Origin of the sequence: Colwellia ponticola (assembly GCF_005885605.1) — a bacterium.
Lineage (GTDB): Bacteria > Pseudomonadota > Gammaproteobacteria > Enterobacterales > Alteromonadaceae > Colwellia > Colwellia ponticola.
Genome location: NZ_SZVP01000002.1, coordinates 1 through 115,343, shown reverse-complemented (window position 1 = coordinate 115,343; position 115,343 = coordinate 1). Strand labels below are relative to the sequence as shown.

Below are 115,343 nucleotides of genomic sequence, written 5' to 3'. Positions count from 1 at the left end.
CTTTCGCTATTTTCTCAGCTTCATCGCCAATTCTTTCTAAATCGGCAATAGTTTTAACAATAGCCATAATGAGACGTAAATCACCAGCCGCGGGTTGACGCTTAGCAATAATACGGGTGCACTCATCATCGATAGTCACTTCATAAGCATTAACTTGGTAATCATTCGAGAGCACCTTTTTAGCTAACGCTACGTCACTTTGCTCGACAGCGACAAGTGCATCAGCAACTTGTTTTTCTACCAAGCCACCCATTTGCATAACGTTATTAATAACGCGCTCTAAATCTTCATTAAACTGGCCAGAAATATGTCGGCCGACTTGTAAATTATCCATGGGGTTTCCTTTAATAAATATTTGTACTTTGTAGCTAGCTCTTTGGGCTGCTATAGGTGAACATTCTTAAGTAAGCATATTAAGTGAACATTCATGGTAAAACTGTGCTCAAGGTTAACCATATCGACCAGTAATATAGTCTTCGGTTTTCTTTTTAAGTGGCGTGGTAAATAATGTATTAGTATCGCTGTACTCAATTAAGTCCCCCATATACATAAAGGCGGTTTGATCAGACACTCGCGCGGCCTGTTGCATATTATGGGTAACAATAACAACAGTAAATTGCTTTTTGAGGTCGTTAATTAACTCTTCAATAGTCAGCGTAGAAATAGGGTCTAGTGCTGAAGTGGGTTCATCAAGCAATAATACTTCAGGTTGAATGGCAATAGCGCGCGCAATCACTAAACGCTGTTGTTGCCCCCCTGATAGTCCTAAAGCGCTTTCGTGTAACCTGTCTTTTACTTCATTCCAAAGTGCAGCGCTGCGTAATGACTGCTCGGCGGCTTCATCAAGATTTCTGCGATTGTTTTCACCCATAATGCGCAAGCCATACACCACATTTTCATAAATGGTTTTAGGAAAAGGGTTCGGTCGTTGAAATACCATACCTACTTTTCGTCTTAAGTCGGCAACATCCACATGCTTGTCGTAAATGTTATGACCGTGCAGGTTTATTTCACCGGTTATATGACAATCATCCACTAAATCATTCATGCGATTAATGCTACGTAATAGCGTTGACTTACCACAACCACTTGGCCCAATGAATGCGGTTACCTGTCCTTTAGGAATAGACATACTAATATTATTAAGTGCCTGTTTTTTTCCGTAAAATAAATTTAATTGATTAATATCTAGGGCAATTTGCTCTGGCGTTAAGTTAGTTAAATCTAATTTTTTTTCAATCGTTGGCTCTGCGCCAGGTACTAACACTTTTGGACTAATAGAAATCATGATATTTTTTCTCTAGTTATTCTTCATTAATTTTTAATAAACGGGCTAAATAAGCCGAGCTGAGTCAGTTGAGCTAATACACTCAACTGACTCATGGTTATCTTCTTAGCTAAATAGCTGGTGAGCAAATTAGTGCTCTAACATTTTATATCTTTCACGTAATTTATTGCGAATAGACACGGCGGTCATATTCAAAGCAACAATAATGGTAACTAAAAGCAAAGCGGTGGCAAAGACTAACGGACGCGCTGCTTCAACGTTCGGACTTTGAAAGCCTACATCATAAATATGAAAACCTAAGTGCATAAACTTTCTATCTAAATGTAAGAATGGAAAGTTAGCATCTAACGGCAAGTTAGGCGCCATTTTAACCACACCAACTAGCATTAACGGCGCTACTTCACCTGCCGCTCGCGCTATCGCTAAAATAATACCTGTCATAATAGCAGGGCTGGCGATGGGTAAGATAATACGCCATAACGTTTCAGCTTTCGTTGCACCTAGCGCTAATGAGCCATGACGCATTGTTGAGGGAATACGAGATAAGCCCTCTTCTGTTGAAACAATAACAACCGGTAAGGTTAATATGGCTAGCGTTAGCGCTGACCATAAAACACCCGGTGTACCAAAGGTCGGGCTTGGTAAATTTTCTGAATAAAAAAGTTGGTCGAGTGAGCCGCCCACCATATAGACAAAGAAACCTAAACCAAAAACCCCATACACAATGGAAGGTACACCCGCTAAGTTAATAACCGCAATGCGTAGCAGTTTAGTAAAGGCGTTTTTTCCGGCATATTCGTGTAAATAAATAGCGGCGATAACACCAAACGGTGACACAATAACCGTCATTAACAGTACCATAAGCACAGTACCAAAAATGGCAGGGAAAACACCGCCTTCGGTATTAGCTTCTCTGGGATCTTCGATAAGAAAAGCGGTGATCTGGCTAAAGAACAAGGCCGTTTTTTCCAGCACATTCAGTTTATTGTTAAAAGTGACCTTAAGGATATGTTCAAAATTAATGGTGACTAATTGGCCATCCATTGCCCGCATAACAATATAGTCACGCGCTATCGCCGAGCGATATCCCATTAACTCTTGCTCTAATTTTGCATAGTCTTTTTTGAGTATCGCCACTTCGCTGTCAATCTCTGCTTTTACTTGGGCGGTAAGCTCATTTTGTAATTCATACTTACGTGTTTTTAAACGTAAACGTTCAAGTTGGTAGTTTATTGCACCGATATCTGATTTTTGTAAATCATCAATCTGATCTTGAAAGTTATCTACGCGACTTAGTAATTCAGGTAACTTGTTTTGATCAACTTTTTTACCATCAAGGACGACACTATCAATATAACCGTAAAAATTGCCGTTAGTACGTCGCTCAACTACCACTAAATCTTTAGGTGTTTGCGTTTTATTAATGTTATGGCTTAACAACCAACGAAAATCTAAACTCACTAACTCTCGATTACCTGTTTTGATCAGCAAACGCTCTAATACCTCTTGCTTAGGGTCAAGCGCTAAATCTAAATGGGCTAATTGGCTTACTGGTATTTTTTCTCTATCATAAATTTCACCAATTACCACTGTTTTAGCGCCATATTCGTCAGTTAAATCAAATTGATATAACTCACTTGGCCAAAAATATGACAAGCCCCGTGATGCGATAAGCCAAAGTAAACCTAACACTGAAATTAAACTAATACTGACGCCACCTGCTGAAAGCCATATCCAGGGTGAACCTGATTTAAACCAATTATTCATAAATAACTCTTAGTTAGTAAGTAACTATTACCTTGTTGTTAGTACAGCCAAGCTAATAGCTACTTTTCATTAAAATTGTTTGATGTACCGAACACTTATATATTCCATGGAGCTGCTACATTGAGCTGTACTTTTCTCGTAATCGTTGACGAACAAACTCCGCAGCGGTATTAAAAATAAAAGTGAAAATAAAGAGTACAAACGCTGCCAAGAATAATATCCGGTAATGCGAACTACCTACCTCAGATTCAGGCATTTCAACGGCAATATTAGCTGCGAGTGTTCTCATACCTTGAAAAATACTCCAATCTAAAATTGGCGTGTTACCCGTGGCCATTAATACAATCATGGTTTCACCAACAGCGCGGCCAAGTCCCATCATAATCGCTGAAAAAATACCAGGACTGGCAGTCAACAAAACTACTTTTATCAGTGTTTGCCATGGTGTTGCACCTAACGCCAGTGAACCACTGGTTAAATGCCCTGGCACACTAAAGATAGCATCCTCTGCCATCGAAAAGATGGTAGGGATAACAGCGAAGCCCATCGCAATACCAACCACTAAAGCGTTACGTTGGTCAAAATCAATACCAAGGTCGTTAGTTAAATACTGACGCATATCGCCACTAAAAAAAGCAACCTCAAGTACGCCTGATAAAGAAAATGCGGTATAGATAGCCAGTATCATCACAGGTATAAGCAACATTGGCGCTAATGTTTCAGGTAGCTTTTCTTTCCAATGATTGGGTAAGTTATGCCAAGCAAACGCGGCCATTAAGGTTGATAATGGTAGAAAAATAAACAGTAAAAAGATGGCTGGCAAATATTCTTCCATGAGTGGCGCTAACCATAAACCCGCTAAAAATCCCAAAATAACGGTAGGTAATGCTTCCATCATTTCAATGGTCGGCTTAACTTTTTTACGCATACCCGGTGTCATAAAGTAAGCGGTGTATATAGCTGCTGTTAATGCAATAGGCACAGCAAATAACATCGCATATAAAGCCGCTTTAATGGTGCCAAACGAAATAGGGACTAAAGAGAATTTACCTTCAAAATCGTCTGAACCGGAAGTTGATTGCCAAATATAATCAGGCTCAGGGTAACCTTCATACCAGACTTCTTGCCATAGTGCTTGCCAGGTTACTTCTGGGTGCTCATTATGAACACTAAACACTTGCAGGCTTTTTTTACTCGCATCAAGAGGATCATTACCAACAATCGTTAAACCGTTAGCGCGAGGAGCAATCGCCAAAGCTTCTGGCTGACTTGAGGTAAGTTTGCCTTGCCAAAGATGTGCTTCACTTGTGGTGTAAAACACATTAACCATGCCATTAGCCGACATAGTGTAAAAGCTTTTTCGGTATTGCTCGGTATAAATAGCCGCTATTGCGCTTTTCCCTTGCTTATCGTTATCAGCAGTAAAACGTCGAATTTGCTTAAATTCACGCCCCGACTCGGTGGCTACCTCAAACCATTGACTGACTCTGCCACTACTATCGCCAAGTAACACTGAGCTACTCCCTGAAAGTAGTGCCATTGAAGTAAGGTATGAGCCTTTATCATCTAATGTCGGCGTAATCGTGGCTTTGAGCTCAACGTCGTCATCATCATTGAGTGAATAAACATAGACGGTTGAGCCGCTGCGAACAAAAGCGAGGTTTAAATCTGGCGTTACTTTAATTTCATCAACAGATTTGCTTGGTAAGTCAATCTGTTGAAATATAGTTTCATAGTCAACATCATCACCATCGCTAGTCACGCTAAACTCATCTTCAGCAATAAAGCTGGTTTTTATTAAGCGTTTATCTTGGGTAAAACCGACAAAAACAATTTTCTCATCATCCATAGCAAACGCGAGTGTCGATAGCGGTCTTTGTTGCTCATCAATAATCAATGAGTCATGACCCAGTGGGTAGTATATTTGCGGGATTATTTCGCGAGTATCATTAAGGTATTTAGCATAAAAACTGGGTTGCACTAATAATGATTGACCGTTTTCGGTATGAAGTAACTTAGTCGCTGAAAAGGAGTTAACGACATTAACAACCTTAGCTTGATTAAAACTATCACCGGTAAATAACGATGTAGACAGTGCTTTATCGCCAACACTATACTCATTAGTGGCTTGTTCAACACTGGTTTTTAAGTGATAAAAATCAATATTGCCGGTATTGGTGATTTTATATGCCAACTCTTGGAGTTCGTCGACACCACTGGCTAATACATTTTCATTATCAGCTAAATTAAGACTAATATTTACTTTTTGTTCAATTTTCGCTGACTCAAAAATGGGTTTTACCACATAAAGTAAATACAAAAATATTAATACTAGGGTAAATAAAACACTTATCCCCCCCAAAGTGATTAACCATTTTGCTAATGAGTTTTTAACCCCACGACTACGGGTTGAACGAGTAAGAGCTGCCACTTAATTAACCTTATCATCAATAAACTAATCAGTAATTTATTGAATAGAGAGAATGCGATTTAATAATAAAGTCAGTATAAGTCAGTTATGTGACAAATTTATTACAGCAATAAAAAAAGCAGCCTATGAGTAAGGCTGCTTTTTAATGGTTTTATCTTTAAGTACTTTAAGCATTTATACCAAGTCTATTAAGTTATTTCCCACTCAGCCAGAATTAAAAGGCTTAGAGGCAAGGCTTTGATTGAAGAGAATGGTTATTCCCTTGTCAAAATCAATAACGCCGCATGTAAGCCTTTTAAACTGGCCCTTAGGAGCTTATTAGCAAACTGATAACAGCACAAAATTGATGAAATATAGAGTAACTATACTTAACAAATTTTGTTTGTTCTAAGCTCGCTAATAGAGCTCTGAGTTGGGAATAAATTTAATAGAATTGGTATTAATTCAAAAATTTAATATACCAAGGCATGGCTTTATCGATACCCTGCTGAATTTTAAATTCTGGTTCAAAACCAATTAACGATTTAGCTTTGCTAATATCAGCTTGTGAATGTCTGACATCACCTGCTCTAAAATCTTGGTAGATAGGTGATTTTTGGTAATCTACACCATTGGCTTTTAGTGCTAATTTTAAGCTTTCAAATAAGGTATTTAAGCTTGTTCTATCACCTAAGGCTACATTATAGACTTGATTTTTACCATCATCATTGGCTGTTGCCGCTAAAATATTGGCTTGTACGGCATTTTCAACAAAACAGAAATCACGACTAGTTTCACCATCACCGTTAATAAGTAATTCTTCGTTAGCTATCATCGCCGCTGTCCATTTAGGAATTACGGCAGCATAAGCACCATCAGGATCTTGTCGTTTGCCAAAGACATTGAAATAACGTAATCCCGTACAGTTTAAGCCATAGGTTTTATGAAAAACATCTGCATAAAGCTCGTTAACATACTTAGTGACTGCATAAGGGGATAGTGGCTTACCTATGGTATCTTCAACTTTAGGTAAACTAGGGTGATCACCGTAAGTAGAGCTTGATGCAGCATAAACAAAGCTTTTTACATTAGTTTCTTTCGCTGCAGTTAGCATGGTTAAAAAACCAGTAATATTGGCTGAATTGGTTAATAACGGGTCGGCAATTGACCTTGGCACTGAGCCTAATGCCGCTTGGTGCAGAACATAATCAACACCTGTATCATAATGATTTAACGCGGTTTGACAATCTTCTAAGTGGCGAATATCACCGTTAACAAAATGAAAATTTGTCCATTGCTGCTCAGAAACCTGTGTTTGTACTTCATCTAAATTATGCTGATGACCGGTAGCAAAGTTATCAAGCCCTACAACCTTCTGGTTTAACAACAACAGTGTTTCTAACAAGTTTGAACCAATAAAGCCGGCACAACCGGTGATTAACCACGTTTTAGGTGATTTAATAAGTGTTTGTTTAATTTGTTGAAACTGCGTCATAGAATAGATAATCCTTGTTGTTGATACATACTAAAAGGCACAATTAACTAGAGAACCAGATAAATGTGCCTTATATATTAGGTTTACTTAATTTGAACTTAGCTTTAACTTATAAACGAATATCAGCTAACTCTTTGTCGAGCATATATTTTAAATCGTAAATAACATGCTCACTTTTCATCATGGCTTTAATGTCGTTGGCTGACAAGGCTTTAAATTGATTATGGGCAACGGCAAAAATAACCGCATCGTAATAGGCTGATTTAGGCGCGGCAATCAAATCTACATTGTATTCATGTTTCGCTTCTTCTGGGTTTACCCAAGGGTCGTAAACATCAACATTAATATCAAATTCGGCCAATTCAGTTAATATATCGACAACTTTAGTATTGCGCACATCAGGGCAATTTTCTTTAAAGGTTAAGCCCATCACCAGTACGTTAGCGCCATTCACCGGTAACTTTCTCTTCAGCATGGTTTTCACAAGTTGCGATACTACATACTCGCCCATGGAATCATTAATACGACGACCGGCCAAAATGACTTCTGGATTATAACCAATAGCTTGTGCTTTGTGTGTTAGGTAGTAAGGGTCAACACCAATACAGTGTCCGCCAACAAGGCCTGGTCTAAAGGGTAAAAAGTTCCATTTAGTGCCTGCCGCTTTAAGCACTTCTTCGGTATCAATATTAAGTTTATTAAAAATAACGGCTAATTCGTTAATCAAAGCAATATTGAGGTCACGTTGCGTGTTTTCAATCACTTTTGCCGCTTCAGCGACTTGAATACTTGATGCTTGATAAGTACCCGCCGTAATAATTGATTTATATAAGCTATCAATAAAATCACTAATTTCAGGTGTTGAACCTGAGGTTACTTTTAAAATAGTGGTGACTCTGTGCTCTTTATCCCCTGGATTAATACGCTCAGGGCTATAGCCAGCATAAAAGTCTTGGTTAAACACTAGGCCAGAGTTGCGCTCAATTTCAGGTAAACACACTTCTTCTGTCGCACCAGGATATACCGTTGATTCATAAATAACGATATCCCCCTTATTAATCACTTTAGCAAGCATAGCGCTCGCTTTTACTAACGGCGTTAAATCTGGCTGTTTGTGTTTATCAATAGGCGTTGGCACGGTAACAATATAAATATTACAGTCTTTTAAATCATCAACATTGGATGAGTAAGTAATAAAGGCGGAGTCAGCCAACTCTTCTGCGGCCACTTCAAGGGTAAAATCATGTCCTTGTTTTAATTCTTCAACACGCTTGGTGTTTATATCAAAACCTAAGGTAGGGTATTTTTTACCGAACTCTACCGCTAAAGGTAAGCCGACATAACCTAAGCCTATAATGCCTAGCTTGATGTTATCTAAGGAGTGCAACATATTACGTCCATTTATTGTAGTTAGTTATTGAATTAAGTTATCTAATTAAGTTATCTAATTAAGTTATCAAATTAAACGCTCAAATGAAGCTATCGAGTCTATTTACCACTCACAGGTAACAATATACGCTTATCATTACCTGGAAGCTGCTCTGCTTGCTAGTCACATTTTTATCTAAATGCCACTAATAGCCGCAATGGCCACTGCTGAGTTATAAACGATACCGGTAACACTACTCCACAGAGCTAGGTTGTCCATGTATTCAGCATCAAGAGGCACTACAATAGTATCGCCTGGCTTTAAGTGATTGCCGGCATCACTGGTAAACCAATTACCGCTATCCATCATTTTAATGCTGCCATTAGCAGAGATGATATAAGTTCTGCTATCATCTGCACGTTTTTTACTACCACCGCTTTGTGCTAAATAATCTTCAGCGGACAAATTCACATCGTAAATATGTGATGAAGTGACTTGGACTTGACCCACGACGTTAATAGAGTTTTTCATGGTAGGTACGTAAAGTACATCACCACCTTCAAGTAAAACATCATAAGTCTTATCACTAATCACTTTAGGTAAGTCTATAACTAAACGACCAACTGGCTCAACATTAGCCATATCGGCCAACATTTTTTGTACTTCGGTATAAGATTGTGAATAGTTTTTATCAGACATTGATTTAGAGGCCATTTCTGTCCGTAAATCAGCCGTTAGTTTCAATAAGTTTTGTTGCTCAAGTTCGCGTAACTGCACGCGTGTAAATACCGAGCCTTCTTGATGAGCAAATTTTGTAAAGCCACCTGCCTTAGCAATCAAGTCCGCTAAACTTTCACCACGTCGAACGGTATATTTGCCAGGAAAAACAAACTCGCCTCTAAGTTCAACAACGTTATTTTGACTCCACGCCGGAATTTGATGAATGTTCAAGCGATCTTTTGAACTCAGCAAGATATTATCACTTTCTTCGCCAGCTAAAGCGGCACTTAAACTTACCGTAACAGAGGTTTGCTGCGCCTTATAATTAACTACTTGGTTTCGAGTTACTTCAGCGCGAACTACATAAGCAGATTCAGTTAAGCCACCCGCGGCGGCAATAAGATCCGTTACGCGAGCATTTTTAGCTAGCGGGTAAACGCCCGGGAATTTCACTTCGCCATCGGCTTCCACTAACTGTATCGGTTGTCCTGCTTTACCTTGACGTTTTAATTTTTCAATAATCGGCATCAATAAGCGTTGGCGAGAAAAGCTGGGGAGATCTTTAACATCAAGCTCTTTTGCTTTTTCCGAAAGCTTTTGTTGAGTAAAGGCTAACGAGTTTACATTGACTTGCTGATCAACTGATTCGATACTATTAGCAAAAATTAAAATTTTATCGTTAGCTTGTAACACAAGGTTGTTTTTTGAATTAGGCGCTGCGACAGCATTAGCTAAATCAAACTGCAGTATTTCAATATTACGAGCAATATCTATTTCACGTACGACAATAGCGTAGTTAAGATCGGCTGAGCGTAAAAGGTGAGAATCAATCGTAGGAAACACATCGGTAATACGTTGACCGGTTTGCCATTGATATTTGCCTGGACGAGTTACCGCGCCAATCACTGTGATAGATTGTTCAAACATCTCAGCGGCTTTCATCACATAAACAGCATCACCTGCTTGCGCTTTTTTAGCTAAATCCTTCGCGTTAGTTAAATCAACATTAATAACCGTACGTAAAGCGTCTTGATTATAGCGCTCGATTCGACTTTTTTTCGAAAAGGCAGTCGGTAATAAACCACCTGACATGGCTAACACATCTTTAAAGTTTTCATTGTCACTTAATTCATAAATAGCGGGACGTCTAACCTCACCTCCAACGCTAATAGTATTCCCTTTAGGTGCAATAAAGACTACATCGCCAGATTGTAATAACACATCGTTACTTGAGTCACCTTTAATTAACAGGTCATATAAATCTAATGTGGTAACTAACTTACCGCCACGTTTAAGCTCAATAGTACGTAGTGAACCAATATCGCTAATACCACCAGCAGCAAAAATAGCATGGGTAATGCTCGATAATGAACTTAACGTATAAGGCCCTGGTTTATATGCATCACCTAAAACAAAAACACGCATCGAGCGTAACGACGACATACCAATAACCACATCAACGCCAATAATTTTTTCTTTAATACGCGCGGTTAATAAACGCTTCATTTCGTTAAATGATAAGCCTGAGACGGTAAAAGGACCATGAGCGGGAAAAATAACTTGCCCTTGGCGATTCACTTGCAGTTCAAGTTCCTCTTTTTCTTTACCAAAAACTTGAATAGATATTTTATCACCTGGGCCGATGATATAATTAGCAGGGATGGCAATATCCATCATGGGTGCAAACGTTTGGGGCGCATTTGCAAAAACATCATAACCAAAGGGTTGTAACTCATCGCTTTCTGCGCGCGCTTTAATTTTTGCCTTTTCTTGTTCACTCAGGATTGGCTCACCTTCAGCATCAAGCATTGGCTCACCTTCAGCATCAAATTGAGTTCCCCTTGGGAAGGTCTCGGTATTTTTTATTTCTTCCTCTAAGCCGCCAGTAGATAACTGCCCTTTTATGCTATTTAAATCAACCCCCATACTTTTAGCAATTTGTTCTTGCTGTGCAAGAGGGAGTTTTTGAAATTGTTCTATTTGCTGCTGACTTACTTGCGCATAAGCAAATGCGTTTATGGGGAGATTAGCAAAAGTCAGTACGAATAAAATCGTAACAAGCGAACGTAGACGTAGCAGATTCATCGTATCATTTTTCATAAACAGTCTTATGGCGGTTATCATTTTGTACTTATTCCTATATATAGCTGTAGCTTATATATTTAAGCTAAAAGCTTCTAGCCGTCCCTGAACAATATCAAGAAGCTAATCATTAACTAAAAATTATTCACTAAATTGTTATGCAGTCATATTGAATATATAAAGCTCGATAATATCGTCAAAAGCACTCAACGTACTCATTGCACTTAATTACCCAGCTTAATTTTTTACCCAGCTTAATTTTGTAAAATTTAGTGACGACGAAGTTTATCAGTAACCGATGATGCAAACAATATATTAACAGAGCTAGTCATTACCATGATGGCGTTATCAGCACCAGGAAACATTTCTCTACAGCTCTCAAAGCAAGGCGAGCATTGATTTACAGCAAAACTTGCCTTTATTTGTTCACACGGGTATAACTCTTTCTTTACTAATTTTTTACTACAAAAGGCAACTTAGTATTAAATTTTTCAATAAAACAAAAACAAAATCTAGGATTACTATATGACTCAACCTAATGCGGGTACGCTATTTGGCCACCCGAAAGGACTTTTCCTTTTATTTGGTACTGAAATGTGGGAGCGTTTTGGTTACTACGGTATGCGTGCTTTATTAGTACTGTACTTAGTCGCTTCTGTACAAGACGGTGGTTTTGGTTGGACTCCAGCGCAAGCATTAAGTTTATACGGTACCTTTACCATGGCTGTATACTTAACACCTGTGCTTGGTGGTTGGTTAGCTGATAACTATATTGGTCAACGAAGAGCGATTATTTGGGGCGGCCTTATCTTTTCTTTAGGCTACTTTACCTTAGGTATTCCCAAGTCAATGATTGTCGGCATGGAAGAGACTGTCTTTTATATTGGCTTAGCGCTTATTATTATTGGTAATGGCTTATTTAAAGCTAACGTTTCAAGTTTAGTTGGCGATTTATACAAAGAAGGCGATCACCGACGTGATGGTGCTTTTACTATTTTCTACATGGGTATTAATTTAGGTGGTTTCTTAGCCCCTATTACTGTCGGCGTTCTAGGTGAGCAAGTTAACTGGCATTATGGCTTTATCTTAGCTGGTTGCGGTATGTTAATTGGCTTAGCACTACAGATAACACTAGCCAATAAATACTTAGGTGATATTGGTGTTGTCCCCTCTGCTAAACGTACTAAAGGAGACACTAAAGCACACGCCCCTGTTACTTCTCAAGATATAGATCGCATGAAAGTTATCTTAATTATGAGTATGTTCTCAGTAATTTTCTGGGCGGGCTTTGAACAAGCTGGCGGTTTATTTACTATTTATGCCTCTGACTTTACCGACCGTACTATTTTTGGTTTTGAAGTCGCAGCATCGTCTTTTCAGTCGTTAAATGCGCTGTTCATTATTATGCTAGCGCCGCTGGTTGCCTCGGTGTGGATTAAAATGGGGTCAAATGAACCTACTTCACCGAAAAAATTTGCACTAGCGATGGTTTTTTTAGCCTTAGGTTTCTTCGTTATGCTCTGGGCAACTATGGTACAAGGTGGTGATGTAACCGTAAAAGTCAGTATGCTATTCCTCGTTTTTGCTTACCTATTTCATACCCTAGGTGAGTTATGTTTATCACCTATTGGTTTATCAATGGTAACTAAATTAGCGCCGCTTAAATTCACCTCGGTGTTAATGGGTATTTGGTTCTTGTTTACCGCCTTGTCTAATAAGTTAGCCGGTTTTATTGGTTCATTTGTTGGTGAAGGTCAAGAAATGGTTGATAATGCGGCTAATATCTTTATGGGGGTTGGTCTTGCAGCCTTAATTACTGGGGCAATTATCTTTTTATCTGCCGGTAAATTAGTAGAATGGATGCATGGCGCTGAAGGTGCTCATACTGATGACTTAGATGAAAAAATCGAAGAAGAGTTAGCCGTGACAGCAACTCACGAAGGCATCACTGAAAAGCATAGTTAATGGACTAATATATAGTTAATGTATAGTTAATGTATAGGTAACTCGCTATTGTTTACCTTACCCAATAATACTAAGCTGGCAGCGTAATCTGTCAGCTTTTTTATATTTCTATAATAGCTGAGTAGTTAAGAATAGTTTAGCTAAGGTGGTCCACTTTATGAATAGCCGTACATTGTTGCGAAAAGAAATTAGACAGCGCCGTAACGCGCTATCAACCTCTGAGCAAACTAATGCTGCCCAAGCGTTAACAGCCAAATTATCAAAGCATAGTAAAGTTCAACAAGCTAAGCGTATTGCCATTTACTTAAGCAACGACGGTGAGTTATCAACGACAAACGTTATTGAGTGGTGCTGGCAACAACAAAAGGAGGTTTACTTACCCGTCATTCACCCTTTTAGCCCAGGTAATTTACTTTTTTTACAATACAACGAAAATACCAAACTCGTTCAAAATAATTATGGTATTTTAGAACCAAAACTCGATGTCACTACAGTGTGTCCACTAGAGCAACTTGATGTTATTTTTACGCCTTTGGTGGCTTTTGACCGCACTGGTGCAAGGTTAGGTATGGGTGGCGGCTTTTATGACAGAAGCTTAGTGAACTGGCAGTTAAGTAAGCTTTATCCCATTGGCCTTGCCCATAATTGTCAACGAGTAGACAAGGTGCCCGTACAACATTGGGATATTCCCTTGCCTGAAATAATAACGCCTAGTAAAAACTATCACTTTACCTAAGATACTTTTTAACAGCATTTCAAATAAAGTAGTCGTCAATAGTTAATGTTTCCCTAGAAATACCTAAATGATTACCGGCCATTGGCACTCAGTAAACACTTGCTGCCATTGCTGATCAAATGGCGCTGTAATGACGATTCTTTTATGGGTAATGGGGTGATTAAATGCTAATGACTTAGCGATCAGCATTAACCTTTTAAAACCAAAGTGTTCGATAAAAAAAGGATTTTGTTTATTATCTCCATAATTTATATCCCCCAAAATAGGGTGACGCAAATGCGCTAAGTGACGGCGAATTTGATGTCGCCTCCCGGTGACTGGGCGTATCTCAACCAAAGAATAGCGCACGCTATCAAACTTACCGACTTTAATAGGCAAACTCGCTTGCTGTTTTACTTGATAATAACTCTGCGCCGATTGTGCCGGCTTATCAGGATTAACATGCTTATCTCCCAACTTATCTAATTTTTCTTTCAGTGGATGATTAATCAAACCCGACGGTATCGCTAAATGACCGCGTACTAACGCATAGTACGTTTTCTCCATAGCTAGCTCTTCACTAATAACATCACCAACACCGCTTACACCATTGCTGTTTTTATTGCTATTGATAGCCTTGGTTATACTCGACTCGGTCATTGTGTTTTCAGCAAGGTCAATGTTGTCAGCTAGCTCAACGCTTAACTCTGACGTAAGTCTTACTTGTCGACTTTTATTCGCAAAAGCCTCACTTAACTTAGTCGCCACCGCTTTTGTTAAGGCAAAAAGTAATACGCCAGAGGTTGGTCTATCTAAGCGATGAACCGGATAAACATACTGACCAATTTGGTCACGCACTAATTGCAAGGCAAAATAAATTTCATCTCTGTCCATATAACTTCTATGTACAAATAACCCCGCAGGTTTATTCACCGCTACCATAAATTCGTCTTGATAGAGAATATCAAGCACCGGCTTTTCTGGCTCATTATCGGTAGTATCAATAATGTCTACAATACTTACAGGCGTCGCATTATGTAAAGTACTCATTTTTTACTTACCCTGCATCGTTAAGGTGTGATCTATTTTTAGGATGACCTCAAGTAACGCTTCATTATTGCTAGCTAAGTGCTTAAACGCTTCTTCTGCCATCGGCGTTAGCGCGATTGTTGACGGTAATGTTTGTTGCTCAGTTATCATCAATGTCAACTTGGGAATAAAGATAAACTGTAACCATTGCTCAAACGCTAAGGTATCACAGCAAAAAGGTGCGCGACTAGTAAGCTCAGCAACACTTGGGGTTTTTACCTGCCACAGGTGTAGTGAAATTAATTCTCTCGTTAACGCCTCAAGTAAAGTGGTGATATTTTGCAAGACTGTTTTTATCATCGTAAATGCATGGCCAAGGTGAATAACTTCCCCAAAAGTTAAGGGAAAATGGTTAATGAAATAGTTAAGAAAATTGTTTTACTATGTTAATGTCGCCATTATCCTTATAATGAGACGCTATAACAAGCAGCAATATTTTTGACTTTATGACTAATACCATGCCAACAACAAACATAGCCACCTTATCAGAATTACTTAAGCTTTCGGGCTCACAATATCGACTTTATGATATTGGCCGACTAGTGACTAAGTTACCGAAAGAGCAATTTGAAAAGGTAGAATTAAATCAATTACCCTACCCCACCCCTGCTCAAGGACATGCTTGTATTGCTATTGCCTTTTGGCAAAAAAAAGCCGCGCAACCTTACTTATGGTTATTAAAATTACCGCTTGACGAACGTGGTTTGTTAAATCAAGGGGCAAGAAATCACTTTATCGCTATTATTATCGAAGCACTTGGTGCTGATTTAACGCAAGAAACCTCTAAAAAGCAAGAAGAGTTACTCAGTAGTAACCCTTACCTTTTCACGCCAGCGCAATATAAACTAGCCAGTTTAAATAGCAAAATTAAAGTAGATTTGAAACAACTGCCTAGTGAATTTTTCTCACCGTTTAAACAATACTTAAGCAATGAATCTAACTGGAATAACTGGCAAAATGTTGGCGTACAAGGTATTACAGACTTTATTGCTAGAATAAAGCAAGATAACCACAGTGAGTTATTATTAAAAGCACTGCCGCATTTACCTGAAGAAGTATTGTCACCCGTTTGCAGTGCTCTAGAAAACGAACAATACGATGTGGCATTAGTTGATGCCTTAGTTGATATCTTAGCTAAGACCTTAGTTAATACCACTGACATAAACACAAAAGCAACGCAATTATTACGCGCATTAGCTGCTAATAGCGGTCATATTCATGTCAAAGCAATAGTTGAAACGTTGTTAAATAACCCTCACGTAAATAGCGAGTTATTAATTACACTGTCAAGTCGATGCTGGCAGGCGCTAGCAGATGAAAAAATACTGATGAGTTATTTTGAACATTTATTGAAAAATAACGACTTAACCATGTTTACCAGTATATTTAAAGACTTGGTGACCATACCACTGATTAGACCCGTCGCTTTTACCTGTATTCGTAGTGAGCAGCGCTCTGCGGCACTTACACAAGCTATCGGGCAGTTATTTACTCATACGTAAATACTGCTTTATTAATGTTTAGGTCTTATGTTTATGGAAAATATTTATTATTTATTGCTTTTTTGCTTATTTTGCTGGTACTTCGTTTACTTAAGGCAAGTTTCTGAATCAGCACAACGTCATATACAGCGTTATTGTAACAATAATGCTTTACAGTTTATTTCATTAGCAAGACGTTCCAGTAGAGTTAACTTTTCTAAACAACATGGTCTTTGTATTTATAGTATTTTTGACTTTGACTTTAGCGGTGACGGTGAATCAAATAATCAAGGTTCCCTGTCGCTATATGGCTTAAAGCTAGAAAAAGTAGACTTACCTGCCTATAGAGTGAATTAGATCTTTAGTTGTGCTAATCAACAGTTAATGACTCATTAGGTAATGCTCATCATAAGGAAATACTAATCACAGTTAGGTGTTAAATTAATAGATAAAACATCTAACTTAACTTATTTATTGGAGTTTTCGTGCCGTTTTTATATGCTATTTTTTGTCTTAAAGGCTTTGATAACCGTCATCGTTTTTTTGTTACCTCACTGGTTGCTTTTATAAGCTTCATCGTTACCTCAACACTACTTTTTAGTGACTTCACCCTTAATTTCATTGTGTTATTACTCTTAACAATCGTTATATTTTTTAGTACTACACGTCGCTTACGAGACGCCGATATCACTAAAAAATGGCAGTTAGTACTAGCGGGGCTATTTTTATTGACTGGCTTACTGACCTTATTAATAGAAAATAATAGTAGTTATTATTTATTAATATTGCCTGCCCTAATTTGTGCATTACTACTGACTTACCCAAGTAATAGTAAAGTCGCTGATAAACATTATATTTTGGGCTATTACGGCCCTGTTAACTTAAGTGACCATATTAAAAAATCCGATACGGTACAAAGTCATAAAGTACGTATTGAGCCAACACTCATGACTCAAAGTACTGGTGAGCAATGTTATAGCGAAGACTTTAGCACGGGGCAACGTAGCGTAACCACAGAACAAAACGTGGTTAATACTGAACAAGTAAGTGATAACCTAAGTGATGGTAGCCTAAATAGTAATAGTCATAACAACTGGCATAATAAAAAGACTGATATTGGCGAGCTTATTCGCTTAAAGCTACTCGGTAATCGTAACTTTCAACTGAGCGCTATCGCAGGTGTGACTCTTATTGCACTGACCATCATAGTAATGAGTGCTTTTAACGCTATTAGCCCGTCAGATAGTAGTCATGAAAAATTAACGTCAGCGCAAAATTCATCTGGCGCTGAAAGTGACATAACTAACAATTTTTCGAACAGTATATCGGCTAATGCCGCAGGTGAAAACGCGATAAAAAACATTGTCTCCAATAAAAAACATTTATTGATGATGCCAGATAATTTCAATTTATACTTATCGGTATATCAAGGTATTATAATTCATTGGAAAGCTGATCAAGCTGCTAATGGGCAGCTTTGGTCTTTGCTATCAGGTAGCGGAGATAAAAGTTGTCAGACTATTAGCTTCAATAAAGGCGAGGCTATACGTCCTATCGGTGTGTTAGTTGATAATGGCAGTGATTATTTTGCCAGTTTTTCCCCCCTTGATAGCAAAGAGTTAATACAAGCACTAGCCTTTCGCGGTAACTTTTCTTTATGTGGTTATAATTTTTCTTTAAAAGGTAGCCAAGCTGTACTAGGTAAAAATAGCCAATATGCACCTTTTTTAGAAAAAGATGCCTAAAAGAAAACACACAAACAAGCTGCTCAACTTAACTTTTTAGTTAACTGGGCAGTGTATGTTATAACCCCGCTGATTTACGGTTATAGCGATAATATAAGTCAGTCAAAAAGTTATTGCACAAAACTAATGCCGGCTTGCATCAACCTGCTATAAATACTTTTCATGGCGATGCTATTTTCAGTTAGTGAGTCATGGTGTTTATCACGCTTATCAAATCCTAAGTCACCAATATTAAAGTAATGATCTATTTTAATATCACTTTTATCTAAACAAGTCTTAGCACAAGCTAGCTGACATCCATCGAGTGCAATAATAGGTCGACCTGATCTTGCCAGCGCGATAATAGGCTCAATGTTAGCGATAACGCCAGCGACACAAGACATTTGGGCAATACCGTCACTATCAAGTGTTAATGAGATATTATGGGCCATTTGTGCAAGGTTTGAGCAACCAGAGCAAGAATAAACAATCGGTTTACCCTGTATTTGCTCACTATCTGTGTTGCTCTGGTGCTTATTGTTGAAAATAGGGGTTTTTGTTAAACTCGACATTAACGGTATTCCTTAGTTATACCAAGTTGATTAAGTGCTTTCCCACTCAGCGAGAATTAAAAGGTTAAGCGGCAAGGCTTTGATTGAAGAGCATGGTTATTCAGGAGAATGTGCTCCTGTATTATCTAATAAGCTAGCTCCGTGTAGCATCCTTGTCAAAATCAATAACGTCGCCTGTAAGCCTTTACCTTGTATTAGGTACTCGCCCTTGGGAGCTTGCTCTATGCACACTAACCGCGTTAAATTTATTTGATGTAGAATGACTAAACCGAAATAAATTCGCCTTGTTATTGCACACCGACCATAGCGCTGTTCAGGAAAGAAATTTAATCAAGTTGGTATTATTCGTTAGCTAATTTATTTGCTAATAACTGATAACATTATCAGTCATAGATTCAGTCATATAATTTTAGCAAATAGACATAACCAGCCATTGATGTAGATCATTACAGCAGAACATACCCTTTATAAAATTGTGGTTAAGTGTACCATTGTGTAACGATGTGTTTAATTTTTTCCATATCTAAATGTGTTTGGCACGCTTTACTTACACGTTCAATCGCTTGCTCTTCAAGTGCTGCAACACTTATCCCTTCGCTTACCTGATAACCAAGCCACTGCATAAAAAGTTGTAATGCTGCGGGTTGGTCAAATAAACCATGTAAATAACAACCCGCAATGTGTCCGTCATCACTTAACAGTCCATCGTGCCTTTCTTTAGTATCAACCAATAATGGGGCGAGTTTTTGAGTAGTATTGTTGAGTAAGGTACTAACACCGGCATGAATTTCATAACCTTTAATATCAACGCTTTGTCCGGCAAGTTTCAATAAGCCAGTAACATTCGTTAACGTTTTTTCTACTTGTAGCATTGTCGTTATAGGAAAATAGCCCAAGCCTTTACTTATACCCGCTTGACCTTCTATCCCTGTAGGGTCTTCAATCAACTCCCCTAACATTTGATAACCACCACAAATACCAATGACCTTACCTTGATAACGTAAATGTTTGGCTATATCGTCATGCCAACCACGTTGGTGTAAAAACTCAAGATCACTTCTAACATTTTTACTGCCTGGTAAAATAATAAGATCGCAGCTAGGGATCGCTATTTTTTCAACGTTACTCTCACCGGCCGAACCTTTAGCAAAGAGGAACTGACAATCAATATCTTGATGATGGCGCAGCGCATCAAAATCAGTATGATTACTCATGTGTGGGTAAACTAAAACGACAATACGTACCTTAGCTTGGCTTGGCTTGCTTAATAACGGGTCAGTGCTCTCTTGCTTAGCTGACTCTTGCTTAGCTGACTCTTGCTTAGCTGACTCTTGCTTAGCTGACTCTTGCTTAGTAATAAGCGCATCTTCAGATGAAATATCTAAGCCATGCAAATAAGGCAAAACACCGAGCACAGGTTTATTGGTTTTTTCTTCTAACCATCTCAATCCAGATTCCAGTAAGTTAATATCACCACGAAAACGGTTAATGACAAAACCAACGACTCGGTTTTGCTCTGAGGGTGACAACAGCATTAAGGTACCGACAAGTTGCGCAAAAACCCCGCCCTTATCAATATCAGCAATAATTAACACAGGGCAATTTACTGCTTCAGCAAAGCCCATATTAGCAACATCACCTTCACGTAAGTTTATTTCTGCTGGACTTCCCGCGCCTTCAACAATGACTAAGTCATACTGCTGCGTTAATCGCTGATGCGAGCTAAGTACCGCTTGCATGGCAATTTTTTTATAATCTTGGTATTCGCTCGCTTCCATATTCGACGATTTTTTATGGGTAAGTGCTTTACCATGGACAATAACTTGCGCACCGGTATCACTATTAGGTTTAAGCAATATAGGATTAAAATCGACATTTAACGCTAAGCGTGCTGCTTTTGCCTGCAAAGCCTGTGCTCGTCCAATTTCACCACCACAGGGAGTTACCGCGCTATTAAGTGCCATATTTTGTGGTTTAAAAGGTGCTACTTTCACCTTTAAATCAGCAAATACACGACACAGTCCAGCCACTAATGTTGTTTTGCCGGCATCTGAGGTAGTGCCTTGTATCATCAAGGTTTGGCTGACTTTGCTTTGATTAACTTTGCGTTTATTGGTTGTGATTGGTTGAGCTGTCATTGTATTCCCTCAAGAAACGGCATAGCAATGCTCGTCACTTGTTGATGAAACTGTTGATTAAAATTTTGATGATCATGATGGCTAGCTTGGTAAGGCTGACTAATTAATACCCGTGAAAGACTGCCATGTGCAAGCTGTAGTTTTTGATGCCAACTGGCTTGTTGCCAGTTTAACTGCAATATATGCGCTAAAATCATCCGAATAACGCCGCCATGCGCTATAAGCAATAGTCGCCTAGGCTTTAGCGTACTTTGCTGTACAGACTCTTGAGCCTGTACACGCGTTACTTTTTGTTTAGCGACCATAGCGACTTGCTGTGCTATTAATTGATTCCATGCAAGTATTACGCGTTGGTGAAAATCGGATAACGTTTCAGCACCAGGTAACACTATTTCAGCCGGAGCATGGAAAAAGGCTTCCAGTTGCGACCAAGGCAACTTATTTTCAGTAAAAGTGTCTTTAAGAGTACTTTTCTTAAAAACGTTTTCCTTAACAGTATTTTCTTCAAAGGTCTGCTTATCAGCGCTAAGATCGTCAAACACAAGGTCATCAAATGGTACACCGTCAAAACAGCCAAAATTCATTTCTTGTAAATCAGATGATAAGGCTAACGGTAATTGGCACAAGCTAGCAAACTGTTTCGCTACAGTATGACAACGACTTAGCGGCGAGCAAACAACAGCTTGATAAGCTTGATTAGTTTGTTGTTGCGTGAGTAAACGATTAAGTAAGCCGGCATTTTCTGACGCGATAGGCGCAATATCAGTACAACCATATAAAGCCGGTTTACCGACCACTTTAACGTGTCTTATTAAATCAATTTCAATCATAATTTATTGTACATGTTCACTTTTTATGTTCACTTTTTATGTTCACTTTTTATGTTCACTTTTTATGTTCACTTTTTAGCGCCAGTGGAATACCCGCGGTAACTAAGGTAACGTTATCGGCAATAGCAGCAACTTTTTGATTTAACCAACCACAATAATCCACGTATAAGCGAGTCGATTCACCCATAGGGATCACCCCTAAACCTATTTCGTTACTAACAATGATGATATTGCTATCGGGATCGTCATTGAACTTAGCTAAACAACTCACTAATTTATCAATTTGTGTTTGTAGATGTAGACTTTGCTCAACACGGCTTGCTTCGTGAGCAGCATAGAGTTGATTATTCAACCATAATGTTAAGCAATCAACTAAATACACCTGATGGTGATCAAGTGTATTTACTGTATCAGCCAGTGTTAACGGACACTCAATTAACTGCCAATTATCACCTCTATCCCCTTGATGCTGAGCAATTCGGCTAGTCATTTCAGCATCAAATGCGGTTGCCGTAGCAATATATACCGCCGACTTTCCTTGTTTATTAGCCAATGCTAACGCTTGTTGCTCACCAAAGCTCGACTTACCTGAGCGAGCACCACCTAAAATAAAATGAATCATGTTATAGAACCAGCTAATGTAGCAGCTAATAGTGCATCATTGTCGATATAGGCAACGAGTGTTAAGTAAATCAGTAACTCTGAAATTTGTTGAGCAGCACCTAAACAGTCACCGGTAAAACCACCTAATCTGTCGATAAGCCAGTGTTTAAATAAGTAACGAAAAAACAATAACACCATGACTAAAGTAAAAATAATATCGCTTGGATAAAACATCAATGGGATAGCTGCGACTAAGATTAACAGGGTCAGCTCAGATAAAGATTGTGCTTGCGCTAAAGGCTTACTTTTACTTTGTTCAATGTCAGTAACATAAGGCATCGCTGAAATAAGACTACCGGCGACAGCTCTAGATAAACTTTCAGCTAAAAAAATAGCTAAAAGTAAGTAGTTACCATCATGATTTGCTATTGTTACTAGTAAAGTAAATTTTAATAACAAGCTTATTAATAAAGTCACCGTACCATAAGTACCAATACGACTATCTTTCATAATGGTTAAACGTTTTTCAACGGTAAAAGCCCCGCCGATACCGTCTGCCATATCAGCTAAACCATCTTCATGAAACGCACCGGTTAATAATAAACTTACCGCCATGGTTAATAATATCGCGATATTAGTGGGTAAAAAAGTACTAAAAATGACATAACTTAAGCCAAGAAATAAGCCCGTAACTAGGCCAACAAAAGAGAAGTATCGGTTAGCTTTATTTAACAAAGTCTCTGAGTAATGCATTGTTTTGGGTACAGGTAAGCGAGTAAAAAAACTTAACGCTAAGTAAAATAAATTTAGTTGAATAGCTATTTTCTCTTTTAGCTGGCTAGTTATCGCCATACTCATACCGTTACTCCTGCACTTTCAAAGCTAGCCATATTATTATAAAAACTTGCTGCTGCTTTTATTAGCGGTAGAGCAAGTGCGGCACCTGTGCCCTCGCCTAAACACAAACCTAAGCTTAATAAGGGCTGTACCTTAGTGTCGCTAAACGTTTGCGCAGCCATTAGCTCTTTAAGTAATAATTGATGCGCTTTTTCTTGAGAAACATGAGCAAAAATAAAGTAATCTGCAACGTTTTTATTTAACCGCACCGCAACTAATGCCGCAACACTGACAATAAAACCATCAATCACAATAGCGATATTAGCCGCTGCCGCTGATAAAATAGCGGCAACCATTTGTACTATTTCAAAACCACCTAATTCAGCTAAAATTGTTGTCACTTCTTGCTGATTCACACGCGGTAAGCTACTGCTTTTATCAGCAACTCGTTGTAAGGCTTTGGTAATTATCGCTACTTTATTAACTAATTGTTCATCGGTTATGCCAGTACCACGCCCCACACATTGCTCAACGCTATATGAGGTTAACGCGGCCATTAATGCCGAGGCAGAGCTCGTATTAGCAATCCCCATTTCACCTAACAATAACAATTCAACACCTTGATTAACTTTATCTTTAACTAATTTTTCTCCATAAGCAAAGCCTTGCGCTAACTGGGCGCCAGTCATAGCCGCCTTAACTGAAAAATTTTCTGTACCTGCTCCAAGGCGTTGCTCAATCAATTCAACAGCCATCGCTGTGTCATTAACAGCTTTGTTATTGGTAGCCTTACTGTTGATATCAGCAATATCATTAGCATTAATGGCTTGTAATATACCGCAATCAATAACCGTTAACGCAATATCATTACTTTGGCAAAAACAATTTATCGCCGCACCACCATGTAAAAAATTAAGCACCATTTGTTGAGTCACTGCGCTAGGCGCAATACTGAGCTTTTCTTCATTAATGCCGTGATCGCCAGCAAAAATTAACATGCTCGGTTTATTTATGCTGATCTGATGAGTACGCCAAGCAGCGGCTTTATTTTTTTCTCTTTGCTCTGTCAGTAAAGCCAGTTGCAGCGCAAGTAGCTCCAACGCGCCTAAGGCGCCTAAAGGCTTAGTTTTATTATCAATTTTTTTTTGTATGAATGCTGAGGAAGCAGTGGTTAACGGTGCGATGGAAAACATTAATTTTAGTCTATAGCTTGCTAATAATGGCATTATTTTAAGCTATTTACCTCACTAAAACATTATTCTTTTAGTCGATTAGCCATCCAGAAAGTGATAATAAACGATTAGCAAACAGATTAGTTATAAACAAGCGTTTATCTAAACTAGGAAAAAGCGGTAAAACTCTGTAACATCGTTAATAATACCAATTGGGTATAAGATCTTTTTATCTTAAAATTTTACGTCAGGCTGATATAGTTTTATGAAATCATATACAAAGTATTCCCTTATCCTTTCTAGTGTTTTATTAGCGAGTTGCGCTAATCAAAATACTAAGATAACCACTAACATCATGCCTACAACTAACCCTTGTAGTAAACTTGAATTACTTAAAAGCGCTTACCATGATGACTTTAATCAATTAAAAGAAATAAAAATAAAAGCTAGAGCGAGTAATAGTTGGAAAGCAAAATATCAACTTTTTGGTAAGAACTGCCAAGTATTTTCATGGGGTGAAGCACAAAGCACTTATTCGTGTAACTTAATCGCGCCAAATGAGCAAGCAGCTAGAAAGTATTATCAAAATGCTAAAGAGACTACCCAACAATGTTTAGGTGAGCAGTGGCAATTAGTAGAAAGCAACCGCATTCATGATGAAGGAATGAAGACTACATTTACTCACAGTGATGTCAAAGCTAATGAAAAGCTGACTTTTTCAACACACTTAGTACCAACCTCCGGATTATTTTCTACTACTTGGACAATTTATTATTATGTTGGCAATATTTCATCGATAAAGTAGTCAAAACGCTAAGTAAATTAAATATCGATAATTGATTGGATTGGTGTCAGCATTCATAACAAAACAGCGAGTGACTTATGATAAAGTTACTCGCTGTTTTGTTATTATGCACTACAGCTAACTATTATCTAAGTCTAGACCATCCAAGGTCACACCCGATAAGCCGCCTGTACCTCCTTGTTCATTGCTGTGCAATTTAATCATTAAGCGTAGGTCATTTGGTGAATCAGCATGATGTAATGCATCGGCATAAGTAATAATACCATTTTGATAATGACTAAACAGTGCTTGGTCAAACGTTTGCATACCCAATTCTTTCGATTTTTCCATGATCTCTTTAATACTACTAATGTCACCCTTTTTGATAAGTTCACTAATGTAAGGGCTATTAAGTAACACTTCAATAACTGCTACTCGGCTATTACCATCTTTAGTTGGCACCAGTTGCTGAGCAATAATACCGCGTAAGTTTAATGCTAAATCAAATAGTAATTTACCGTGTTGGTCCGCTGGTACAAGGTGCATAATACGATCTATTGCTTGGTTAGCATTATTGGCATGTAAGGTCGCAATACACAAATGACCTGTTTCAGCAAAACTTAGTGCGTGTTCCATTATTTCTTGATTACGAATTTCACCAATTAAAATAACATCAGGTGCTTGTCGTAATGAACTTTGCAAGGCAGCATCGAAAGAGATGGTATCTAAACCTACTTCTCGCTGGGTAATCATACTTTTACCATGCTCATGCACAAACTCTACCGGATCTTCAATAGTAAGAATATGTCCATAAGAGTTACGGTTACGATAACCTATTAGTGAAGCCATAGAAGTCGATTTACCGGTACCTGTACCACCAACAAACAGCACTAAACCACGTTTAGACATAACAATTTCTTTAAGGATTGGCGGTAAACCTAAATCATCAACATCAGGGATTTGTGTAACAATACGGCGTACAACCATACCCGCCATATCACGTTGCCAAAAAGCAGAAATACGAAAACGACCAATGCCATCAATTTCAATAGCAAAGTTACATTCTTTTTCATTATTAAACTGTTGTTTTTGCTTCTCATTCATGGCGTCATGCACTAGCGCTATAGACTGCTCAGCCGTTAATACTTCCTCATCTATAGGCTGTAATTCACCATTTATTTTAGCACTGACGGCAAGTTTAGCCGTAACGAACATATCAGAGGCACCTTGTGCTACCATTTTTTCTAATAAATCATGTAACTTCATTTAGTATCCTTTATTACATCTAATTCACTTGGCGAATTCAGCAACCGTTAAAAACCTGAAAATTGATTTTTATCAACCGCTTTTTCCATCGCATCTTGTTTGGTAATAATACCTCGGTTAACAAGGTTTTGTAGACATTGATCCATCGTTTGCATGCCATGTTGCATACCTGTTTGAATAGCAGAGTACATTTGGGCGATTTTATCTTCACGAATAAGGTTTCGAATGGCGGGAACACCAATCATAATTTCATGAGCAGCAACTCGACCACCACCAACTTTTTTAATTAAGCATTGAGAAATAACCGCTCGCAATGACTCTGATAACATGGAGCGAACCATAGACTTTTCTTCGCCGGGAAATACATCAATAATACGGTCAATCGTTTTTGGTGCTGATGTAGTATGTAACGTACCAAAAACTAAATGACCTGTTTCTGCTGCAGTCATCGCTAAACGAATAGTTTCTAAATCTCGCATTTCACCAACGAGTATAACATCAGGATCTTCACGTAAAGCTGAGCGCAACGCTGCTGAAAAACTTAAGGTGTCACGGTGAACTTCTCGCTGATTAATAAGACATTTTTTGTTTTCGTGGACAAACTCTATCGGATCTTCAATGGTAAGAATATGATCATGTTTATAATCATTAATATAGTCAACCATGGCAGCTAACGTGGTTGATTTACCTGAGCCGGTAGGGCCGGTAACTAACACTAAACCACGTGGCATATCTGATATCTCACGAAATATCTCTGGGCAACCTAATTCGTCAAGTGACATAACTTTACTTGGAATAGTACGAAATACCGCTGCTGGCCCTCTATTTTGATTAAAAGCATTCACCCTAAAGCGTGCTAAATTAGGGACTTCAAAAGAGAAATCGACCTCTAAATTTTCTTCATACTCTTTACGTTGACGATCATTCATAATGTCATACACTAAGGCATTAACATCTTTAGCATCAAAAGCAGGAATATTAAGTCTACGGACATCTCCATCAACGCGAATAGCGGGTGGCGTACCTGCTGATAAATGTAAATCTGATGCGTTATGCTGCACACTAAATGCGAGTAATTCGGTAATATCCATAAAAGCCTCTTTGCTAAAAGTGGTAAGTAAAGTAATTTACATAGTATTTTATACTACTTTCACTAATTATCTGCACATTGCTGCGAGTAATAACTTATCGAAGTATGATCTAAAGGTACTGTCTACAGGTAATGGTTAAAAGGTGATAACCTAATAGGTTATACTTCTCACATAACAACGTAAATTAACATAATTTAGCATAAACCCTATGACAACCATTAAAAACAATATTGAGACCATTAAGCGCCAAATAGCACAGGCTTGCCAAAAGAGTGGGCGAATAACGCCGTCTAACTCATCAGAATTAATACCGTCTTCACCTGTATTATTACTGGCGGTAAGTAAAACTAAACCTGCAACACTTATTGAACAGGCATATTTAGCAGGACAACATGATTTTGGTGAAAATTATCTGCAAGAAGCAGTCGATAAAATAGCAATATTAGCGCATTTACCAGAGTTAACTTGGCACTTTATTGGTCCTATTCAATCAAATAAAACGAAACAAATTGCCAGTAATTTTGCTTGGGTTCATAGTGTCGATAGAGAGAAAATAGCACTGCGTTTAAACCAACACTTGCAAGATGATAATGATAACAATACGCCGCTAAACATTTGTTTACAAGTGAATATCAGTAATGAAGCGTCTAAATCAGGTGTCAATGTTGAAGACGTTTTTTCTCTCGCTAAAATAGTTGATAACTGTGATAAGCTAACCTTGCGCGGCTTAATGGCTGTGCCTGAAAAAAATGCGCCAAAGGCTTGTTATGAACAAATGCAGCAATTATTTATCGAACTAAAACAACAATACCCTAGTGTTGACACTCTTTCTCTTGGCATGTCGGATGATTTAGATATTGCTGTGGCACACGGCTCAACCATGGTAAGAATTGGCACAGCTATTTTTGGTGCTCGCGCAAATAAAATTTAATCGTTAATAGGAAAAAACTCTTATGAATAAAATTGCCTTTATAGGTGCTGGTAATATGGCACGCGCTATTATTATTGGTTTAGTTAATTCTGGTATTACCCCAGAAAATATTATCGTTGCAAATCCTTCTGAAGCAAAAAGGCTTGATTTATCAAACGAATTTGGTGTTTTACACACCAGTGATAACATCAAAGCAAGTGAGTTCGCTAATATTATTGTGCTTTGTGTTAAACCACACTTTATAGGTGATGTTTGTCAGCAAATAAGCCAAGCAATCACTATTGAAGGTAAACTGTTTATTTCTGTAGCTGCCGGTACAACGGTTGCGCAAATACAATCTGCGCTAGCAACAGAGCAAAGCACAAGCTCTGCACCTGTTGTACGCGTAATGCCTAATACACCATCACAGCTTGGTCTTGGTATGAGTGGTTTATTTGCCTCTAGTGAAGTCACTGCAGAGCAAAAAGTTAATGCCGAAAAAATTACTAACGCTGTTGGTAAAAGTATTTGGCTCGACACTGAAGATAAAATTAATAACATTATCGCGGTTGCAGGCTCTGCACCGGCTTATTTTTTCTTATTTATGGAAGCGATGGAGCAACAAGCAAAAGCCTACGGTTTTACTGACCAAGAAAGCCGTATGTTGGTACAGCAAACGGCATTAGGGTCGGCGCAAATGGTTGCCCATAATAGTGCTTCTATTACTGAGTTACGTGGTAATGTGACCTCTAAAGGCGGCACCACACATGCGGCGATAGAACAATTTAAACACGATGGTTTAGCCGCTATGGTAAAAAATGCTATGGATGCTGCTATCGCCCGTGCTGAAGAAATGGCTAAGTAACTAAGTTACCTATATACGTAATACTTATTACATAATTAGAGGAAAAACAATGGAAGTAATTACTTACTTGCTTAGATTCGCCTTCGACGCCTTATTAATGATTTTAATCATGCGCGTTTGGCTACAGTGGGCTAAAGCAGACTTTTATAACCCATTAAGCCAGTTTATAGTTAAGGTCAGTAACCCATTAGTCGTACCAATGCGACGCATAATTCCAGGGTTAGGTGGCGTAGATTTATCAACCATAATACTTGCCTATATAGTAGCAACATTAAAGTTCTTTAGCTTAGCCGCTTTATCTGGTGAGAGCTTAGGTGTGTTATCTTTTTATATAGGTTTGCTGGTATTGATAAAACAAGCAGGGTTCTTACTGTTTGTTATTATGATTATCATGGCGGTGATGAGTTGGGTTGTGCAAGGTTATAATGCTACTTTAATGGTGCTTAGCCAATTAACAGAACCTTTTTTAAACCCTATTCGTAAAATAATACCTAATATGGGGGGGTTGGATTTATCTATGTTGGTTGCGTTTTTACTGATGAATGTCATTAATATATTACTGTCGAACTCACTACCTTACTGGGCTTTTTTATAAAGTAGGGTTAACCATTCTTTAGCACTGCTCTATACTGATATACACACAGATACAGTGCTGTGCTGCACCATTCTATTTTGGGAGAGTCATATGAAAACTTCAATGATAAAACTACTGTTCGCTTTTAGCCTTAGCTTATGTATGATGGCGACTGTTAATGCTGAAAACATGAAAAAACTCGGGTCAATGAATGTGCATTACATGGCTATTGGTTCTACTTTTTTTACCCCTGAAGTTGCTAAAGCGTATGGTATTACTCGTAGTCGTTATAATGGCTTAGTTAATATTTCAGTCTTAGATAATAGCCAACCAGGTCACCCCGCTAAAGTAGTGAGTATTACTGGTGAAGCAAAAAATAACCTAGGGCAATTTAAAGACTTAGAATTTACCGAAGTAAAAGAAGGTGAGGCCATTTATTACCTTGCCCAGGTTAATTATAGTAATGAAGAAACACTACACTTTACTATTATGCTCAATGACGGTAAAGAAAAGCAACAATTGAAGTTTTCACAAATTTTTTATGTCGACTAATAGCCAATTTCATTCGCTACTTTAGCGTAAGAAAAACAAAAAAAGAGCTTTTTAAAGCTCTTTTTTTTGCGGTTAACTTTAGCGAATGATCACTACTTAAGATAGAATAGCCGCTTATTAAAGCACACACAGGTATCTGACATGTCAAAAATTGTATTAGCCACAGGAAATCAAGGTAAAGTAAAAGAGTTAGCCCATTTATTGGCTGAGCACTCCATTGAAATAATACCGCAGAGTGAATTTGATGTTGCAGATGTTGCAGAAACAGGGACTACCTTCGTCGAAAACGCGATCATTAAAGCCCGTCATGCTGCTAAAATAACCGGCTTACCCGCTATTGCTGATGACTCTGGCTTAGAAGTCGATGCACTTAATGGTTCGCCAGGCGTTTACTCAGCTAGATATGCAGCAGACATCACTGAAGGACCGGTGAGCGATGATGATAATATCAACAAGCTATTAGCTGCATTAATGAATACTCCTGATGAATTACGCACAGCACGTTTTCATTCTGTTTTAGTGTATATGAAACATGAAAATGACCCAACACCTCTTATTTGTCATGGCGTATGGCAAGGTTCAATTACTAGAAATAAGCAAGGTGAACAAGGCTTTGGCTATGATCCTATCTTTTGGCAAAGCGATTTACAAATGACCTCCGCAGAGCTATCCCGTGAGGTAAAAAATCAGCGTAGTCATCGTGGTCAAGCCTTGGCTAAGTTAGTTAAAAAGCTTGCTTTAATAAAAGATTAACCGTGAATTCGAGCCTTTATCTTATGGTAGAACCATTAAAAAATCAGCCGCTATCACTTTATATACATATTCCCTGGTGCGTAGAAAAATGCCCTTATTGTGATTTTAATTCTCACGAAGTAAAAAGTGCTATTCCTGAGCAAGATTATATAACCGCTTTAATAGCTGACTTAGATAGCGATATTGCCCGCTTTGATTTAGCTAAGCGTCCGTTACATTCAATATTTATTGGTGGTGGTACGCCTAGTTTATTCGCTGCAGCATCAATTAAAAGTTTACTTAAGCAGGTACTTAGCCGCTTTGAGCATAAAACAGACATAGAAATAACCTTAGAGGCAAACCCCGGTACTGTTGAAGCTGACAAATTTATTGGCTTTTTCAATGCAGGTGTTAACAGGCTATCTATTGGTGTCCAAAGTTTTTCTTCAGATAAACTGATTAAACTTGGTCGTATCCATGATAGTGACCAAGCCAAAATAGCGGCAAAATTAGCCACTGACAGCGGCGTAACCAGTTTTAACTTAGATTTAATGCACGGCTTACCTAATCAATCAATAGATAATGCGCTAGATGATCTCAAAACAGCAATCAGTTTAAACCCTAACCATATTTCTTGGTATCAATTAACCATTGAACCCAATACCATTTTTTATTCAAAACCGCCTAAATTACCGGTTGACGACGTTTTATGGGAAATTCAAGAGCAAGGAGTAAAGTTACTTAATGCCGCAGGTTATCAACAATATGAAATTTCTGCTTACGCTAAGCCCGGTTATCAATGCCAACATAATATAAATTATTGGCAATATGGCGATTACCTTGGCATTGGCTGTGGAGCTCACGGTAAAATAACCGATAGTCGCACACAAAAAATTATGCGCACTGTAAAAGTAAAACACCCAAAAGGTTACTTAGATAACCATCGTGATTTTTTAGATCAATTAACTGAGGTCAGCGATGCAGATCGTCCCTTTGAATTTATGATGAACCAACTTAGGCTACACAGCGCCTTTAGTGTTAGTCAATTTCAAACAAGTACCGGGGTAAGTATCAATGTCGTATTACCTTTACTCGAACAAGCACAACAAAAAGGATTAATGGTTGCTCAAATGATAAACCATGAGCAACATTGGCAAGTCACTCAAACAGGCCAGCGCTACTTAAATGATTTGCTGGAGATGTTCTTGTGAACGATCCAAGTTTAATAAACTCCCCCTTAACGCTATTAGTAACACAAAGCGCTGAAGAACAGAAGCAGCTTGATTTGGTTTTTATGCAAAGAGCTTTTGCCTTAGCGCAACAAGCGGAGCAACATGATGAAATTCCTGTTGGCGCTGTAGTTGTGCACCAAGGAAAAATCATTGCTGAGGGCTTTAACCAGTCCATTATGCTACACGACCCGTCAAGCCATGCTGAGATGAATGCCATTAGGCAAGCAGGTAAGTTATTAAATAACTACCGCTTACTTGATTGTACCTTGTATGTAACACTTGAGCCCTGCCCTATGTGCGCAGGACTATTAGTGCATAGTCGTATAAAGCGCTTAGTTTATGCCTGTCACGATTTTAAAACAGGTTCAGCCGGTAGTGCTTTTAATCTAATGAATACTGCACAGTTGAATCACCAAGTAGAGGTACACTCAGGGGTTATGCAAGCCCAGTGCAGTGAGCTACTTTCCGCTTTTTTCAAACGTCGCAGAAAAGAAAAAAAACAAGCAAAAAAAGCAGCTAAAGCAGCGACTGTTACCGGTAAATGCGACTAAAAATAACAATAACAATAACAATAACAATAACAATAACAAAAGGCTTTTACGACACATGAACAAACCTATTCTACCCATTTATCATACGGGTTGGTTTTACCTGCTCTTATTATTCTGGGGGTTTAGCTTTTGGTATGTGTCAATTGGCGGATTAAACGTTGTAAACCAGTTAACTAGTGATTGGCTTAAACAACCTGCTGCCACGCTAGACAATAACATGAACTTAGTCGCCAGTGAGGTTTTAACGGTACAATCAGACTTTAACGAGCCAGATATAACCGACGTAACAGCGCTGTTGTCATATCACAAAAATAGCCAAGTCGTGCTTTTAGGTCAACCGTCTTCAGCATTTATCAAAAAGCTCAAGGCTTATTTATCGCGTTACCCTCGTAACAATAAAATCATCATCGACTCAAAGCATGTTAGCTCTGCATCACCGTTAAAACCGCAAGCAACAATGATTTTTTCTCCTCTACTTAATTGGTTTCGTTTTTCATCACAGCCTAATGCTGAACTGTTAATTTCCAAGCACTTTATTTTTTCGCCTTTATTGCAAAATGAACGACAAAGCTTTCCCTTAGTATGGCAGCAACAAGGCAAGCTATACCTGAGTTTACCTGGCGAGCTATTAAGGCAGCTAAGTCAAAGTAAAGCTTTGCACATTAAGCAAGATTGGCAGTTAACGCTTATCAATCAAACAAACTTAACCGCTAATCAATTACCGTTAGGTTTTTTTGGTGAAGTTTTTGTATCAGCAGAGCTCCCAACAGCTAAGCAACTAGCTAATGAAAAACAATTACAAAAACAATCAACTACCAATGATGCCAGACTAATTACTGCGAATGAGTTTATGAAGCAATACTCATTAACATCACACACGAATAAAATAACGAAATACAAAGTTATTATTATTACTGATAACCATCAATCGTTACATAAAATACTCCCTCCCTTAGTAAATAAATTACTGCAAAACGATTATCGTTATCAGAGCTTACTAACGGTTTTGTGTACTTGGTTATTATTATTACTCGCTATTGTTTTAATCGGGTTCATGAGTAAACATCCATTAAAACAGCAATCAATCATAATTTTTAGCTACATAGCATTACTTATTGTCGCGCAATATGTTTTATTTACCCTGCAGCAATGGCTTGAAATTATGCCGATCATCATGGTTATGTTGGGCACTTGGCTATTTGCTTTTGCTTATCAACGTGAATACAAACTCTTTCAAGCAGCGCTTAACTATCAGCATAAGTCTCAAATAACAACGACGACTAAAAATACAAGCAAAGATGAAGAGGGAAGTATTTTAATTAAAAAGCTAAAGAAAGCGGTAAATTATCGAAAATTACTGTCATTTAATAAGTCATCGTCAGTAGCTAAAAAACCGATTAATAACGCGTTAGCAACACAGACCGCTGTAGAATATAAACAGGTACAAAGTACAAGCTTGAGTGAATCAGAAACAAGCAGTGAGCCCCCTATTTCTGAAGGTACTAGCGTTGAAAGTATCGGTAATAAAGGTAACCATACTCAAACTATAAGCCTTAATAACAGCGGTATTAAAAGTTTTGGACGTTACCAAGTTGAAGCTATTTTAGGTAAAGGGGCAATGGGCATTGTGTATCAAGGGGTTGATCCTAAAATAAACCGCCATGTTGCGATAAAGACATTACAATTGAGTGATGAAGTAGATTCACCAGAGTTTGAACAAGCTAAGCAACGCTTTTTTAGAGAAGCACAAACCGCCGGTGGTTTAAGTCACGCTAATATAGTTACTATTTACGATGTCGGAGAAGATAATCATTTAGGCTATATTGCTATGGATTTACTCACTGGTGCGCCTTTATCGTTATTTACTCAACCAGGGCAAACTCTTCCTATCCCCTTAGTTTATCAACTATTAACTCAGATAACCGATGCGCTAGATTACGCTCATCGTCAAAACGTAGTCCACAGAGATATCAAACCCGCTAACATTATTTATGATGATGACTTACTCAAAGTAACGGTAACTGATTTTGGCATAGCCTACGTCAGTGACCACAGTAAAACCCGCACGGGTATTATTATGGGCAGTCCTTACTATATGTCGCCAGAGCAAATATTGGGTTTACAGGTTGATGGGCGCAGTGATATTTTTAGTTTAGGGGTGACTTTTTATCAATTACTTTGTGGTCATTTACCTTTTGAAGGTGAATCTATTGCTACGGTTGCCTATCAAATCACCCAAACAAAAGCCACTGCTGTTAATCAACATAATACTAAGCTGCCAATCAGTGCCGTGCGCATTTGCAATAAAGCCATGCACAAAGATATTGAAAAGCGTTATCAATCAATGGCTGAATTTAAATTAGCGTTAACTAGCGCACTTAAAAAAGATTTTAACATTAGCACAAGCTAGTCAGTTACACTGAACCGCTAACATAACAAGTAAAGGAAGCAACCATTAATCTCTATGAACCATTACATTAAATCCCTGTCTCATCAGGGGGTTATTCGACGTAACAATGAAGATGCTATTAGTTATGGTAGCAATGAAAGTCTTGGTATTACGTGGATGATTATCGCTGACGGTATGGGCGGGCATAATGCCGGTGAAGTGGCTAGCGCCATGTTAATTAAGCATTTTCAAACGCAGTTCAGTCTCTTATCTCAAACGACTATTCCTAATTGGCAAACATGGATAAAAAATCAACTTAATGCTGCTAACAACGCCATTTTGTTGCAAGCAAAAACGACTGTTGCACAACAAGGCATGGGCACTACTGCGGTATTGATGGTAATAGTAGAGAACAACTGCCACTTAGGCTGGGTTGGAGACTCTCGCGCCTACACTTTACAAGATAATAGATTAGTGCAACAAAGTGTTGATCACACCATGATTCAAGCGTTGGTAACTAGCGGTGCTATTAGCGCAGAAACAGCTAAACAAGCGAATACTAAAAATTTACTGTCGCAGGCCATAGGTGTTAAAGAAGCGATAACCGTTGATACTAAAACGATTGTAATCAACAGTGGCGATACTATTATGCTATCAACCGATGGCTTGCATGATTATTTAACGGAAGCACAAATTAGTGATTACTTAGCGGAATTTTCTAGTGAAAAAGAGGTCTGCAAAGAGATGCTTGAGCAAGCGATAGCCCAAAATAGTCGGGATAATTTGACGGTAGGGTTAGTTAAATGTGGTTAAGTGTAGTTAATGATTATTGCTCTTACTCGCCGGTTACCCACTAGCTTGGCTGACTGCTAGCTTGTGATTGAACCACTTCATTGAACAGTTGATTGAAGTGAGACTGCCTGCGCGCAGTTACTTTATGATGCTGACGGGTAAGTTGTTTTCTACGTTGATTAGTTTTTAATGTTTTTCTCATCTTGGTATTGCTCCAAAGTTAATTTATAATTGGTATTACTTAATGAATAACTCTATTGCAACTCACTATAAATGGCTTGGATGACAGTTTGATGACATTAAAAAATTAGTTAAACGCTCAACGTGCACTTATGTCTATTTTTGCGATTCTCCTACCTCTTCTTGTAACACTGCTTCTACTGCATCTTCAACGAGTGACTCATTTATCATTGCCTCGTTGCTTAGTAAATCATCGGTTAGTGCATTATCGTTTAGCGCTTGGTTTATCAACGCTTCATTTGCCTGCTTTTCATTGATAAGTAAGGCTTCAGCTTCTTGCTCTGCTAGCGCTAAAGCCTCTTCTTGTGCTTTATTATCTAGCCACTTTAAGGTGTCATAATAGCGTCGAATATTATCAACATAACGCACAGGCTCTTCGCCGCGGGCATAACCAAATTTAGTATTTTTATAATATTTTTTCTGCTGTAATAACGGTAGCCTGGTTTTAACTTCAACCCAACGATCAGGGTCACCACCTTGGCGCTGCGTAATTATTCTCGCATCATTTAAATGTCCAAAACCAATATTATAGGCCGCTAAAGCAAACCAAACTCGGTCTGGGTGCTTTATTCTGTCTGGCATAATGGTCATCATTCGTTTAAAGTATTTTGCCCCGCCACGAATACTTTGCTCTGTATCTAAGCGACTCTTTATCCCCATGTATTTTGCGGTTGATAACGTGAGCATCATCATGCCTCGCACCCCCGTATAAGAGCGTGCTTTTGGGTTCCAGTGCGATTCTTGATAGCTAATAGCAGCTAACAAACGCCAATCTATATCTTGAGCATGCTTTTCAAACAGTGGTTGATATTTAGGTAACGTGTTTGCTACTGCTTTAATAAAGGTACGGGTTTCAACATAGTTAAATTGCTCAATATGACCATAGTATTTATCATCTAACGCCAGTAATGTACCGTCGTGATGTACGGTACCAAAAAACTCAACTAAGCTCGCTAAAATATCATCATGGCTATTTTCACTAACCATCCACGCAAGGGGTTTAGGTGTAGCAATACTAAAACCAATACTTATTTCAGGATAATACCTGCGGTTAATCGCTAAATTATTGCTATCAATAATGGTGTAGTCTATTTCATCATTTAATACTTTTCTTAATAACTCTTCATTATCAAATTCTGTCGTTTCCTGCCACGTTAATTCACTATGGGTTTGTTTTAACTTTTCAAGGTTTTCTACGTAGTTTGAGCCTGAAGTAACCATTAAACGCCCCGTTAAATCCGCAAGCTTTCTTGGTCTGACATTACCTTGCTTAAAGACTAATTTTTGACTAATGGTTTGATAACTAGGTGCGAACCTAAAGCGTTGGATGCGCTTGTCGGTAACCGATAAACCCGCCGCCAACAAATCAACTTCACCGGTATTTAATTTGATAAACAATTCATTAAAGCTATAACTAGGAATAATACGTAATTCAACATTAATAGAGTCAGCATATTTTTTAGCTAATTCATATTCAAAACCCGCAAAACCGTTCGCGGTACTGTAATAATTGGTTGGCCCAAAAATAGTACCTACATTGATATAGCCCCTATCTAAAATACGAGATAAACTTGCCGGCTCATTTTTTTTATCACAACCACTTAGTAAACCGATAGCAATAATAAGCGAGAATAACTGAATAGACTTAATTACAAACTTAATAGCCTGCTGAGTAGGTAGAGGCTTTTTTTCAGCGCTAGTAAACGTGTTTCTTATCGCATTCATTGGCGTATTAATTAGTGTATTAATTGAGAAAGATAAATTTTTAATCATAGTGTTAATTGTGTCGTGTATTACCTTATTATCCAAGCCTTTTTTAGTTGACACCAGTGTCAATTTTTTACTTGACTTTTTCGATTAACATAAGCGTTGTTTTAACCTATAATACGCGCGAAATTTTAAGTTAGTTCTATTAGGAAAATGTAACCTAGTAAAGCTAATAAAAACCCTACATAAACTTGGTGATTACCCTATGACGATGCCTGAGACGATGCCTGAAAAAATGTTGATTAAAAACCTTCGCGGCGCTCCAGCACTTTCTGACTTTAGAGTTGAAAAATTATTAGCTCAATGTGAGCAGCTACAACTGCCAGTCATTGATATTTACGCTGAATTTGCCCATTTCGCTCAGCTTAATCAAGCATTAAGCACAGACGAAGAAAATGTTTTACAGCAATTACTGACCTATGGCCCAACCATTGAAGAGCATCAACCTTCTGGTTTGTTCTTATTAGTAACACCTCGCCCAGGCACTATTTCGCCATGGTCATCAAAATCTACTGATATAGCGCATAACTGTGGCTTAAACAAAGTCGTGCGTTTAGAGCGTGGTATTGCTTATTACGTGTCATTATCAAGCGATACAAAATTAAGCAAGGCTCAAGAAATACAACTAAATGCCTTATTACACGATCGCATGATGGAAACTATTTTTAACGACTTTGAGCAAGCAAGTTCTCTTTTTGCTAGCAGTGAGCCAGGTAAATTAACCGTTATTGATATTGAACATGGTGGTAAAGCTGCATTAGTTAACGCTAACGTTGACTTAGGTTTAGCGCTCGCCGACGATGAAGTAAATTACTTATTTGAAAGCTTTACTAAATTGGGCCGTAATCCTCACGATATTGAGCTTTATATGTTTGCTCAAGCAAACTCTGAGCATTGTCGCCATAAAATATTTAACGCCGACTGGACTATCGACGGCGTTAAGCAAGAAAAATCTTTGTTTAAAATGATCCGTAATACTCACGAAGTGAATCCTGATTATGTACTTAGCGCCTATAAAGATAATGCTGCGGTAATGGTAGGTAATAAAGGTGGGCGTTTCTTCCCAAATCCTGAAACGAATATTTATGGTTACCATCATGAAGATATTCAAATTCTAATGAAGGTTGAAACCCATAACCACCCTACCGCTATTTCACCTTACCCTGGTGCTGCAACTGGCTCAGGCGGTGAAATTCGTGATGAAGGTGCTACCGGTATAGGTTCAAAACCTAAAGCAGGTTTAGTCGGTTTCTCTGTGTCTAACTTACGTATTCCTGACTTTGTCCAACCTTGGGAAACAGACTTTGGCAAACCAAACCGTATTGTTACCGCCTTTGATATTATGATGGAAGGCCCTTTAGGTGGCGCAGCATTTAACAATGAGTTTGGTCGCCCAGCTATTTTAGGCTACTTCCGTACCTATGAAGAACAAGTGAATTCGTTTAATGGTAAAGAGGTTCGTGGTTACCACAAGCCAATTATGCTTGCTGGTGGTTTAGGTAATATTCGTGATGAACACGTACAAAAACGCGAAATTATCGTTGGTGCTAACCTCATTGCTCTAGGCGGCCCAGCCATGAATATTGGTTTAGGCGGTGGCGCAGCTTCATCAATGGCGTCAGGTCAATCAGCTGAAAACTTAGATTTTGCTTCTGTGCAGCGTGAAAACCCTGAAATGGAGCGTCGTTGCCAAGAAGTTATCGATAAATGTTGGCAGTTAGGTGAGCAAAATCCTATCGCTTTCATTCATGATGTTGGCGCTGGTGGTTTATCAAATGCTTTTCCTGAACTAGTCTCTGATGGCGGACGTGGTGGCGTTTTTGAACTACGTAACGTACCAAATGATGAGCGTAGTATGGCACCTCATGAAATTTGGTGTAATGAATCGCAAGAGCGTTATGTTATTGCCGTATCCGATCATAACCTTGCAACGTTTGAACAAATATGTCAACGCGAACGTGCCCCTTATGCTGTGGTTGGTCGTGCTACACAAGAAGAACACTTAACCGTTACTGACTCTCACTTTAGTGACGATGAAAAACTGAATACCCCAATTGACTTACCACTTGATGTACTTTTAGGTAAAACACCTAAAATTATCAAAGATGTAAAATCAACCAAAGCGATTGGTGACACATTAGACTTAAGCAACGTTTCATTAGCCGATGCAGCGGATAGAATTTTAAGCTTACCAACAGTTGCTGAAAAAACCTTCCTTATCACCATTGGCGATCGTAGTGTTACCGGTATGGTTAATCGCGATCAAATGGTTGGTCCTTGGCAAGTTCCCGTTGCCGACTGTGGTGTTACCGCCTCTGCACTTGACTCTTACCATGGTGAAGCGATGTCATTAGGTGAGCGTACGCCGGTTGCTTTATTAAACTTTGGCGCTTCTGCTCGTTTAGCGGTAGCTGAATCGTTAACTAACATTGCCGGTACTGATATCGCAGGTGCTGACGGAGAAAGATTGAATCGTATAAAACTTTCAGCTAACTGGATGTCGCCAGCAGGTCATCCAGGTGAAGATGCCGGTTTATACGAAGCAGTAAAAGCCATTGGTGAAGAGTTATGTCCAGCTTTAGGCTTAACGATCCCAGTTGGTAAAGACTCCATGTCGATGAAAACCACGTGGAAAAAAGACGGACAAGAAGATGGCGAAGAGATGTCAGTTACCTCGCCAATGTCTTTAATTATTACCGCTTTTGGTGCTGTTGAAGATATCCGTAAAACAGTAACCCCTGAGCTACGTAGTGATAAAGGTGAAACATCACTTATCGCCATTGATTTATCAAACGGTAAAAAACGTTTAGGTGGTTCATGTTTAGCGCAAGTTTACAAAAAATTGGGTAATGAGACCCCAGATGTTGATAGCCCTGAAGGCTTAAAAGGCTTTTTCAACGCCATGCAAACATTAGTACGCGCACAAAAAGCCATTGCTTATCATGATATTTCAGACGGTGGTTTATTTACTACCATTGCTGAAATGGCCTTTGCCGGTCACACCGGTGTTGATATTGATATCAGTAAGCTCGTTAGTATCAATGATGCAACGGGTGCTAGTGATGATTTAGCGACCTTATTTAATGAAGAACTAGGTGGCGTAATTCAAGTACTTAACAGTGAACTTGACGCAGTAAATGTTATTTTAGCTGAGCACGGTATTGCACAGTACGCGACTGTTATTGGTACATTAAACAACGAAGATACTATTCGCTTTAGCCGTGATGGTGAAGTGGTATTAGAAAACTCTCGTACTTATTACCGTACAACTTGGGCACAAACGACTTATAAAATGCAGTCACTACGTGATAACCCAGAATGTGCTCAACAAGAGCATGACGTTAAATTTGATACTGAAGATCCAGGTTTAAATACTGAGCTAACCTTTGATATTAATGAAGATATTGTTGCTGATTTAATTATAAAAGATGCAAAGGCCGGTACAAATCCTCGCATCGCTATTTTACGTGAGCAAGGTGTTAACTCGCATGTTGAAATGGCCGCAGCATTTGACCGCGCAGGCTTTATAGCAATTGACGTGCACATGTCTGATATTTTATCAGGCCGTACTGATTTAGCCGACTTTAACGGCCTAGTCGCTTGTGGTGGTTTCTCTTACGGTGACGTATTAGGAGCAGGTGAAGGTTGGGCAAAATCAATACTATTCAACGCTAACGCTCGCGCGATGTTTAAAGCATTCTTCGAGCGTGAAGATACTTTCTCATTAGGTGTGTGTAACGGTTGTCAGATGTTATCTAACTTAAAAGAAATCATTCCTGGCGCTGAGCATTGGCCTCACTTTGTACAAAACAAATCTGAGCGTTTTGAAGCCCGTTTCTCACTAGTTGAAATTCAAGAGAGCCCATCAGTATTGTTTAAAGGTATGACGGGATCACGTATGCCAATTGCGGTATCTCATGGTGAAGGCCACACTGAATTTAGCTCTGATGAAGCTATCGATGCGGCTAACAACTCAGGCACAGTCGCTATGCGTTTTGTCAATAACTACGGTGATGTTACTGAAACCTATCCTGCAAACCCTAATGGCTCTGTTGATGGTATAACGTCATTAACAAATACTAATGGTCGAGTAACGATTATGATGCCACATCCTGAGCGTGTCTTTAGAACCGTGGCTAACTCATGGCATCCTGATAGCTGGGGCGAAGATTCACCTTGGGTACGTATGTTCCGTAACGCCCGTGCTTTCATAGGTTAAAAGCTAGGGTAATCTTTTTGCTAATCAACGCCAACTCAATGCGTCAAAAGTACTCACTGACATTCGTCAACTCCGTGCTTTTCCCTTTGAATTGGCGTTATTATCTTCGAGATAACGCTCAATAATAACGTTGTATTATTTATAAAAACCGACAGCTAGCGATTAAGCGAACTGTCGGTTTTTTATTGTCTTTTTTCAGCGTTATAACGCTTTAGAGTATGTTAACTACCGTAAAAACACTGTATAGCTAAAGTAATAAATAGTGTTATTTAAAGATCACTTAGGCAAAATCTAGCGCTATATCAGTGCAACCTTTGGCGCAGCGAATACCGGTAAGTTCACCCTGTTCTGGCGTATAAAGCGTTAATGCTTGCTGGCATTGACTACACAATACTGTTTTGCCCAACATCACTTGTTTCAGTAACTTTTTCTGCTCAAAAAAAGAGTCTTTACTGGCTTTTTGTAGATTGGCAAATTGCTTAAGATCTATATTCATATATTGTAGCTCTCGTTGAGTGACTATTAATTAATTGGGTATCACTACTGATTTTTTAACGTAACTAACCAAGACAAATTTATTAACCAACAAAATAGACGCCATCAAACTGGCCTTGTAATGGCTCTGCGCTTGTCTCTAGTAGAGCTTGATAGCTAGTAATGTTTTCATAGCTTACTGGCATTTGCGGATAAGCGGTAATTTCCCACGGTAAATCAGCACGCGCTTGTGATGGCGTAAAAGAGATTTTTTGATTGTTCTCTAATAATAACTGACCAAACTTAAGTGCTAACGCTTGTTCAGAGAATAATATTGAGAATTCAATTTCACGCTCACTGAGTAAATCTTCACCCTTTTCTTGCATCTGCCAAAGAGTATTGCCGATGTCATCTTCAGGGAAAAGTGTTAAATCACGGGTCATCGTTATTCTCATTTAATTTTTATTGGTGATTAGCATTAATTTGGTATTTTAGCTTTGCTAAGTCAATAAACCTAGTAAAATAACGACAAAGCCCTCCTACCTTATTAAAATATGTCTGTTGATAAAGCTAGCCTAGCTGTTCAAGATGAAAGGTCACATACCGCTCACTTAAAACTTGAATGGCATATTCGTGTTACTACAAAAGAAAATAGTAGTGTTATTGCTATTTTAGAGCAATACAGCCAAGCACAGGATGTTACTCTATCCAAAACGGAGCTAAAACAAGCTATTTCTAAAGGGGCGTTATGGTTAACGCCTGCTAAAAATAAAAAACAAACTCAGCGGCTACGCCGATTAAAAAAGCCGTTAGTCGTAGGTGACGAATTACACTTTTACTACAATGGCCAAGTACTCTCGGCTGAAGTTCCCCAAGCTTTACTCATTAAAGATTTAGTTGATTACAGTGTCTGGTATAAGCCATACGGCATGCTATCGCAAGGCTCTAAATGGAGTGATCATTGCACCATTGCCCGTTTCGCTCAGCAAAACTTACCTAACGAACGCCCGGTTTTTATTGTTCATCGATTAGACAGAGCCGCAACGGGCTTAATTATTGTCGCACACAGTAAAAAAGCCGCCAGAGCCTTAGCTACTATGTTTGAACATCATCGATTAGAAAAACATTATCAAATTATTGTTCATGGCGATCATACCAGCCGGTCTCAGCCTGACATTATTACCAGCGATGTAGACGGTAAAGCAGCACGCAGCACTTTTACTTGTTTAGCTTATGATAACGTAACACAACGGTCATTAATTAAGGTAAAAATAGACACGGGGAGGAAACATCAAATAAGAGTACATGCTGCCAGTATTGGTATGCCGGTGGTGGGCGATAGGCTCCATGGGGTAGCTGATAATACTGAGCAAAGCAATTTACAATTATGCGCGGTGAGTTTACGCTTTATTTGCCCGTTATTATCAAACGCGGCTACCACTGAAAATATCCAGGTATTGAGTGAACAAGAACATTTTTTTGAGCTACCAGAAACACTAAAGCCCCAGTTATACTGAGGCTTTACATTAATGACTGCGCTAAGAGCCATTATTCACTAAGACTAATGGCTTAACTAAGACTCAAGCCTAAGCATTAAATGCAGTAGAAAAAGTCACTATCGTCCAAGACTGACAAACTGTCGCCTACTAAATCTTTTGTCGCTATCGCTTTTAACAATTCATACCCTTGCTCACGTTGCGCTAAAGTAAGTGCTTGGTACGGTAAACGTAGATTTTTAGGTACCGCATTAGTCATCATTAATGCGGTATTAATAGCAATAGGGTTAGGCTCGCAAAATATCCATGCGATTAAATCTTGTAAACTATCATTTAACTTGGCACTTTGCGCTAACTCACTTGCCGAGCAATCTTTATTCATTAATTGGCGCATTAAGCCAGGAATGATATTAGACGTAACAGACATAACACCATGTGAGCCGTGTACGTGACGTCCTACATAACATTCATCGTCATTACCTGACCAACAAGCAATTCCTTGTTTTTCATAATACGCAATACGCTCGTTACCCGCACATTCTTTAACACCAATAAAGTTTTTATGGCGTGATAACGGTTCAATCACTTCAGGAATAATATCTTGCCCAGTTCTACCAGGTACGTTGTAGATAAACGCGGGACCAATATCTAACACGCGTTTAAAATGCTCGCTAACGCCTTTAAGTGAGGTACGACCATAGTAAGGGTTAATTTGTAACGCTGCATCCATACCAATAGCAAAACCATTTTCAGTGGCTTTTATTGCTTCACGGGTATTATTACTACCGGTATTACCAATAATAATGAGCTTGTCACTAAAGTTATTTACACAATGAGCGATAAGCATTAGATGCTCTTCCCAGCTAAGAAGGTGCCCCTCACCGGTAGTACCGCCAACAATTATGCCGTCAACGCCAGCAGAAATTTGTTGCTCTATTAAGAAATCATACGTTGTTAAACAAACCTCTCCTTTTTCAGTGTAAGGAGTTTTTATTGCGGTAATTAGACTTGCTGCTTTTAATCGCTTCATTAACTATCTCTAATGCTTTATGTAACTTCAATTAAGGTAAGACTAATAGGAAAAATATTAGCTCTATTGGTATGAATCAGTAAATTCTTGCCATTATTCTAACAATGACCGGGGTTATCAACAACCCGTCTCATGATATATTCTTCATTCGTGAGTAGATGTTGATAATGAAATAACTTGTGATTAAGCGTTATCACTTTATACGCTTGATAATTATCATCATTATTTAAATCTGCGGCGTAGAGTTGTTCATTAACAAGCTCATTTTTAGTGAAGGTAAAATGAATATCTGCCACCAACCCCCAATCACCTAGTTCAATCACTTTATCAATAACGTCGCCTTTACTATCAAGTGTTATAAAGGAAAATTCAAAACTTCCATCACTATTAAGCTGTGCATATTCAACGCATTCATTACCGTGATCATCAAGGTCACTGCGATACCAACGCCCGAAAAGCAAGGTTCGAGAATAACTTGTTTTACTCACTACATGGTTTCCTATTTATTTTGCTATGTGGAATGCTTTTTTTAGTTGGCTAATGTTAACTAAACAACTTTAACTAAAAAAATTTAGCGAAGCTAGCTAAAAACAATGAGCATTAACTAACTGACCAAAGATTTAGCTATTTTCTCTGTTATAATTTACTTTTGCTAGAAAAATAAGAGTGTAAGTGTAGAGAAAAAGGTTTAAATTTGTCGACAATTAATAGCAACTCTATTAAATTTATTCCCAACTCAGAGCCGTATTAGCGAGCTTAGAACAAGCAAAAGTTATTCTATATTTCATAAATTTTGTGCTGTTATCCATTTGCTAATAACTTCCAAAGGACACAAAGTAATGTTAACCCCTAAAGTACAGTTATTATTAACTGGTAATGAATTAATGACAGGAGATATCGTTGACAGCAACTCTGCAATGATGGCGCAAGTGTTGAAAGATATCGGACTGGGTATTATGCGCAAGGTAACTGTCGCTGATGATTTAGCGCTGTTAGTCAGTGAAATCACTTACATGGCAAGTACCAGTGATATCTTAATTATCAATGGCGGTTTAGGGCCCACTGTTGATGACTTAACCGCTCAAGCACTAGCACTTGCTATGGACGAAGAGCTAAGCGAGCATCCTGAAGCGCTTGCTCACTTAACGGCTTGGTGTAAGCAACGCGGCAATGCGCTCAATGGCCCAAACTTGAAACAAACTATATTACCTAGCAGTTGTCGCATTATCGCCAACCGAAGTGGTAGCGCAGTTGGCTTTTCGGTGCGTTATAAAGACTGTGATATTTACTGCACGCCAGGCGTCCCTCATGAATTAAAAGTCATGTTGCAAGAGCAAATAATCCCAGCTATTTCAAAGAAATCACCTAAAAATTTAATTGCTGACATCACCCGTTTACAAGTATTTGGTTTAGGTGAATCAAGCTTACAAAAAATGGTTGATGAAAAACTCGCACAGTGGCCAGCAGACATTGACTTAGGTTTTCGTGCTGGCAAGCCATTACTTGAAGTAAAGCTAAGTATTAATAGTGAACGAGGTTTAGCGCTTAAGCCGCTGTGGCAAAAGAAACTAGCCGATGCACTTGGGCATCATTTGATTGCCGAAATCAACGAAAAACCTTATTCGCTAGCTCAACACCTTATTAACCAATTGCAGCAAGACAATATCAAAGTCACTACGGCAGAGTCCTGTACTGGCGGCTTGATTGCCAGTAAATTAACCGAGATTAGCGGCTCTTCTAACTGTTTTGAAGCCGGTTTTGTTACCTACAGTAACAACATGAAAACTGCGATGCTTAATGTATCGGCTGATCTATTGACACAAAAAGGAGCGGTCAGTGAAGAGGTCGTTATTGCGATGGCAAAAGGCGCACTTTTGAAGTCTCACGCCGATATAGCTATTGCCGTATCAGGTGTTGCTGGACCTAGCGGTGGTACTGAAGATAAACCTGTCGGCACTGTGTGGCTAGCTTGGGGCGGCATAAATGACATTAAAACGCAGTGTTTACTCATCCCCTACAAAAGAAATCACTTTCAACAATTTGTCGCCGAAATAGGTCTAGACTTACTGCGTCGTTATCAAAAAAACATAACCAGCATACCAAATTATATAATAGACAACGCTTTTACGACCAAGAGATAGCGACAAATAAGAGTCCGCAAGATAATCAATCATTTATCGAGTATAATAAGATAAGCAAATAACGGATAACAACTTAGTTTTTGCTTATTTATTGCTTAGTTAAGTAAAAATTTATATATTAATAGTAATAACTTAAAGAAACAGCTGATTACTTTCAGGAGCTTATTTTGATAGAAAAAAACTTTATAACTAGTGGCCGTAACACCGTTATTCACAAAATAAAAAAATTTGACTTACTTATCATTAATGGTGATAACCCCGTTATTATCATTAGCCATAGAGGCATTGGTATTTACAAAGGGGAAATTCCAACAAAACGATCAATCGCCAAAAAAGCTTATCAAGACATTGTGAATATTTCATCTTCTGAATTATTCGGTGAAGAAAAAACCTTACTTTTTGTCCAAGCTCTTGATGGTATTGAGTATAAAATAGATTACTCTAAAAAAGGCACCACTAGTTTTATTAAAATACATCAAAATCACTATATGTAAGCTCATTTACTTTACCTAACTATCAATTTTAAATAAGAAAGTACCTAACCATTACTTTTCTCAGCAATACAATGGTTAAGGAGAGCCACCACCATGACCAAAGCATATTTACTCTGTAATAATAAAGACAATGTCGATTTAGTATTAGAGCCAATTAAAGGTGGTGAACCCCTATCTGCTTTAAGTGTTAAAGCCTTGATTGACGAATCTGAATTTAGAAAACTCTACATTGATAACAGTAATATAAATAATGCCCTTGCGGAATTAGGTGAGGTGTTAACCCCCTTACAAGATGGGCAAACAGGTAGAACGATTCGCTATCAAATACTCGAACGTGTAGATGCAAGTATTAAAATAACTATTGAAGCTGATCAAATGAGTGCTATTGCACAAATCACCTGCGCTCAAGGCGGTAAACACCTATCAGCAAAAGATATTTTAGACGCAGCTAAAGAAGCTGGTGTAAAAAAAGGTTTTAGTAAAGAGCACTTAATTGAACTAGCACAGCTTGCCGCACAAAAAGCCCCTAATAGCACAGTTGATATGCAAATTGCCCGTGGTAAAGTAGCGATTAACGGTAAAGATGCTCGCATTAAACCCTTAGTAGAAAGTGCACAAGCAAGAATATTAAAACCTAAAAGACAAGAAGACGGCAGTGTTGATATGCGCGATTTAGGTGATATTATCTGTGTGAAAATAGGTCAACCTATTGCACAAAAAATCCCTCTCACTCAAGGTATAGAAGGCTACACAGTAAGTGCTACCCCACTTTTACCAGAACCAGGTAATGACATTGAACTTATCGCCGGTGAAGGTACTGACATTAGCCCTAAAAATACTAACATCTTAATTTCTAAAAAAGTAGGTTTACCCAAACTCATTAATAACGGCATGGAAGTTGATGAGATTTACAAAATAAAAAATGTCACTGTCGCTACCGGTAATATCAACTTTACTGGCAGTGTCATTATTGACGGTGATGTGAATGAAGGGATGAAGGTAATAGCTTCAGGAGACATTACCATAGGCGGCTTCGTTGAATCAGCAACGCTTGAAGCAGGAGGTGACATTACCGTTTCTGGTGGTATTATTGGCCGAAAGCACGATATTGAATCAACGCATATTACCGAGGTTATTATGAGTGTAAATATTAGCGCAAAAGGTAGTATTTATGCAAAATACGGTCAATATGCTCAGATACAGTGTGGTCGAGATGTGCACATCGAAAATCAACTATTACACAGTATTTTAAATATCGATGGTCGACTTTGGATAGGTAAAAGCGAACAAGCTAACGGAAAACTTATTGGCGGTTATATCAAGGCAGGAACCTCGGTTCATGCTGGTATTATTGGTGCGACTGCTGGTAGTAATACGTTTATTAATTTTGAACCTAAAATACTTAAACTTAAAGATGACATTCATCAAATTGAAGAATTAATCAAAGTAGATTCAGATAAAACCAACGAATTAAAAAACGCAATCAACACACTAAAAAAATTACCACAAGACAAAGCCAAACCGGATTTATTAGCCAAAGTAGTAGCTAGCTATCAATATCAGGCGAATCAAATGGGGCAAGCACTGAATGAAAAAGCCCTCCTTGAAAGCGATTTACAAGAATATATGAGCAGTGTTTATATTGAAGCCACTGAAAAAATGTATCATGGCGTTGAGTTAATTGTCGGTGATTTTCATGATAGAACCCGTCGTGAATATGGTCCAAGTAGAATGAGTTACCGTGATAGAAAAATCTTTATTGATCCAATAGTGAACACCTAACAATAATGGCTATCACGCAAAAAAAACGCCTTAACGTCGCACTATTAACACCAATACTGATACTTTTTTGCCAACAAGTATATGCACAGCAATGCTCTATTAATCTTAATTATGGCGTAATTATAGGCCCTAAACACATTCGCATTGTTGATAAGGGCAGAACCCAAGTACAAATTAATCATACCAAACAACTCTTTATTCAAGGTAGAGAAGTCTTTTTATCGAGTTCACAGCAACAGTTGCTAAGTGAATTTACCATGGGTATTCGTCAGCAAATACCTGAAGTAGTCTCTATCGCTATAGAAGGTGTTGAAATAGGTTTAAAAGCGGTTAACGAAGTAGTTGCTGGCTTAACGGGCGAAAATAGCGCCTCACAACAAAAAGTACAAGCAAGATTTGATGAACTACAATGGCGTATGCGTGCACGCTTTAACCAAAGTGCCAATAATTATTACCTTGCCCCACAAGATTTAAATGGTTTTGATGAATTGTTTACTGGTGAGTTTGAGCAAGAGATTGAAGCCATGATATCAACCTCTGTCAGCACAATATTAAAAGCCGTAGGTGAATCAATATTAGCTGACGACAGCATTACTGAATACGGTGGTGAAATGCGTATAACCACTTATGACAAACGCTTAAACACCATGAGTAATGGTTTAGAATTACAAGTAGCGCAACGCGCTAAAGCATTAGACAAAAAAACAGCAAGTTTTTGTCAAGAGCTTACCCGCTTAGATACCCTTGAAACAAAACTACACTTAGCTATACCTGCGTTAAAACCCTATAACCTTATCGACACATCGAATTAGGCTAAGTTAAGTTAAACTTAGCCTAATGAGTGGCCAACAATTATTTTTGCAAGAACCAACAATAAAAAGCCCAAGATATTGATAAAACATCTTGGGCTTAGTTAAGTTTCTTTATAAGGTATTTATAGCGTAAACATAAATTACATATTAGGGTAGTTTGGCCCGCCGGTACCTTCTGGTGTTACCCAGGTAATGTTTTGGCTTGGGTCTTTAATATCACAGGTTTTACAGTGAATACAGTTTTGCGCATTAATAACAAACTTATCTCCCTGCTCTGTTTTTTCTACTTCATAAACTCCAGCTGGGCAATAACGCTGAGCTGGCTCATTATAAAGAGGTAAATTTACCGTAATAGGGATACCAGCATCTTTAAGTTTTAAATGACAAGGCTGCTCTTCTTCATGGTTAGTATTTGACAAGAACACAGAAGAAAGCTTATCAAAGCTCAATTTATTATCTGGTTTGTTATAATTAATAACCGGCATATCAGCCGCTGGTTTTAACTGCGCGTAATCTAGGCTATCATCTTTAAAGTTAAAGGGTAATTTACCGGCAAAAAAGTTTTGATCAACGGTATTATAAACGCCACCTAATAATGTCCCAAACTTATGCATAGCCGGGCCAAAGTTACGTGTACCGTATAATTCTTCATATAACCAAGAGTCTTTATACAATTGGGTAAACTGCGTTAAATCTTGTTTACCTTCTGGTGCAATACCTTCACTACCACTCTCATCACTAATTAATGCTTGAGCAATCGCTTCAGCGGCAAGCATACCTGATTTCATCGCCGTGTGATTACCTTTGATTTTTGCAAAATTAATGGTACCGGCATCACAACCAACCAACAATGCGCCTGGCATAGTCATTTTAGGTAACGAATTAAAACCGCCTTTAGCCATAGCGCGCGCACCATAAGAAACACGCTTACCGCCCTCGAGGTACTGACTAATCTTAGGATGATGCTTATAACGTTGGAACTCATCAAAAGGACTTAAGTGTGGGTTGCTATAACTTAAATCAATAATTAAACCGACAAACACTTGGTTATTTTCTGCATGATAAAGATATCCACCACCATTAGTTTTTTTATCTAGTGGCCAACCGGCAGTATGCACGACCAAACCAGGTTGGTGTTTTTCAGGATCAATATCCCAAATTTCTTTAAAGCCTAAACCATAGTGCTGTGGTGAACTTTGTTCATCGAGCTTAAATTTTTCAATTAACTCTTTACCTAAATGCCCTCGACAACCTTCAGCAAACACGGTGTATTTTGCACGCAACTCCATACCAGGCATAAAAGAATCTTTTTCTTTGCCGTCGGCATCAAGCCCCATATCGCCAGTAATAACGCCACCTACACTGCCATCATCATTATAAATAATACTTTGCGCAGGGAAACCAGGGAATATTTCAACGCCTAGTTGCTCAGCTTGTTCAGCTAACCAACGACAAACGTTACCCATACTGACAATATAGTTACCGTCATTATGCATTGTTTTTGGAACAGCAAAGTGAGGTAATTTAACACCTGAATCTTCATTATTCAGTAAGTAAATATCATCACCAGTTACTTGAGTATTTAACGGCGCATTACGCGCTTGCCAGTCTGGAAATAATTCATTTAAAGACCTTGGTTCAAACACAGCACCGGAAAGAATGTGTGCGCCAACCTCAGAGCCTTTCTCAACAACACAAACCATTAACTCTTGCTCTTTCTCTTGTGCTAGCTGCATTAGTCGACAAGCCGTTGATAGGCCTGCAGGCCCTGCTCCAACAATGACTACGTCAAATTCCATTGATTCGCGTTCCATAAGCTCTCCCAGTGTTATTATATTTGTATTTTAATTTGTATTTTAATTTGTATTTTAAAAGTCTATACTAAATTTCAAACGTACGTTTGATATTCAAACAAGTGTTTGATAGTATCCTACAACAGATGTCCAAGCAATACACTGTTATAAGCATTTTTTTAAATTGTATCTTAGTTTAAAAGTTTCCATCAAGATTACGTTGACGCTGACGTAAGCCACAGGTATCTTTTAACTATATTTTGTAAATTAACATACCTTTTCAGAGGCTACGATGAAAGTACTAGTTCCGATAAAACGAGTTATTGACTATAACGTCAAAGTTCGAGTAAAACCCGATCATTCGAATGTAGATCTTGCCAATACAAAAATGGCTATTAATCCTTTTTGTGAAATTGCTGTTGAAGAGGCTGTTCGTTTAAAAGAAGCCGGTATCGCGACAGAAGTCATTGCTATTTCTATTGGTGATAAGTCTTGCCAAGAGCAATTACGTACGGCATTAGCTTTAGGTGCGGATCGCGCTATACAAATTGACACTAATGAAAACTTAGATGCACTAAATATAGCCAAGTTATTACAGAAAGTTGTTGAAGAAGAACAACCTCAGCTTGTTATTTTAGGTAAACAATCTATTGACAGCGATAACAACCAAACAGGTCAAATGCTAGCAGCACTAACAGGTATGCCACAAGGTACCTTCGCCTCAGTAGTTAAAGTTGAAGGCGATAAAGTCAATGTTACCCGTGAAATTGATGGCGGTTTACAAACACTTGCACTTAATTTACCTGCCATTGTAACCACTGACTTACGCTTAAATGAACCGCGTTACGCTTCATTACCAAATATAATGAAAGCTAAACGCAAGCCATTAGACGTTAAAGCAGCAGCAGATTTTGGTATTGATTTAAGCGCGCGTACTAAGTTATTAAAAGTGACACCACCGGCAGAACGCCAAGCCGGTATAGTGGTAGAAAGTATTGATGAATTAGTTGAAAAATTAAAAAATGAAGCCAAGGTGATCTCATGAGTATTTTAGTAATTGCTGAACACGACAACAACTCATTAAAAGCTGAAACGCTAAAAACTGTAGCAGCAGCTCAAAAGGTAGGTAGTGATATTACCTTACTCGTTGCTGGTTTTAATTGTCAGGCTGTTGTTGAAGCGGCAGCAAAAGTAAATGGTGTAGGTAAAGTACTAGCTTGTGATAATGCAGCTTACGAACATCAATTAGCTGAAAATATCAGTCTATTGGTTACTGAAGTAGCTAGCGATTATGAGCATATTTTTGCCACAGCACTTACTACTGGCAAAAACTTTATGCCTAGAGTAGCGGCGCTATTAGATGTTGCTCAAATCTCTGACATCATTGACGTTGAAAGTAGCGATACTTTTGTACGACCTATTTATGCCGGTAATGCTATTGCGACAGTGCAAAGCCTAGATAGCAAGAAAGTGATTACAGTACGTACCACTGGTTTTGATGCGGTTGCTAGTGATGGCAACGCTGAGATAATTAACTTAGATATTGTTACTGATGCGGGTATATCAAGCCATGTAAGTGATGAATTAACCGTATCTGAGCGTCCTGATTTAGGCGCTGCGAGTGTGGTTATTTCTGGTGGTCGTGGTATGCAAAATGGCGATAACTTTAAATTGCTAGATGGTATTGCTGATAAGCTAGGCGCTGCCATTGGTGCATCTCGCGCGGCTGTTGATGCTGGCTTTGTTCCTAACGATATGCAAGTGGGTCAAACAGGTAAAATTGTTGCTCCTGACTTATACATTGCGGTAGGCATTAGTGGTGCGATTCAGCATTTAGCCGGTATGAAAGATTCAAAAGTTATTGTTGCTATTAATAAAGACCCTGAAGCACCTATCTTCCAAGTCGCTGATTACGGTATTGTTGCTGATTTATTTGACGCGTTACCTGAATTAGAAAGTAAACTATAAACTAGCGATAAGTTAAGTCTAACAACAGTGTTAGACTTAATCTAATATTGTTATAATAAAAACCGTATTAATGAGTAATTAAATTTACCCATTAACATGGTTTTTTTTTGCGTTTTTTATATTAACTGTAACATTAGTAATGAAATGATACGCAATAAACAGTAATTAATAGTAATAGGTGTTTTATGAAGAATAACTTATCTAGTTTACGTGATTTAGCCAGCGCATTTGGTAAAGCACCAGTTGATCCCGATACAGCTGTTCCTAGCACATCCGCAACCAGTGATGATTCTCTCGTTTACTCAACGGACAGTGGTCGAATTAACCAGCAACAAGAAAAAACGGTTACTCCTAGCGATGGTTTTGCTAAAGTAAGACGTGAAACCAAAGGGCGAAAAGGTAAAGGCGTTGTTGTTATCAGTGGTTTAGGGCTGGATAATAAAGCGCTTAAAGAGTTAGCTAAAAAGCTAAAAAAAACCTGTGGTAGTGGTGGTTCCGTGGTTGATGAAACCATAGAAGTTCAGGGTGATAAACGAGAAGTAATACAACAAGTGTTAGAGAAAGCTGGTTTTAAGGTTAAATTGACAGGCGGTTGATTTTGATCAACGACATAATCCACTACAGGCTTATTCAACGTTACTATACTAACTTTTGGTCGTATTACAGTAATTATTCACTATGTATCAAAATTTCTTAGTTAAGTTTAGGATAACAGTTAACTAAATAAAATAGTTTTTTCGTCCTGAAAAAGCATGAGACAAGGTATTACCGTCAACATACTCTAGTTCTCCACCTACAGGGACACCATGAGCAATCCTAGAGATATTAACATGATACTGTTGAGCAAGTTCAGCAATAAAGTGAGCCGTAGCTTCACCTTCCACCGTTGGGTTGGTTGCTAAAATAACTTCGCTAAATTGTCCGGTAGCAAATTGCTTCGCTAAAATATCTAAACCTAAATCATCGGGTCCTATACCATCAATCGGTGATAAATGGCCCATTAAAACAAAGTAGCGACCAGCAAACTCTCCTGTTTGCTCAATGGCAATAACGTCACCTGGCGTTTCAACAATACACAAGGTAGTGGCAATTTTTCGTTTTGGCGATTGGCAAATTTCACATAACACTTCTTCGGTAAAATTACGACATTGTTGGCAATGGCCAATATCTGTCATCGCTTTAGCCAATGTACTCGCGAGTTTACTGCCACCACGTCGATTACGTTCAAGCAACTGAAAAGCCATACGTTGTGCTGATTTAGCACCAACGCCAGGTAAACACTTAAGTGAATCAATTAACTCTTGCACTAAAGGACTAAATTTCATAAATAGTGTCTATTTTTAAGGGATTAAGTAGTAATAAGATAAATCATAAAACGAGTGATATAACGATAGCAATAAAGCAATAAAGCAATAAAAAAGCTCAAGAAAATATTGAGCTTTTTATCAGACACTTACTATGCGCTATTTTCTAGCAAACATAGACTCAATATCAACACTAAAAAGGCATTTTCATCCCTGGTGGTAATTGCATACCGCCAGTTAGTGCGCCCATTTTTTCTTTATTTTGCTCTTCAACACGACGTACCGCATCATTTACCGCAGCAGCAAGTAAGTCTTCAATCATATCTTTATCATCAGACATTAAGCTTTCATCAAGCTCAACACGGCGAACACTATGGCTGCCTGTCATGGTTACTTTAACCATACCAGCTCCGGCTTCGCCAACCACTTCCATATGCGCTAATTCTTCCTGCGCTTTAGCCATTTTAGCTTGCATTTGTTGGGCTTGTTTCATTAAATTGCCCATTCCACCTTTCATCATGATATTCTCCGGTTTTGCTAAGTTAACTAATTATTGATGTAACTATTTTACCTGAAACACTTCAGGTTTTGAACGTAAATGAAATAATTTTACTCTATTTAGACTTATTATAGAGCCAATATAATAGCGGCACAGACAAGACATTAAGATTACCGTGGCGATATACTCTCTTCACTTAACTGCGCTTGAAAAACATTTTGCAAAGCCTGAACAAAGTCATCTTCTTTTATTAAACCTTTAGCATACTCAAGTCGCTTATCATTTATTTGTACTTGAATTTGGTAAGGGTCGGCAACAGTCTCTTCAACAATATCGAGAGTAACAGTGACTTTTCTGGATAAGTACTCACAAATATAGCTTTGTAGTTGCTGTTGAGCAAAGTCAGTATTTAAATGCTTCGTCGCCTGATTGAGTTTAAGGATCAGGTTATCGTCGGTAGAATTTTCGCTAATGGTAGCATTAATCGCTAATTGCCTCACACGTGCGGTAAGCTGCATTGAATCGATCATATGCGCCCATTTATCCACTTGATTCGCTTTAGTTATTTTTGTCGGGTCAATATTGTCTTGATGAAACACAACGTCTGGCTCAGGTGCTATAACTAAAGGCTCTACTGTTATTGATTGCGTCTCTCTCGATAGCTTAACGCTCGTATCAATGTTAGTGCTGTCACCATTGTTAGGTTGACGCAGCGTTGCGTCACTGGACTTTTTTGTTTGCTTCTCCAATGCTTTTTTTCGACTGCGTAACATATTACGTGTTGCTAATACTGAGCCTACCGGACTATCAATACTCAATTGCCCTGCTTGCTCATTTGAGAGGCTAGCGGGTCTGTTATCTGACGGTGTTTGAATAGTTGAAGGTAATACTTGCTCTGCAGGAATAGCACTCTCTTCAGCTGGCTGTTGATAAGCCTGTGTTGCTCCCGACGTGTACTGCTCAAAGGTATTATCGTTAAACTCTGTGGCTTGCTGTTCAATAGCCAGCATTTGCTCATTTAATTCATTTAACTGATTTAACTCATTTAACGACTGTATATTCGCTTCTGTTTCATCAACTTTTAGCGTGGTATTAGCATCGTTTTCAATTCTATGAAAATAATCACTAGCCATATCTACTTGCGTTTCAGGAGCATATTCAGCTTCAACGTTATCTAGCTTTTCTACCCTGGTTTTTTCAAATACGGGCTCTTCATTCTGCTCTACTCTCGGCTCAGCTCTCGTATCTATATTAGATGAAGCTACTGTAGGTTTCGGCGAGTTAGCGTTACTTATATCAATATTGTTGAGCTGTGTATTTTTGTCAGTGCTATCAACAACATCTAAATCAGCCATGCTGCTTTCATTATCAATACTAGGCACGTCAGTAAGTGCTGACTTTTGCATAGGTTTAAATGCTAATAATCGCAATAACGTCATATCAAAAGCCGCTTGCTCATCAAAAGCATAAGGTAAATCTTTTCGGCCATTTAAGCTTATTTGATAATAAAGCTGCACATCTTCAGGTGACATTGCCTGACTAAATTTTTTCAGTAATACCAGTAAATCAGCAGGTAGATCAAAATGTTGGTCAACTATCTGTAGCAATGCTATTTGATGAAAGAGTTGAATTAATTCCGCAAATAAGCGGCTATAGCTTGGCGCATAGCCTGCTATTTCTTGTGAAAGCGCCATTAGCTCTTGGCTGTCTTGCTTTAGTAACGCAATAAGCAGTTGATAAACCCAGTTTTGATCAATACCACCCAACATTTGTTGGATGTTAGCCAAACTAATATTACCTTGACCTTGAGCAATTGCTTGATCGGTTAAACTTAATGAATCGCGCATACTGCCACGAGCAGCTTTGGCTAATAACGTAAGACAACCTGGCTCATGACTCACCTGCTCTTGAGATAATATTTCAGCAAGCTTATCTTCAATTTGGTTAACCGTTAAAGCTTTTAAATGAAATTGCAAACAGCGTGATAAGACGGTAATCGGCAGTTTTTGCGGATCAGTGGTCGCTAAAATAAATTTAACATGCTCTGGTGGCTCTTCAAGCGTTTTCAGTAAAGCATTAAAACTGTGACGAGAGAGCATATGCACCTCATCTATCAAGTAAACTTTAAATCTCCCTCGACTAGGCGCATATTGCACATTATCTAGAATTTCACGAGTATCATCGACTTTCGTTTTAGAAGCTGCATCTATTTCTAACAGGTCAACAAAACGCCCTTGATCAATATCAATACAGGCATCACATTTTCCGCACGGTTTATCTGTAATACCTAACTGACAATTTAAACTTTTAGCAAAAATTCGCGCAATAGTGGTTTTGCCTACGCCGCGCGTCCCGGTAAAAAGGTAAGCATGGTGTAAACGCTGTTGAGATAAAGCATTAGCAAGTACATTAACGACATGCTCTTGCCCCATCAGTTGTTGGAAATTTTTTGGACGCCATTTTCTTGCTAAAACTTGATAGCTCATAGCCAACCACTTTTAATTTTTGAAAAGTTATGCGCTTTCATTTATTTATTCACCTTGATATTGTATCAATGAATAAGGAGTAATATTTAGCTTCGTTAAGCGTTGTTCACCACCTAAGTCAGGTAAGGAGATAACAAAACCTGCATCTTGTACTTGGGCACCTAAACGACGGATTAATTTAGTTGTGGCTTCAATAGTGCCGCCAGTGGCTAATAAATCATCAATAATAAGTACTTTATCATCCGATGTTAACGCATTTTGATGGATTTCTAATACATCTTCGCCATACTCTAGCTGATAAGCTTGTGCGTATGTGGCGCGCGGTAACTTGCCTGGTTTTCTCACCGGTACAAAGCCAATATTTAACGCTAATGCTAACGGAGCACCAAAAAGAAAGCCGCGAGCTTCAGTACCAACTATTTTGGTAAAACCTTTATTTTGATAAGTTTGAGTCAATAACTCTATCGTTAAAGCAAATGCTTGCGCATTTTCTAATAAGCTGGTGACATCACGAAACATAATACCTTTAACCGGGTAATCTGGCACGGTATGTATGGCATCAATTAGTTGCTGTTGTTGTGTATTATTCATGGTATTGGTTCAGAAAATCGTCAAGTGATTTCCTATTATTTTTAATAAAGAGATAAGTAAAGCATAAAGCAATTAAGGTAACTTTTATAGCGCTAAAGTTACCTTAACAATAATATTAGCTGGCATTATTTAGCGTTGTTAAAGCCGAATAATGGTCGCACTATTATTTATTAGCTTCGAGTACTTCAGTGGCAGAATTGGCTGGATAAGCCTTGATTACTTCAGATAAAAGCGTAATAAAATCCGCTTCATTAATAGGTTTATCAATCACCTTATCAAATAGACTATACTCAGCTATGTCTTTAAGCGTACGCTTACCTTGTGTCGTCATAAAAATCACTGGCACTAATGAAGATGACTCATCAGCCTTAAGGTTTTTAGTCAGCTGAACACCATTCATCAACGGCATTAAATGATCGATTACAAATAGTTGGTAGTTTCCTTGTTGCGCTTTTCCTAATGCGTCTAAGCCGTTAATAGCTAAGTCTACATTGTGTCCTTGTGAAATAATGAGCGCTGCCAATCTTTCTTGAACCGCTTTATTATCATCAACAACTAATATATTCATATACATTTTTAACCATAAGAGCTTATTTGACGCAGATTTTACCCTATAACTATTTGAGTATATAGGGGGGGAGTACAATTAAGTATTATTACAGCGCTAACGTAACTAAAAGTGAGTATCGATAACTCACGGTATATAGGCTAATTACTTCGACAGTTTAAGTTTTTGACGCTTAGGGTTAGTCGTGCTTTTAGGGTTAACATAAACATTACTTGCGTTAGGTCTAGCGCCTTCTACCCATGGTGATGTTGGCGTTGCTTTATCAACTTTTTTCTTAGTGTAGTTTTTTTGATTATGATCGGGTTTTGAATGTTCAGTACGAGTAGCCGTATCAGGCTTTAAAGGTTTAACGATTTTACTGGTTCTTTCAACGTGATATTTATTATCAATAGCATGTAATAAATTACGTAACACCTGATCTTTACATTCACGATAATGCTGATGATCAATGCGGCGAGAAAAAGCGCTTAACTCAGGCTTACTGAGTCTAAAATTGACTTCTTCTAATAGTGCAATAATCTGCTCTGCTTGAAGATTCAACGCTATTTTAAGTTTAGTCAAAATAATATTATTGGATAATCGCTTTTCCGGTACTGGGTTGGCACCGGGTTTTTTACCACGCCTCTCATTAATAAAGCCATTTAAAAAAGCCGCTAACTTTATATCTAATAAAGCGACAAAGTCACTATCACTATCTTTTTTCAACCACTGACTAACTTGCTCACGTGTTACTTCTTCGCCTACTGAAGCAAAAATAGCGACCATTTTTTTATCATTAAAATTGAAGGTGTAACGCAATTTGCGCAAAACATCATTATTATTCACGGTAATATCCAATACATTAGTACAATGCATTCATTATACACGCTAAGGCAAGTAGCTAACATAAATGTTATTAAAATACTTTATAGCATAGCTAAAATCACACCATTAAACGTCTAAAAAAAGCATTAGCTTAATACCCAGTAATTTAAGAGCTGACGGGCAATAGTAGTGCCTAAGCTATATCAAAATGCCTAGTACGAAAGCGGCAAGTGAATCAAAGTCATCATTTGCAGGCATAAAAAAATCCGATATTGAGTTAACATCGGATTTTCATCTTATTGAGCCATTACTGGCTTTTTTATATCTACATTATCGGGAGACTATTTAATTAACTACCACATTTTTGACTTTTATCTTTCATCTTACCTTCGCCGCACTTGCCTTCACCACATTTGGCTTTTTTAGCGTCTTTCATCTTACCTTCGCCGCACTTACCTTCACCACATTTGGCTTTTTTGGCGTCTTTCATTTTACCTTCGCCGCACTTGCCTTCACCACATTTAGCTTTTTTGGCGTCTTTCATTTTACCTTCGCCGCACTTGCCTTCACCACATTTGGCTTTTTTGGCGTCTTTCATTTTACCTTCACCGCACTTGCCTTCACCACATTTCATGCCTTTATGATCGGTAACTATAGTCGCTACCTCTTCAGTAGCAAACGGATTAGATTCAGCTTTAACAGTGTGACTAATAAAAAAACTTAACGCGAGTAAACTCATCACCATAACAACGGATGATTTTTTAATTATATTCATAATTTATTCCTTTTATATGTGCTTGTTTGAAGTTTATTAATATCACTTTAACATAGACCTTTACGTGATTATAAAAATTTCAAAGAAATAAATAATACGCAATAAAAAACCAGCAATGCCCTTAGCAGACATGCTGGTTATTATTAGGTTACTTAGTTAACTTAAAATAAGATAGCTAGATTAAATAGTAACGTTTTTTCTTCTTGCTGTATCAACAATGAAGTTTTTCCAACCCTTAGCTGATTTACGAACACTAGGGTCTTTCATTGCTTTTTCAATTGCCGTGTATGCTTGTTTGTACTCTTCAAGATAGAAGTATGATTCTGCAATACTCATATAAAGACGGCCATCATTAGATACACCCAATTCAATAGCTTTATTTAAGGCAACAATCGCATTTGCAAACTGCTCATCTTGTTTTAACAACATACCTTGCTTACTATAATGCTTAGCATTGTTAGTCATTTTGGCTAATTCACCATAATAACTTGCTGCTTTATCAATATGTTGTGCAGAATGCCAAGCATTAGCTAAACTGGAGATATTTGTATCATCACGCTTAACCAGACCTGAAGCAATATATTTCTCTAATAACAGTGCTGCTTTATAAGGCGTTGCACTTTGAGAGTATAAGCTTGCTAATGTCTTAATTTGACCTTCTTTATCCAAGTGACCTAACTTATAAGCTAAATCTAGCGTTTGAACGGCTTTATCATAGTCTTCAATTAATAAATAAAACATTGGTAATTGTGTCCACCACTGTTTATTTTCAGGGAAGAGTTGAATAACCGTTTCTAAAACCTTAACCGCTTCTTTATATTTTTTACGTTCATAATATGACGTAACTTTTAAAATATAAGGGTTTTGATTAGGTTTATCGCCAAACGCTGCAATCGCTTTATCAGCTGGCTCAATGACTTTATCTAATTGCTTTAATGAGTAATAGGCATTCGCAATTTTAATATAAGTTTGACCATCACTTTCGCCGGTAAAATCCATCCAAGCGTAGTAAGTTTTTAGTGCACCTTCAAAGTCTTTGGTTTGCATTTGCATGTCACCCAACAACTTTAAAGATTCACCATGATCAACTTCATTGAGTATATCCGGCTCTACCGCTTTTTTAAGATAATCAATAGTGAGTTGTTCATTATCTCCTAACGTAGCATACATAACCGCAACCATACGATTAACATAAGCTTTGTCATAGTCTTTTGAAGCGTCAATCTCAAGCAAAATAGCAAGCGCACCTTTGATATCATCAGCACTATAAAGCTCAAAAGCTTTCTGTACTTTCTTACCAACACGCGGGCCAATTAACTGCGTAGGACGCTTTTTCTTTTCTACTTTATCGGCACCTGCAGCTTCAGCATAATTAGCAAAAGGTGCTTGGGCGACAAGTAGTGAAGCAACGACAACAAGAGAAGTTGATACTTTTTTAAACATTACTTTACTAAACATCTAATCTCCTCCCATTTTGAAGTCAAGCTGAACGGTTAAACCGGGTTGTCTCATGGCTTTACCATCCACAACTTTAGGCTTGTATTTCCACTTTCTAAGCGCGCGTTTAGCTTCTTTATCAAACACACGTCTCGGATCAGCTTCAATGACGTCAACATCTTCAACACCACCAATCTCGTTAATAGTAAAGGAAAGAATAACATAGCCTTCCTTACCATCTCGAGCGGCTTGAATAGGATATTTAGGCTCTATACGAACAATAGGTGTCGCATCGCCATCACGTCCCAGTCCTGCGCCTGGTGCACTTAATCCTGTTGAAGCACCTGCCATTTTAATACCAGGCATATTGAAGTTTAAACCTGCAGTATTATTACTGGCTTCAGGCTCCGGTGTTTGCTGTTTAGGCGGCGTTTTTGGCGGCGGCGGCGGCGGCGGCGGTACACGTCGACGCTGTTCTGCTGCAGACTTTGGCGGCGTAGTATTAACTTCTACGATAATATTTTCTTGTTGGTCTTCCTTGTTTCTATCACCGCTAGAAACAAGAAAAGCCATAAAAGAAAATAAGCCAAAGGTAACTACAGCGCCTAGTAGTATTGATACTAAAAAGCGAACCATATCTTACCCCTTCGCAGCCGCGATAGAAATTCGATCTATACCAGCCTCTTTAATTGCATCCATCACTTTAACAACAACGCCGTGTTTGGCATCTTTGTCAGCTTGAATAATGACAACATCGGTAGGTTGCTCAGCAAGTAGTTTTTCAATCCTTGCACCAACACGCTCAATATCAACTCGACCTTTATCTAACCAAATTTCACCGTTATCTTTAATTGCAATAAAGATATTGGCATTTTTTTGCTTAGTTTGATTAGCCGCCTTAGGTTTATTTACTTCAATACCAGCTTCTTTTACAAAAGAAGTGGTTACGATAAAGAAGATCAGCATGATAAAAACGATGTCAAGCATCGGTGTCATATCAATTACTGCTTCTTCGTCTTCACGAATACGTTTACGTGCCATGAAAATATCTCTCTAGTGATGAGGTAAACTGTCAACCAGTTTAGCCTTTGCTAGTTTAACTTTAGCGTCTAATCTTGAACTAAAGAACACACCGGATAATGCTGCTACCATACCGGCCATAGTCGGAATAGTTGCTTGCGATATACCTGCGGCCATTAGACGCGGATTACCAGTACCTTGCTGAGCCATAACTTCAAATACGCCGATCATACCTGTTACTGTTCCCAGTAAGCCGATAAGAGGACACATTGCCACTAAGGTTCTAATGGTTATCATATGCTTTTCAAGTAACTCGTCTGCTTCGGAGATCCAAGTCTCTCTAATTCGATGTGCATACCAAGACGTAGTGTCTTGGCGTGCATCCCAACGAGCGATGATATCATCTCTCATAGCTGGGTAGGTAGATGTCAAGAACCAATAACGCTCTATCATCATTATCCACATCAATAAGAGTGCGAAGGCAACAACATAAAGTACGTTACCACCTGTCGCAATAAAACCCCTGACAGATTCCCAAAGCTCTATCAGGAATAACATTATTTAGACCCCTTCTCTGCAATAGCAGCGATTAAACCAGCACTTTGCTCGTCTAATTTTTGTAATACCGACTTACTCTTACCCGCAACAATTGAGTGGATTAAGATAAGTGGTAATGCACAAATTAAACCTAATGCTGTGGTAACAAGGGCAAGTGAAATATTACCCGCCATAATTTTCGGGTCGCCAGTACCAAATAACATAATAGTTTGGAAAGTCATGATCATACCGATAACGGTACCTAATAGACCCATTAGCGGCGCAATAGCAGCAAACATTTTGATTAAGTTAACACCACGATCAACTTTTGGCGTTTCACGTAAAATGGCTTCATCAAGTTTAAGCTCTAACGTTTCAGCATCAACTGATTGGTTATCATAGTAAACCTTCAGTAAACGACCCAGTGGGTTATTTTCATTTGGCTTATCAAGGTTTTTCTCTTGCGCTTTAATTTTAGAGCTCATACCACCTAGAACAATTAAACGTTCAAGGGCAATAAGACAACCAATGATAAATAATACGGTAATAGCATAACCAACTTCTTTACCTTCATGGAAGAACTGCTCAAGCGTTTTCTTACGTGTTTCTAACGATAATATAGCACCACGTGAAGGATCAATATAAACCGCGCTGTAACCAGCATTAAGTCCAAAGAAACCTGAGGCAGTATTAGTGATATAACCTGCTGGTTGCTTAGGTAGCGGCTGAACTTGATCAACTTCATCGTTGTAGGTTAAGTAACCTTTAGCTGAAACTAGGTTAAAAGTACCAATACGCGTGATTAATTCTGAAGAAGCTGTACCGTCTAAGTTAGTCACATTAACAGTAAACTGTGAAACTTTACCTGACTCAGTCATTTCAGTTTGTAGTGCAAACCATAATTCTTCAAGATCAGCAATGCTTGGGATTTCTTTAGCGTTAGCAATACGGTTAAGCGTTTCACCACGGTTAGGAAATTCAGCACTAACAATTGAAGAGGTAATTTGACCGTAAGCATTAGCTGCTGCTGCACGTGAAACACCAAACATTTCACCTAAAGTACCGGTAGCCGTGCTTAGTTCAACTTCTTTTTGCGCTAGTGTAATTTCATTAGCCGCATATTCTTTGGTTAAACGGTCATTACGAGCATTTTGATTAGCTAACTCTTTTTTAGCGGTATTTAACAATGCCGTTTTATCAGCACGGTCAGATAAGAACTCTGCTTCACGTTTTTTATCTAGTTTAGCTTCAGATACACGATCAGCTTTTACTTGCTTGAGTAAATCATCTAATTGGTTTGCTTGTGTAGTTGCTACAAAACCTGTCGTCAAAGACGCTGTTAGCAGTACAAAATTAATAAGTTTTTTCATTATTTTGCTCCTGCTGCAAATACTGGTAATTTAGTTAAGTCTGCTGGTAGTTGTTTACGCGCCATACGAATAGCATCGGTAATAGGTTTTAAATACTCTTCACCTAGCTCTTCCCATGCACGTGTATCATTGTTCCACAACCAAGAATGCTTAGCATCAAGTGATTGAGCAACAAAGGCAACACGACCCATATGAACAAAATCAGCCGTTAATGTTCGGTCGCCTAAATCAATTTCGCCTTGGTAGGCATCAAAAATCGTCCCGTAGCCAGCTTCAATTTCATAAGCTTCAAGTACTAAACGGAACTGTTCTGATGTAGTAACATTAGAGTCGTCCATTACATCACGTAAATTAGCAACACGCGCTTTACGACGTTCAATGTTCATTGGTACATCTAAGTTAATGAATGTTTCAAGAGTGTCTATCATTTTGTACATTAATGGTACAACACCTTGTTTAAACTCATCAATGCTATCTATTTGCTTTTGCAAAGACACAATATTAGCTTTTTGATCATCAACCATACGCTGAACATGGTCGTTATAACCACGTAGTACGTCTGCTTCATCAACGGTATTACGGTACTCAGCAAGAAGATCTTGTGTTTGCTCATAAATACTATTGATTTTCGCTTGTGATTTAGCTGATTGTTTGAAGATTTTAGCTTCAGCTTTTTGAAGTTCTGTTAATGCATCAGCTGCAGCTATATTGCTACCAGATAATGCTAGTACGCCAACTATCGCCGTGGCGATGAGGCTTTTCTTACTTACTTTGGACATAGTTCCCAACCATTGCTATTTTTAATTTTGATAACAAAAATTTTGTTACCGCAAATATAAAAGTCTGTCGTTTTTGTTTTTAAATGTTTTAATATTAATGTAGCTTTTTATATATAACTCGAATTCATATTCCCAAATGACAGCAAGGCTGTCAAGGCGAGACATTAAAATACACTGCATTATATTTTTAACATTTATTAACTGATTAACTTAAAATTGTAACGTTTTGCTAACAAAATTGCTCAAGTTAAGTCAATAACCTGAGGGACAAAAATTTTGCAGAATATAGTTTTACTAACATCTTCGTAGTATGTCAATTTTTTTTGATAAATCTGTTCAATAACAACTCTATCAGCACTCTTTTTAAGCTATTAAGTTATGTGCTTGTTAATATTAGTTACAAAAAAGCCTACAATATGTAGGCTTTTTAAACGTTCTAATAACTTATATTATTTACCTGATATATATATTAGAAAATCACTTTAACTTTAACATAACCATAACGACCTATAACATCATAAGTATATGGGTCGGTATTTGAATCATTGTAGTTAGAGTAATATGGTGCTTGTTTATCAAATAGGTTATTGATACCACCAGATAACGTAACATTATCTGTTACATAATATGAACCTGAAATATCACTGTATGTTACAGAAGGTACACTTGGTGCGAGACACTCGCCTGCCTCACAAGATATATCATCCATACCATCAATATAGCGGGCTTGATAAGTTGCTGACCAATTATCTGCTCTGACTGAGATATTTAAATTAGATTTAATTTCAGCATAAGAACCTAAACTACCTGTTATTTTACCTTTGTAATCAACTAATTGCCCAGCAGCTTCTCTCTCAAATTCACTCAAGAATGAAGTATCTAAGCTTGTAGAAATATCAAGACCAGCCAGTTCAAATTTATAAGCAATATTAAAATCAATACCTGAGGTGTTCACTTCACCGACGTTATCAATTAAGTTAGTAAATTTAATTTGACCGGCTTCAAGAGAGATATTTGCCTTTTGACACAAAGCTAAATCACCATTTTGAGCGCTTCCTGAAGGGCTTAGACAAGTAGCTGCGACAAAGTTTGAATCAATTTTTTCAATCGCATTAGTTAATGAAATATCATAATAGTCAAGCGTTAACGATAAACCTTCAATCGCTTCAGGCTCATAAACAACCCCCGCGGTAAAAGTATCAGCTTCTTCTGGACCTAAATCAGGATTACTACCAACAGTTACCAGTGCTTGCCCTTGACTGGTTGATGGATGTTTAACATCATCAAACGATACGCCTGTACCGCCAAATAATTCATCAACAGTTGGCGCGCGAAATGCTGTCGAGGCAACACCACGTAACATTACTTGGTCATTAACTTTCCAAGTTAGACCTAATTTCCAAGTTGTATCATCACCAAAGGTATTATAGTCAAAATAACGCATCGCCGCGCTTAGCTCTACACTTTCAGCAAAAGCTACATCAGCTAATAAAGGTATAGCTAGCTCTAAATAAACTTCATCAACATTAAAGCTACCAGCAGTACCTTCAACAGGGTCATCCGCACCTAAACCTAACTGAGCTACTGAGCCAGGGGTGAAAAATGCAGATTCTGAACAATTCTCATAATAAATATATTGTCAACACCTAACTTCCTATAATTTATTACAGTCTATCCGATTACATGCTTCACAGGAGAAAAAAAATGCCGCTCATATAGATGAACGGCATTATAGCCAAAGGGCCAGTTTTTTAATTTTAAATATTAATTAAGAGCTTAGAAGTTGATTTTAAGTCCAGCATAGTAATAACGACCCATTACATCATATACATCAGCTGCTGTATTAGTACCAGTTACATCACCTGGAACACCTTGACCTAACAGTGGTGGCGTTTTATCAAATAGGTTATCAATACCAACATATAGCTGATAATGATCACCAAAGTTATAACGAGCATGTAAATTATGGTAAGTATATGAACTGATAGTACCAAATGTCTCAACTTGATCATTCTCTACATTAACACCGTCTATATATCTAAGAGTATAACTTAATAATACGTCATCAATAGTATAAGTAGCGCTTAAATTAGCTTTCAAATCGGGTACACCAATTTCTCCTTGACTATCTACTACTTCACCACCTACAAAAGGTACGTAGTCATTGGTTAAGCTGTAGGTACCAAGTAAGTTTAATCTTAACTCACCCGCAGGTAATTCAAATAAGTAATCAGCAGTAAAGTCAACTCCAGATACTTCATAATCAGCGGCATTAATTGCTAAAGCATTCATACGTAAAACCAAACCTGTCGTTGGATCACGTTCAATTAAGTCACAGAAAGGATTATTAGGATAGTCTGGTTGGCGAACACACTGATCAATAGTAGTTTGGGCATCAAACGTTGAAATAGCATCTTCAATAGTAATTTTGTAGTAATCGACTGTAAAGTTTAAACCTTCAACTTGAGATGGTGAATAAACAAAACCAGCAGTTGTTGAAGTCGACTTTTCCTCTTTTAAGTTAGGATTACCTGCATCCAAACCACCAGCACTTAAAATGCCCGTAGCAATTGGATCAAGCGTTGCAGAGCCTGCAATTTGAGCACAATTAGCTTGTACAGTAGCGCTCTGTGGTTCATAACTTCCTCCCTCAGGACTTGAAGAATTGCCACCTTGCCCACCTAAGGCACAAGGGTCAGTGAAACTTCGGAAAGTCTCACTACCAGGGTTAAAAAGTTCATCGATATTTGGTGCACGTACAGCGGTTGACACTCCACCACGTACTTTAAGATCATCAGATGGAGACCAATCTAAAGCAACTTTATAAGAAGATGCTCCACCAATAGTGCTATAATCTGAATATCGAGCAGCAAGCTCTAAACCAAGATATTTAGCAAAAGGTAAATCAGATAGTACAGGTACAACTACTTCGACAAACATCTCTGAAACATCAAATTCACCAACAGTGTTAGGTGTAGTATTACCGGAAGTCAAACCTGACTGTGCTAAAGCATCTGAATTAAACTGACTCTCTTCTTTACGATATTCATAACCTAAGGCCATGCCCAACTCACCTGCAGGTAACTCTGCAACTACACCTGAAACTAAAGCTCCAAATACATGTTGTTCCATAGTAGAGGTTAATTGGCTATCAACAGATACCCAATCTAAAGCGTCCCCTGAAACAGCACCAGCACCAAATACATTAACTGGTACACAACCTAAATCTCGAGAAAAATCATCCGCACATTGCACATTACCATCAACATCTAATTCAGTTTGTAAACTGTTATAGAAATTTAAAGTATTAAATACACCACCATTAGTTTGTGCTTGAGAAAAGCTACCATATTGATAATAAGTACTGTAATCCCACTCATCTGAGATAGCACCTTCAACACCAAATGCAGTTCTAAATACTTTTCTGTCAACATCACTGCTTCGTGGTCCTAGTTCAACAAAACGACGATACATAGTTAGTTCAGTTGCAGTAGGATCTGCAGCAAGAGCTGCAGCTCTCAACTCAGCAGGCGTAAAATGATTGTCAAGTGGCACTCTAATATTTGCAATACTATTACCAACACTGATATTCTCACCAACAACAGTAGGCTCTGATTGAGAGTAAGAACTCAGCTGGTTATAGGCTGTTTCACTGAAAAAGTTAAAGTTATCGTTTAAATCATAAGTAAAATTGGCATTAAATTGAACACGATCAGTTGGGACACGAATAATACGCTGAGCATTACGGTCAAAGCCATCTTCAGATCGAACAAACGCTTTATCCCATAACCCTGTATCATCATCTTGAGTAATTATGCCACCACCAATTGCGAAGTTACCTTTAGCGCCATAAGTGGAGTTAGCTGCATCATTTGCTGAAATTTTTCTATCACTAGACTTTAATATACCGCGATCACTGTAACCTACATAGACAATTGCATTACCTTTATCACCGTCAAAATTACCACCTAAAGTAATTGAAAAGTCTTGCTCACCTCCTCCACCTGCATCTGAAGCACCAACACGAGTATTAAGCTCTATGCCTTCAAAATCATCTTTCATGATAAAGTTGATTACACCAGCAATAGCTTCAGAACCATAAATGGCAGAAGCCCCCCCGGTTACAACTTCAACTCGTTTAACAAGATCAACAGGAATCATAGATACATCAACTGTACTTGAACCAGCTGAACCACCAATGTGACGACGACCATTAACTAAAATTAATGTCCTATTACTTCCTAGATTTCGTAAATCAACGGTACTCAAACCTGTCGTTGAGGTTCTAAAGTTTGATGACGTATCTGCTGTACCTGGAACACCTGCAGCAGGTAGTTCATTAATGAAGGTTGCAACGTTGTTGGCACCAGTAATTTCAATAACCGTTTCACTAATAGTAACGATAGGAGACGTTGCTTCCATCTCTGTTCTTTTGATACGAGAACCGGTAACTTGAATTTTTTCTACACCTTCTGCGCCTTCTTCGGCTGCAAATGCTGAAGTTGAAATTGATGCAGTTGCCGCCGCACCAAACATCATTGCTAAGCGTATTGCTTTAGCTACTTTACTATTGTTATACATGTTTACTCCCTGGATCACCTAAGTGATTGGTTGTTTATTGTTTGTTTATGTATTTTCAAAGACTCAAGGCTATTTTGCCTCGTTAACCTTTTTGCCAAGTCATATGACCGAGCTATCAAATATGATATTAAACGGGAATTACTCGAATCGTCAACAGCAATTGCAACAAAATGACAATACCTTTAACATTTCAATACATTTTTACACAAATTAATCATCATCATTGTAAAGTACAGTAAAAAAACAAAAACACAAAAAACAAACCAAAGCCATGATAATAAATGTATTTTCATAAAAAACACTTACAAAAATGCTTTTATTAATTTGAAAAAATAGGGTTTACTAATTATGTAAATAATTTTACATTTTAATAACAATTAAAATTAAACACTTTAATTACAAATAGATAGGTGAAAAAATTCTTCTCGGCAAATATCGTTTAATTTACAGGCAAGTTCAGCAAAATAAAAAAAAGTAATCAAAACAATTAGATAGACTTAACGCTGAAAAAACATGTACAGTTATAATTACATATATATACATTTCACGGATATGAAATGTTAATTTTATTGCTATATATGTCTATTTATTTAAATAATTTGGGCTGTTAATACTATTTCTGCTTTCATTAGAACTAGGGTATGATGAATTTTCCTGCTCTTTTACTCGTTTGATATATTAATAACCAGCCAAGCTAAACCACTAAACCAAACTAAACCAAACTAAAAAGTTAAACCTAAAAAGTTAAACCTAAAAAGTTAAACCTAAAAACTAAGCCCCAACACATGACAAAGTCTCGACACGACATTGCTATTAGCAAATTATCGGTACTCCTTGAACATTTATCCGTTCAAGCAAAGCAAACAGATGAATTAAACCGTCAACATAAATCCCATCGCCTTATAGAAAATAATAATCTTTTCTCTGTGCACCTATTTACTACCGAAAGTGATCAGCTCTCTGCCTATGTAGAAGAAGTTAAAAAGCGTTTTAATGAGTTTTCTCGCTTACACGCTCTAAGTGCTGAAAATACTAATAAAGCTGAATTTGCTAAGTCGTCACTACAGCAAATAGAGCAACAAATTGCTGCTTTATTAAATGCTATTCAAGCAAATAAAGCGATGCACCAAGCAGCCCAGGTAAGTTTCGATGCCAGAAAAAAAGTTCGTGTGAAATCAGCACAAGCGAACCAAGACAGGTATAAAGAAATGGCTAAAGCGGTGGTACTGTCAAGTCAGCAATTATATCAACAGTTGAGTGAGCATCATGAGTTTGAACGAAGATTGATGGATATGGTCACAGAGCGAGAGCAACAGCGTATTCACTCTAAAAGTGCGAATAACACTAAGCTGTCACAAGAAGTGCTTGCACTACATCAGCGATTAGGACGTTGTCGTAAAGCGATCTCTGTTATTGAACGTAATATAGAGCTTGCTGAAAAGAGTAGCCTTAGATAACTTACTCATCACTTTAGATATATTCGCATTTTACCTTAACTCAGGTTACTCTTGGTTATACTAACTATTATTAAATTTAGTTCCTATTCTGGGGGATATTATTTAATAACCAAATTTAATTAACTAACAACTTCACTTAACTAAATAAATAGATTAATAACTATATTTAAAAGAGGCTTTATGGCAATTTCAGATGATATTCATAATTTTTATGAGAGACTAGTAATGCTGCACTTTGACGCAGCAAAGCTTTATGAGAAGTATGATGAAGATTTTATGGCAGATTTAACCTGTGTCGTTTTAAATCAGCTACCAACACGCTATATAAGACATGAAGTCGATATGGCATTTTATTTACCACCTTCGGAGCGTTTTGCGATGGAAACTAAAGTAAAAGAAGCGGTAGCTAAAGCACTAACGTTTATGAATGAAAACAGAATAACTAAGTAAACACTTCTAAGTGACTTTTTCTAAATAGGGTATTGGGATATTTGGGTGGCAACCCTCCCAGCCACACCTCGGCACATGAGTCGTCTGCTGCAGTTGCTTCCTTCCGGATCTGGCTGAGTTCACAGAGTATCATTGCGAGGGGACCGAAAGGGTCACCATAGAAGCTTTAAAAAATAGAGTTATTCTCTAAAGCGGCGTGATTATCGCTAATCATATTGCTATATGCAAGCACAAGTTAACAAAACGGTACTAGTTGATGTTTTTTTAATCTTAGCTTATGCGTTCAGTGAATAAATACAGCGGTAATCCTTGGTATTTATTCACATCTATCTATTATTTACCTGTCGTTAATTGGCTTAGCTAATTTCTCATTAATATCTAATAACACGGATTTAATGATCAATAAATTTTCTTTACCTATACGCAACAGTAACTTGTCACTATCATCTAACGCCTCTAATGCCGGATCTTGATATTTATACATCACACTGCTGCGGTTAACATCCATTGACGATTTAGGTATTTCCATATCAAGTACTCTGTCTATGGCTTGTTGCAAGGTATAAGTGAAGTCGTCTTCATAACCTAATTCTTTATATGCTTCATCAATTAATGGCTTCATATCAACATACCAATGAACTAAGGTTGTACTATCAACCGAGCGCAATAAATCAACATATACATCAAAGCGTTTGCTTGTTTCTTTGTCCCATTTGAATACTTTCTGCTCACCATCAAGCTCTGTGCTTGGTGACTGTTCGTCTACAGCAAACTTAACCGTAGGTTGAATAAAAACACTGTGTTCATAAGCTAAAAGACCTTGAGAAAAGTTATCAGTGAAAACCACAAAGCGTCGAATAATATCTTCTGTAATAAGTAACGACAGCAATTCGTTTCGCCAAGTCAGTTCCGGTAATTTATCTTCTATCCAAAGGTCACTTTCATCTAATTTAGGCAGCACAATGGTTGCTTTCTTTTCAATAACAACCTCTTGAGTATTGACCAATAAATTATCACTGCGGTTATCTCTTACAGGTAAATCGCTAAGCGCTTGCTGATCTTCTTGCGACTCTGTCTGAGAGGGTACTGGCGTAACCGGCTCTTGTTTTATTAGTTCACTTGCGTCCATTGCGCGCTTTTCGGTTTTTTCCCCTGAAAACTGCCAGAAGGCAATAACAACTAAGATAAAAGTAACAATAAAAATAATAAGTGGACCAGAGTTTTTATCACTCTTGCCCTGCTCTATTTTGTTTGTGGGTTCTAAATTTTCCATAACCATCCAAATTATTTTGTTAATGCTAATTAATACCAAGTCTATTAAGTTATTTCCCACTCAGCCAGAATTAAAAGGCTTAGAGGCAAGGCATTGATTGCAGAGAATGGTTATTCCATTATCAAAATCAATAACGCCGCATGTAAGCCTTTTAAACTGGCCCTTGGGAGCTTATTAGCAAACTGATAACAGCACAAAATTGATGAAATATAGAATAACTATAATTAACCAATTTTCTTTGTTCTAAGCTCGCTAATATAGCTCTGAGTTGGGAATAAATTTAATAGAATTGGTATAAGTATTATTGCAACGCTTTTTCTCTTGGGATGCAAGCCCCAAAACAAGCTTTATTGCTTTGGCTTATGTTATTTATACTATTTATGGTGCATCGGCTTGATTCTCAGGTAACGCCTTAATAAATGCTGGTAACTCATTACAATTGTTAACCACTTTAGTAATAAGAGGATAAGCGCTCATGTCCACTTTAAATCGATGAGCATTATATACTTGAGCAACCAAACAAATATCAGCGACACTGACCTTATCAGCAAAACAATACTTACCAGCACTCCCCGTTAATTGCTTTTCTATCGCCATAAAGCCAATAGTCATCCAATGCTCAAGCCATACTTGCTTAGCTTCATCGCTAATCATTAGTGTGTTGGAGAGGTATTGCTGCACACGTAAGTTATTCAGCGGATGAACTTCACATGCTATATCTAGTGCTAACGCTTTGGCTTTCGCTCTACTTTTTATATCTTGCGGGTATAAAGTATACTCGCTATTACGCTGCTCTAAATAGTCAATAATAGCTAGCGATTGATTTAAGGAAAAATCGCCATCAACTAAAGTAGGCACTAAGTGATTAGGGTTAAGCTCGCTATAATTATCTTGGTATTGCTCACCGCCATTCTTAACTAAATTTACAGGAATAGATTCAAAATCAATACCTTTTAAGTGTAGTGCAATACGAACACGATAAGCTGCGGTTGAGCGCCAATAACCATAAAGTTTCATCATACTCCTCCTATCTATTAACAGAGTTTATTAAATGAAGTAGTAAAACCAAGCGTCGCTTAAAAATTACTGCGCTTTGTACTCAACGACTTGTTGATCAATGGCGCCAAAAATACTATCACCATCGTTATCAAACATTTCAATGCGAACCGTATCACCAAAACTCATAAAAGGAGTACTTGGCTTACCATCAGCAATTATCTCTAACATTCTCACTTCAGCTAGGCAGCTTGAACCTGCTGAGCGATCGTAGTTTGAAATAGTACCTGAGCCAATAATACTGCCTGCTGATAATGGTCGTGTTTTTGCTGCATGAGCAACAATAGTTGGAAAATCAAACGTCATATCAACACCACAGTTTGGTTGACCAAATAGCGCTTTGTTTAAATGAGTGGTTAAGGGTAAGCGTAATTTTTTACCGTCCCAGGCATCACCCAATTCATCAGGGGTTACCGCGACGGGTGAAAAAGCACTGGAAGGTTTAGCGGCAAAAAAACCAAAACCTTTGGCTAACTCACCTGGAATAAGATTACGTAGTGATACATCATTTACCAGCATCAGTAATTTAATGTGGTGTGCAGCTTGCTCAGCCGATACGGCCATAGGTACGTCATCAGTGATCACAGCAACCTCAGATTCGAAATCAATACCGTATTCTTCGCAGGCAATGACAATATCGTCACGCGGCCCAATAAAGGTATCTGAACCACCTTGATACATTAAAGGATCGGTCCAAAATGTTTCTGGCATTTCAGCATTTCTTGCTTTGCGTACCAATTCAACATGATTAACATAAGCACTTCCATCTGCCCATTGATAAGCACGAGGCAATGGCGATTCACATTGCGCTTGATCAAAGGTTAAGGCATCGTTAATTTCATTATTATTTAATGATTGATAAACCTTAGCTAACTTAGGAGAAACAGCAGCCCAGTTATCAAGAGCGGCTTGCAACGTTGTGGCAATATCAGTTACCACCACTGCTTTATCAAGTGTTTTGTTCACAACAACAAGTTGACCATCGCGGGTGTTATTTTTAAGGGTTGCTAATTTCATTATTAAACCTTCTTATTAACTCGAATCAGAGTAACTATCGACAGATAATCTATAGCGTTAAAGCATGGTACAAATTTTTTCACTGACAACCAAGTAATAGCACAAGCTGAGTCAAAACAATATGGAAGATTACCTTTACGCTCTGATAATCTTAATCACTCTTGCTGAAAGCTTGTGCTCACCTATTATTGATTACATATTAACTACATCAAATTTTCACTGTTTTTTTATTGATATCATATTCGCGTAACTTATTAGCAATAGCTGTATGGCTAAGCCCGAGTTTTTTAGCTAACTGTCTAGTACTAGGATAAGCAGGATATAACTTACGTAGTAAATCAGCTTCAAACCCTTTTACAGCTGCATCGAGCGTGCCGGTAAATTCTTCTTCTAAATAACCATGTTCACGGGTATAAGGAGGCAATTGTAAGTGCGCAGTTTCTATTTCATTACCTTCTAATAACGACACGGCTCGCGTTATAACATTATCTAATTGACGAATATTACCAGGCCATGGGTAATGCTCAATAAAATCTCGACAGTCATCGCTTATTTTAAGGTGAGTACGACCAATTTGTTGCCCAGCTTTAATGGTAAAAAACTCGGCCAATGGTAATATATCGCTGCGACGCTCTCTTAGTGCGGGTAGCGTTAAACCAAAAACATTTAATCGATAATAAAGATCTTCTCTAAAATCACCTATAGAAACAAGATGCAAGAGATCTTTGTTAGTGGAGCTAATAGTGCGTACGTTGACAGTCACTTCTTGTTCAGAGTCTACGCGCCTAAAGCTGCCATGTTGAATTACCCGTAACAACTTACTTTGTAATTTTGGTGACATTTCACCTATTTCATCAAGAAAGACAGTACCACCATCAGCGAGCTCAAAAATACCGCGCTTACTTGACGCTTGATCTTTTTCCCCCATACCAAAGAGCTCTGACTCAGCAACATCATCAGGTAAAGCACCACAATTTAAGGTCATAAAAGGACGTTCAGCGCGCTCACTAGCCCCATGACAAGCCCTAGCTAATAACTCCTTACCAGTTCCCGTTTCGCCCATAATTAAAATTGAGGAGTCAAGTGACGACATACGTTTGGCTTCACGAATAACTTTTCTCATGGCGCTTGAACTGGCTTGAATACCTGAAAAAGTATTTTCACTTGGTTGCTTAAAAGCATTCATTTGCTGACCAAGGCGTGCTTCAGACTTTAAAATAAGTACTGCGCCAGCGAGGACTTTACTGCTTTCTTCACCTGTAACATGTATCGGCATAATATCGGCAACAAAATCATCGCCTTGAAATTTTAAACGGCAGGTTTGTGCAAGTACATCGCTTGAGTCTAGCCAACGATTAAAGTTAAAACCTTTTAACCAAAGACTGATATGTTGGTCTATAAGAGACGCTTCTGTTTCACCCATAATACTCGAGGCAATAGTATTAACAATACGAATATTGCCTTTTCTATTAATTGAGATAAATGGATCGGGGAAGGTTTTTATTAAGGTAGCGAGTTCATTTCTTTCTCGCTCAGATGGCATGTAAGGAGCGGTTTTAACATCCCCTACCCCTTCAATTAAGCGTAATTGCGGCATAAATTTTTGTAAATCAGCAAAATCTAAATCTGGAATATTAATAAAAATACGACCAGGCTGCATCAACTCAATGCCACGTACATTAATACCGTTTTCGACAAATATACCTAATACTTTTTGCCCCATACCCACACGGTCATGACAAGTAATTTCCAAACGCATTCAACAAGCCCTTAATTAAGAGTTACACCCTAGTTCTGTCAATATAAAATAGTAGAGTGGCTTTAAAGAAAACGTTATTGTAAACTAATTTTTACGATAAGAAAGCACAACATTGTTCAATAAGACCTGTTTATCTTAGTAGATTGTTTTTCATCGTTTTATTGGTTATTTATTCAAGAAAGAGCTTTGATTATCTGTATTGATGACAGTAAATGTTAGATGTTGAAGACAAAAATCACGCCAGAGAAGATATTAGATTAGGCAGTACTCTCTAGCGATAAAAGCTGATAAAGCAAAAGGCTATAAAGGTTATGCCGTTAACTGATCGGTTTTAGCTGCACAAATAAAATCATTTTTATGTAGGCCACCAATAGCGTGTGTCCACCACGTTACCTTCACCTTGCCCCACTCAAGTAATATCGCAGGATGATGACCTTCACTTTCAGCTAACTCAGACACTTTATTGGCAAACGCCCAAGAAAGTTTATAATTTTTAAAGCGGTATTCTCGTTCAAGCATCATAACATTATTATGTACTTGTGCTGTCCAATCAGGAATAAGTCCAATAAGCGTTTTTAATTCTTCATCACTTATTTTAGGTGCATCAGCATGACAAGCTTCGCAGGCTTGACTTGATAATTTATCACTTGATTTAGTCGTCATTATTTATCCTTAATCAACTGGTTGTGGTTATTGCTACCGTATAACTAATGTTCATTTATTAACCCGCTAAGTAACAGGCTTTGTTGGAAATTTTGCAGTGTGCAAACCTAGCTGTTTCGCTTGAGCAATCTGCGCCATAATATCTTCGACACTAAACTTTCGTATGTCATCTAGGTCCGACACTTTGGTGAGCGTATAATAAATCGGCTGCATTATATCTATTCGATAAGGCGTTCTTAATACATCTAACACGTTAAATGGCTTGCGTTCAACATCTTCATTATTAATAGCATACTCTGTTTCTGCCGGAGAAGACAAAATCCCCCCCCCATAAACACGTAATCCTTTAGGGGTATCAAGTAAACCAAATTCAATAGTAAACCAATACAGGCGTGCTAAAAATACTCGTTGCTCTTTACTCGCATTTAAGCCCATTTTTCCGTAGGCTTGGGTATAATTTGCAAATGATGGATTCACTAATAACGGGCAATGACCGAATATTTCATGAAAGATGTCAGGCTCTTGCAAATAGTCCATTTCTTCTTTACGTCGAATAAAGGTAGCAACGGGAAATTTCTTTTCTGAGAGTAACTTAAAAAATTCGCCAAAACCTATTAAGGCAGGTACAGGGTGACATTGCCAACCTGTTGCCGCGTAAAGTACCTGACTTACATCATTGAGTTGGGGCACACGATCTATAGGTAAATTTAAAGCAGCTAAACCAGTATGATATTCATCACAGGCTTTATCTTTAATATAAGCAAGTTGACGCGTAAATAGCATTTGCCAAATTGAATTCTCTTCAGTTGACCAGCTTATTAGGCCATTTTCGTCAGGAACTTTAGAGACATACTGAGTACCTTTTGACATGTTATTAACCTTTCATTTAGCGACTGGGCTACGTGGCTATCATTAGTTTAATTCGTTACTTTTATTAGGGAGCTTTATCAATATTTCTTATTATCACCTCCTATCAAGGTTACTTAATAAGCTAGTGATCATCTTAGGTCATCTTAAGCGATAAAATAAAGCAAACATACATGGTTAAAAAAAAAACAAGTCACTTTGTTGTACATGAAAGGTTACATCATTAACTATAAAAATTAAGTACAAAAAAATATCTTCTATTTTGAAGGACTTACTAGTGCCTTAATTTGTTGAGCAATTTTTTTACGAACATCGGTTAACTTCGGCTTTTCTTTAAAAGGAATAGGTCGACATAGCTCCATGGTTTTGGCGCCGAGTCTTGCGGTAAGCATACCCGCGCCTAAGCCTTGGGCAAATCGACTAGATAATTTACCTAATAATTCGGCTCCTAACATATCACTGCCAAAATCAGCAATAAGCTCACTAGCGCCTGCGTAAGCCATATTAACAAAAACTTGTTTTATTAACTTTATTCGACTCCAATAACCTAGCTTTAAACCATAAAGACCTGCAATTTTATTTATCATACGTAAGTTACGCGATAACATAATTAACATATCGATCAAAGCAACCGGACTTAACGCAACTAAAACAACCGCTTCGGTGGAGAAATTGGCAACTTCGTTCAATGCTTTTTCGTCAACTTTAGATAAAACCACTCGAGAGTAAAGCTCAACTAATTCACTCGCGTTATGCTCTGTTGTTAACGCTTCATGCCAAATTTGCTGTTCTTTGGGGTGATCAAAGGCTAAATCGCAAGGTAAGTTATGACTAATATTATCGCAAAAATCTCGTGCTCGTTTAGTAGACTGGCTGGTAAAGTGCTTTGTGTCTTTGCCTGTGTTTATGTCTATCTTGCTATCTATACTCCCATCAATGAGTAACAACTCTATTGCTTGTTGTTTTGTTTGCTGACGCTTTTTAAATTGTCTCAACCCGATAAACTCGCGCCATAAATAGTTACCGCTAACTAACGTTAACGATGCTAATAACAAGGCATAAAGACTGGCAATTATCGGTGATTGCTCGAAACCGGTAATAAAAAAATCAACCGCTTCAATGGTTACTAACGTTATCAGCAAAGTCGTTATTATGCGCCATAACCATGATCGTTTACCGCCTTTGACTGCGTTAGCTTCTTGATTTAGTTGCTCGCTATTAAGCTCGGTTTTTCTGATTTCATCAAAACCATTTTCATCAAGCAACACCGGTAAGTAGTCGTCATTATCAAAAACCACTTGCTTAGTTACTCGATTAGTTACCGGGTTAGTTGCTTCTTCGCTTTTACAGAATTTTTTATTGCCCTCAACAACGATGTCACTTTCATTAAAAAGTATTTGTTGCTGGTGTAATTTTTCCTTGTGTTTGCCTGTATAGCTAGCATTGCTCTCTTTATTTGTTGTGCTGTTTGTATTGCTTATTTTTGCTTTACTTTTATTATCGATAGTCATATCAATCACATCATTTTATCTGCTAATAAAAACTGTAACACCTGGTCCATTCGCACATGCGGTAAACACTGGTGTTTGTTAAGGCCACTTAAGGGGGCAAACTCTATGAAATTAAAGCTATTGGATTGCCAATAATTATCTCGAGGTAGCTCACTCGGAACAGCGCCAGGAAACACCGTTATTTTTTCTCCAAAAACCGACGCGGTTCCACTTAACTCGCTCTGCGCTAAACTTCGCCCTTGAATAACAGGAACCTCATTCCCTTGATGTTTGCTCACACCTGAGTTAGTCGCTTTAACCGCCGCAATAGCTAACGTTTTCACTGCTACAGCGTCATAATTTAACTGATTTTTATTTTGATGCACCAACTGATTAAGTAAAGAGACCATAGCACCATGTTGCTCAGGTGTAACGTGGTCAGCTTTTGTGGCGCCAAAGAGTAACTTATCAATTTTTGGTGAGAATAGCCGTGAAAATATTCCCGACTTGCCGTACTGATAGCTTTCTAAAATCATCGACATAGCCAACTCTAAATCAGCGAAACTTGCTTTGCCTTTATTTAACGGTTTTAAGCAATCTGCTAACACGATTTGTCGGTCGAAACGAAGAAAATGCTCTCGATAAAATTTTCGTACCACTTGCTCTTGGTATTGAGAATAACGTGAGCGCAACATACCAATAACACTATCATCAGTTGCATTTTGATAAGCGTTAGCGTCTATATTATCTGCATTGGCAAAAGGGAAGAATTCTAAAATAGGCGCGCCAGCTAAGTCGCCAGGTAATATAAATCGCCCTGGTTGAATGACCGACAACCCTAACTCGTGACGAAATGTTTGTAATAGCGCAGTATATTCCTGTGCTAATTCAGCCAAAAGTTCTTCACTGGCTGGGGCGAACGGGTCGAGTTGCGCAACTTTAGCTAAAAAACTTTTACTGTACTCATCTCTTGGCTTACTGGTCATTAATCCGTGAGTTTGCTGCGACCACTCTTGATAAGTCTGTTTAAGCATGGGTAAATCGAGTAACCACTCGCCAGGATAATCGGTGATATCAAGCGTTAGCGTTGCCATGTCAGTGGCATATTTAAGTATTGAATTTTTAGGTTGGTAGCGAATAGCCAAGCGTAACTCACTAATACCATGAGTGGGTTCAGGCCAAGTAGCAGGGTCACTCGTTAAAGCTGAAATAGCAGCGTCATAATCAAATCGTGGTACGTGGTAGTGCTTTTGCGGTACTCGCTTAGCGGCAATAAAATTACCGTTATGAACGGGATCAAAAAAACTAAGTTTAGCGCCATTTCCTTCATTAATTAATTGATTGACTAAGGAAGTAATAAAGGCGGTTTTACCACTTCGGCTTAAGCCCGTAACCGCTAAAGTGACTTGTTGATCAAGGGTGCGACTAAGTAGCTCATTCGCTTTATGCTTTAGTTTGCCTAGACCACGCTTAGATAAGGTCGATTTACTTAGTAGTGCCATGAATTAGTGCCATGAAGTAATGTCAAAGTTAATGATGTATGAGATGAATAGTGCTATAAAATTAATGCTATAAAATTAATGCTATAAAATTAATGCTATAAAATTAATGCTATAAAATTAATGCTATAAGAGTAATAACATAAAAAACCGATAACACCCAATAAAGCACAATAAAGTTATAGCTTATTAATTTCTCTAGCAACGGTAAACTCCGTTGACGTAACATAGTGTTCCATCGCTTGTACTCGACCTTCTAACGATCGAAATTTACGAGCAATATCATACAGTGCTTGTTTAGCTGGCTCACCTGACTGCCAAATTCTCGCTTTAACCTTTATCGACTCATGAGCGACATCAGCGCTTTGCTTTGGTTGCTGACCTTTAGCATAGTTACTTTCATGTCCCTGATAATTGACTTTAGCTGTTTTCGTTGGCGTTTTATCGAGAATAAACCAAGCAGCTACGTAGCCTAAAATAAGAAACGGCATACCAAATAACACACCTGAGACCACTAATATTCTAATGAGCCAGGTTTCCCAACCAAAGTAGTCTGCTATCCCGGCACAAACCCCAGCTATTTTACCTTGCTCGGCATTTCGATATAACTCTCTTCTTTTGTGGCTCATAATTTAGTTCTCCAGTTTGGTGTCTCCACATCTAAAATAGCTTCAAGAGTTTGAATTCTATCAGCCATGGTATCGGCAACTTCTGATAACTCAGATAACTGAATATACTCTTCTTGACTTAAACCTTGGCTAACCTGTTTTTTACTACGGTAATGTAAAACTAGCCATATTGGCGCAACAATAACCATAAAAATAATAACGGGTGCGACGATAATCTCTTCCATAATATTTTCCCTCTCTCTTTTTTACTTAACGTGGTGCTTTATTTAGTTCTTATTTCTTATTTATTACTGCTCTTTATTTTAGCTTTTAACTGCGCTAATTCATCATCCACTTTAGCATCAGATTCCAATTCGGCAATTTCATCGGCTAACGATTTACTACCGATCTCATAAGATTCAACCGTTGATTCTATATCATCAATTTTTCGTTCGTAATGGTCAAAGCGATTTAACGCATCATTTACTCGCGTGCTATGTAAGTTTTCTTTCACTTTTAAGCGAGAACTTACTGACTTTTCTCGAATAACAATGGCTTTTTGACGTGTTTTTGCATCACTGAGCTTATCTTGTAATTGCGATACTTCACTTTGCAGTTTACTCAGGTGCTCTTCGGTATACGCTAGCTCTGTTAATAGGACTTGCGCGCTTTCAGTGCTTTTTTTCTTAGCCATTAATGCACCACGCGCTAAGTCTTCACGGTCTTTACTTAACGCTAATTCTGCTTTACTTTGCCATTGCTCAGCATCTTGTTCAAGGCGAGTTATTTGACGCGTTAACTCTTTTTTACCTGCTAATGTTTTTGCTGAACTAGAACGTACTTCAACTAAGGTATCTTCCATTTCTTGGATGATCAAGCGAACCATTTTTGCCGGATCTTCGGCTTTATCTAATAAATTATTAATATTAGCGTTAATTATATCTGTGAATCTTGAAAAAATACCCATAATAACTTCCTTAACTGATAGCTAACTGATAGCCAGATTGTCGTGTTTTACTAAACTAAGCGTTAACTAAGTAATAACTAAACGCTAACTAAACATTTATTTAACTCTGTATTACTATAACGCTATGTCATCATTGTATATTCATTTTTTACGCCAACTTTCATATTGACTATAAAAGCTTGTTTTTAAAGTATTATTATTTATTTTAAAAAACACTTTCAACCAACCAAGTAATAAAATACACTATTTGTTAGTGAAATAAACCAAAATCTGAGCGTACTATGGCGCGTTTTAACCAACAAGATAACCTGCTTGGTCAGTCAAATAATTTTTTAGAAGTACTTGAGCAAATATCGCAAGTTGCTCCATTACGAAAACCCGTGCTTATTATTGGTGAACGAGGTACGGGCAAAGAACTTGTTGCCGCGCGTTTGCACTTTCTTTCTAAGCGTTGGGAACAAAACTATTTAAAGCTAAACTGTGCAGCGCTCAATGAAAACTTACTTGAAACTGAATTATTTGGTTACGATAGTGGCGCATTTACTGGTGCAAGTAAGCGACATGAAGGACGCTTTGAACGAGCCGATAAAGGTACCTTGTTTTTAGATGAAATTGCCAATACCTCAGGTCTTATTCAAGAAAAGCTATTACGCGTTGTTGAATACGGTGAGTTTGAGCGCGTAGGTGGTTCAAAAACAATTCATACTGATGTGCGTTTAGTTGCAGCAACAAATGAAGACTTACCTACTTTGGCTGCCTCAGGTCATTTTAGAGCTGATTTATTAGACCGTTTAGCTTTTGATGTTATAACGCTGCCCCCCTTGAGAGAGCGCTTAGACGATATTATTATGCTTGCCGAGCACTTTGCTATTAACATGGCGCGCGAACTTGACTTTGAATTATTTAGTGGCTTTACCGACAAGGCCAAACGCAGTCTCCTTGCTTATCACTGGCCTGGTAATATTCGCGAATTAAAAAATGTCGTTGAGCGCAGTGTTTATCGTTGTAACAATCCGCATTTACCGGTACACGAATTAATTATCGATCCCTTTGATTCTCCATTTAGACCACAACAGCGTATTAAAACTCACGATAGTGCAACTAGATTAAGTAGTGAATTAAAGGCTCCCAAAGCAGTTGCCGATGAATCACTGGCGAGAAAAACAACAGAGGACACTAATCAGGCAAGCGCTCACATAGTCGATAAACTGGCGCCCGCTGTTGTAGCAAGTACAATAGCTAACCCAGTAGTGCCTGCGATAACGCAGCAGTTCCCTCAATCATTAAAAGCGTTATCACAAGACTATGAAATAGAATTAATACAGTCAGCTTTAGCACATTGTCAATTTAATCAAAAGAAAACAGCCCAAGCGCTTGAATTAACGTATCATCAACTAAGGGGCTACCTAAAAAAATATAACTTGCTTGATGGCAGTATTAATGATGAATTGTAAAACGCTATATTATTTAACAATCACTACGCTAGTTAGTGTATTAACGGCTTGTAATGATAGTGATAAATTATCGCTAAGCGAGCGTAGTATTATTTATTGCTCTGAAGGCTCACCAGAAACTTTCAACCCGCAACTGAGCACATCAGGTACTACCTCTGATGCTACCTCTAAACAACTTTATAATGCTCTTATTGTTTATAAAGGTAAAAATAATACCCTAGCTCCTTCTTTAGCCAGATCATGGCACGTAACCGAGGATGGTAAAAAGGTGACTTTTTACTTACGTAAAGACGTCAGTTTTCATCAAACCAATTACTTTACACCAACAAGATTATTTAACGCCGATGATGTCTTATTTAGCTTTAATCGAATATTAGATAATAATCATCCTTTTCATAATGTATCCGGCGGCCAATATCCCTTCTTTGAAAGTGTTAGGTTTTCAGAGTTAGTTGAAAAAATAGAGAAAATTAATGATTTTACTGTTCGGTTTATTTTAAAACGCAGCGATAGTTCTTTCTTGGCTAACTTAGCCACCGACTTTTCAATTATTTTATCTGCAGAATATGCAAAACAGCTGCAACATCAACAAACTAAACACGAACTTGATATATTCCCTATCGGCACAGGTCCCTTTAAATTAAAAGATTATCGCGTAGGCTCGTTAATTCGTTTTTACCGCCACGACAGTTACTGGCAAGGTAAGGCAAAAATTGAGCAATTGGTTTATGACATATCTCCTGAAAAAAGAAATAGATTAACTAAGTTATTAGCGAAAGAATGTGATGTTAGTAGTTACCCCATAGCACACGAGAAAATAACAGAAAGAGACGATTTAACCTTAGAGTCTATTACCTCATTAAATGTTGGCTACTTTGGCTTTAATACACAAAAAAAACCTTTTGATAATAAATTAGTACGCCAAGCGATCAGTTTAGCGATTAACAAACAAGCGATAATTGATACGGTTTACCAAGGTCAAGCGGCTCGCGCAAAGTCATTATTACCAGAAACGTCATGGGCTTTTGACAACAAAACGCCGGAATTGGGTTACGATCCACAAAAAGCTAAAGCCTTACTCTCACTAGCTGGGTATGCGCAAGGCTTTACTATGGACATATGGGCAATTCCAGTGCAAAGAGCTTATAACCCAAATGCTGTCACTATGGCTAAATTAATCCAAGCAGATTTAAGAAAAATAGGTGTAACAGTTAAAATAATTACTTATGAATGGAGTACTTTTTTACGTCGTTTATCTTTAGGAGAACATCAAAGCTTTCTATTAGGTTGGACCGCTGACCACCCAGACCCTGATAATTTTTTCACACCAATTCTTAGCTGCTCAGCCAGTGAATCAGGCAATAACCGTACCTTTTGGTGTAATAAGGAATACGATAAGTTACTTGAAAAAGCACTTAAAACAACCCGGGTTAAAGAAAGAAAAGAGTACTACGCTAAGGCAATGATGATAATAAATGAAGAAATGCCATTACTCCCCATTGCCCATTCAAAACGTTTTCAAGGCCGTGGCAATGATGTAAAAGGTAATATATTAGAAAGCTTTGGTGGTATCAGCTTTTATAACGTCTCTAAAAAACCCTTAAATAGTAAAGTCGGCAACGTTATTTTGCCCGAAATAACTGACAAGGCGAGCAATTAACATGCTTAAATTTACTTTTCGCCGTTTAAGCTTATTTGTTTTTACTATGTTGGTATTAACACTTTTATCCTTTAGTTTAAGTTTTTTATTTCCAGGTGATACGGTTATCAATCATTCGGGGCAAATTAATGCCACACCGACAGAGTTAGTACAGTTAAATAAAGCTTATCAAATGGATAAAGGTTTATTTACTCAGTATGTCGCTTACGTTTCCCATATACTAAGTGGTGATTTTGGTCAGTCAATGGCAAGTCAATCTCCTATTCGTGATGAAATAATAGAGCTACTGCCTGCCACTATAGAACTGAGCTTAGTCGCTTTACTTGTGGCTATGTTAATTGGTATTCCACTGGGGTTTATTGCTGCTATTAACCATAATAAGGTCAGCGATAATGCCATATTGTCAATGGCCATGCTCGGTTATTCCATTCCAGTGTTCTGGTTAGGTTTATTAGCAATACTGGTTTTCTCTATTGGACTTGGTTGGTTACCTTCAGCTGGACAAATAAGCTTGTTGTTTGAAATAGAGCTAGTCACGGGTATTCAATTCATTGATATATTACTCAGCGATAGCCCCTATAAATGGCAAGCATTTAGTGACGCTAGTGCGCATATTATTCTACCTGCTTGCGTTGTCGCTTTAGCGCCAGCCACTATTTTTATTCGCTTATCTCGCGCAGCTATGATTGAAGTGTTAGCTACCAGTTATATTAGAGCGGCTCGTGCTAAGGGCTTAAGTTTTAAACAAATTATATTTAGACATGCAATACGTAATGCCTTAATTCAGATAATACGTCACGTCGGTTTACAGTTTGCTAATTTAGTGACTTTAGCCATGGTAACTGAAGTTATTTTTAGTTGGCCTGGTATTGGTCGTTGGCTAATAGAAAGTATTGCTCAGCGAGACTACACCGCCATTCAAAGTGGCTTATTAGTACTGTCGTGTTTTATATTTATTATTCATATATTAACTGACTTTATTTATGCCGCTCTTAATCCATTAGCACGAGGAAATAAATATGGCTCGTGAAAAAATATATCTTGAAGAATCATTCCCTTCACCATTTATCCAGTTATGGGGAATATTTCGCAAAACGCCTGTTGCTATGCTGGGCTTTTGCTGTTTTATTTTTTTGGTGGTACTCGCTATTTTTGCGCCAATTATAGCGCCTTACTCTCCGGTAGATGGTAATCTGGACATGATATTGTTACCGCCGGCTTGGCATGATAATGGCAATGTAAGCTATTTATTAGGTACCGATGAACTGGGTCGAGATATGCTATCTAGACTGATGTACGGTACATCACTTACCTTTGGTTTAAGCTTTATTGTAGTAGTTTTTTCATTAGTAATAGGTGTTATCATTGGCTCATTATCGGCGTTAACTAAAGGGATAAAGTCTAGCTTTTTAAATCACTTTCTTGATGTGGTACTCTCTATCCCCTCACTATTACTAGCGATTATTATCGTCGCTATTTTGGGCCCTGGTATTAGTAATACCGTCTGGGCAATCGCTATTGTCTTTATCCCGCAGTTTATTCATATAACAAGGTACGCGGTTAAAGAAGAGTTTAGAAAAGACTATGTGCTTGCTTCACGACTTGATGGTGCCAGTAACTTTCGTATTTTGTATTACTCGGTATTTCCTAACATTGTTGAACGCTTAATGAGTCAAGCAACATTAGCACAATCAGCGGCAATATTAGACATAGCAACTTTAGGTTTTTTAGGATTAGGTGCACAAATTCCATTACCTGAATGGGGCGCTATTTTAGCCAATGGTCTGGAACATTTTTACGTAGCACCTTGGACCGTTTACTTACCCGGTTTGGCAATATTATTTGCTGTGGTCGCCACTAACTTAGTCGGCGAAGGTATTCGTCATGCGTTAAAACTACGCAAAGAAAGCTAAGACCATTATTTATTACTCTCTATAACGATAAGCGCTATGATAACGAACAGTATGATGCCGATAGCCATGATGAAAATACGACACGATAATCACTTGTCTTACTTATCATTAACCACTCACCTACAAAGAGCACGTAAGTAATACTTATGAATTTACTCGACATTAGAAACTTATCCATTGAACTAGACACGCCTTCAGGACGAGTATTGGCAGTAGATAAAGTGAGTTTATCGATTAAAGAAGGTGAGTTTCGCGGTTTAGTCGGAGAATCTGGCTCAGGAAAGTCTTTACTGGCGCAAGCTATTATCGGTGTGCTAGAAGACAAATGGCATGTAAACGCCGACCGTTTTCACTGGCGAGGAATAGACTTACTGCGTTTAACACTTGCTGAGCGCAGAGATCTATTATGCCGAGATATTGCTATGATATTTCAAGAGCCGATGAGTTGTTTAGACCCTACCACGTTAATAGGAGAGCAGCTCAGTGAAGCGATTGATGATTCGCAGTTCACCGGTTACTTTTGGCAGCGCAAAAAGCAACGTAAAGAAGCCGTAATAAAGCTACTGCATAAAGTAGGTATTAAAAAACATAGTCAGTGTCTTACCAGTTACCCTCATCAGCTTACTGAAGCTATTTGTCAGCGCGTTATGATAGCGATAGCGCTAGCGCGTCAGCCAATCTTATTAATTGCTGATGAACCAACAGCAACCATGGAAAACACTAATCAAGGACAAATATTTAGGCTATTGGCTAATTTAAACCAATTAAAAAACATGTCTATTTTATTAATAAGCCATGATTTAGAAAACCTAACTCACTGGACTAGTACCATTACTGTTATGTATAGCGGTCAATTTGTTGAGGCTGGTACTACAGAACAAATATTCAATAAACCCATGCATCCTTATACTCGAGCATTAGTTGATAGTAGCACTAAAGCAAATTTACAAATACCTGCTAAGTCACGCCTAATAACGCTGCCAGGGAGCATCCCTATTTTAAAGCATTTACCTATTGGTTGTCGACTAGGGCCGCGATGTCCTCGCGCACAAAAGACTTGCGTGGTAGCGCCAAAAGTTACTAGTTTTCATGGTCATAAGGTCAGCTGCCATTTCCCTTTGTTTAGAGAAACTCGTAGAAAATACATGCAAAAACAACAAGTAGTAAAAGGAACTGAGTAACATGACGGTTTTACTTGATGTTCAAGAAATATCAAAATCATTTAAGCTTAAAGGTTACTGGTATCATAAACGCACTTTTACTGCCCTGTCACCATTATCCTTCACGATTGAAGCGAATAAAACACTCGCTATCGTCGGCGAAACGGGCTCAGGAAAATCAACCTTAGCAAAAATATTAGTCGGTGCCGAAACGCCAACTCAGGGTGAAATATACTTACACGGTCAGCTGCTACAAAAAAAACGGTTTAAGCAACGTTGCCAACATGTCAGAATGATATTTCAAGACTCAGGTACCACGTTAAACCCTAGTCTAACCATACAAGAATTGCTTGATGAGCCATTAATACTCAATACCGACTTAGATGAAAAAGAGCGTCAACAACTTATTCATAAAACCTTGCAAAAAGTAGGCTTGCTTGGCGAGCATATGAATTTTTATCCTCATATGTTTTCTGGTGGGCAAAAGCAAAGAATATCACTCGCTAGAGCGATTATATTAGAGCCGCAGGTCATCATACTTGATGAAGCTTTAGCGGCATTAGATCCATCATTACGTTCGCAAATGATTAACTTATTGCTCGATTTACAACAACAAATGGGCTTAGCTTATATTTTGATCTCCCACAATTTAGGTATTGTGCGCCACTTTAGTGACGATATTATGGTCATGTCGCATGGCAAGGTGGTTGAGTCCGGTAAAACTCTCGAGATAATGCGAAAACCCAAACATAAGGTTACGCAACGATTAATTATGAGTCAGAACTTTAAGCTAAAATAACATCTAATTAGCATTGTCAGTATTAGTGCCTATAAAGGCATTATAAAAAAGCCAATAACAAGTAACTGTTATTGGCTTTTTTTATACAACACTTAATGCTTAAGCTTATTCGCTGTGAACAATTAGTAAACCGATACGGGTTCGCTAAGTTGCTTACGCGTAATTTTAGCATCAACTTTTAAAGAGTTAACAAAGCTCTGATAAGCAGATTGTGCTAACTGAGACGTTTGTTGTTGAGCTAAGTTAGGCGTTGCTGGTGCATTATTTACCTCAACCGCTGTCACTTCAACCAGCGCAAGCGCACCATTACTCAAGGCAACCGTAGATGCTGATACAGCGCCATTAACGGGATGTGGTAATACAAAGGCTGCTCGGCTAATACTTTGGTCAACTTCAGGGCTATAGCGTGCTACCTTGGCTTTGCTGACAAAACTACTATTTAGATCTGCAAGTTGCGTTGAAATATCATTACCTTTAATAAAGTCAGCTAATAATGAGTCTGCCGTTTGCTGCGCTTTATCTATCGCTTTTTGACTGACTAGTAGTGCTTTAATTTGTCCTTCAACTTCAGATAGTGGTTTAATGTTAGCTGCTTGGAATGTGTTAAGACGTAACACCAAAACAAGGCTATCATTTACTTCAATAAGATCAGAGTTCATATTATCTTGTAAAACAATATCAGAAAAAGCAGCATCAATGACATTACTGTCATCAAAAGGTGAGGTATTACCGCTACGTAGTAACCACGGAGACGTTTGTATAGCAACTTTTACTTCAGCAGCGGCATCTTCTAGGCTATCAGGAAACTCAAAACTAATACGCGCCATTTCTTGTTGTAGAGTAAAGAACTTCTCTTGTGCTTTATCATGACTTAATTGGCTGCGTAACTCAGTTTTCACCTCAGTAAATGTTTTGACTTCTTCTACTTTATAATCAGTTAATGTTAATACATGGTAACCAAAGCTAGTAGTAATGACTGGGCTAATATCACCAACATTAACGAGTGCTAACGCCGCTTCATCAAATGACTCTTCCATAACACCAGGCTCTAACCATTCTAAATCACCGCCATTTTCACCACTAAAAGTATCATTAGACAATTCTTTAGCTAATGCGGCAAAATCTTCACCTTGCTCTAAACGAGTTACCACGGCTTGTACTTGCGCCTTGGCTGCTTCATCATCAGCATCATCTTCATTAAACTCAATAAGAATATGAGATATACGACGTTGCTCAGGTGTAGTAAAGCTTGTTAAATGTTCTTGATAATAACGAGAGAGCTCTTCATCTGTCACCTTAATGTCTTTGGCAATATCAGCGACATCTAAACTAATGTAATCAACCTTAACCTGCTCTTTGTTTTCAAAGCGGGCTTGATTAGCTAAGTAATAGTTGTTAATTTCTTCATCTGTTAACGTTATACCCGCTTCAAACTGCTCTGCTGAAATGGTGGCAAAACGAATGTCACGCGTTTGGTTTTGTAAAGCAAGCTGCAACTTCTCTTGATACGGTAGATTAAACTCGGTCGCAATTAAGGCTTGGCTTAATTGACGACGAGTCATTTCTACACGTAAGTAATCACGAAAGTCTGAAGACTGAAAAAAACCCGCTTGGTTGATAATAGCTAGATAGCGATTATTATCAAACGCGCCATCGACTTGAAACTCAGGCATTTGTCGAATAGTTTCTTTTAAGCGAAGATCAGAAACACGAATAGCGAGTGCTTCACTATTTTGATCTATCAATTTTTCATTAATAAGGTTATCTAGCACCCCTTGGCGGAAATTCGCCATGTAGTTCTCGTCATTTGATAAAGTATCAAACATGTCACCAAACTGTTGCGCCATACGACTACGCTGTGCCTGATACGCTTTATTAAAGTCTTGTTGGCTAATAGCCTCACCGTTAACGGTAGCAACTGAAGTATCAACAGAGTTGCTATAACTGCCAACACCAGCAACAGCGAAGGTTAGGATAATCAAACCAAGAATAATTTTTGCAGTCAATCCCTGCGATTTTTCACGAATATCTTCTAACATTTAGTTCTCTTTATTGTGTCTATACAAGCTAGACTTATAGCAATTCTATTAAAGTTGTTCGCGATTTTAGCAGATGACAGGCATTGCTTGAAGTGCAAGATGCGTTAAATGTGAACTTTATTTTATCTGTTGTTATGTAAGCAATGAACTCATCTAAAATAGCAAAGGCTATAAAGCAAAAAACCACCTAAAAGGTGGTTTTGAATACGCGGTATAAATAAACTTAGTTTACTGATTAGTTACACGCGTCTTTTAATGCTTTACCCGCTTTGAAAGATGGGATTTTAGCCGCTGCAATTTGAATTGTTGCACCCGTTTGAGGGTTACGACCAGTACGTGCTGCACGATCACGTACTGAGAAAGTACCAAAACCAACAAGAGCAACTTGCTCGCCATCTTTTAATTCATCAGTTACAGCGCCAATAAATGAATCTAATGCACGACCCGCAGCAGCTTTTGAAATGTCTGCACCAGCAGCAATTTTCTCTATTAGTTGAGATTTATTCACAGTCTATACCCCTTAAATTGTTATCATGCAACGCCATCCTTTTTTATTACGTCACCCATAAAAATTGAATGTTTTACGGGTAACTCTGAGGCGTTGAGTTTATAAAATATTATGCTATCTAGTTACCACCAATTCATCTATATAACATAGTGAGTAAGGGGTCTAGCGATATAAGCGTAGTTAACTTACCATAGTTTGAGCGTTTGAAAAGCGAAAACTGCCTTTTTTTACTTTTTTTTTAATTTTTTTGACCTTTTTTGATAGAAATCATCAAAAAAGGTCAAGCATTGAACGAATTACTTCTCAACTTTCCATTGTTCTACTGGGTGTTCAAGCGCTATTGCTAGCACTTCATCTATCCATTTTACTGGGTGGATAGACAATTCAGCTTTAACATTTTCAGGAATTTCTTTTAAATCTCGTTCGTTTTCATGCGGTATAATAACCGTTTTTATACCACCACGATGCGCGGCTAATAACTTCTCTTTTAAGCCGCCAATGGCTAAAACTTCACCCCGCAGGGTAATTTCACCTGTCATGGCAACATCGGCTTTAACAGGGTTACCGGTAAGGCTTGATACAAGGGCCGTACACATACCTATACCCGCACTTGGACCATCTTTTGGTGTTGCTCCTTCAGGTACATGCACATGAATATCGCGTTTTTCATAAAAGTTATCGTTAATACGAAGCTTCTCTGTACGGCTCCTTACTACCGTCATCGCTGCTTGAATTGACTCTTGCATAACATCACCTAAAGAGCCGGTATAGGTTAACTTACCTTTACCTGGTACAGAGGCTGTTTCGATGGTGAGTAACTCGCCACCTACTTGGGTCCAAGCAAGGCCAGTCACTAAACCTACTCTATTTTCAGAGTCTGCCTTGCCGTAATCAAAGCGTTGCACGCCTAAAAATTCACTTAGGTTTTCTTGATTGATAGTGACTTTCTTTATGGTTTTATCAAGTAAAATAGATTTTACTGCTTTACGACATAATTTAGATATTTCGCGCTCTAAACTACGTACACCTGCTTCACGAGTGTAATAGCGAATAATACCGGTAAGTGCACTGTCATCAATATCAATCTCTTTGGCTTTTAAACCATTACGCTCAATTTGCTTTTTAACAAGGTGCTTGCGGGCAATATTAAGCTTTTCATCTTCGGTATAACCTGAAAGACGAATAACTTCCATACGGTCAAGTAATGGTCCTGGGATATCCATACTATTAGACGTAGCAACAAACATGACATCTGATAAGTCATAATCAACTTCTAAGTAATGATCATTAAACGTAGTATTTTGCTCAGGATCGAGTACTTCAAGTAATGCAGAAGCAGGATCTCCTCGCATATCAGAGGCCATTTTATCAATTTCATCTAATAAGAATAATGGGTTTTTAACACCTACTTTTGATATTTTTTGAATTAGTTTACCTGGTAATGACCCAATATAAGTACGTCTATGACCACGAATCTCAGCTTCATCACGCACACCACCTAGCGCCATTCGAACATACTTTCGACCAGTCGATTTAGCGATTGATTGCCCTAAAGAAGTTTTACCAACCCCAGGAGGCCCCACTAAACATAAAATAGGCCCTTTTAACTGAGTAACACGTTGTTGTACGGCTAAGTATTCTAAAATACGTTCTTTAACTTTATCTAGCCCGTAATGGTCTTCATCAAGTACTTCTTGAGCAAGAGCAAGGTTACGCTTTAATTTACTACGCTTCTTCCAAGGTACGTTAATCATACAGTCAATATAGCTGCGTACCACCGTTGCTTCTGCAGACATAGGTGACATCATTTTCAGTTTTTGAAATTCCGCTAACGTTTTCTCTTTGGCTTCAGCAGGCATCTGCGCTTGTTCAATGTGTTTAGCCATTTGCTCAAGCTCGTCAAGTGTGTCCTCACCTTCATTAAGCTCTTTTTGAATCGCTTTCATTTGCTCATTCAAGTAATAGTCGCGTTGACTTTTTTCCATCTGCTTTTTAACACGAGTGCGTATTTTCTTTTCAACTTGCAGCAAGTCTATTTCGCCTTCCATTAAGGCCATTAAATGCTCTAAACGAGCATTAACATCAATAATCTCTAATACTTTTTGTTTATCTGCTAATTTAAGCGGCATATGTGCGGCCATAGTGTCAGCTAGCTGTTCAGCATCATCAATACCAGAGACAGACGTTAATACTTCAGGCGGTATTTTTTTATTAAGTTTAACGTAACCCTCAAACTGTGAAATAGCGGAACGGATCAATACTTCTATATCATCAGAAAGAGTCGTATTAGCGCTTACGTATTCTATTTCTGCACTAAAGTATTCTTCGGTTTCAACAAAGTGTTTGATGGTGGCGCGCTGCGCTCCTTCAACTAATACTTTTACCGTACCATCAGGGAGTTTTAACATTTGTAAAATGGTGGCTACTGTGCCAGTTGTGTATACGTCATCAGCTTTAGGATCATCAATAGCCGCATCTTTTTGTGCCACAAGAAATACCTGTTTATCTTGTTCCATGGCTAAATCTAGACAACGAATTGACTTTTCACGACCCACAAAAAGTGGAATAACCATTTGTGGGTAAACAACAACATCTCTTAAAGCTAAAACGGGGATCTCAACGACACCAGATAATTCTTTACTCATTGGCTACCTTCTTGGGAATTGTTTTAATTAAAATTATAATATGAGTGACTATAGAATCTATATGGGGTTAGGCTGTTCACTTTCAACAAAAGATAAAAAATAATCCTAATTCTATGCATTTTATCGCTTAATACCAAACAGATTAATTCATTGAGCGTATGAAGCTTCATTAATTATGTTGATTAATTACAGTGAATAACTTTAGTTGGGGATCAAAAAAGCCCCTTATAAAAGGGGCTTTAAAATAGTTACGTCTAAAAAGCTCTGTTACTCTTCAGCCGTTTTCTCTTGTTTACTGTCATAAATAACAATCGGCTTACTTTCGCCTTTAATGGTATTTTCATCAACGACTATTTTACTAACGTTTTCTAATGACGGTAACTCATACATAGTATCAAGTAACACTGCTTCAACAATTGAACGCAAACCACGTGCACCCGTTTTTCGATCCATTGCTTTACGGGCAATAGCTTTTAGTGCATCAGTTCTAAATTCTAATTCGACATTTTCCATATCAAATAGCGCAGTAAACTGCTTAGTTAGTGCATTTTTAGGCTCTTGCAATATCTGAATAAGTGCACTTTCGTCAAGTTCACGCAAAGTAGCTAACACAGGTAAACGACCAATAAACTCAGGGATTAAACCGTACTTAACTAAATCTTGTGGTTCAACTTCGGCTAAGCTATCGGTTAATGATTTTTCTTCATCTTTACCGCGAACTTCAGCGCCAAAACCAATACCTGTGCCTTTATGGTTACGTTGTTCAACCACTTTATCTAAGCCTGCAAACGCACCACCACAAATAAAGAGTATTTTAGAAGTATCAACTTGTAAAAACTCTTGTTGTGGATGTTTGCGACCACCTTGTGGTGGTACTGAAGCAACCGTTCCTTCAATAAGTTTTAATAACGCTTGTTGTACCCCCTCACCCGATACATCACGAGTAATAGAAGGGTTATCTGATTTACGTGAAATTTTATCAATTTCATCAATGTAGACAATACCGCGTTGGGCTTTCTCAACATCGTAATCACATTTTTGTAATAACTTTTGAATAATATTTTCTACGTCTTCACCAACATAACCTGCTTCGGTTAAAGTTGTTGCATCAGCCATAGTAAAGGGGACATCTAATAATCGTGCAAGAGTCTGTGCTAGTAATGTTTTACCACTACCTGTTGGTCCGATAAGTAAAATATTACTTTTACCTAATTCAACACCATTATGAGTATCACCATTACGCAATCGCTTGTAATGATTGTAAACAGCAACCGCTAATACTTTTTTAGCATGGTCTTGACCAATAACGTATTCATCTAAGCTTTCACGGATCTCCATAGGAGAAGGTAAAGCTTCTTTACTTTCTTTTGGCGAAATTTCAGAGATTTCTTCACGAATGATGTCGTTACACAACTCAACACATTCATCACAAACAAACACTGATGGGCCAGCAATTAATTTACGTACTTCATGTTGGCTTTTGCCACAAAATGAACAGTAAAGTAACTTGCCGTTATCGCCACCACTTTTAATATCGGTCATACCCTACCTCTAAATTTTTAATACTAAATCCATTTATATTTCAATCTGCATCAATAACAAGTATACACCGAAACACTATTTATCGTTACGTTGCTCTAATATGGCATCAACTAAACCATATTCAACCGCTGCCTCAGCACTTAAAAAGTTATCTCTGTCTGTATCTTTAGATACTTTCTCTAAAGACTGGCCTGTATGGTCAGCCATTAATTTGTTTAATTTATTTTTTATAAATAATATTTCTTTAGCATGAATTTCAAAGTCTGAAGCTTGACCTTGGAAGCCACCTAAAGGCTGATGAATCATTACGCGAGCATTAGGTAAACAATAACGCTTACCTTTTTCACCACCTGATAATAAAAATGCGCCCATACTTGCCGCTTGACCAATACAAACCGTGCTGATATTAGGTCTAATAAACTTCATGGTGTCGTAAATTGCCATACCAGCAGTTACCGAGCCACCTGGCGAATTTATATACAAATAAATATCTTTATCTGGACTTTCAGATTCTAAGAATAATAACTGCGCGATGATCAAGTTAGCCATATGGTCTTCAACTTGACCGCAAAGGAAGATTACACGTTCTTTTAACAGTCTTGAGTAAATATCATATGAACGTTCGCCTTTAGCGGTTTGTTCAACAACCATAGGCACTAACGCGCTTTCAATATTTGCTGCACTGCTTTGTGATGAGACTTGAGCTGTTCTTTGAGATGTGATTTGAGAATTAAACAAGAGTATACCTTCCCTTAATAAATAGTAATGGCTTGTATGTTGCCATACAAGCCATTAAATTTAAGCGATTGCTTAGTTAGTTGTCAATGTAAAACTAATGAAAATTTAACTTTACTTAGTATTACTTAGCTTCTGGATTCATGATCTCGTTGAAGCTAGCTTTTTTATCTGACACTTGAGCTTTTTCAACTAAAAACTCAACAGCTTGCTCTTCTAAAGCAACGTTCTGCATTTGCTGCATAAGCTCTTGGTTATTAGCGTAGTACTCAATAACTTCTTTAGGGTCTTCATAAGCTGAAGCTGCTGAAGCGATTAACTCATTTACTTTAGCGTCATCAACTTTAAGTTCATTTATTTTAATGACTTCACCTAATAGCAAACCAATTTTAACACGACGCTCTGCTTGCTCGGTAAACATTTCCGCAGGAAGTTGTGGTAAGTTTTTAGGATCCATTTGGCCTTGAAAGCGTTGCATCGCTTGTTGACGTAACACATCAACTTCTTGTGTAACAAGTGCTGAAGGTAGTTCAACATCGTGTGCGGCTAATAAACCATCAAGTACTTGTGTTTTAACTTTAGCTTTTACAGCTTGTGTTAATTCACGTGTCATGTTTTTACTTACTTCAGCACGTAATGCTTCAACACCACCTTCTTCAATGCCGAAAAGTTTTGCAAACTCATCGTCAATTTCAGGTAATACCGGGCCTTCATTTTTATGAATAACAATATCAAACTCAGCTTCTTTACCTTTTAGGTTTTCTGCATGGTAATCTTCTGGGAAAGTCACTTTAATAGTTTGCTCATCACCGGCTTTCATACCAATAACTTCTTGCTCAAAACCAGGGATCATACGACCAGCGCCTAGCTCTAATTCAAAACCTTCAGCTTTACCACCTTCAAACTCTTCACCGTCTACACGGCCAGTAAAATCAAGTGTTAATTTATCACCCTCTTTACTTTTACGTTTGTTTTCTTTCCATGTTTGATGTTGTTTTTGTAACGTAACAAACATGTCATCTAAATCAGCATCTGTCACTTCAACTTGTGGACGCTCAATAGCGATCTTATCTAAATCTTTAATTTCAACCACTGGGTATACTTCAAACGTTGCTTCAAACTCTAACGCTTTACCATCTTCATTACTTTTAGCAACAAATGACGGACGACCAGCTGGATTGATTTTTTCTGCAACAATTGCATCAACAAAGTTACGTTGCATCACTTCACCAGCAACTTCTTGACGTACTGATTGACCGTAACGTTTTTGAATAACTGATGGTGGAACTTTACCAGGACGGAAACCGTTAATACGCTGTGTTTTACTGATTTGACGAAGACGGTTCTTAACTTCTACATCTACTTTTTCGGCAGGAACAGAAATAGTCAGACGACGTTCCAAACCTTGGGTAGTCTCAACTGAAACTTGCATTTTAATACCTCAAAAAAACTTAGCGTATTACGCTTTTATACATCAATCGATGCTAATACTTTGATAGAAATTTAATAAACTTATCGAAGTAAATAGCAAATGATGCCATTTTATAAAATTTATGACGACGAATTATAGCGATAGCAAAAAAAAGTTGCAAGGTGTAATACGACATGACTTAGGATTTTATCTATTGACAATAGTTGGACAGAAAGGGCTGCCCATGATGTCAAGCTAGAGTCGTGCTAATAGAGCGTAAGAGGTTATAAAATCAAAGTGTGGCTGAACTTAGTAACACCCAAACCAATAACTTGGTTTTGAAACTAGTTTAAACTGAGGATAATTTAAGAAGATAAAATAAAAGTGGTCGGTGATGCAAGATTCGAACTGGCGACTGAACTTAGTAACACCCAAACCAATAACTTGGTTTTGAAACTAGTTTAAACTGAGGATAATTTAAGAAGATAAAATAAAAGTGGTCGGTGATGCAAGATTCGAACTGGCGACTGAACTTAGTAACACCCAAACCAATAACTTGGTTTTGAAACTAGTTTAAACTGAGGATAATTTAAGGAGATAAAATAAAAGTGGTCGGTGATGCAAGATTCGAACTGGCGACTGAACTTAGTAACACCCAAACCAATAACTTGGTTTTGAAACTAGTTTAAACTGAGGATAATTTAAGGAGATAAAATAAGGAGATAAAATAAAAGTGGTCGGTGATGCAAGATTCGAACTTGCGACCCCTTGGACCCAAACCAAGTGCGCTACCAAGCTGCGCTAATCACCGATATTTATACTTTTATCAACTACTTCAGAAAGAAGTAAAAGATGGGGTGGCTAAAGGGACTTGAACCCTCGACAACCGGAATCACAATCCGGGGCTCTACCAACTGAGCTATAGCCACCATAACATTCCCATACCTAAATATGGCGCGCCCTGCAGGATTCGAACCTGCGACCCACGCCTTAGAAGGGCGTTGCTCTATCCGGCTGAGCTAAGGGCGCAATTCCCTACAAAGGCATAGTCACTTAATTTTTATAGTAAAAATAAGTGGTCGGTGATGCAAGATTCGAACTTGCGACCCCTTGGACCCAAACCAAGTGCGCTACCAAGCTGCGCTAATCACCGATTTATGCTGTTGTCAGACCCAATGAATTGTGTCGTTTCAACGGATGCGGATATTACCGAGTTGCTTAACTTCAGTCAAACCTTTTTTATAAATAAATAGCTGTTCGGTTATTTTTAAGACAAGTCGCTGAATTATCCCACTAACCACAATGATGATTGTTGTTTATTTACACCGACAGTAACTTAATTGTTATTTTAGTAATACGATATAAGCAGCATTAAAATAAAATGCTTATTAAATAAAGTAAACCTACAATACAGATATAGTTTATGGCAAAATACTGATGGGTTTCATCACTTAAAACTACCCATGTAAGCTATCAGTTTACACCATTAAACCTTCATTCATAACCAAGGCCTACAGCAGACTTATGACAGCATCATTGATCGATGGCAAAGCAATTGCCAAACAGCTTAGAGATTCAGTTAAAGAGAGAGTTAACTTACGTATCAAAAATGGCCAAAGAGCGCCTGGCTTAGCCGTTATTCTTGTTGGCTGCGATCCTGCCTCAGAAGTATATGTAGGTAGTAAACGTAAAGCATGTGAAGAAGTAGGGTTTATTTCTCGTTCTTATGATTTACCTAAGACTACTTCTGAGCAAGAGTTACTCGCGTTAGTACATGAATTAAATAACGATGATGCTATCGATGGTATATTAGTACAGCTACCTTTACCTGAAGGGTTAAATGCTGATTTAATTATTGAGCATATCAACCCACTTAAAGATGTCGATGGCTTCCACCCTTCTAACGTAGGTAAATTAGCCTTAAGACAACCGGGTTTAAGGCCTTGTACACCTAAAGGTATTATTACGCTTATCAAATCAACCGGCGTTGATCCTAAAGGTTTAGACGCACTGGTCATTGGCGCCTCTAATATTGTTGGACGCCCTATGGGTTTAGAATTGTTACTTGCTAAATGCACCGTAACGTCAACACACCGCTTTACCAAAGATTTAGAGAGTAAAGTGCGCAGTGCTGATCTGATTGTTGTAGCGGTCGGTAGACCTAACTTTATTCCAGGTGAGTGGATTAAAGAAGGCGCTATCGTTATTGATGTAGGTATCAATCGCTTAGATAACGGTACATTAGTAGGAGATGTAGGTTTTGACATAGCTAAAGAAAGAGCGGCATTTATTACTCCTGTTCCAGGTGGTGTTGGTCCAATGACCGTTGCTAGCCTTATTGAAAATACGCTTATTGCTTGTGAGCAAGGAACAAAATAGTAGCGTTATTTTACCACTTACCGCATGCTAATATTTAGAGCTAAGTAGCTTAAAACTGAATAAAAAAAGGGTGAATACTAAAATATAGTACTCACCCTTTTTGTTATTTCTAGTCTTTAAACTCTTAATAAGTTACGCTTTTCGCCAAGTGGTCTTACCGGCACTGTCTTCTAAAATAACATTCATGGCATTCAATTTGTCACGAGCATCGTCGGCAAGCGCCCAATCTTTATCACTACGAGCTTGGTTACGTTGCACAATAAGCGCTTCAATTATCGCCACTTCATCATTATCATTGTCACCTTGTAAAAAAGCAGCGGGGTCAAGTTGTAATAAACCAATAACCTCACCTAGCGCAACTAACGTAGAGGCTAAATCACTGGCTAAAGCCTCGTTATTATCGGCCTTAGCAACATTTAACTCTTTTGATAATTCAAACAACACCGCCAATGCTTGTGGCGTATTAAAATCATCATCCATGGCTTGGCAAAACTGTTTTACAACACTCGATTCTCTATCTAGCACATAATCACTTGGTATGGTTACATCACGAAGCGAGGTATAAATGCGCTCTACCGAAGCTCTTGCTTGTGTTAAATTATCAACAGAATAGTTTAACTGGCTACGGTAGTGACCTGTTGTTAAGAAGAAACGCACTGTTTCAGCATCATATTGTGCTAATACATCACGTATAGTAAAAAAATTACCTAACGATTTAGACATTTTTTCTTGGTCAACTTGTACCATACCTGTGTGCATCCAGTAGTTGACATAAGGAGTATTAAGCGCACAACAACTTTGAGCAATTTCATTTTCATGATGAGGGAAGGTTAAATCAGAGCCGCCACCATGAATATCAAAATGATGACCTAACTCCTTAGCGTTCATCGCCGAACATTCAATATGCCAACCAGGACGACCTTCACCCCATGGCGATGACCAGCTTGGCTCACCCGGCTTAGCCGATTTCCATAAAACAAAATCAAGTGGGTTATGTTTATTTTGATCAACATCTACCCGTGAACCGGCTTGTAATTGCTCAAGATTTTGACCGCTAAGCTTACCGTAATTCGCATAACTCGACACATCAAACAAAACATCGCCCTGCCCAGTTTCTTGAGCATTTTCGCCTGCAACATAAGCATGCTCTTTAGCCACTAAGGTTTCAATCATAGTAATGATTTCATCCATGTGAGTGGTTACTCTAGGCTCTAAATCAGGTCTGGCCATATTAAGTGCATCAAAGTCTTGGTGCATTGCCGCAATAGTACGCTGAGTTAAGGCTTCTGGTGTTTCATTATTTTCATTAGCACGATTAATTATTTTATCTTCAACGTCGGTAATGTTACGAACATAATTGACTTCATAACCGGAAAATCGTAAATAACGGGCTATATTATCAAAGCTAATATAAGTACGACCGTGACCAATGTGACATAAATCATAAACAGTGCAACCACAAACATATAAGCCGACTTTACCTGGATTAATTGGTGTAAAGGTTTCTTTTTTACGACTTAAGGTGTTGTAAATCTGCAACATGATGTTTTATGACTCCTACTGAATAGATTATTATTTAATAATATGATGGATAGTAACGCTGACTAGTTAAGTTAACTAGTCATCTTAACTGGCAACCTTAACTACACCTTAAATAAGGGCGGCTAATTGTACCTTAACAAACCTAAAGGATCACCAATACTAATGCACTTTATAGCAAGTTAGCGTACAATTATCGCAATTAATTTACTAATTATTTATTAACACTTTTATTAACACTAACTGAGAGACAACTATGATCGTATTAAAAACCAACCTTGGCGATATCAAAATTGAATTAGACTTCGATAACGCGCCGGTTACTGCTAAAAACTTCCAACAATATGTTGAAGAAGGTCATTATAATGGCACTATTTTTCACCGTGTTATTAAAGGCTTTATGGCACAAGGTGGTGGTTTTGCTCCAGGCTTAGAAGAGAAAGAAACTCGTGCTAGCATTAAAAATGAAGCTAACAACGGTTTAAGTAACAAACGCGGTAGCTTAGCTATGGCAAGAACTCAAGAGCCTCATTCAGCATCTGCACAGTTTTTCATTAACTTAACCGATAATAACTTCCTCGATTTTACTGCTGAAAATATGCAAGGCTGGGGCTACTGTGTATTTGGTAATGTGGTTGAAGGTATGGACATTGTTGATAAAATGACCTTAGTTGAAACTGGTAATTTACACGGTCATGGCGATGTACCCAAAGAAGATATAGTCGTTGAATCAGCGATTGTTGAATAATTTCAGCACATTGTAATGACTGATAAGAATAAAAATAAAAGATCAGCAATAAGTTACTTTATTGCTGATCTACATTTAAGCGAAAACAGGCCTGATATAAGCGCCTGTTTTTTAAATTTTTTAAACACTGATGCCAAACAAGCTGAAAAGCTTTATATCTTAGGCGACTTATTTGAAGCTTGGGTCGGTGATGACGACGACAGCCCTTATTTGAAAAATATTGCTGATGCGCTGACTACACTGAGTAATTCAGGGACAGAAATATTTTACATTCATGGCAATAGAGATTTTCTTTTAGGTAAACGCTACGCTAAAAAAGCAAGTATGTCGTTACTGCCTGAAATAAAAACCATAGATCTTTATGGCCAACATGTCGTTATAATGCACGGTGATACCTTGTGTACACGCGATGTTGACTATCAGCACTTTAGAAAAAAATCACGCACGTGGTGGTGGCAAGCAGCAATAAAAAGCCTACCTTTATTTGTGCGAAAAAAAATAGCTGAAAACTATAGAAAAAAAAGTGCTGCCGCTACCGCGATAAAATCACAAGATATTATGGATGTCACTGAAAATGAAGTGGTCAAGTGCTTAGAGGAATATAACAGTCAACTCTTAATTCATGGTCATACACACAGACCCGCCGTACATCAGTTGTGTGCTAATGGCGCTAGCGCTCAACGTATAGTGTTAGGTGATTGGTATGAACAAGGTGCATGGCTTAAAGTAACTCCTGATTCTATTGAGCTCTTATATCAACCACTGCCTCAGTAACTAAATAGTATGGCTAAGTTAAGTTAACTAACTTACTGAAGTGCTTAGTAATATATTACTTCATCAAGTTTTATTAAGGCTAAGCACAAACAACATATCAATTAGACTGGGCTACCAGAGTGGAATTTAAAGTCATCATCAGATGACTGAATAAGCTCTGCTTCAATATCAGCAAAAAAATTAACTCTGTCTGTTATATCTACTTTTGAAATCTGTTCGGCTAGGGCTAAATAGTCTTGATAATGTCGAGCTTCCGAGCGAAGTAGAGATAAATAGAATTTACCTATTTTAGGGTCAAGATGCGGCGCTATTTTAGCGAATCGTTCACAAGAGCGCGCTTCTATATACGCACCAATAATTAACTTATCAATTAATGCTTCTGGCTCATAAGTACGCACATTTTTAAGCATACCTTTAGCATAGCGTGATGCGGGGATAGGATCATAAGGGATATTATTTTCTTCAATAATCTCTAGCACTTGATAAAAGTGATGTAACTCTTCTCTTATTAATAGCACCATTTTATCAACCATATCTTGTCCGTATGAACAATCAGGTTTCGCTTTAATCGACTTAGATAAAACATTCATCCCTTTAAGCGTTTCAGTATTACCTATCCGCTTATAAGCAAAGTTCTCATAAGGTTTCATAAGATCTGTTAATTGCTCTACTCCTTCTGACGTTAAGGCATAACGCTTAAGTAGAAATAATGCACTTTGAGAAGCTTTTAACTCACAAATCAAATGATCTCGAAGAAGGATTGGTAAATTTTCTGATTTTTTAGCTTCATCAACCCAAGCAGCGGGCGTAGAGCATTTTAAAAAAGCGTTAATAGGAGTTAATAATTCTTGGTACATTACTTTTGAGTTCAATATGTTTTAATCATTAAGCCTATTTTAACATGAATAGTTATATTCTTTACCAAAATTAATAGATTGTGATGATATCAGTGATAGCCATTTATCTGTCTTTTTAATCACTACCCTGTTTTCAACTCGTATTTATTGAGATACTAGCAAAATATGTTTTTCCCTTACACAGGTATAACTTTATGTCCTCAACACTAAAAAAAGTACTGACCAATAAAAATGCCGCTCAAACGTTGCTAAAGAAACATGAAAATTTAACGCACAGCGAAAATATGAAAGTGGTATCTCATGTTCAACGAGAAACTGATGACTGGATAATTAATACCCTAATGCTAGATAACATTGATGTGCCCTTTAAATATAAACGCAAAAAACACTATAAAAGCTTACAAGGACAAAGAGTTAATCTAACTTATTATCCTGACACTGAACTTATTGCAGGCTTTAGTATTGAGGTAATGTCTGTAGTGCGAACCAAAATAAGCTAGCTTTTAGCTTAAATAGTTATTTATTTATAACTTAAAGTTATTAAAAACATATCTAATAGAGCTTTGTTGTTTATTTAATCAAGATAGCTTGACGGATCACCTTATATCTTTCATAACTAAGAGTGTAATAAGAATAGAAGTAGTCATTGTGTAGATATTTAACTTTTACATATAACTTATATAAAAATAATAAGTTATAACTATGAATGAGCTACCAAGTACTTTTCAAATACTTACGTGCGAGAGGATTAATTATGATACTAAACCACATTTGGGGATTGTATACCCACCCTAAAGAAGAGTGGCATGTTATTGAAAAACGCCATGAGAGCTTAAGCTACAGCTTAATCCATATTTTAACTATATCGTTAATCCCCGCAATATGTAGTTATTATGCTGCTGCTTATATAGGTTGGACCATTGGTGCAGGCGACCCTATTAAAGTCAGTATTCCTACTGCACAAATGATGGCTATTAGTATGTACTTCGCCTTAGTTTTTGGCGTATTCGCTTTAGCCTACCTAATACAATGGATGGCCAAAACATTCGATTCTAAACCTAACTTTATTCAAGCGTTAGAGCTTGCTGCTTATACAGCAACACCATTACTGATGGTCGGTATTACGGCTTTGTTCCCCGTATTATGGTTTGTTGCTTTATGTGGCATGGCTGCTTTAGCTTACTCGGTATACTTACTTTATTCAGGTGTGCCTATTATGATGAACATCCCTGAAGACAAAGGCTTTATTTACTCAAGCTCAGTGGTAACCGCTGGTTTAGTCTTGTTGGTGACTTTAATGGCATTTACTGCAATGATGTGGACTATGGGCTTTGGTCCTGAGTTTATTGCTTAATTTAAACTTATTAACTTAGATTTAGTTAACGAAAGCTAATAAAAAAAGCCTTATTTGTATTTAACAAATAAGGCTTTTTTGTGTTTTTATTTTTCAGGGAGGTAAGTCGTTTAAGCCTTACTCTGCGCCTTCATTATACATATCAATGATAGAGTCAGCGTTTTTGTCTGACGCTTCTTTACTGGTGTTATTACGCAAAGCATCTAACCTTTCTAAATATTTTTGGTCTATATCATTAGTGACGTAGTTACCATCAAACACCGAAGTATCAAAAGTCTTAATTTCTGGATTACCAACACTAACAGCGGTGATTAAATCTTCAATAGATTGGAATATTAGCTTATCTGCGCCAATTAAATCACAAATATCATCTAATTCACGACCATGTGCAATTAATTCATTAGCACTTGGCATATCTATACCGTAAACATTAGGAAAGCGTACTTCTGGTGCAGCTGAAGCAAAGTAGACCTTATTAGCGCCAGCAGAACGTGCCATATTAATAATTTGCTCAGAGGTTGTACCACGCACAACAGAGTCATCTACGAGTAATACATTTTTACCTTTAAACTCTGCTTTAATCGCATTAAGTTTTTGACGTACCGATTTTTTACGCTGCTCTTGCCCTGGCATAATAAAAGTACGGCCAATATAGCGGTTTTTAACAAAGCCTTGACGGTAAGGCAAGTCAAGGTGATGTGCTATTTGCAACGCAATATCACAAGATGTTTCTGGAATTGGAATAACAACGTCAATATCAACATCTTGCCATTCTACTGCTATTTTTTCACCTAACTTAGTACCCATTTCTACACGTGAGGCATAGACAGACATTTTATCCATGGTTGAGTCAGGACGAGCAAAATAAACAAATTCAAAAATACACGGACTATAAACTGGGTTATCAGAACATTGTTGACTATGAATTTGACCATTTTCTGAAAAGAAAATAGCTTCGCCAGGTGCAACATCACGCACAAACTCAAAACAGCATGCATCAAGCGCAACCGATTCAGAGGCAACCATATATTCAACACCCAACTCAGTTTCTCGCTTGCCAAACACTAGTGGACGTATGCCATTAGGATCTCGAAAAGCAACCATACCGTGACCAACAATTAACGCGACTGTAGCGTATGCACCTCGGACACGTTTATGCACGTTAGCAACTGCATTGAAGATATCATCAGGAGCAAGTGTTATGCTTTTACTTTGTTGTAATTCATGCGCTAAAATATTTAGCAAAACTTCTGAATCTGACGTGGTATTAACATGACGGCGAGCCTCATTAAATAACCATTTTCTTAATTCTTCTGCGTTGGTTAAATTACCGTTGTGAGCTAACGAGATACCAAAAGGTGAGTTCGCATAAAAAGGCTGTGCTTCTGAAGAGCTAGACGTTCCCGCTGTTGGATAACGAATATGACCAATACCAATATTCCCTTGTAAACGAAGCATATGACGGGTATGAAAAACATCTTTAACCAGGCCATTACCTTTTCTTAATCTAAAAGTATTATTATGAATGGTTACTATACCTGCGGCATCTTGACCACGATGCTGCAGCACGGTTAATCCATCATATATATTTTGACTAACAGGGGTTTTACCAACAATACCTACAACACCACACATAAAACTCTCTCCACAAAAAAATGCTGACAATACTTATATAAACTAGGCGGTTTGCCTAGTCTGACATTAAACAACGTCTTAAGATTGAATTTGAAGATATTGACATAATATCCCATAAATTACTGTATACAGATTGACTCTGTATGAGCCTAGCCATTACGAATAAAACAGTAACAGTTAGGTTAAAAAACTTGAGGTTCCTTTGAGATACTCAAAAAACCACTCAACAACCAAAGTAAACTCTGGTATTAATTGCGAACTCTGCCACCACGGCGTTTTTGCTGCTCCAGTAAAAGCATCAACAAAAAATAATAAAGCACTGACGATAAGTACGCCACGAAGCGCACCAAAAACAAGCCCTAAAATACGATCAGTACCAGAAAGGCCTGTTTTACTGACTAGTTGGCCAATAAGGTAATTAACTAAAGCGCCAAGTATTAAAGTGGTAATGAAAAGAATGGCCACGGCTGCGGCATTGCGTAAAAATGGATCAGAAATATTGGTTAATAAATTTGCTAGATTTCCGTAAAAACTACTGGCAATGAAGAAAGCACTGATCCAAATAATCAAGGATACCGCTTCTTTGGCAAAGCCACGTATTAAACTAACTAATGTAGATATGCCTATAATGGCTAAAATGGTGTAGTCTATCCAAACCATAATTTGAGTGTCTCATTGAGTTTTTTAGAAATCAGAGGCGCGAATTCTACCAGTATTAGCAAAACAATGCCTAGTATTTTATAGAAACCGCTATTTATTTACTTCGAAATAAGCGACCTTACCTTGGATCCCCGTAAGCTCATGTAAAGCAGGTAACTTATTAACCATTGATGACTTAATTAGCTCAGGGCCAATGATCACCTTAGTTAGCATACCTTGCTTTGTTTTTATAGGCTTGGTGAACGTTACATAGCCTTTAGCATTTAATTTTTTCACTAACTCGTCAACATTATTTTTGTTTCTAAAGCTACCTAAATGAATAACCCAAGCTTCTTTAGCAATAGCTTTTTCAGGTAAACTTTCACTTGGCTTACTGACGGCTTTACTCTCAGGCTCTGTGGTAGTATTTACGGTAGCTTGTGATACTTTATCTTTGATTACCGGTGTTTTCACGGCTAAATTATCAACAACACCTTGGCTAGTATTGGCATTACTGCGACTAGGTATATCATCATCAATAGCTTTTTCATTTGAGATTGGTGCAATATTTTTTCGGACTAATTTATCTTCAGGAAAGGGTTTATTTGTTAGTTCACCTGAAAAGGTATCTACTTGGGGAATAGGCTCAAAATCATTTTTTGCTGACTTTTTTTCACCATCAAGTAAATCAGGTAAGAAAATAATAACAATGGCTGCAACAATAATAGTACCGACAAGGCGATTTTGAAACGGTGTAGACACGAGACACTCCTAAGTAAATTCGATTTAACTAACAAATAGCAGCTGAGATTTTATCTTTGCAACCGTAAAAAAAGAACCAAAAACAAGAATTAAGTCTGCAGCACTCGCTTGTTGATTCGCCATGTTAAATGCCTCAGCAATATTATCAAAAGCATTTACCTCATCACTCAATAAAGCTAATTTACTCGTCATCATTTGTGTTGTCGCCGCTCTTGGTACACTTAATGCACCAGTATACCAAAAATCAACATCATTTTTTAATGCTTCTAAACTCGCACTAATGTCTTTATCAGCAAGCATAGATACTACCGCATAAATATGCTGATAGTTATTCAGCGCTTTTACTTGCTTAAGGTAACCGGCAAGGTAACGAGTTGCCTGAGGGTTGTGTCCAACATCAAGAATGACATCACAGCGACCTTTTTGCTTTACGAGCTCTGTCCGTCCTGCTAGCTTAGTTTTTGAAATAACATCATTGACAAATTGAGTAGTAAGAGAAACGTTAAGCTGTTCTAACACCATTAATGCGGTCGCGACATTATCACGAGGAATATAAGGTGCTTGTAATCCTGTTAACTGTACTTTTTTTGATTGCCAGTGCCATAGGCACTCTTTGCTAGTAACAGTAAAATCTCGGTCACGTACAAAAACTCTTTCTTCATTATTTTTATGCAAATGGTTGGCATGTGCCAAGACAGACTTAGGTGTATTCGTATCACCAATAACAATATCTTGCTCTGCTCGCATAATACCCGCTTTTTCAAAACCGATAGTCTCTCGGTCATTCCCAAGAAAACTTTGATGGTCAAGATCTACTGTGGTAATAACAGCAATATCCGCATTAATAATGTTAGTGGCATCTAAGCGTCCGCCAAGGCCAACTTCAAGAATAATGAAACGAGGTCTAACCTGCATTAACACCAGTAGTGCTGCTAACGTTGTATATTCATAATAACTTAGTGAAATTTCTGCTCGAGCATGTTCAATCAGCTTAAAAGCCTCTATTAACGGCTGATCTGCTATATCTTCTTTATTAATTCGAAGTCGCTCATTGAAATGTACAATATGAGGAGATGAATAAACAGCAACACCCTGCTCAGCGTCAATACCATCACAGCTGAGTAAGGCATTTTCGATAAAAGCACAAGTAGTGCCTTTACCATTAGTACCTGCAACCGTAATTACCTTAGCAAAGCTTAAATCAATAGCTAAACGTGTCGCAACTTTACCAATGCGAGATAAGCCGAGATCTATCTCACTGCTATGTAAATTTTCTAAATAAGAAAGCCACTGATCGAGATGAATAAAATCTTGATAGTGGCTTGAATTGTATTTTGACATTTATTTTATCAATAGCTAATTTGAGTAAAAAGGTAGTTTGAGTAAAACAGATACTAACGACTACGGGCTAATCTCATTTATGAAACTACGCTATCGCATCCCATAAACTTAGCCAACATACGTGCTAAGGTTATTCTCATTTCACGGCGATCAACAATCATATCAATAGCGCCTTTTTCTAATAAGAATTCACTACGCTGGAAGCCTTCAGGTAGTTTTTCTCTCACTGTTTGTTCTATAACACGAGGGCCAGCAAAACCAATAAGTGCTTTAGGCTCGGCAACATTAATGTCACCTAGCATAGCTAAACTGGCTGAAACTCCACCCATAGTAGGATCCGTTAATACGGAAACATAAGGTAGGCCTTTTTCGCTCATTTTAGCGAGTGCGGCACTTGTTTTAGCCATTTGCATTAAAGAGAAAAGCGCTTCTTGCATACGCGCACCGCCACTGGCAGAAAAACATATAAAAGGAATATTATGCTCTAAGCAATATTCAGCACCTTTAACAAAACGAGCCCCAACAACAGAAGCCATGGAACCACCTAAAAACCCAAACTCAAAAGCAGCAACAACGACAGGCATACCATGTAGTTCACCTTTCATCACTACAAGGGCATCTTTTTCACCGGTACTTTTTTGGGCGGCACTGAGGCGATCTTTATATTTTTTAGAGTCTTTAAACTTTAAAATATCTTGTGCTTCAAACTCTTCCCCTAATTCCTGACGATTATCTTGATCAAGAAAACTATCAATACGTTTACGTGCACTAATGCGCATGTGATGATCACATTTAGGACAAACTGATATTTGTCGTTCTAATTCGCTTTTATAAAGTACCGCATTACATGAGTTACATTTACTCCATACGCCTTCAGGAATATTACTTTTTTGGGTGTTTTTTGCTCTTGGGAGAATTTTTTCTATCCAGCTCATAATTTTATTTTGCCTGTTGCAACGAAATATCTGTCGATTTATTGATGGAGAAGGACCACTAAACGTTAGTGTAAACTAATATTTAGGACTTGTTGATCTTTTCATGGTTAAATTCTTGTAGAGATAATACCCCAAAAATTAACAGCCACTACTATAAACCGCATATTAAACCATACTATAACCTATACAATATAGAAAAAACTGGTCTGCTGAGTAAATAGTATTAATTCGGTTAATTTTTAACTGATAATTGCTCTTTAAAATGCTAATTTAAAAAGCAATAAAGATAAAAATTATAAAAATAAAGGCCCTAAACGGCTTTTAGGTAACTCAAAATGCTCGGGGTAATCAACATCAACAAAGTATAACCCTTCTGGTGGCGCAGTCACTCCAGCAACACAGCGATTTTTAGCTAACAGGACTTCTTTCATCCATTGTGGCGTTTCTTGTGCTTGACCAACGCGCATTAAACTACCAACAATATTTCGTACCATGTGATGTAAAAAAGCATTCGCTTTAATATCAACCACAATATAGTCACCCTGTCTTGTTATGCGGCAATGTTTAATAGTACGAATAGCTGAATGAGATTGACAGTGCACTGTTCTAAATGAGGTAAAATCATGCTGTCCTATAAGAAAATCGGCCCCTTGTTGCATAAGGTTTTCATCAAGAGCATAGTGAAAGTGGCTGATGCCATGACTTAAAATAGCGGATCTGAGCGGTTTATTATAAATAATATAACGGTAATTACGCGCTGTAGCACTAAAGCGAGCATGAAAATCATCACCAACTCTTTTTACCCAGGCTATGGCAATATCACAAGGTAAATGTGTATTTACCCCTAATGTCCAAGCAATATCTTTGCGCGTTTTTGAGGTATCAAAATGAATAACCTGGTTAGTCGCATTAACACCAGTATCAGTACGACCGGCACAAATAACAGCTATGGGTTCATCAGCAATTTTAGATAATGCCTTTTCTACTTTTTCTTGTACCGTAATAACATTATTTTGGCGTTGCCAACCACAATAGTTTTTACCATCGTATTCAATGCCTAACGCATAACGCATGCAAGTCTGCCTTCTTAGTGATGAGATTATTGTCGCTGCGTATTATCCTTTATTTTACTCTGTTAGGCTATTATCAATATGAGCTAGGTAATTAATATCTTAAATTAACTGCTAAAGTTAGTACTTAATATTAACACCCTAGATTGAATCTAATAACTTTTTCGCTTCAGCTTTTTGTGTTGTATCTCCTTTTAAAAGCACCTCTTGTAAAATAACTTGTGCATTTTCTTGGTCATTCATTTCTAGATACATTTTTGCTAAATCTAATTGACTCGACATTGAACCATTTTCATCAACATCGATACCTTGGTTATTATCAGCGTACTGACCTAAGCCAACATCAATATTAGTTTTTTCATAAGGCTCTGATACATCGGTGTCAGCTAAACTATCAGAAAGTAGGTCATCAACAGTGACATAACTTTCAACCTGTGCCGCACTTGGCGAACCAGTATCATTATTTGCGCTAAGATCCACATCAACTAAGCTATCTCCTATATCGTCACCAATATAATCATTATCTGTTGATGTGGTTGCTGATTCCTCTTCAATATTAGCTAATAACTCATCAAAATCGACATTACCTAGCGCTTCAATAGTACTTCGCTCATCACCATCGTCAATTAACTCTTCATCTGCAGTTTCTTTTAATAAGTCAGCTAATACATCTTCATCGTTAAAATCAGGTGAATTTTCTGCGACAAGCTCTGACTCTTCAGCTGACTCTTCAGATAACAAATGACTTAACTCAGATTCACTAAAACCATCACTAACGTTATTCTTAGCCGATTTATTCGTGAGTGAATCTGTTAGATCATCACCAATATCGTCTTTTTCTTCTTCAACATTTGATAACGATTCATTATAATTAGTGTTATCAGCAATTAAAGCATCAATATCAAAATCGTCATTTAATTCATTATCTTGATCATGTTCTAAAGTTTCACTAACGGGAGCAGAGCTACTTTCCTTAGTTAAAATATCGCTAAAGTCAGCGGTTAAAAATGGTGTAACATATTCAGCTGTAAACTCAGCTATCTTCGCTTCATTTTCTGCGATTTCATCTTGAATTTTTTGCTCTTCACTGGTTAGCGTAGGCATTTCATCAGCTTTTATTTCTGGCTGTACTGCTGGTGTTGGATCAACCTTTTCAGCCTCCTCTGCAATAGAATTTTCTAGCGCGGGTGCTTTTGCTGCCGCTGGTGTTTCACCTGACATTGACTCAAGTAAAGCATCAATGTCATCAGGATCGCTTAACTCAGTATTGTCATCGTCTGCCGCTGGTGTTTCACCTGACATTGACTCAAGTAAAGCATCAATGTCATCAGGATCGCTTAACTCAGTATTGTCATCGTCTGCCGCTGGTGTTTCAC

Annotated in this window: 103 protein-coding genes, 4 tRNA genes and 1 other RNA gene (1 of these 108 running past the window's edge); 38 read left to right on the top strand and 70 right to left on the bottom strand. The window is 37.9% G+C overall.

Annotation, left to right across the window (positions count from 1 at the left end; all coding sequences use genetic code 11):
• From phoU to FCS21_RS03530, 7 genes are all read right to left on the bottom strand, one after another.
• A protein-coding gene (gene phoU, locus FCS21_RS03560) for a phosphate signaling complex protein PhoU (RefSeq protein WP_138620627.1) crosses the window boundary here: on the bottom strand, positions 1-334 show its start. Its footprint begins 368 nt before the window's first position; the window shows 334 of its 702 coding nt (coding positions 1-334); it begins with the start codon at positions 332-334; its stop codon lies off the left edge, out of view.
• Between the two features lie 114 nt (positions 335-448).
• Positions 449-1,288 carry a phosphate ABC transporter ATP-binding protein PstB gene (gene pstB / locus FCS21_RS03555; RefSeq protein WP_138620626.1) on the bottom strand — a complete coding sequence of 280 codons (840 nt, stop codon included), beginning with the start codon at positions 1,286-1,288 and terminating at the stop codon, positions 449-451.
• A gap of 129 nt (positions 1,289-1,417) precedes the next feature.
• A complete protein-coding gene (gene pstA, locus FCS21_RS03550; RefSeq protein WP_138620625.1) occupies positions 1,418-3,055 on the bottom strand; it encodes a phosphate ABC transporter permease PstA in 1,638 nt (545 codons plus the stop codon).
• Between the two features lie 115 nt (positions 3,056-3,170).
• Positions 3,171-5,486, bottom strand: coding sequence for an ABC transporter permease family protein (locus FCS21_RS03545; protein ID WP_138620624.1), 2,316 nt, complete (start codon positions 5,484-5,486; stop codon positions 3,171-3,173).
• A gap of 439 nt (positions 5,487-5,925) precedes the next feature.
• A complete protein-coding gene (locus FCS21_RS03540; protein WP_138620623.1) occupies positions 5,926-6,960 on the bottom strand; it encodes an NAD-dependent epimerase/dehydratase family protein in 1,035 nt (344 codons plus the stop codon).
• 109 nt (positions 6,961-7,069) lie between these two features.
• Positions 7,070-8,350: a Vi polysaccharide biosynthesis UDP-N-acetylglucosamine C-6 dehydrogenase TviB gene (gene tviB, locus FCS21_RS03535; RefSeq protein WP_281279951.1), complete on the bottom strand. Its 1,281-nt coding sequence runs from the start codon at positions 8,348-8,350 to the stop codon at positions 7,070-7,072.
• Positions 8,351-8,524: 174 nt separating this feature from the next.
• On the bottom strand, positions 8,525-11,149 hold the full coding sequence (locus tag FCS21_RS03530) for an SLBB domain-containing protein (RefSeq protein ID WP_246046977.1): 2,625 nt from the start codon (positions 11,147-11,149) through the stop codon (positions 8,525-8,527).
• A gap of 507 nt (positions 11,150-11,656) precedes the next feature.
• Here FCS21_RS03530 and FCS21_RS03525 point away from each other — a divergent pair.
• A complete protein-coding gene (locus FCS21_RS03525; RefSeq protein WP_138620621.1) occupies positions 11,657-13,096 on the top strand; it encodes a peptide MFS transporter in 1,440 nt (479 codons plus the stop codon).
• 157 nt (positions 13,097-13,253) lie between these two features.
• On the top strand, positions 13,254-13,832 hold the full coding sequence (locus FCS21_RS03520) for a 5-formyltetrahydrofolate cyclo-ligase (RefSeq protein WP_138620620.1): 579 nt from the start codon (positions 13,254-13,256) through the stop codon (positions 13,830-13,832).
• 63 nt (positions 13,833-13,895) lie between these two features.
• On the opposite strand, the gene FCS21_RS03515 is transcribed toward FCS21_RS03520, so the two are convergent.
• Together FCS21_RS03515 and FCS21_RS03510 are read right to left on the bottom strand one after the other, a co-directional pair.
• A complete protein-coding gene (locus FCS21_RS03515) occupies positions 13,896-14,783 on the bottom strand; it encodes a tRNA pseudouridine(65) synthase TruC (protein ID WP_138620931.1) in 888 nt (295 codons plus the stop codon).
• Positions 14,784-14,864: 81 nt separating this feature from the next.
• Positions 14,865-15,200: a YqcC family protein gene (locus tag FCS21_RS03510; RefSeq protein WP_138620619.1), complete on the bottom strand. Its 336-nt coding sequence runs from the start codon at positions 15,198-15,200 to the stop codon at positions 14,865-14,867.
• Positions 15,201-15,358: 158 nt separating this feature from the next.
• On the opposite strand from FCS21_RS03510, the gene FCS21_RS03505 reads away from it, so the two are divergent.
• From FCS21_RS03505 to FCS21_RS03495, 3 genes are all read left to right on the top strand, one after another.
• Positions 15,359-16,402: a DUF3549 family protein gene (locus tag FCS21_RS03505; RefSeq protein WP_246046974.1), complete on the top strand. Its 1,044-nt coding sequence runs from the start codon at positions 15,359-15,361 to the stop codon at positions 16,400-16,402.
• A 33-nt stretch (positions 16,403-16,435) separates the two neighbouring features.
• Positions 16,436-16,738: a DUF3301 domain-containing protein gene (locus FCS21_RS03500; RefSeq protein WP_138620617.1), complete on the top strand. Its 303-nt coding sequence runs from the start codon at positions 16,436-16,438 to the stop codon at positions 16,736-16,738.
• A gap of 128 nt (positions 16,739-16,866) precedes the next feature.
• On the top strand, positions 16,867-18,126 hold the full coding sequence (locus FCS21_RS03495; protein ID WP_138620616.1) for a DUF805 domain-containing protein: 1,260 nt from the start codon (positions 16,867-16,869) through the stop codon (positions 18,124-18,126).
• A gap of 110 nt (positions 18,127-18,236) precedes the next feature.
• Here the strand turns inward: FCS21_RS03495 and FCS21_RS03490 are convergent, their stop codons facing one another.
• The 6 genes from FCS21_RS03490 to cobT form a co-directional block, all read right to left on the bottom strand.
• Entirely contained in the window at positions 18,237-18,677 is a 441-nt protein-coding gene (locus FCS21_RS03490; protein WP_138620615.1) for a putative zinc-binding protein, read from the bottom strand.
• Between the two features lie 479 nt (positions 18,678-19,156).
• The gene (locus FCS21_RS03485; RefSeq protein ID WP_138620614.1) at positions 19,157-20,815 is read right to left on the bottom strand and encodes a cobyric acid synthase; all 1,659 of its coding nucleotides are present in this window, start codon (positions 20,813-20,815) and stop codon (positions 19,157-19,159) included.
• Complete coding sequence (locus FCS21_RS03480) at positions 20,812-21,645, bottom strand: histidine phosphatase family protein (protein WP_138620613.1); 834 nt, start codon at positions 21,643-21,645, stop codon at positions 20,812-20,814. Before FCS21_RS03480 ends, FCS21_RS03485 begins: the two co-directional genes overlap by 4 nt.
• Before the next feature lie 55 nt (positions 21,646-21,700).
• Positions 21,701-22,267 (bottom strand): bifunctional adenosylcobinamide kinase/adenosylcobinamide-phosphate guanylyltransferase, encoded by a 567-nt coding sequence (gene cobU, locus FCS21_RS03475; RefSeq protein ID WP_138620612.1) that lies wholly within the window; start codon positions 22,265-22,267, stop codon positions 21,701-21,703.
• On the bottom strand, positions 22,264-23,106 hold the full coding sequence (locus tag FCS21_RS03470; protein ID WP_138620611.1) for an adenosylcobinamide-GDP ribazoletransferase: 843 nt from the start codon (positions 23,104-23,106) through the stop codon (positions 22,264-22,266). The genes cobU and FCS21_RS03470 overlap by 4 nt, the downstream gene beginning before the upstream one ends.
• Entirely contained in the window at positions 23,103-24,278 is a 1,176-nt protein-coding gene (gene cobT, locus FCS21_RS03465) for a nicotinate-nucleotide--dimethylbenzimidazole phosphoribosyltransferase (protein ID WP_138620610.1), read from the bottom strand. The genes FCS21_RS03470 and cobT overlap by 4 nt, the downstream gene beginning before the upstream one ends.
• Positions 24,279-24,522: 244 nt before the next feature.
• Between cobT and FCS21_RS03460 the strand changes: the two genes are divergently transcribed.
• A complete protein-coding gene (locus tag FCS21_RS03460) occupies positions 24,523-25,062 on the top strand; it encodes a hypothetical protein (protein ID WP_138620609.1) in 540 nt (179 codons plus the stop codon).
• Positions 25,063-25,179: 117 nt separating this feature from the next.
• Here the strand turns inward: FCS21_RS03460 and FCS21_RS03455 are convergent, their stop codons facing one another.
• Both FCS21_RS03455 and FCS21_RS03450 read right to left on the bottom strand, forming a co-directional pair.
• On the bottom strand, positions 25,180-26,307 hold the full coding sequence (locus FCS21_RS03455; RefSeq protein WP_138620608.1) for a PilT/PilU family type 4a pilus ATPase: 1,128 nt from the start codon (positions 26,305-26,307) through the stop codon (positions 25,180-25,182).
• A 47-nt stretch (positions 26,308-26,354) separates the two neighbouring features.
• Positions 26,355-27,398 carry a type IV pilus twitching motility protein PilT gene (locus FCS21_RS03450; RefSeq protein WP_138620607.1) on the bottom strand — a complete coding sequence of 348 codons (1,044 nt, stop codon included), beginning with the start codon at positions 27,396-27,398 and terminating at the stop codon, positions 26,355-26,357.
• A 208-nt stretch (positions 27,399-27,606) separates the two neighbouring features.
• Between FCS21_RS03450 and FCS21_RS03445 the strand changes: the two genes are divergently transcribed.
• From FCS21_RS03445 to FCS21_RS03405, 9 genes are all read left to right on the top strand, one after another.
• Positions 27,607-28,329 (top strand): YggS family pyridoxal phosphate-dependent enzyme, encoded by a 723-nt coding sequence (locus FCS21_RS03445; protein WP_138620606.1) that lies wholly within the window; start codon positions 27,607-27,609, stop codon positions 28,327-28,329.
• A gap of 22 nt (positions 28,330-28,351) precedes the next feature.
• Positions 28,352-29,173, top strand: coding sequence for a pyrroline-5-carboxylate reductase (gene proC, locus FCS21_RS03440; protein ID WP_138620605.1), 822 nt, complete (start codon positions 28,352-28,354; stop codon positions 29,171-29,173).
• Between the two features lie 49 nt (positions 29,174-29,222).
• Positions 29,223-29,768 carry a YggT family protein gene (locus FCS21_RS03435; RefSeq protein ID WP_138620604.1) on the top strand — a complete coding sequence of 182 codons (546 nt, stop codon included), beginning with the start codon at positions 29,223-29,225 and terminating at the stop codon, positions 29,766-29,768.
• A gap of 90 nt (positions 29,769-29,858) precedes the next feature.
• The gene (locus FCS21_RS03430) at positions 29,859-30,299 is read left to right on the top strand and encodes a DUF4426 domain-containing protein (protein WP_138620603.1); all 441 of its coding nucleotides are present in this window, start codon (positions 29,859-29,861) and stop codon (positions 30,297-30,299) included.
• 141 nt (positions 30,300-30,440) lie between these two features.
• The gene (rdgB, locus tag FCS21_RS03425; RefSeq protein WP_138620602.1) at positions 30,441-31,052 is read left to right on the top strand and encodes an RdgB/HAM1 family non-canonical purine NTP pyrophosphatase; all 612 of its coding nucleotides are present in this window, start codon (positions 30,441-30,443) and stop codon (positions 31,050-31,052) included.
• A 23-nt stretch (positions 31,053-31,075) separates the two neighbouring features.
• Complete coding sequence (gene hemW, locus FCS21_RS03420; RefSeq protein WP_138620929.1) at positions 31,076-32,242, top strand: radical SAM family heme chaperone HemW; 1,167 nt, start codon at positions 31,076-31,078, stop codon at positions 32,240-32,242.
• Positions 32,243-32,325: 83 nt separating this feature from the next.
• Entirely contained in the window at positions 32,326-32,814 is a 489-nt protein-coding gene (gene tadA, locus FCS21_RS03415) for a tRNA adenosine(34) deaminase TadA (RefSeq protein WP_222927944.1), read from the top strand.
• Positions 32,815-32,869: 55 nt separating this feature from the next.
• Positions 32,870-35,224 carry a serine/threonine-protein kinase gene (locus tag FCS21_RS03410; protein ID WP_138620600.1) on the top strand — a complete coding sequence of 785 codons (2,355 nt, stop codon included), beginning with the start codon at positions 32,870-32,872 and terminating at the stop codon, positions 35,222-35,224.
• A gap of 54 nt (positions 35,225-35,278) precedes the next feature.
• Positions 35,279-36,016, top strand: coding sequence for a PP2C family protein-serine/threonine phosphatase (locus FCS21_RS03405; protein WP_138620599.1), 738 nt, complete (start codon positions 35,279-35,281; stop codon positions 36,014-36,016).
• 40 nt (positions 36,017-36,056) lie between these two features.
• On the opposite strand, the gene FCS21_RS16750 is transcribed toward FCS21_RS03405, so the two are convergent.
• Both FCS21_RS16750 and mltF read right to left on the bottom strand, forming a co-directional pair.
• Positions 36,057-36,197: a hypothetical protein gene (locus FCS21_RS16750; RefSeq protein ID WP_171035621.1), complete on the bottom strand. Its 141-nt coding sequence runs from the start codon at positions 36,195-36,197 to the stop codon at positions 36,057-36,059.
• 134 nt (positions 36,198-36,331) lie between these two features.
• Positions 36,332-38,008: a membrane-bound lytic murein transglycosylase MltF gene (mltF, locus tag FCS21_RS03400; RefSeq protein ID WP_138620598.1), complete on the bottom strand. Its 1,677-nt coding sequence runs from the start codon at positions 38,006-38,008 to the stop codon at positions 36,332-36,334.
• A gap of 229 nt (positions 38,009-38,237) precedes the next feature.
• Between mltF and purL the strand changes: the two genes are divergently transcribed.
• Complete coding sequence (purL, locus tag FCS21_RS03395) at positions 38,238-42,221, top strand: phosphoribosylformylglycinamidine synthase (protein WP_138620927.1); 3,984 nt, start codon at positions 38,238-38,240, stop codon at positions 42,219-42,221.
• Between the two features lie 280 nt (positions 42,222-42,501).
• On the opposite strand, the gene FCS21_RS03390 is transcribed toward purL, so the two are convergent.
• Positions 42,502-42,717, bottom strand: coding sequence for a hypothetical protein (locus FCS21_RS03390; RefSeq protein ID WP_138620597.1), 216 nt, complete (start codon positions 42,715-42,717; stop codon positions 42,502-42,504).
• An 82-nt stretch (positions 42,718-42,799) separates the two neighbouring features.
• Positions 42,800-43,138 carry a ribonuclease E inhibitor RraB gene (locus tag FCS21_RS03385; protein WP_138620596.1) on the bottom strand — a complete coding sequence of 113 codons (339 nt, stop codon included), beginning with the start codon at positions 43,136-43,138 and terminating at the stop codon, positions 42,800-42,802.
• Between the two features lie 111 nt (positions 43,139-43,249).
• Between FCS21_RS03385 and FCS21_RS03380 the strand changes: the two genes are divergently transcribed.
• The gene (locus FCS21_RS03380; RefSeq protein WP_138620595.1) at positions 43,250-44,212 is read left to right on the top strand and encodes a pseudouridine synthase family protein; all 963 of its coding nucleotides are present in this window, start codon (positions 43,250-43,252) and stop codon (positions 44,210-44,212) included.
• A gap of 76 nt (positions 44,213-44,288) precedes the next feature.
• Here FCS21_RS03380 and dapA read toward each other — a convergent pair whose 3' ends face one another.
• Positions 44,289-45,221 (bottom strand): 4-hydroxy-tetrahydrodipicolinate synthase, encoded by a 933-nt coding sequence (gene dapA, locus FCS21_RS03375; RefSeq protein WP_138620594.1) that lies wholly within the window; start codon positions 45,219-45,221, stop codon positions 44,289-44,291.
• Between the two features lie 98 nt (positions 45,222-45,319).
• Entirely contained in the window at positions 45,320-45,709 is a 390-nt protein-coding gene (locus FCS21_RS03370) for a hypothetical protein (protein WP_118056192.1), read from the bottom strand.
• 351 nt (positions 45,710-46,060) lie between these two features.
• Here FCS21_RS03370 and FCS21_RS03365 point away from each other — a divergent pair, with 351 nt between their 5' ends.
• From FCS21_RS03365 to FCS21_RS03350, 4 genes are all read left to right on the top strand, one after another.
• Positions 46,061-47,362: a CinA family nicotinamide mononucleotide deamidase-related protein gene (locus tag FCS21_RS03365; protein ID WP_138620593.1), complete on the top strand. Its 1,302-nt coding sequence runs from the start codon at positions 46,061-46,063 to the stop codon at positions 47,360-47,362.
• 167 nt (positions 47,363-47,529) lie between these two features.
• Positions 47,530-47,856 carry a hypothetical protein gene (locus tag FCS21_RS03360; RefSeq protein ID WP_138620592.1) on the top strand — a complete coding sequence of 109 codons (327 nt, stop codon included), beginning with the start codon at positions 47,530-47,532 and terminating at the stop codon, positions 47,854-47,856.
• A 93-nt stretch (positions 47,857-47,949) separates the two neighbouring features.
• Positions 47,950-49,638 (top strand): flagellar assembly protein A, encoded by a 1,689-nt coding sequence (locus FCS21_RS03355; protein WP_138620591.1) that lies wholly within the window; start codon positions 47,950-47,952, stop codon positions 49,636-49,638.
• 5 nt (positions 49,639-49,643) lie between these two features.
• Complete coding sequence (locus tag FCS21_RS03350) at positions 49,644-50,450, top strand: DUF2884 family protein (RefSeq protein ID WP_138620590.1); 807 nt, start codon at positions 49,644-49,646, stop codon at positions 50,448-50,450.
• A gap of 140 nt (positions 50,451-50,590) precedes the next feature.
• On the opposite strand, the gene FCS21_RS03345 is transcribed toward FCS21_RS03350, so the two are convergent.
• The gene (locus FCS21_RS03345) at positions 50,591-52,264 is read right to left on the bottom strand and encodes an electron transfer flavoprotein-ubiquinone oxidoreductase (protein ID WP_138620589.1); all 1,674 of its coding nucleotides are present in this window, start codon (positions 52,262-52,264) and stop codon (positions 50,591-50,593) included.
• 271 nt (positions 52,265-52,535) lie between these two features.
• On the opposite strand from FCS21_RS03345, the gene FCS21_RS03340 reads away from it, so the two are divergent.
• The 3 genes from FCS21_RS03340 to FCS21_RS03330 all read left to right on the top strand — a co-directional run bounded on the left by FCS21_RS03340 (position 52,536) and on the right by FCS21_RS03330 (position 54,807).
• The gene (locus FCS21_RS03340) at positions 52,536-53,288 is read left to right on the top strand and encodes an electron transfer flavoprotein subunit beta/FixA family protein (protein ID WP_118056061.1); all 753 of its coding nucleotides are present in this window, start codon (positions 52,536-52,538) and stop codon (positions 53,286-53,288) included.
• Positions 53,285-54,211, top strand: a complete 927-nt coding sequence (locus FCS21_RS03335; protein WP_138620588.1) for an electron transfer flavoprotein subunit alpha/FixB family protein — start codon at positions 53,285-53,287, stop codon at positions 54,209-54,211. Before FCS21_RS03340 ends, FCS21_RS03335 begins: the two co-directional genes overlap by 4 nt.
• A 320-nt stretch (positions 54,212-54,531) precedes the next feature.
• A complete protein-coding gene (locus tag FCS21_RS03330) occupies positions 54,532-54,807 on the top strand; it encodes a translation initiation factor (RefSeq protein ID WP_171035631.1) in 276 nt (91 codons plus the stop codon).
• 123 nt (positions 54,808-54,930) lie between these two features.
• Here the strand turns inward: FCS21_RS03330 and recR are convergent, their stop codons facing one another.
• From recR to FCS21_RS17125, 6 genes are all read right to left on the bottom strand, one after another.
• Positions 54,931-55,536: a recombination mediator RecR gene (gene recR / locus FCS21_RS03325; RefSeq protein WP_138620586.1), complete on the bottom strand. Its 606-nt coding sequence runs from the start codon at positions 55,534-55,536 to the stop codon at positions 54,931-54,933.
• A gap of 172 nt (positions 55,537-55,708) precedes the next feature.
• Positions 55,709-56,038, bottom strand: a complete 330-nt coding sequence (locus tag FCS21_RS03320) for a YbaB/EbfC family nucleoid-associated protein (protein ID WP_171035630.1) — start codon at positions 56,036-56,038, stop codon at positions 55,709-55,711.
• 146 nt (positions 56,039-56,184) lie between these two features.
• The gene (gene dnaX, locus FCS21_RS03315; protein ID WP_138620584.1) at positions 56,185-58,500 is read right to left on the bottom strand and encodes a DNA polymerase III subunit gamma/tau; all 2,316 of its coding nucleotides are present in this window, start codon (positions 58,498-58,500) and stop codon (positions 56,185-56,187) included.
• 45 nt (positions 58,501-58,545) lie between these two features.
• Entirely contained in the window at positions 58,546-59,091 is a 546-nt protein-coding gene (gene apt, locus FCS21_RS03310) for an adenine phosphoribosyltransferase (protein WP_138620583.1), read from the bottom strand.
• A 163-nt stretch (positions 59,092-59,254) separates the two neighbouring features.
• Positions 59,255-59,659, bottom strand: coding sequence for a response regulator (locus FCS21_RS03305; RefSeq protein ID WP_138620582.1), 405 nt, complete (start codon positions 59,657-59,659; stop codon positions 59,255-59,257).
• 144 nt (positions 59,660-59,803) lie between these two features.
• Positions 59,804-60,484 (bottom strand): YehS family protein, encoded by a 681-nt coding sequence (locus tag FCS21_RS17125; RefSeq protein ID WP_138620581.1) that lies wholly within the window; start codon positions 60,482-60,484, stop codon positions 59,804-59,806.
• Between the two features lie 187 nt (positions 60,485-60,671).
• On the opposite strand from FCS21_RS17125, the gene FCS21_RS16745 reads away from it, so the two are divergent.
• Complete coding sequence (locus FCS21_RS16745) at positions 60,672-60,812, top strand: hypothetical protein (protein ID WP_171035620.1); 141 nt, start codon at positions 60,672-60,674, stop codon at positions 60,810-60,812.
• Here the strand turns inward: FCS21_RS16745 and FCS21_RS03295 are convergent, their stop codons facing one another.
• From FCS21_RS03295 to FCS21_RS03255, 9 genes are all read right to left on the bottom strand, one after another.
• Complete coding sequence (locus FCS21_RS03295; protein WP_138620580.1) at positions 60,813-61,238, bottom strand: HvfA family oxazolone/thioamide-modified RiPP metallophore; 426 nt, start codon at positions 61,236-61,238, stop codon at positions 60,813-60,815.
• A gap of 180 nt (positions 61,239-61,418) precedes the next feature.
• The gene (locus FCS21_RS03290) at positions 61,419-62,696 is read right to left on the bottom strand and encodes a tetratricopeptide repeat protein (protein ID WP_138620579.1); all 1,278 of its coding nucleotides are present in this window, start codon (positions 62,694-62,696) and stop codon (positions 61,419-61,421) included.
• On the bottom strand, positions 62,697-63,311 hold the full coding sequence (locus tag FCS21_RS03285) for an energy transducer TonB (protein ID WP_138620578.1): 615 nt from the start codon (positions 63,309-63,311) through the stop codon (positions 62,697-62,699). It abuts the gene before it with no gap.
• Between the two features lie 3 nt (positions 63,312-63,314).
• Positions 63,315-63,716 carry an ExbD/TolR family protein gene (locus FCS21_RS03280; protein WP_138620577.1) on the bottom strand — a complete coding sequence of 134 codons (402 nt, stop codon included), beginning with the start codon at positions 63,714-63,716 and terminating at the stop codon, positions 63,315-63,317.
• A 12-nt stretch (positions 63,717-63,728) separates the two neighbouring features.
• Positions 63,729-64,253 (bottom strand): MotA/TolQ/ExbB proton channel family protein, encoded by a 525-nt coding sequence (locus FCS21_RS03275; RefSeq protein ID WP_138620576.1) that lies wholly within the window; start codon positions 64,251-64,253, stop codon positions 63,729-63,731.
• Positions 64,253-65,602 carry a MotA/TolQ/ExbB proton channel family protein gene (locus tag FCS21_RS03270; RefSeq protein WP_138620575.1) on the bottom strand — a complete coding sequence of 450 codons (1,350 nt, stop codon included), beginning with the start codon at positions 65,600-65,602 and terminating at the stop codon, positions 64,253-64,255. Before FCS21_RS03270 ends, FCS21_RS03275 begins: the two co-directional genes overlap by 1 nt.
• A complete protein-coding gene (locus FCS21_RS03265; protein WP_138620574.1) occupies positions 65,602-66,381 on the bottom strand; it encodes a DUF3450 domain-containing protein in 780 nt (259 codons plus the stop codon). Before FCS21_RS03265 ends, FCS21_RS03270 begins: the two co-directional genes overlap by 1 nt.
• A 469-nt stretch (positions 66,382-66,850) precedes the next feature.
• A complete protein-coding gene (locus FCS21_RS03260; RefSeq protein WP_138620573.1) occupies positions 66,851-68,014 on the bottom strand; it encodes a TonB-dependent receptor domain-containing protein in 1,164 nt (387 codons plus the stop codon).
• A gap of 143 nt (positions 68,015-68,157) precedes the next feature.
• Entirely contained in the window at positions 68,158-70,962 is a 2,805-nt protein-coding gene (locus tag FCS21_RS03255) for a TonB-dependent receptor plug domain-containing protein (RefSeq protein WP_138620572.1), read from the bottom strand.
• A gap of 785 nt (positions 70,963-71,747) precedes the next feature.
• Between FCS21_RS03255 and priC the strand changes: the two genes are divergently transcribed.
• Both priC and FCS21_RS03245 read left to right on the top strand, forming a co-directional pair.
• Positions 71,748-72,419 carry a primosomal replication protein PriC gene (gene priC / locus FCS21_RS03250; RefSeq protein WP_138620571.1) on the top strand — a complete coding sequence of 224 codons (672 nt, stop codon included), beginning with the start codon at positions 71,748-71,750 and terminating at the stop codon, positions 72,417-72,419.
• Positions 72,420-72,599: 180 nt separating this feature from the next.
• Complete coding sequence (locus FCS21_RS03245; protein ID WP_138620570.1) at positions 72,600-72,869, top strand: late competence development ComFB family protein; 270 nt, start codon at positions 72,600-72,602, stop codon at positions 72,867-72,869.
• A gap of 52 nt (positions 72,870-72,921) precedes the next feature.
• Here the strand turns inward: FCS21_RS03245 and ffs are convergent.
• The 12 genes from ffs to pspA form a co-directional block, all read right to left on the bottom strand.
• An RNA gene (ffs, locus tag FCS21_RS03240) (signal recognition particle sRNA small type) lies at positions 72,922-73,018 on the bottom strand.
• 188 nt (positions 73,019-73,206) lie between these two features.
• The gene (locus FCS21_RS03235; RefSeq protein WP_138620569.1) at positions 73,207-74,142 is read right to left on the bottom strand and encodes a DUF3014 domain-containing protein; all 936 of its coding nucleotides are present in this window, start codon (positions 74,140-74,142) and stop codon (positions 73,207-73,209) included.
• Positions 74,143-74,520: 378 nt separating this feature from the next.
• Positions 74,521-75,159 (bottom strand): maleylacetoacetate isomerase, encoded by a 639-nt coding sequence (maiA, locus tag FCS21_RS03230; protein WP_138620925.1) that lies wholly within the window; start codon positions 75,157-75,159, stop codon positions 74,521-74,523.
• 66 nt (positions 75,160-75,225) lie between these two features.
• Positions 75,226-76,215 carry a fumarylacetoacetate hydrolase family protein gene (locus FCS21_RS03225; RefSeq protein ID WP_138620568.1) on the bottom strand — a complete coding sequence of 330 codons (990 nt, stop codon included), beginning with the start codon at positions 76,213-76,215 and terminating at the stop codon, positions 75,226-75,228.
• 208 nt (positions 76,216-76,423) lie between these two features.
• Positions 76,424-77,974 (bottom strand): transcriptional regulator TyrR, encoded by a 1,551-nt coding sequence (tyrR, locus tag FCS21_RS03220; protein WP_138620567.1) that lies wholly within the window; start codon positions 77,972-77,974, stop codon positions 76,424-76,426.
• A 309-nt stretch (positions 77,975-78,283) separates the two neighbouring features.
• On the bottom strand, positions 78,284-78,637 hold the full coding sequence (locus tag FCS21_RS03215) for a 4a-hydroxytetrahydrobiopterin dehydratase (RefSeq protein WP_138620566.1): 354 nt from the start codon (positions 78,635-78,637) through the stop codon (positions 78,284-78,286).
• A 66-nt stretch (positions 78,638-78,703) separates the two neighbouring features.
• On the bottom strand, positions 78,704-79,507 hold the full coding sequence (phhA, locus tag FCS21_RS03210) for a phenylalanine 4-monooxygenase (RefSeq protein ID WP_138620565.1): 804 nt from the start codon (positions 79,505-79,507) through the stop codon (positions 78,704-78,706).
• A 254-nt stretch (positions 79,508-79,761) separates the two neighbouring features.
• Entirely contained in the window at positions 79,762-81,015 is a 1,254-nt protein-coding gene (locus FCS21_RS03205; protein WP_138620564.1) for a YcjF family protein, read from the bottom strand.
• Between the two features lie 5 nt (positions 81,016-81,020).
• Positions 81,021-82,496, bottom strand: a complete 1,476-nt coding sequence (locus FCS21_RS03200; protein ID WP_138620563.1) for a YcjX family GTP-binding protein — start codon at positions 82,494-82,496, stop codon at positions 81,021-81,023.
• A gap of 176 nt (positions 82,497-82,672) precedes the next feature.
• Entirely contained in the window at positions 82,673-83,122 is a 450-nt protein-coding gene (gene pspC, locus FCS21_RS03195) for an envelope stress response membrane protein PspC (RefSeq protein WP_138620562.1), read from the bottom strand.
• The gene (gene pspB, locus FCS21_RS03190) at positions 83,119-83,346 is read right to left on the bottom strand and encodes an envelope stress response membrane protein PspB (protein ID WP_138620561.1); all 228 of its coding nucleotides are present in this window, start codon (positions 83,344-83,346) and stop codon (positions 83,119-83,121) included. The genes pspC and pspB overlap by 4 nt, the downstream gene beginning before the upstream one ends.
• A 56-nt stretch (positions 83,347-83,402) precedes the next feature.
• Positions 83,403-84,068 carry a phage shock protein PspA gene (gene pspA / locus FCS21_RS03185; RefSeq protein ID WP_138620560.1) on the bottom strand — a complete coding sequence of 222 codons (666 nt, stop codon included), beginning with the start codon at positions 84,066-84,068 and terminating at the stop codon, positions 83,403-83,405.
• A gap of 281 nt (positions 84,069-84,349) precedes the next feature.
• On the opposite strand from pspA, the gene pspF reads away from it, so the two are divergent.
• The 6 genes from pspF (at position 84,350) to FCS21_RS03155 (ending at position 91,054) form a co-directional block, all read left to right on the top strand.
• A complete protein-coding gene (pspF, locus tag FCS21_RS03180; RefSeq protein ID WP_138620559.1) occupies positions 84,350-85,522 on the top strand; it encodes a phage shock protein operon transcriptional activator in 1,173 nt (390 codons plus the stop codon).
• Positions 85,509-87,182 carry an ABC transporter substrate-binding protein gene (locus FCS21_RS03175; RefSeq protein WP_246046973.1) on the top strand — a complete coding sequence of 558 codons (1,674 nt, stop codon included), beginning with the start codon at positions 85,509-85,511 and terminating at the stop codon, positions 87,180-87,182. The genes pspF and FCS21_RS03175 overlap by 14 nt, the downstream gene beginning before the upstream one ends.
• Before the next feature lies 1 nt (position 87,183).
• Positions 87,184-88,212, top strand: a complete 1,029-nt coding sequence (locus FCS21_RS03170; protein ID WP_138620558.1) for an ABC transporter permease — start codon at positions 87,184-87,186, stop codon at positions 88,210-88,212.
• Complete coding sequence (locus FCS21_RS03165) at positions 88,202-89,095, top strand: ABC transporter permease subunit (RefSeq protein WP_138620557.1); 894 nt, start codon at positions 88,202-88,204, stop codon at positions 89,093-89,095. Before FCS21_RS03170 ends, FCS21_RS03165 begins: the two co-directional genes overlap by 11 nt.
• 146 nt (positions 89,096-89,241) lie before the next feature.
• Entirely contained in the window at positions 89,242-90,276 is a 1,035-nt protein-coding gene (locus FCS21_RS03160; protein ID WP_138620556.1) for a peptide ABC transporter ATP-binding protein, read from the top strand.
• A gap of 1 nt (position 90,277) precedes the next feature.
• Positions 90,278-91,054: a peptide ABC transporter ATP-binding protein gene (locus FCS21_RS03155; protein WP_138620555.1), complete on the top strand. Its 777-nt coding sequence runs from the start codon at positions 90,278-90,280 to the stop codon at positions 91,052-91,054.
• Positions 91,055-91,176: 122 nt separating this feature from the next.
• Here the strand turns inward: FCS21_RS03155 and FCS21_RS03150 are convergent, their stop codons facing one another.
• The 10 genes from FCS21_RS03150 to FCS21_RS03105 all read right to left on the bottom strand — a co-directional run bounded on the left by FCS21_RS03150 (position 91,177) and on the right by FCS21_RS03105 (position 101,087).
• Positions 91,177-93,093, bottom strand: coding sequence for a SurA N-terminal domain-containing protein (locus FCS21_RS03150; protein WP_138620554.1), 1,917 nt, complete (start codon positions 93,091-93,093; stop codon positions 91,177-91,179).
• A gap of 235 nt (positions 93,094-93,328) precedes the next feature.
• Positions 93,329-93,601: a nucleoid-associated protein HU-beta gene (hupB, locus tag FCS21_RS03145; RefSeq protein WP_011044534.1), complete on the bottom strand. Its 273-nt coding sequence runs from the start codon at positions 93,599-93,601 to the stop codon at positions 93,329-93,331.
• Positions 93,602-93,897: 296 nt separating this feature from the next.
• Positions 93,898-96,246: an endopeptidase La gene (lon, locus tag FCS21_RS03140; RefSeq protein WP_138620553.1), complete on the bottom strand. Its 2,349-nt coding sequence runs from the start codon at positions 96,244-96,246 to the stop codon at positions 93,898-93,900.
• A gap of 267 nt (positions 96,247-96,513) precedes the next feature.
• Positions 96,514-97,788 carry an ATP-dependent protease ATP-binding subunit ClpX gene (gene clpX / locus FCS21_RS03135; protein WP_138620552.1) on the bottom strand — a complete coding sequence of 425 codons (1,275 nt, stop codon included), beginning with the start codon at positions 97,786-97,788 and terminating at the stop codon, positions 96,514-96,516.
• A gap of 75 nt (positions 97,789-97,863) precedes the next feature.
• Positions 97,864-98,511, bottom strand: coding sequence for an ATP-dependent Clp endopeptidase proteolytic subunit ClpP (clpP, locus tag FCS21_RS03130; protein WP_281279957.1), 648 nt, complete (start codon positions 98,509-98,511; stop codon positions 97,864-97,866).
• 136 nt (positions 98,512-98,647) lie between these two features.
• Positions 98,648-99,955 carry a trigger factor gene (tig, locus tag FCS21_RS03125; RefSeq protein ID WP_138620550.1) on the bottom strand — a complete coding sequence of 436 codons (1,308 nt, stop codon included), beginning with the start codon at positions 99,953-99,955 and terminating at the stop codon, positions 98,648-98,650.
• A gap of 713 nt (positions 99,956-100,668) precedes the next feature.
• Positions 100,669-100,745: transfer RNA gene (locus FCS21_RS03120), tRNA-Pro, on the bottom strand.
• Between the two features lie 42 nt (positions 100,746-100,787).
• Positions 100,788-100,863, bottom strand: a tRNA-His gene (locus FCS21_RS03115).
• Between the two features lie 23 nt (positions 100,864-100,886).
• Positions 100,887-100,963 (bottom strand) — tRNA-Arg (locus tag FCS21_RS03110).
• Between the two features lie 47 nt (positions 100,964-101,010).
• A tRNA-Pro gene (locus tag FCS21_RS03105) sits at positions 101,011-101,087 on the bottom strand.
• A 371-nt stretch (positions 101,088-101,458) separates the two neighbouring features.
• On the opposite strand from FCS21_RS03105, the gene folD reads away from it, so the two are divergent.
• Complete coding sequence (gene folD, locus FCS21_RS03100; protein ID WP_138620549.1) at positions 101,459-102,313, top strand: bifunctional methylenetetrahydrofolate dehydrogenase/methenyltetrahydrofolate cyclohydrolase FolD; 855 nt, start codon at positions 101,459-101,461, stop codon at positions 102,311-102,313.
• Positions 102,314-102,445: 132 nt separating this feature from the next.
• Here the strand turns inward: folD and cysS are convergent, their stop codons facing one another.
• Positions 102,446-103,855: a cysteine--tRNA ligase gene (gene cysS, locus FCS21_RS03095; protein WP_138620548.1), complete on the bottom strand. Its 1,410-nt coding sequence runs from the start codon at positions 103,853-103,855 to the stop codon at positions 102,446-102,448.
• A gap of 253 nt (positions 103,856-104,108) precedes the next feature.
• Here cysS and FCS21_RS03090 point away from each other — a divergent pair, with 253 nt between their 5' ends.
• Both FCS21_RS03090 and FCS21_RS03085 read left to right on the top strand, forming a co-directional pair.
• Complete coding sequence (locus FCS21_RS03090) at positions 104,109-104,600, top strand: peptidylprolyl isomerase (RefSeq protein WP_138620547.1); 492 nt, start codon at positions 104,109-104,111, stop codon at positions 104,598-104,600.
• Positions 104,601-104,615: 15 nt separating this feature from the next.
• The gene (locus tag FCS21_RS03085; protein WP_138620546.1) at positions 104,616-105,374 is read left to right on the top strand and encodes a UDP-2,3-diacylglucosamine diphosphatase; all 759 of its coding nucleotides are present in this window, start codon (positions 104,616-104,618) and stop codon (positions 105,372-105,374) included.
• Between the two features lie 101 nt (positions 105,375-105,475).
• On the opposite strand, the gene miaE is transcribed toward FCS21_RS03085, so the two are convergent.
• Entirely contained in the window at positions 105,476-106,231 is a 756-nt protein-coding gene (gene miaE, locus FCS21_RS03080) for a tRNA isopentenyl-2-thiomethyl-A-37 hydroxylase MiaE (RefSeq protein WP_138620921.1), read from the bottom strand.
• A 194-nt stretch (positions 106,232-106,425) separates the two neighbouring features.
• Between miaE and FCS21_RS03075 the strand changes: the two genes are divergently transcribed.
• On the top strand, positions 106,426-106,731 hold the full coding sequence (locus tag FCS21_RS03075; protein ID WP_138620545.1) for a hypothetical protein: 306 nt from the start codon (positions 106,426-106,428) through the stop codon (positions 106,729-106,731).
• Between the two features lie 254 nt (positions 106,732-106,985).
• Positions 106,986-107,585 carry a Yip1 family protein gene (locus FCS21_RS03070; RefSeq protein ID WP_138620544.1) on the top strand — a complete coding sequence of 200 codons (600 nt, stop codon included), beginning with the start codon at positions 106,986-106,988 and terminating at the stop codon, positions 107,583-107,585.
• A 117-nt stretch (positions 107,586-107,702) separates the two neighbouring features.
• On the opposite strand, the gene purF is transcribed toward FCS21_RS03070, so the two are convergent.
• The 7 genes from purF to FCS21_RS03035 all read right to left on the bottom strand — a co-directional run.
• Positions 107,703-109,220, bottom strand: coding sequence for an amidophosphoribosyltransferase (purF, locus tag FCS21_RS03065; protein WP_138620543.1), 1,518 nt, complete (start codon positions 109,218-109,220; stop codon positions 107,703-107,705).
• 177 nt (positions 109,221-109,397) lie between these two features.
• A complete protein-coding gene (locus FCS21_RS03060; RefSeq protein WP_138620542.1) occupies positions 109,398-109,880 on the bottom strand; it encodes a CvpA family protein in 483 nt (160 codons plus the stop codon).
• 90 nt (positions 109,881-109,970) lie between these two features.
• A complete protein-coding gene (locus FCS21_RS03055; RefSeq protein ID WP_138620541.1) occupies positions 109,971-110,621 on the bottom strand; it encodes an SPOR domain-containing protein in 651 nt (216 codons plus the stop codon).
• A 24-nt stretch (positions 110,622-110,645) separates the two neighbouring features.
• Positions 110,646-111,962 carry a bifunctional tetrahydrofolate synthase/dihydrofolate synthase gene (gene folC, locus FCS21_RS03050; protein WP_138620540.1) on the bottom strand — a complete coding sequence of 439 codons (1,317 nt, stop codon included), beginning with the start codon at positions 111,960-111,962 and terminating at the stop codon, positions 110,646-110,648.
• A gap of 77 nt (positions 111,963-112,039) precedes the next feature.
• On the bottom strand, positions 112,040-112,897 hold the full coding sequence (gene accD, locus FCS21_RS03045) for an acetyl-CoA carboxylase, carboxyltransferase subunit beta (protein WP_138620539.1): 858 nt from the start codon (positions 112,895-112,897) through the stop codon (positions 112,040-112,042).
• Between the two features lie 293 nt (positions 112,898-113,190).
• On the bottom strand, positions 113,191-113,970 hold the full coding sequence (truA, locus tag FCS21_RS03040; protein WP_138620538.1) for a tRNA pseudouridine(38-40) synthase TruA: 780 nt from the start codon (positions 113,968-113,970) through the stop codon (positions 113,191-113,193).
• Positions 113,971-114,108: 138 nt separating this feature from the next.
• On the bottom strand, positions 114,109-115,343 hold a 1,235-nt coding region (locus tag FCS21_RS03035), incomplete at its 5' end, for a FimV/HubP family polar landmark protein (protein WP_138620537.1).

Coding starts and splice junctions, on each gene's coding strand:
- FCS21_RS03530 (WP_246046977.1), bottom strand. CDS start 11,149: ATGAAAAATGATACGATGAATCTGCTACGTCTACGTTCGCTTGTTACG.
- FCS21_RS03270 (WP_138620575.1), bottom strand. CDS start 65,602: ATGAAAAAACTTATTAATTTTGTACTGCTAACAGCGTCTTTGACGACA.
- FCS21_RS03450 (WP_138620607.1), bottom strand. CDS start 27,398: ATGGATATTACCGAATTACTCGCATTTAGTGTGCAGCATAACGCATCA.
- FCS21_RS03485 (WP_138620614.1), bottom strand. CDS start 20,815: ATGACAGCTCAACCAATCACAACCAATAAACGCAAAGTTAATCAAAGC.
- clpX (WP_138620552.1), bottom strand. CDS start 97,788: ATGACCGATATTAAAAGTGGTGGCGATAACGGCAAGTTACTTTACTGT.
- FCS21_RS03390 (WP_138620597.1), bottom strand. CDS start 42,717: ATGAATATAGATCTTAAGCAATTTGCCAATCTACAAAAAGCCAGTAAA.
- folD (WP_138620549.1), top strand. CDS start 101,459: ATGACAGCATCATTGATCGATGGCAAAGCAATTGCCAAACAGCTTAGA.
- FCS21_RS03245 (WP_138620570.1), top strand. CDS start 72,600: ATGGCAATTTCAGATGATATTCATAATTTTTATGAGAGACTAGTAATG.
- pspB (WP_138620561.1), bottom strand. CDS start 83,346: ATGGAAGAGATTATCGTCGCACCCGTTATTATTTTTATGGTTATTGTT.
- hemW (WP_138620929.1), top strand. CDS start 31,076: ATGGTAGAACCATTAAAAAATCAGCCGCTATCACTTTATATACATATT.
- FCS21_RS03225 (WP_138620568.1), bottom strand. CDS start 76,215: ATGAAATTAGCAACCCTTAAAAATAACACCCGCGATGGTCAACTTGTT.
- FCS21_RS03455 (WP_138620608.1), bottom strand. CDS start 26,307: ATGAAGTTACATGATTTATTAGAAAAAATGGTAGCACAAGGTGCCTCT.
- FCS21_RS03280 (WP_138620577.1), bottom strand. CDS start 63,716: ATGGCACGTAAACGTATTCGTGAAGACGAAGAAGCAGTAATTGATATG.
- FCS21_RS03075 (WP_138620545.1), top strand. CDS start 106,426: ATGTCCTCAACACTAAAAAAAGTACTGACCAATAAAAATGCCGCTCAA.
- FCS21_RS03350 (WP_138620590.1), top strand. CDS start 49,644: ATGGCTATCACGCAAAAAAAACGCCTTAACGTCGCACTATTAACACCA.
- FCS21_RS03365 (WP_138620593.1), top strand. CDS start 46,061: ATGTTAACCCCTAAAGTACAGTTATTATTAACTGGTAATGAATTAATG.
- FCS21_RS03435 (WP_138620604.1), top strand. CDS start 29,223: ATGGAAGTAATTACTTACTTGCTTAGATTCGCCTTCGACGCCTTATTA.
- dnaX (WP_138620584.1), bottom strand. CDS start 58,500: ATGAGCTATCAAGTTTTAGCAAGAAAATGGCGTCCAAAAAATTTCCAA.
- cysS (WP_138620548.1), bottom strand. CDS start 103,855: ATGTTGCAGATTTACAACACCTTAAGTCGTAAAAAAGAAACCTTTACA.
- FCS21_RS03510 (WP_138620619.1), bottom strand. CDS start 15,200: ATGATAAAAACAGTCTTGCAAAATATCACCACTTTACTTGAGGCGTTA.
- priC (WP_138620571.1), top strand. CDS start 71,748: ATGACAAAGTCTCGACACGACATTGCTATTAGCAAATTATCGGTACTC.
- pstA (WP_138620625.1), bottom strand. CDS start 3,055: ATGAATAATTGGTTTAAATCAGGTTCACCCTGGATATGGCTTTCAGCA.
- FCS21_RS03410 (WP_138620600.1), top strand. CDS start 32,870: ATGAACAAACCTATTCTACCCATTTATCATACGGGTTGGTTTTACCTG.
- FCS21_RS03205 (WP_138620564.1), bottom strand. CDS start 81,015: ATGACTATCGATAATAAAAGTAAAGCAAAAATAAGCAATACAAACAGC.
- dapA (WP_138620594.1), bottom strand. CDS start 45,221: ATGAAGCGATTAAAAGCAGCAAGTCTAATTACCGCAATAAAAACTCCT.
- FCS21_RS03060 (WP_138620542.1), bottom strand. CDS start 109,880: ATGGTTTGGATAGACTACACCATTTTAGCCATTATAGGCATATCTACA.
- FCS21_RS03385 (WP_138620596.1), bottom strand. CDS start 43,138: ATGACCCGTGATTTAACACTTTTCCCTGAAGATGACATCGGCAATACT.
- accD (WP_138620539.1), bottom strand. CDS start 112,897: ATGAGCTGGATAGAAAAAATTCTCCCAAGAGCAAAAAACACCCAAAAA.
- FCS21_RS03235 (WP_138620569.1), bottom strand. CDS start 74,142: ATGGAAAATTTAGAACCCACAAACAAAATAGAGCAGGGCAAGAGTGAT.
- FCS21_RS03490 (WP_138620615.1), bottom strand. CDS start 18,677: ATGTCGAGTTTAACAAAAACCCCTATTTTCAACAATAAGCACCAGAGC.
- tig (WP_138620550.1), bottom strand. CDS start 99,955: ATGCAAGTTTCAGTTGAGACTACCCAAGGTTTGGAACGTCGTCTGACT.
- FCS21_RS03505 (WP_246046974.1), top strand. CDS start 15,359: ATGCCAACAACAAACATAGCCACCTTATCAGAATTACTTAAGCTTTCG.
- FCS21_RS03170 (WP_138620558.1), top strand. CDS start 87,184: ATGCTTAAATTTACTTTTCGCCGTTTAAGCTTATTTGTTTTTACTATG.
- FCS21_RS03160 (WP_138620556.1), top strand. CDS start 89,242: ATGAATTTACTCGACATTAGAAACTTATCCATTGAACTAGACACGCCT.
- FCS21_RS03295 (WP_138620580.1), bottom strand. CDS start 61,238: ATGAATATAATTAAAAAATCATCCGTTGTTATGGTGATGAGTTTACTC.
- rdgB (WP_138620602.1), top strand. CDS start 30,441: ATGTCAAAAATTGTATTAGCCACAGGAAATCAAGGTAAAGTAAAAGAG.
- FCS21_RS03355 (WP_138620591.1), top strand. CDS start 47,950: ATGACCAAAGCATATTTACTCTGTAATAATAAAGACAATGTCGATTTA.
- pspA (WP_138620560.1), bottom strand. CDS start 84,068: ATGGGTATTTTTTCAAGATTCACAGATATAATTAACGCTAATATTAAT.
- apt (WP_138620583.1), bottom strand. CDS start 59,091: ATGAATAATACACAACAACAGCAACTAATTGATGCCATACATACCGTG.
- FCS21_RS03335 (WP_138620588.1), top strand. CDS start 53,285: ATGAGTATTTTAGTAATTGCTGAACACGACAACAACTCATTAAAAGCT.
- tviB (WP_281279951.1), bottom strand. CDS start 8,350: ATGTTGCACTCCTTAGATAACATCAAGCTAGGCATTATAGGCTTAGGT.
- tyrR (WP_138620567.1), bottom strand. CDS start 77,974: ATGCGTTTGGAAATTACTTGTCATGACCGTGTGGGTATGGGGCAAAAA.
- FCS21_RS03085 (WP_138620546.1), top strand. CDS start 104,616: ATGACTGATAAGAATAAAAATAAAAGATCAGCAATAAGTTACTTTATT.
- pstB (WP_138620626.1), bottom strand. CDS start 1,288: ATGATTTCTATTAGTCCAAAAGTGTTAGTACCTGGCGCAGAGCCAACG.
- FCS21_RS03430 (WP_138620603.1), top strand. CDS start 29,859: ATGAAAACTTCAATGATAAAACTACTGTTCGCTTTTAGCCTTAGCTTA.
- FCS21_RS03290 (WP_138620579.1), bottom strand. CDS start 62,696: ATGTTTAGTAAAGTAATGTTTAAAAAAGTATCAACTTCTCTTGTTGTC.
- miaE (WP_138620921.1), bottom strand. CDS start 106,231: ATGTACCAAGAATTATTAACTCCTATTAACGCTTTTTTAAAATGCTCT.
- FCS21_RS03175 (WP_246046973.1), top strand. CDS start 85,509: ATGATGAATTGTAAAACGCTATATTATTTAACAATCACTACGCTAGTT.
- FCS21_RS03305 (WP_138620582.1), bottom strand. CDS start 59,659: ATGAATATATTAGTTGTTGATGATAATAAAGCGGTTCAAGAAAGATTG.
- FCS21_RS03275 (WP_138620576.1), bottom strand. CDS start 64,253: ATGTTATTCCTGATAGAGCTTTGGGAATCTGTCAGGGGTTTTATTGCG.
- FCS21_RS03070 (WP_138620544.1), top strand. CDS start 106,986: ATGATACTAAACCACATTTGGGGATTGTATACCCACCCTAAAGAAGAG.
- FCS21_RS03500 (WP_138620617.1), top strand. CDS start 16,436: ATGGAAAATATTTATTATTTATTGCTTTTTTGCTTATTTTGCTGGTAC.
- purL (WP_138620927.1), top strand. CDS start 38,238: ATGTTGATTAAAAACCTTCGCGGCGCTCCAGCACTTTCTGACTTTAGA.
- proC (WP_138620605.1), top strand. CDS start 28,352: ATGAATAAAATTGCCTTTATAGGTGCTGGTAATATGGCACGCGCTATT.
- tadA (WP_222927944.1), top strand. CDS start 32,326: ATGCAAAGAGCTTTTGCCTTAGCGCAACAAGCGGAGCAACATGATGAA.
- FCS21_RS03345 (WP_138620589.1), bottom strand. CDS start 52,264: ATGGAACGCGAATCAATGGAATTTGACGTAGTCATTGTTGGAGCAGGG.
- FCS21_RS03445 (WP_138620606.1), top strand. CDS start 27,607: ATGACAACCATTAAAAACAATATTGAGACCATTAAGCGCCAAATAGCA.
- FCS21_RS03285 (WP_138620578.1), bottom strand. CDS start 63,311: ATGGTTCGCTTTTTAGTATCAATACTACTAGGCGCTGTAGTTACCTTT.
- FCS21_RS03090 (WP_138620547.1), top strand. CDS start 104,109: ATGATCGTATTAAAAACCAACCTTGGCGATATCAAAATTGAATTAGAC.
- folC (WP_138620540.1), bottom strand. CDS start 111,962: ATGTCAAAATACAATTCAAGCCACTATCAAGATTTTATTCATCTCGAT.
- FCS21_RS03165 (WP_138620557.1), top strand. CDS start 88,202: ATGGCTCGTGAAAAAATATATCTTGAAGAATCATTCCCTTCACCATTT.
- FCS21_RS03340 (WP_118056061.1), top strand. CDS start 52,536: ATGAAAGTACTAGTTCCGATAAAACGAGTTATTGACTATAACGTCAAA.
- FCS21_RS03200 (WP_138620563.1), bottom strand. CDS start 82,496: ATGGCACTACTAAGTAAATCGACCTTATCTAAGCGTGGTCTAGGCAAA.
- FCS21_RS03380 (WP_138620595.1), top strand. CDS start 43,250: ATGTCTGTTGATAAAGCTAGCCTAGCTGTTCAAGATGAAAGGTCACAT.
- FCS21_RS03215 (WP_138620566.1), bottom strand. CDS start 78,637: ATGACGACTAAATCAAGTGATAAATTATCAAGTCAAGCCTGCGAAGCT.
- FCS21_RS03150 (WP_138620554.1), bottom strand. CDS start 93,093: ATGTTAGAAGATATTCGTGAAAAATCGCAGGGATTGACTGCAAAAATT.
- pspF (WP_138620559.1), top strand. CDS start 84,350: ATGGCGCGTTTTAACCAACAAGATAACCTGCTTGGTCAGTCAAATAAT.
- cobT (WP_138620610.1), bottom strand. CDS start 24,278: ATGTTTTCCATCGCACCGTTAACCACTGCTTCCTCAGCATTCATACAA.
- FCS21_RS03155 (WP_138620555.1), top strand. CDS start 90,278: ATGACGGTTTTACTTGATGTTCAAGAAATATCAAAATCATTTAAGCTT.
- purF (WP_138620543.1), bottom strand. CDS start 109,220: ATGTGTGGTGTTGTAGGTATTGTTGGTAAAACCCCTGTTAGTCAAAAT.
- maiA (WP_138620925.1), bottom strand. CDS start 75,159: ATGAAACTTTATGGTTATTGGCGCTCAACCGCAGCTTATCGTGTTCGT.
- FCS21_RS03460 (WP_138620609.1), top strand. CDS start 24,523: ATGAAATCATATACAAAGTATTCCCTTATCCTTTCTAGTGTTTTATTA.
- FCS21_RS03540 (WP_138620623.1), bottom strand. CDS start 6,960: ATGACGCAGTTTCAACAAATTAAACAAACACTTATTAAATCACCTAAA.
- FCS21_RS03480 (WP_138620613.1), bottom strand. CDS start 21,645: ATGATTGAAATTGATTTAATAAGACACGTTAAAGTGGTCGGTAAACCG.
- FCS21_RS03405 (WP_138620599.1), top strand. CDS start 35,279: ATGAACCATTACATTAAATCCCTGTCTCATCAGGGGGTTATTCGACGT.
- FCS21_RS16745 (WP_171035620.1), top strand. CDS start 60,672: ATGCCTAGTACGAAAGCGGCAAGTGAATCAAAGTCATCATTTGCAGGC.
- cobU (WP_138620612.1), bottom strand. CDS start 22,267: ATGATTCATTTTATTTTAGGTGGTGCTCGCTCAGGTAAGTCGAGCTTT.
- lon (WP_138620553.1), bottom strand. CDS start 96,246: ATGAGTAAAGAATTATCTGGTGTCGTTGAGATCCCCGTTTTAGCTTTA.
- FCS21_RS03520 (WP_138620620.1), top strand. CDS start 13,254: ATGAATAGCCGTACATTGTTGCGAAAAGAAATTAGACAGCGCCGTAAC.
- FCS21_RS03525 (WP_138620621.1), top strand. CDS start 11,657: ATGACTCAACCTAATGCGGGTACGCTATTTGGCCACCCGAAAGGACTT.
- FCS21_RS03255 (WP_138620572.1), bottom strand. CDS start 70,962: ATGTATAACAATAGTAAAGTAGCTAAAGCAATACGCTTAGCAATGATG.
- FCS21_RS16750 (WP_171035621.1), bottom strand. CDS start 36,197: ATGAGAAAAACATTAAAAACTAATCAACGTAGAAAACAACTTACCCGT.
- FCS21_RS03265 (WP_138620574.1), bottom strand. CDS start 66,381: ATGTCCAAAGTAAGTAAGAAAAGCCTCATCGCCACGGCGATAGTTGGC.
- truA (WP_138620538.1), bottom strand. CDS start 113,970: ATGCGTTATGCGTTAGGCATTGAATACGATGGTAAAAACTATTGTGGT.
- phhA (WP_138620565.1), bottom strand. CDS start 79,507: ATGTCAAAAGGTACTCAGTATGTCTCTAAAGTTCCTGACGAAAATGGC.
- pspC (WP_138620562.1), bottom strand. CDS start 83,122: ATGAGCCACAAAAGAAGAGAGTTATATCGAAATGCCGAGCAAGGTAAA.
- FCS21_RS03470 (WP_138620611.1), bottom strand. CDS start 23,106: ATGAGTATGGCGATAACTAGCCAGCTAAAAGAGAAAATAGCTATTCAA.
- mltF (WP_138620598.1), bottom strand. CDS start 38,008: ATGATTAAAAATTTATCTTTCTCAATTAATACACTAATTAATACGCCA.
- recR (WP_138620586.1), bottom strand. CDS start 55,536: ATGAAATTTAGTCCTTTAGTGCAAGAGTTAATTGATTCACTTAAGTGT.